This is a genomic window from Phaeodactylibacter xiamenensis, from assembly GCF_965229835.1.
GTDB lineage: Bacteria > Bacteroidota > Bacteroidia > Chitinophagales > Saprospiraceae > Phaeodactylibacter > Phaeodactylibacter xiamenensis.
The window spans coordinates 1,038,086-1,153,428 of sequence record NZ_OZ245931.1 but is presented as its reverse complement, the minus strand read 5'-3'; the positions used below and the strand labels follow the sequence as shown (position 1 = coordinate 1,153,428).

The following is a 115,343-nucleotide window of genomic DNA, read 5'->3' as shown; positions in this document are numbered from 1 at the left end:
GAACTATGTTTCTGGGAGGGTATCTTTTTTATCTTCCCAAATCTTCTCTTTGCCTTTATGTGGTTCTGGTCGGTCAAGTCAAAATAGAGTTCAAATTCCTTTTCGGTTGCAGGCAAAAACTTTTTGCCTTTTGCTGCATACTCTTTTCCTATCTCTGTCAATCTACATCTTGAATGGTATATGTCACCTGTCTCAATCATATTAAATTCAATGAGACTGTTTATGGCGAATTCCAAAATTTCTTTTTCGCCATAATCAATATATCTTCCCTCTTCGGGACAATTGACCACATTCAAACCTAATATGTCAGCAATCTCTTCAAAACTTAAAATATCGTCAATTTGCAGAATACCGCAAATGACTTTATCAAACATGGTAAAATCAATCGCTTCGGTACAAACTGCCTTGTACTTTGCTTTTACAAAAGGAAATGAATGACTTGTGACACCAACTATCTGTTCAGTCAAAGCCTTTTGCTGATATACAGTTTCGTAGATTTTTTTATTTCCTTTGTCTATGGTCATTGGTATTTGATGAGCGTTTTATAATTAATGATATTTTCGGGGGGGATTTGATTGATTACATTTAGATAAATAGCTTCGCCATCTTTGTTTCTAAAATTGGCAAAATGCATGATATTGCCAACCACTATCAACAACCGCCTTGCCCTCGAAAGAGCGACATTCAAGCGTTCAGGCGAATCGGCAAAGCCCCACGGACTGTAATTTCTTCCTTCTCTGCCTCGCACATTTGGGATTGCCTCACCCGTACCCAAATCAATAATTTTATCGCTTCGGACTGTTGAAACGATGATTATATTTCGTTCCATTCCCTGAAACTTGTCTACCGTTTTTAAACGGATTTTCATATCTAATTCTTTCTGTGCGTACTTACTCACCTCATTTAATTTCCGTACTTGCTTGCCATAAAAACTAATAATTCCAATCTCCTGCTCTTGAAGCCGTTTATCTGTATCTATTTCCTTTTCCCAATGATTTTGAAAGTCTTCGTAACCGTCTGAATTTTTTAAATAATTCAAGACCTGTTTAACTGTTTCTACTTCTGTTTCATTTACCCTCGAAGTTCCGTCCTTCGCTTCGGGTTCAGGCACATCCACCCAGATCACATGTTTGTGTGGTTTAATGAAACCTTCGTGATATAATCCATGATACCGCGAGGCTTTATTATTCAGGTCTTTTACATCTTCTTCTGTTTTGATTCCACAAACTAATCCGTTTTCCAGTTCAGGGTAAAACTGTTGAATCAAAGCACCAATTTGGGAGTGCATTCTATACTGAACATCAAATGTTGCCCGAATAGTTGGGGACACTTTCGGGTTCACAATCAATCTTTTGAACTGGGATTCCTTTAAATAATTATGACCTATCTCATCGGCTAATTTCTCGTCCTCCGCTTCTTCAATTAGTACCTCTTTAAACTCTCGGTCATTTATCATTGGAGGCAATTGCTTGTGGTCGCCTATGATGATACTTTTTTTACCAAAGCATAAAGGCAGCACCATTTCGGGCGGAGTTGCTTTGCTCGCTTCGTCCATGATTACGGTATCAAAATAAATGTTTAGTTTATCAGCGAGAGTTTGTTTTATTGCTGGAAAGTCACTTCTGTCAGTACTTGCTGTGTCAATCCCCAGTTCTTCGTTCAGCAGTCTCCAAATCTTGCCCGAATTAGGATATGTTTCCATAAGATAAATAACTTCCTTTGCTGCTTTTCCATTGAAACTTGCATTAAACATAGTATCATAATCTCGTCTGAACCTCGGACTCCCACAAGAACTACAAGTACTTCCAATTACATTAGCATATTTGAAATATTTATCTTTAAATAAAGTCTTGACTTCCGTAGTTGGCAAAGCCAAGTCTTTATGCCAATCTTTAAGAATTTCAGCATATTTGGAATCCGCTCTTTTTTGTGCTCGATTACCTATACTAAGCATCCACTTTTGAACGGCATTATTGGACAAGTCTTCAACTGCTGCTTCCTCTATTTCATCTTCATCATTTTCCAATTGCTCATTTTCATAATCACTATCAATATTGTAGTTTTCATCTACCCATTTCATAATTCTGTCAATAGAATACTTCTTTCCTTCTTCCTCGAATTTGGCACTTTTGCCAAATCTTAGCGGTTTTACAATGGTCGTGTTTTCGCCTATCAGTTTTTCCAAAGCATTGTCAACGGCAAGATTTGTTTCAGAGGTTAATAAAATTTTGTAACCATTTGAATTGGTGGCATTTTGCCGAACCTGTTGCCAAATAATTTCAGAAATAACAGTTGTTTTTCCCGTACCGGGAGGACCTTGCAGCAAACATAAATCGGTACTGTGAACAGCAGCTAAAACGGCTTTTATTTGTGAGTCATTAAGCGTTTTTGACAATTTGCTGTTTTCTACTTCTCGCCAAAATGTTGAGCCTTTTGTAATTTTTAATTCGTCATAAATTGGTTCTGCTTTTGAGGAATCAAAAATGAAGTCTTTCAATTTTTGATTGACAGGTTTACCATTCGGCTTATCCGTTGGATTGGTCAATTTCCCAACTGCCTCTCTAAGCCAATCTATTTTAACAGCATCGCCAATTAAGTTAGGTTCTACATTCCTTATTGGAGCTTTTTCGTCTGATAATTCTAATAGCTTTTTTAATGCCCTTTTATGCTCTTTGTAAAATGTATTCAAGGTAAATATCAATGTGCTGATATTCGATTCTCTTCTATTTAGTGTTCCAATCAATAATTTTTTTGGTCGCTTTGTATCTGGATAAAACCATTCACCTGTTTCTTCATGCTGCTTCGGTGCAATAATTTCAAAATCCACACCTCCTAATTTTTCTATTCTTGTCCTGACGGTTTCTAAGTGAGTTTTACGAGAAATGATATTTGTTTTGACTTTGTATTTAAAGCCGTCGGGATTGTAGTTCAGATGAAAAATATTTTGACTTTTCAGGATGTCTATTTTTTTCATCAAGTCGAACTCACTATGAAATTCAAAAAATATTGAATTTGAGTTTTCATAGTAGTTGACTGAAAAGGCTAAGTCGTATAAGTATCTTTTTACATCTTTTTCAAAGGTAGCATATTCTGACCTTCCATTTGTTAAATTCCGACTTTTTCCAAAAACATAATCCACTGCAAAAATGACGTTTTCTTTTCCATAAATATTTTCTAACGTTGTTTTGAAAAAAATCAAATCGAAAAATTCTTCTTTCGACAGACTGAATATATTATTAAATGGTTTTGGCAGAATGTGACCATACTCCACATCTTCGAAGAAGATACGATGCTTTTTGTTTATTTTGATATTCTTGGTAATGTCTTCTCCGTGATTTACTACCTTGAATTTTCCTTTATAAATATTTGCCTTATAACCGTAGTGCCAACATAGTGATTCAAGTTTATGTCTATTTCCACGGAAACCTGTGACGTAATTATTTCCATCTTTTGAATAAACCTTTACATTTTTTACACCATGATTTTTTAAAATCGTTTCCAATTTATTCGTTGGAATGATTTTGACAATACAACCAATTTGTTTCTCCCTAATAACAACACCCTGAAATTCCTTTTCTAAAACTGGGTCTAAGGCATTAAAAATATCATCAGTAGTCAAGTAAATACTTCCCTCATTATCAAATCGTGGATTTTCAACATCTAATTCTCTCAGTTTTTCCTCGACCTCTTTATATTCTTTATTTTCTTCAATTTTCAAATCAACTTTGAAACTAAATCGGGTCGCTTTTTCAAAATCACCTCCAATTGGTTTTACAGAGTAATACCTTCTAATATCAAACGGCTGCTGTCTTTTTTCTATGATTTTTTTTGTGGCATCAATGTACTTGAACCAGATTTCATTTTCCTTGTCGATGTCAATTCCTACTGGTACTTCTAATTCAGAGATACGTTTATAAAGATGCTCTAATTCATCCTTTGTACGATAAGGTTCGTTAATGTCGATAAATTTTAAAGCACATCTTTCTTGGATGAAATCCGATTCAGGAAGGGAAATGAATTCTTTTAGGACTGGTTTGTATTTACTTTTCGTTAAAGTCTTATAGCTGAATGTTGTCTCATGCCATGAAATAAAAAATTCTGTTTGACAATTTTTCGATTCTATGGGGATAATTACCTTTTGATTTCCCTCTCCCAGGTTTTGAAAAAAGCAATCATGTTCCGTCTCTGTCAATTGCTTTTTCAACTCTTCAAATAGAAAAAGTGGATTATCACTATTAAATGCCTTGACTGATGAGGGGTAAAGCCTTATCACCAATTCAATGGGTTCATTTCCAAAAATGTCTTCGATATGGTTCATGAGAATATCTTTACTACTTAGTTATTTCAACGAAATGCTCAAAAAAAAGATACATACTTAAAGAAAAATAAGGAAACGAAGGCCATATTCTCATTGTTCCTTTTTTAATTGGGCATAACGGTTTACAGCTACATGCAGGTGGGGATGTTTAGCACTGAACTTCATTAAATGTACAGAACTTGGATTTATCACTTCACTTTCATAAAGGCACTGAACCCCCATTTGCGTGTAGGTGCCGTTAGCGGTTCGTTCATAATTCTTAATCAAAAATCAACGTTTTCTTTATTTAGCACTCTGTTTTCAAGATATTCAAGTAGTTTATTATGATTTGGGTGTGACGGATTTTTGATGTACAGAAAGATACGTATCTTAAAGCAAAAAGAAGGTATGAGCGCACGAATAGTAAAGCAAGATGGGGGTAAGGTCACGATAGAGGTTGATATGGAGCTTAACGGCAGCATGCTGAGCCAGGAAGAAGCGATACAGCTAGCCCTAAACGAAGCAGGCAAACTCGCCACGCGCGCTGCCGCCGAGCGTTTCGATACGGATGGTACTGCCATCACCCACAAAGGGCAGCGCCTTTCGAGCAAGGGGCGAAAAAAAAGTTAATGTCCACACCTTACGGCAAAGTCTGCGTCAAGCGCCACGTCTACCAGCCTGTTTGTGGCGGCGTGAGCTACGTACCAGCTGACAGCACGGCAGGCATAGTAGGCAAATCGACGCCACGGCTGGCCAAGCTGCTGGCTAGCGACTATTGTGAGGGCTCAGCCAGGAAAGTGTCAGCCCGGTTTAAGGAGCACCATGAAGTCGAAGTGAGCAAAGACCTTGTGCGTGATGTGAGCCTGCGCATCAGCCGCCACGCTAAAGAAGTAGAAAGCCGCTGGTCTTACGCCATGCCGGAAGAGGTAAGCCTTTGCGGGGTCAGCTCAGTGAGCATAAGCCGGGACGGTGCGATGGTGCACCTTCTTGACGGCCTGCCTGGCAAGCCTAAGCGCAAACCGGGCTACCGGGAAGCGATGTGCGGCGTAATCAGCCTTTACGGGCATGAGGGCAAGTTGCTGCACTCTATTTACTTGGGGGTTGGCGCGCAAGAGAAAAAAGGGGCTTTCACCCATCTGTTGGAAGAAGAGGCTGAGCGGCTTAAGGCACAGTTCGAAGAGGCTGGGCTACGGCCGGTTTACGTGGGGGTTGCAGATGGGGCGCCCGACAACTGGACACAGCTGGAGCGGTTAACCGACTACCAGGTAACGGACTACTACCACGTCACTGAACGGCTTTACAAACTGGCTGCAGTAATGCCCCTGCCCTCCAAAAAACGTGCGCAGTGGGTAAGCCAGCAAAAGAGTACGCTGCTGAACGAGCCGGGCGGCGCAGCCCTCGTTGTGGAGCGCGCGCGTCAGGCGGCTGCGGGTGTCAAGACGCAGAAGCGGCGCGAAATCGCCCGCCAGCAAGTTGTATACCTGGAAAACCAGCAGCACCGGATGAATTATTTTCAAATGCAGGAAAAAGGGCTGCCTATCGGTTCCGGCACCGTAGAGGCAGGGTGCAAGACGCTGATCAAAGCCCGTTTGGGAGGTAGTGGCATGAGGTGGCTTAATGTGCATGCCGATGATATGCTTATCGTCCGTGCGCTCAAGCTGTCTGCGGGCAGATATGAGCAATATTGGAAAAAGAGAATGCGGTATGCAGCTTAATAATTACATCAAAAATCCGTCACACCCCTAAGACCGGGACTAAATCGGCGCTACTTCTGTCCTAATCCTGCCGATTTAGCTTTACTTTTTGTATTGGAGTATAGATAGATGATGTATTTTTGGTCAGATGCCCGCTTACACCGTAAGAAAGGGCATACCGTGGGAAGCGTGAGCTTTTCCGGTAGCGAGCATCCAGAATAGATAGGACTGCGATCCCGGTTCAAGACTTACTAAGGTTCGCCTTAAGGAGGGCTCACCAAGTAAGTCTAAGACCGGGACTAAATCGGCGCTGGGGCTTTGCTGGGGCAGCCGATTTAGCGTTATTTGAAAGATTGCCAATTAGAAAGATAGCTGAAGCAAAGCGGAAGTCCCGGTCTAGCGTAGTAGCTAAGTGCAACGAAGCGTCACGCAGCTTTACCGGGAAGAGCGCATCCAGAATAGATAGGACTGCCGAAGCGCAGCGAAGGCCCGTATGGGCGATCCCGGTTAAGATGTACTATCTGGTTCCAGGCTTGTTTAAGTACATCTAAGACCGGGACTAAATCGGCGCTATGGTTTTGGCTGGTTCTGCCGATTTAGCTTTAATGAACTATTTTTGTTGCACTGGAGCACCTCGTGCTGCAATAGCGTGGAGTGCTCCAGTCCGGGCCTAGCGAAGTAGCTGAACAGTGTGAAGCGCCTGTATGGGTTGCGTAGCTTTGCAGGGATCCAGAATAGATAGGACTGCGACACTGCACCAATCACTGCTATCCAGAAGATCAATTGTCAGAGAGCGCATCCAGAATAAATAGGATCCCGGTTAAGACTTACTAAAGTTCGCCTTGTGGGCTCACCAAGTAAGTCTAAGACCGGGACTAAATCGGCGCTGTTTCGTTCCTGGTTCTGCCGGGTTAGCTTTACTTTCAGTGAAGATTAGTAAATTGAAGTAGATTGGTCAGGTGCCGGTGCCCGGCCGCTGAGGCTATCGCGGATGGGGGAGGTAAGAAAAGGCATGCCGTTGTAAGTAAGAAAAGGAAAATGAGTAGGAAAATATTAATCGGAGATATTCATGGGTGTTTAGCTACTTTCAAAGCATTGCTGGAGCAAATCAATATTCACCGGGAGAGGGATAAAGTATTTCTGCTTGGAGATTATGTCGACAGAGGCCCGGATTCAAAGGGGGTAATTGATGAAATCATAAGCCTGCAACAAAAAGGATATGCCGTCCATCCAATAAGGGGAAATCATGAACAAATGTTGCTAGCAGACCATCATGCTGAAACCGTAAAGGGGTGGCATGATATGGCAGACGAAGAATTGAAAAATAGTTTTGGTATTGAGCATTTGACCCAGCTTCCAATCGAGTATATAGATTTTTGTGAAAAATTGCCTTATTACCACTTAGAGGATGATTTCATCGCTGTGCATGCAGGCTTGGATTTTAGTCAGGAGAATCCGTTGACAGAAAATAAAGAACTGTTGTGGATAAGAGATTGGTATGATAAGGTTAATTATGACTGGCTTCAAGGAAGAAAAATAATTCATGGGCATACGCCCCTGACACGCCAGGAAATTGAAGAACAGTTAAGTTGTTTTGACGAAAGGCAAATCCTGAATATCGATTGTGGGGTATTTCTTTCAAAGAGCAAAGCTCATGGGCTAGGTCATCTATGTGCGTTCGATATAACGAACAAAAGATTATATTTCCAGGAGAATATTGAAAGGGATTGCAAGTATTAATACCCTGCTTGCCAAATGGGCTAAATCGCTCACTAACCTTTTCCCCAGGCAGCCGACCTCCCTCCAGTTGAACAGATCAACTCCGGCCCGGCCCAGACTTCCGGAAATCGGAGCAAAGTGATTTTTAGCAGCGCCTTTGTACCGGAAACAGGGTACTTTGCTCCTAAATTCCAGGTTATGCAGACGATTAAGTTCAGGGTCAATAATAGGGACGATGCTTTTTTTCAGGCGTTGCAGAAAGAGGTGTCGACATGGCTGGACAAACAAAAAAACGGGCGCTATGCGAATACCCTAATGCTTGTTAAAGGGGTGCTCTTCCTTTCGCTCTTCTGGGGTGCTTATGCGCTTATCCTTTTTGGTGGTTTTTCCAGCATCGCGACCATCCTGTTGTATGCCTCAATGGGGGTATCGGGACTGCTGATTGCCTTCAATATCTCGCATGATGCCTGCCACGATGCCCTGACTTCTTCGAAGCTTTTCAATAAAGTGGTGTATTACCTCACCTTCAATCCACTGGGGACGGACGCCTATCTATGGAAGCTTCGGCATGTGCATTCTCATCACCCGTTCCCGAATGTGGACCATTGTGATATCGATATTGATAATAATTTTTTGATCCGGCTTTCGCCAAACCGGCCACTGCTCCGGCATCATCGGTGGCAGCACGTCTACGGTCCTTTCCTGTATGCACTCTACACCCTGCACTGGGTTTTTATCAAAGACTGGGCTTACTTGTTCCGGAAAGACCTGGCCAACCTCCGGGATATCAAACATCCACCGGGGGAAGTGTTCGGCATGATTGCCGCAAAGGCATTCTATTTCTTCTACCTGATTGTCCTGCCGGTTGGGATGGGCTTGCATTGGGCTACGGTCTTAATCGGTTTTTTGGCCTTGCATGTGGTAATGTCTTACTTTTTTCTTCTGACCAATATCATGAACCACCACGCGCAAGAGGCGGATTTCCCGATCCGTGATGAAAAGGGATACCTGCCGGGAAGCTGGGCACAGCACCAAATTGCTACTTGTGTTGATTTCCACCCCAAAAGCAGGGTTTGGAATTTCTTCTTCGGGGGCTTTAATTCCCATGCCGCACATCATTTGTTCCCTACCGTATGCCATGTGCACTACGTCAAGCTATCGGAATTCATCATCGATAAGGCAGCAGCCTATGGCGTAGCGCACAAACAAATGAGCTGGTGGGCAGCGCTCGTATCTCATTTCCGGCACTTATACGATTTGGGGCATATGCCGCCACGTACCCAAGCCGATCAGCAAAGTCAAGAGCAATATGAAAACCATCAAGTTTCAGGAGAGCAGCCATGAAGATGCTTTCTTCAATGAAGTCCGCGAAAAAGTCAGGGGCTACTTCAGACAAAACGGTTACGATGGCTATGCTACCTGGGCAGTGTGGCTCAAGGGGAGTATCTATGGGCTGGCATCCGTTTTTCTGTACGTCCTCATACTCACCGGCGGCCTGACTGTAAGCTGGTGGTGGTTATGCTGGATAGGCTGGGGGATTGCCAGCTTGCTGTTCGGTTTGAACATCGGGCACGATGGAGCGCACAATGCCCTGAGTGGGCACAAAGGTCTCAATAAGCTCCTGTTTTACCTCAGCTTCAATGCGCTTGGTGCCAGTGCTTACCTTTGGGGGCTCCGGCATGTGCAGTCCCACCATCTATTTCCCAATGTGGATGGCTGCGATGCCGATATCGATGATACCCGGGTCTTACGCCTGTCTCCGAACCGCCCCGTATATGATTTCCACCGATACCAGCATTTGTACGCTCCATTCCTGTATCTGTTCTATTCGCTGGTCTGGGTCTTTTATAAGGACTTCAATATCCTGAACAAGAAAAGGCTTGCCAACCTCCGCAACATCCGTCACCCCCGTTCAGAAGTCGTGGCCTTTTTCCTCCTGAAGGCACTCTACCTTTACCTGGCCCTGATCGTGCCGCTACAATACTCCGGATATACACCCGGGCAGGTATTGGCGGGCTTTATTTTGATGCACTTCTGTCTTTCCTATGCCTTCATATTTGGCTTGATCGGTTCTCATTTTTCCGATGAGGCCCATTTTCAGAGCCTGGATGCCAGAGGGTACCTGCCGCACAGCTGGGCCATCCACCAATTAATCACTTCCGTTGACTATCATGCCAAAAGCCCATGGGCCAATCTGATTTTTGGCGGATTCAATGCACACTCCGCCCACCACCTTTTTCCGAGCGTCAGCCATATCCACTACCCGGCTATTTCCAGGATAATCGAGGAGGCCTGCCATAAGCACAACATCCCTTATAAAAACCTTACCTTAGGGGAAGCCATTCGCGCTCATTTTCGCTATCTTAAAAAAATGGGGGTGGATAGCCGTGCCGGGGAGCGCATGCAAATGAGCTAGTCCATTTTTAGAGTCAGGATTTTTGTCCCTACCTTGTGGAGTGTTCGGGCAATCAGCTGCAACCGGCAATTTTTACGAAAAAGCCCTAAAAAAAACTGCAATTAGAATTTTTTTTACGGTAATTCAATTTTTTAGGATTTTATGTTGCTAAAGTACTGTTATACAGGCAATTAATGCTGTTATTTATTTTTTACCTGCAAATCTGCACTAAGCATGAAAAAACTCTTCCTCCCCTTTTTTCTGTTTGCTTCTCTTTCATCAACCTACTGTCAGGCCCTCTTAGAAGACGAGCGCTATGTGCCGGAAACCGACCCCCTAGTCCTGCAAAAGCTGAAGCAGTGGCAAGACATCAAGTTTGGCTTGCTGATGCACTGGGGCCCCTATAGCCAGTGGGGCATTGTGGAATCCTGGTCCATCTGCCCGGAAGATTATGGCTGGTGTGAACGCACAAAGGGCAGCCATGCGGATAATTACATGGACTACAAAAAGGAATATGAAGGCCTGAAGGAAACTTTCAATCCGGTGAAATTCAATCCGGCGAAGTGGGCAGAGGCTGCTAAGGATGCGGGCATGCGCTATATGATCTTTACGACCAAGCATCACGATGGGTTTTCTATGTTTGATTCAAAATATACCGATTATAAAGTCACGGACGAAGGCTGTGCATTCAGCAGCCACCCCAAAGCCAATATCACTAAGGAAATTTTTGAGGCTTTTCGGGCGGAGGACCTGTGGGTGGGCGCCTACTTTTCCAAGCCTGACTGGCACCACGAAGCTTACTGGGACCCTTACTGGCCACCGTTCGACCGCAACGTGAATTACGATCCCGCCCTCTACCCGGAAAAATGGGAAACCTTCGTTCAGTTTACGCACAATCAGCTGCTGGAACTGCTCACCGATTACGGAGCCGTAGACATCATCTGGCTTGATGGGGGCTGGGTGAAAAAGCGCGACCAGCATAACCTGGAGGAAAACTACGCTGGCAAATTTTCCGAAAATAAAGGCAGTAACGGTTTCATCAAACACCGCATCGTTTCCCAGGACATCCGCATGGACGAGCTGGTAGCTAAAGCCCGCGAAAAACAGCCGGGCCTAATCGTGGTAGACCGCGCCGTTTACGGCAAAAACCAGAACTACCTTACGCCCGAGAACCGCGTGCCGGAAAAAGAACTGCCCTATCCCTGGGAGTCCTGTATCATTTCCGGCGGCGGCTGGTCCTATACCCCAGACGCCACCTATATGAGCGGCCGGGAAGGCATTCAAATGCTCGTGGATATTGTAGCCAAAGGTGGCAATCTCCTGCTCAACATCGCACCATCGCCGGAAGGGGAATGGCAGGAAGGCGCTTACCAACTGTTAGAAGAATTCGGCGCATGGATGGACGTAAACGGGGAAGGTATCTACAACAGCCGCCCTTTACCGCCTTACAAGTCTGGTAACATCTGCATGACGCAGCAGGACAATGGAAACGCCTACTTCTTCTACCTGGCAGAAGCCGGCGAACAAGCTATGCCGGCCCGCATTACCCTGCCTGCTCATCAGCCCGCCAAAGGTAGTACGGTGACGCTCCTTGGGCACGATAAGCCCCTGGACTGGAGCCCTGAAGGCGAAGGTTTTACCGTAAGCCTGCCCAAGGCATTGCAAGCTAATCCACCCGCCTCTTATGTATGGACGTTCAAGGTGGGGCAGTTGCGTTAGTGAACCGGGTAATTCGCTTAATAGACAAAATTGAATCCGCGTTTTGAAAACAAGAGAAGTTTATCTATTTTTGATAAACAGCTAAACCGGTTTAGTAAAAATGAAAAAAATCTTCCTTAAAGATATAGCCGAAGCGTTGAACCTCTCCAAGACCGCCGTATCTATGGTGCTTAACAACAAAGGGGATGAAAACAAAATCAGCAAGGAGACGCAGAAGCGGGTCTGGGCCTACGCCCGGGCGCATCACTATCAGCCCAACCAAATGGCGAGAGCGCTAAGCCTTGGGAAAAGTGAGACGATCGGGCTGATTGTGCCTAATATCTCGGATATCTTTTACGCTACGATTGCGCACTACGTGGAGCGGAAGGCGAAAGCGCTCGGGTACAACGTAGTCTTCAGTAGTTCGAATGAAGATCCGGAGACCGAGAAACAGCTGATGTACTCCATGCTTAACCGGCAGGTAGATGGGCTCATCATTGCTTCCACCCAAAAGAATCAGGAAGACATAGAGGAACTAAACCGTTCGAAGTACCCATTCGTGCTGATTGACCGCCACTATCCGGGCCTGACTACCAATTATGTGATTGTCGATAACCTGAGGGGCACAGAGCAGATGACCCGGCATTTGTTGAAACAGGGGCGTCAGCGCATTGGGCTGGTCAGTATACAAAGCGGGCTGGAGGCAATGAAGCAGCGGCAGCTGGGTTACGAAAAGGCGCTTCGGGACGCGGGGCTTGAATACCGTGCAGAAATGGTGAAGCTGCTTTCTCCATTTGAGTATGAATCAGAAATGAAGGAAGCTATCCGGAGTATGTTGCATGGGCCCCGGGCCGTAGATGGGCTGGTTTTTACGACCCACTACCTGGCTGCATCGGGCCTTAGAGCTTTGAAGGCACTGGGCGTAGAGGTGCCCGGTGAGGTCGCCCTGATCAGTTTTGATGAGCTTGGGGCGTTCGACCTGGTAGAGCCGCCCATCACTGCCAATCAGCAGCCTGTGGAGGATATCGGGCGCTTCGCGGTGGAAATCCTGGTGCATGAAATAGCCCGTAAAGGGGCGGGCATGGACAAGCAGCGGGTCTTGCCCACCCAGCTTCTCATCCGTAAATCCTGCGGGGCATAAGCACCTGATTCAGTGGGGCTGCTCAAATCAGTATTCATATGATCAAGTACAACTCATTTCATACCATTTACAATATCTGCTTCTTCCTGTGCGGGCTGGCCACAGCATGGGCAGGTGAGGGGCGCGTTCCGGCATCAGCCTTCGACCACGGGGGCAATGGGCAGGGGCACCTTCAGGAACTGAATGTCAACTATCAGTTGTATCAGAGCTGTCAACAGGACCTGGAAGGCTATAGCGAAATGCTATCCGGCGCTGAGTTCTTCGCTTACCCTTCGCTGAGGGAGGATGTCAATGTGTCCATGATTGCCCGGGCGACTACGGGTGAGATGGGATTTGAACTGCTGACCGGGACAGTACCGGCAGATTTCAAGCCAAAAACAGCCACTTTTGCCTTTTTGAGCGATATCGACCTCAATCAGCGGCATCCATTCGATGTCTATCTCAACGGCACCCGGTTGCTGACCTTTCAGGCCAATGAGGATGGTACGCTTAGGGTTTCTGAAAGCCCCGATCAGGCTCAGGCCGAATTCCTCCTGATCCGCCGGGATGCTAATGGCGATGGGCTCGGCCTGTTCCGGCTAACGGTCCCGGCCGGCTTACTGGCTAAAGGGGAGAAAGTCCGCCTTCGTTTTGTCGGGCATCGCAAGCACGCCAATGCCTGGTTTATGATTTTTAAAGCGGATGATGTGGTGGAACGCCTGCGCCGGTCTGTTGAAAGCGAGGCGGCCTTCGATATCAGGGAACGGGACGGTCAGCTTTTCGTAGGCGCGCCCGCTCACTTCGCCGGGCAGCCCGTTTACCTGGTCAGCGATGGAAAACGGAGTGCCACACGGATATTCGAACTCAAAGGCGAATTATCCGGTACTGCCTTTGCAACAAAACCGCCTCAGCGTAGCTTCTCTATCAGGTGCGGGGATACAGAAATAGCATTGAGGTTTGAAAACAAGGACGGGATCCTGACCGCTACTGATCTTAAGGGGGATTTCATTTATCACCACATGACTTACTATCAGCAGGGGTGGAGGGCTACTTTGGCCAAACTCTACCGTCCGGAGTTTTTTGAAGTCTACAGTGACTTTTTCGACCGTAAGTACGAAAAAGGGCAGGTGTCCCTTATGAATTCCAGCCATCAGGACATCGCCTGGGTAGATCGTCCGGAAGTTTGCATCATCCTGCGGGATACGCTGCTGCTGACGCCTGTTCTCCGGGATGCCTTCGTCCGGGAAGACTATGGTTTTGATATCGAAGACGGGCTGATGTTGCGCGAATACCTCGAACGCCATCCGGAATCCCAGGAAAAACTGACCACCCTCCTAAACCGGAAGCTGATTTCCGTTGGTGCCACTTACAATTGCCCTTACGAAGACATGTACGATGCTGAAGACCAGGTCCGGCAGCTCTACCTCGGCAAAAAATGGGTGAAAAAGACCTTCGGGGGCTATGACTCCAAGGTCTATTGGAATGTGGACGTGCCGGGCAAGTCCCTGCAAACACCACAGATTCTCAAAAAAGCGGGAGTAGACTACATGGTTATCAGCCGTCATGCCAAAGGGATGTTCCATTGGGCGAGCCCGGATGGCAGCTCGGTTTTTACCTACTCCCCCGGGCACTACGGCAACGACCTGCTCTACCTGTCCAAGAGCAGGGGGCAGCAAATGAAATACGGGGCATCGCAGGTCCGGTATTGGGCAGACCGATTCGAAGGGAGAGCGGTACAAGCGCCCCTGCTGTCCAGCCAGGACATGCTGCCGGCCATTGATTATACCGATCTGATCAATACCTGGAATGGCTTCGATTCCCTGAAGCGGGCAGACGGTACGGCCCAGCCGGTATACCTGCCGGATATGGAGCTGATGACAATGGACGAATTCATGCCCCAGGCAGCGCAGATGGCTACTAAGTTGGATACCATTATGGGCGAGCGTCCCAATGTATGGGTTTACATTCATGGCCCGGGCCACCGGGAGGCGCTGACAGCCAGCCGGGAAGCTTCGAAGTTACTTCCTGCAGCGGAAAAATTCTACACCATCGCCAACCTGCTAAGCCCGGAGCAGATGCCTTATCCCTACGATCAGTTTGACGAAGCGTGGAAGGCTAAGATTTATCCCGACCACGGCTGGGGCGGCCACGATGGCGATATTACCGATAACCTTTTTAAGGAGAACCTGGTGAAATCCAGAGTGATGGGGGAGGGGCTGCTCCGGGAGAGCACGGCGTTTATCGCCAGGCACATCCAAACCAGGCAGGGACAGGGCATTCCGCTCATCCTGTTCAATAGCCTTTCCTGGGCCCGCACCGACCCGGTAACAGTCGACATCCACTTTGCGATGGGGCAGTTCAGGCAGATTGCGGTCTTTTCAGCTGATGGGCAGGAGGTGGCCGTTCAAACCTGCAACGAAGCCTATCACGATGATGGCAGCCTCAAAAGCGCCGGTCTCACTTTTATTGCCGAAGAAGTCCCGGCAGTAGGCTACGCCACGTATTACCTCCGCAATGAAAAGCCAACGGTGGTCACTACGTCCCAATCCGCTTCTGTATCTAGCTATGAAAATGGCTTTTACCGCGTGGATTTTGGGCCGGGCGGCATTCAGCAGGTGCAGGACAAAGCGCTGGGCCGCGATCTGTTCGATAGTAGCCACTTCAAGCCCGGAGAGGTCTTTACCCTGCAATCGGCAGGCAATGGAGCCGGTGAATTCGGGGATATTCAGCAGCCGGAGCTGATTGGTTTCGATCAGGTCAGTACGCACGGGGCGGATTGGGTAATAATAGAAAACGGGCCGGTCTATACCCGGTATCGGCTGGAGCAGCAAATCCGGCACGCTATTGTACTGCAGGAAGTTACGCTCTACCACAAATTAAAACGCCTGTACTTTGACACCGCCCTTCGCAATTGGTCCGGGGAGTTATTTCGGGAGTTTAGAACGGCCTTCCCGCTCAAAATGGATAACGCAGAGGTGTCCCATGAAGTGCCCTTTGGCCGGGTGCGGGTAGGCAAAGATGAGATCAAAACGGCCGGGGAGCGCTACACGCCACTTTGCAAGGACGTACACCCACGCGCGATTATCGACTGGATAGCAGCCACAGATACAGAAATATCGGTCACGTTGAGCTCCTCTGTGGCTGCTGCCGATTGGGTGGACCCTACCGGCCAACATGGGGGGCGGCCGTTGCTGCAGCACTTGCTTTTGGCCAGCCGTGTATCTTGCCACGGGGAAGGCAATGAATACTCCCAGGCTGGGCACCACGATTTCCATCATGTCCTGACTTCCAGCCCCACGGGCAGCCTTGAGGGGCCACGGGTGGCGAAGCAAAAGAACGAACCGTTGCAGCCCATCATTTACCCTGACCGGTCAGTCCGCGCAAGCTTGCCTGAAAAGCTTAGCTTCTTTTCCGTTGATGCGGAAAATGTTATGGTCTCAGCCATTAAAAGGGCAGAAGACTCTGATCACGTCATTTTACGGATGTATGAGTTGGAAGGCACTGCTACAGACACCCGTGTCGGCTCCTTTTTTAAAATTGGGGCGTTTGAGCGCACGAATATAATTGAAGAGTATCCACAACCTGCCGGGCCCGGGTTGAAACTGGGAAAATATGCCATCGAGACCTTTCGGCTAATTCTGGAGGAATGAGCAGTGGAAAAAGTTTTTTAGGCTGGTTTGTAACTTCACAGACAATGAGGAAGGACTGAGGAACTGTTTTTTGGCGTATCCTTTATAGCTTTGAAAGCTAAACCGATTTAGGATTTTTGAAAAGCATAAATCAGGCAGCATAGTTATGCCTCAGCAATAGCGTGAGTCTACATTTTATGTCTGTCAAGTGTGTTTTTATAAATGGCACTTACTTCAATCATTAACCTGACTGTTACAGTCAACTATCTTCACGATGCAACGATCATTTTATTTTTTTCTACTTGTACTCATGCCTGCGTTGGCATTTAGCCAAAACTTCGGGCTACAGTTGGATGGCCTAAGCAACCACCTGGTCCTTTGCGATGCCCCGGAACTTCAAATTGCGGAATCCTTCACGGTGGAAGCCTGGGTCAACGCGGCAGAATGGAAACCTGCGGCCTGGCAGGGGTCTATTGTTACCAAAGATGGAGCTGCTGGTACGGGGTTTGCGCTCCGGGCGGGCAATAACGGTACGCTGGATTTTGTGATGGGGACCACCGCCGGGTGGCAGTCCGCACAAACCACGGCCATTATGAATACCAATCAGTGGTACCACGTGGCTGCGGTGGTTGCGGCCGGGGCTATCACAGTGTACGTCAATGGGGTGCCTGAAGGCAGCCAAACCTATGCCGGAGTGCCTGTTGTGGGTGCTTCGCCTGTGACCATCGGTGAATCTTCCGGATTTCCGGGCAGAGGCTGGTCCGGGGTAATTGATGAAGTCCGGATTTGGAACCTGGCCAGGAACAGTCAGGAGCTTATTCAAACGATGGCAACACCGCTCAGCGGTAATGAGCCCGGGCTCGCGGCTTATTTGCCCATGAACGAAGGTGCCGGTACTATCACCTCCAACCTTTTAGGGTGTGATGGGAGCTTTGCAGGCGGCCTGGGCGATGAGGGCTGGGTAGATGGCTTCGTACTGGCAGCTACAGACGTAGGTGTAACGGCCATCACCGATCCGGATGTCCTCAGTATCTATCAGCGACCGGTAAAGGTGGGCTGTACGATCCGGAACTTTGGCGTGGACCCCGTTTCCGGATTCGCCGTGCAGCTGTTGGTTAATGGGGAAGTAGCGTTGGAGCAAACGTATGAAGGCAGCATCGCAGCGGGCGAATCTAAGCCCTTCGTCTTTGATGCGCCCTATGATTTTACCGGCAACGATGATAACGAAGTTGCCGTTCAGATCAGCTACGCTGAGGATGACAATGCAACGAATGATGCTGCTACGATTAATTACGAGCGGCCGGAAGGAGGAACGGTCGTGACGGTTTTTGATGCCCGGCAGCATAATTTTGGTGCAGCGGGGCAGACGCAGTTCCGTGAAATTATCCTGCCGGCCAATATGGAAGACTACGAGCAGTTGTTGCTGCACTTCTCCGTGGATTGCCCGGGTACCGGCTGTGACCCCTGGGATCAGCCTGCCAGTATTTTCATCGATACGCCACAAGGCTCCTTCGAGATTGCAAGATATATCACCCCATTTGGTATTGCCTGTGGCCCCTGGACGATTGATGTGACGGATTTTAAGTCTGTGATGGGCGGCTCAATTACGTTCCGGTCTTTTATACAGGTCTGGGGGGCTTCCGGGTGGCTGTTGAATGCAGACTTAGAATTTGTAAAAGCGGATGCTCCTTCGTACCAGCGCATCAACCGTTTATGGGAAACCTCCAACCTCGTATACGGAGACCCTGCGATCAGCTACGATTTACCTGAGCAGGAGGTGGAAGTATCCCCTTTGGCACAATCCACACACCTCCGTATGACCATCTCCGGGCACGGTCAGGGCAATACCGATAATGCGGCCGAGTTTTCCAACCGGACTCATTCTCTCTGGGCAGATGGAGCGTTAGTGACGCCCCACCATCTTTGGAAAGCGGATTGTGCCCAGAATACCTGCGCCAATCAGCTGGGGACCTGGCTGTTCTCCCGTGCCGGATGGTGTCCCGGGCAGGAGGTCATCCCATTTACAGTCAATCTGACGAGTCTGGCTACGCCGGGAGCGCCGCTTTCCCTTGATTATGTGTTGGAAGACTATACCAACTTTCTGAATACCGGCTACAACGGCAGTTCTCATACCGAGCCCCACTACCGGATTTATGCCTATCTCGTGGAGCAAAGCGATGTTCACCTCAGTGCCTTCAATAATCTGCGGGCAACCGGCTTGCAGGTTGCGACCAATGGCGATCCCGCCAACCCGGTCTTCGAGAGCATTACCTTTACGGTTGAAAATACAGGCTCGCAGGATATGCAGAACCCCACGCTGGCCTATTTTATTAATGGCGATTTCGTTTTTGAGGAGACTATCGCCGCAACCATTGCACCCGGAGAAACTTACCTCCACGCCTTTACGGAAGTGTCTGGTTTTACCCCCGGAGCTTTCAACAGCGTCGTTGCCACTCTGGCCGTTTCGGGCGATCAAAACCTCAGCGATGATGCCATACATACAGTCATTAGCCCGGATTTGGTGGTGGATACGGAAGAACAACAGGCTTTGCCAGCTTTCAGCGTTTTTCCCAACCCGACATCTGGCCGGTTTGAATACGAGGTTGGCGATCCGTTCCTGGGCGGCAGCATTCAGGTATTCGACAGTCAGGGGCGGCTGATCAAGGCGTTGGCGATTCAATCGAACAGGGCCACGGTGACCGGACTGCTTCAGCAAACCGGGGTGTTTTACCTGGTCGCGCAGGCTCCCGGTGGGCACCGCGGCGTGCAGCGGATAGTGGTATTGTAAGGCATATGGCCAGACTTTAGATTTGCAAAGGCTTTGCCATATTTTCGAACTTTTACACTTGCCCGGCGGCCTTAAATTGGCGGCCGGGCAACTATAGGCTATGAATTAGCCTTCATTCCCAATTATTGTTTGTTATCCGTTTTCTCTTTCTTAAAGTTGAACTTCTCCCGGCCAAAGTCCAGGTAGTGATGCAGGTAGCCAGTGAGCATTTCCAGGCCCCGGTCGAAGTGGAGGTTGTTATTGATGATGATGTCTGCCTCATCCATATAAGGCTGAATGTATTTCTCAAAGGTTGGCAGTACGTGGTGTTCGTAACGATATAGCACGTCCTCCAGCGGGTAGTTGCGTTCGAGCTGATCCCGTTTGATGCGGCGGATCACTTTGAGGTTCTCCTTGGCATGCAGGAAGATTCGGATGTCAAACAGGCGGCGGATTTCATGAAAATGATAGATGAAGATGCCTTCCACCAGGAGGATAGGGGCCGGGCTGAAGGTCAGCATTTTGGGACTCGCGAGCTCGTTATTGAAAGTGTACTCCTGCCTTTTTACCGGCTGCCCATCAATCAGACGCTCAATATCACGGGCAAAAGCCGCCGCATCAATGGATTCCGGGAGGTCGAAGTTGTATATGCCTTTGAGGTCCTGCTGTTGTTCTTCCCGCGGGCGGTAATAGTCATCCTGAGAGACCACACAAATCTGGTGGTCGGAGAACCGCTCTTTGAGCCGGCGGATGAAGGTCGTCTTGCCGGACCCGCTGCCGCCCGTAATGCCAATGATCAGAGGTTTTGCCATGACAGTATTGCTGTTTGGGCAAAAGTATAAATATTGTGGAGCAAACCGGGATGATCACCAAGTTTTCTTACTTTTGGAACCGTTCAAACCAACAGGGCAAGTATGGAATTTTTCATTGGGCTTTTACGTGGCGGACTCGGAGTCGTTGCATTACTGGGCATCTGCTATTTACTCAGCGCTAACCGCCGCGCCATTGACTGGCGGCTGGTGGGCATTGGAATTGGCATGCAAGTCGTTCTTGCTGTGGCTATTCTGAAGGTTCCGTTAGTCAAAAAAGCCTTTGACCTGGTGGCCAGCTTTTTTGTGGTCGTGCTTGATTTTACAGATGCCGGTGCGGATTTCGTGCTGGGTAACTGGCCCGATTTCGTAGAACTGCCGGGCGCTGCTGATGGTCAGCTTTTTGCTGTTGGCTACATCTTTGCCTTCAAAGTGCTGCCCACTATCATTTTCTTTTCGGCCCTGTCATCTGTTTTATATTACCTGGGTATTTTGCAAGTGATTATTAAAGGGTTCGCTTGGGTGATGACGAAAACTATGCGCCTGACGGGTGCGGAAAGCCTGGCGGCTGCAGCAAATGTTTTTATCGGGCAAACCGAAGCACCGCTGGTGATCAAACCCTACCTGGAGGACATGAATAAGTCGGAAATCCTCTGTCTGATGACCGGTGGGATGGCAACAATTGCGGGAGGTGTATTTGCAGCTTATGTGGGCTTCCTCGGTGGTTCTGATCCGGTAGCCAAGCAGATGTTCGCCACCCACCTGCTCACGGCTTCAATTATTTCTGCACCAGCTGCGATTGTGGCTGCCAAAATGCTCTTCCCTTCCACCGAAAAAGTTGACCTGGAGCATCAGAAGCTGGATATCCCTAAGCAGGAGGTAGGCAGTAACTTGCTCGACGCTATCTCGCGTGGTACCACAGACGGGCTGAAGCTGGCGATCAACGTAGGGGCTATGCTGCTGGTTTTTACAGCATTTATTGCCATGCTCAATTACATCTTCATCAACTGGATTGGTGGGCCTACCGGGCTCAATGAAATAGTACAGCAACAGACGGATGGACGCTTTAAGGGCTTTAACCTGGAATATGTACTGGGGCTGCTTTTTGCGCCCATCGCATGGTTGCTGGGTGTTGCTTCCGAGGATATTCTTGTAGTCGGGCAGTTGCTGGGCCTGAAAACGACCCTCAATGAGTTCTTCGCCTACGCCGCCATGGAAGGGCTTAAGGATCAAATGTCTTACAAGTCAATGCTGATCGCGACGTACGCCCTTTGTGGTTTCGCCAATTTCGCTTCTATTGGTATTCAGATTGGCGGCATCGGAGCTATTGCACCCGGGCAGCGCAAAACCTTAACCGAATTTGGCATTAAAGCGCTAATCGGAGGGACGGTCGCTTGTTTCCTTACTGCTGCTATCGCCGGGGCGCTGTTCTAAACAGCAGCCTCTTTCAGTACCCGGTTGATTTGCTTTTGATGGCGTTTGATGTGCATGCCAAAGAATTTCAGCATTTGCCGTAAGGTCATTTTACCCGCGAAGGGGTGCTTGTAAAGCTCCCGGTCAAACCGTTCTTCCGGAAGGTGAGACAGGTAATGCCTTAATTCCTGTCGCTGCGCTTCCCATTGTTTACGTGTCGTTTCAAATACTGACTCATCCGGCAGGGCTGACCGGTCTACGCCCTTCGGTGCTTTGAACTTGGTTAGCATTCGGAAGTAAAAGTCTACTACAAATAGACGCCAAGCCGCTTTTGCTCCGGCTTTATCCAAAATCGGATTAAAACTAAGTTTCTTCCGGACGTAGCCCAGGGAGGCGGTCTCCGCTAAAATCAAATGGTGGAGCACTTGCAGGACAGTCCAGCCTCCATCCGACGGGCGATGGTTGAGCCGGGTATCATCATAGCATTCCAACTCACTGAACAGTGCGGATAACTCTTGGTCCAAACGGTCTAGTTGATGGAGCGTCGCTGCTTTTGTCATATCTCTTGGTTTGATTCAGGGAAGATACACATATCTTTGTACAAAAACCATGAAGAACCCCTGGACCACGCTCTCCAATGAAGAAGTCTATGACAACCCCTGGATTCAGGTCACCCACCGAAAAGTCATCACGCCCACCGGTACGGATGGGATTTACGGGCTCGTCCATTTTAAAAATCAAGCCATAGGTATTGTGCCAATCGATGAGGAAGGCTATACCTGGCTTGTCGGGCAGTACCGCTATACCCTTGAGGAATACAGCTGGGAAATCCCTGAAGGGGGCTGCCCCATCGGCGCAGAAGCTCCTTTGGAAAGCGCTAAGCGGGAACTCCTGGAGGAAACCGGGTTGCAGGCTGCACAGTGGGAGCACATTCTTGACTTCCACACCTCCAATTCTGTAACCGATGAGGCTGGTAAAATCTACATCGCCCGGCAACTGACTCAGGGGCAGGCTCAACCCGAAGATACGGAAGACCTGAAGGTGAAACGGCTGCCTTTTGAGGAGGCGCTGCAAATGGTCTACAGAGGGGAAATAACGGACCTTATGTCTATTGCGGGCCTTATGCGTGCCGCCGTGGTACTCAAATAAAAAAGCGCCATTGAGGTAGATTGTCCTCAATGGCGCTTTTGCAGCTTCTGTTTTCCGTTACCGGACCAGGGTCACATCTCCCTGAAAGGTGCCCAGCTCGAAACCGTTCGGGCGGGCAATCCGGATGAGGTAGAAGTAGACCTCGGTAGGTTGCTCCTTTCCATTGGCGTTGCCGTCCCATCCATCGTCCGGCGTTTCATTGTCGTAGACCAGTTGGCCCCAGCGGTTGTAGACCTTGAATTCCAGCACCTCCAGGTCCTCGATATTGGCCTGTGCTACGAAATTGAAGAAGTCGTTGGCGCCATCCCGGTTAGGGGTAAAGGTATTGGGCACAGCAACGATAATTTCCATAAAATTCCCTTGCACGGTGGCGAAATAGGAACAGCCATCGGGGGTGGTGATTTCCACCTGGAAAGTATGTACCCCGCTAGAGAAGATTTGGGTTTGAATGGTATCGAGCCCAAGCCCGCTGGCCAGTGGGGTCGCCGTAGTGGAGTCCTGGTAAAGGACCGTCCATGTAAAGTTCAGCTGGCTGGGGTCGAAGGGCGAACCGTAGTTGACGCCTAAGATGATCGAGTCCCCTTCAAAGAGGTCTCCAGGTACTTCCTGAATAATCTCTGCGCCGGTCGGGAACACGCCGTCGCCTACCTCAATGAGCACAGAGTCGGTAATGGTGGTACAGCCGCCGCCGCTTTCGTAAACGAGGGTGTAGAGGGTGGAATCCTCCGGCATAACCGTGATGCTGTCCCCGGTGTAGGCAGTGCCATCGCTGCCGGTCCAGGTGAAGGTCTCCTCGCTGCTGCCGCCCACAGCCTGAGCAATGATGCTGGTAGAGCTGCCCGGGCAGATAAAGAAGTCTTCGGGCAGGATGTCCAGCAGGATGTTGCCAATGACTTCCACCGTAACGGAGCCCACAAAGTCATCGCACACCCCATTGCTTGCTGTCAGGGTGTAGGTTGTGGTCTCCGTAGGGGTGACTACCGGCTGAGGATTATTGAAATCACTGAACAGCGGGTCAGTGGAGGTCCAGGTGTAGGTGGTATTCTCATCTTCCGCGAAGTTGAGCTGCACGGACTGCCCGAGGCAGATCGTTGTGTCGTTGGCCAGGGCTACGGTTGGGGCAGGGGAAACGGTCAGGTCAAAAGTCTCCGTAAGGGTGCCACACTCCGCCGCACTAATATAAATCAGCGTATATGTACCGGATACGGTGGGCTCGAACGTGCCGCTTTGCCCGGTAGCCAGCTCATTCCCATTCGGGTCCAGCCATTCGTAGCGGTCTTCAGGTATTGCATTGTCGATATCTACACTGAAGGTCACCTCCTCGTTAGAGCAAAGGTCCGTAGGCGAAACATTGACTGCATTGATCTCTGCGGCCTGAACCACGCGCACCTGCACCTGATCTTCCAGGTCCGGACAGATGCCATCGCCGGCCTGGAGGAAGTATGTGGTTGTGGAATCTGGCGTTACCGTTAGCGCGCCATCTTCAATCGTGCCAAAGTTCGGGTCAGTAGCGGTCCAGGTATAATTGTAGCCTGGGTCAGTATTAAAAATGAGCTGTATGCTTTCCCCTTCGCAAATGATGGGCGAAACTTCCAGGTCATAAGGAGCAGGTTGTAGAACAATGACATTGGCGCTGACTTCATTAGGACAGTCTCCAACGGATGCCTCAAGGGTGAAAGTTGTGCTTTGGGCCAGGCTGTTGGCCGAAGGGTTGAGGCAGTCCGTACAGCTGAGCTGTTCCGTTCCGCCGGTCCATTCAAAGGAAGTGGCGTTATCGCTTATGGTCGCCTGGAAATCGACGCTATTGCCATTGCAAATTGATGTGTCAGAGGGCGTGATGGTGATTGTCGGCGTGGGATTCACATTGATTTGTGCGAAGGACGTATCCGTACAAACGCCATTTTGGGTTACTCTGAAATATTCTACCGTATCTACTCCCGTGATGACGAGGTTGTAGAGTGAGTCGGGAGACTCCTGACCGGTTTCCGGACCCCATTCAAAGGTAATTCCTGAGAAATCGGAGGGTTCATATAAGGGCGATTGCAGCACTAGTATTTCGCCTTCGCACACGGTCGTATCCAACGGCATAATACCCAGGCCTGCTGCTGGCAAACTGTCCACAACCACATAAACAGAGTCTTTGCGGAAACAGGTGCTGCCCACTGCTACCTCCGCGTAGTAGGTAGTAGCCGTTTGCGGGCTAGCCGTAAGGGTGGGAGCCACAAGCGTATCGAAACCGGGTGTGGAAGCGGTCCAAACCGGCGTTTCGGTTGCCGGTGTGATATCCGCTGCAAACATCAGCTCTGTTTCGCCCCGGCATATCCGGAGCGTATCTTCGGCGATGATGTCAATATTGATAGGTGTAATACCCACCTCTGCAGAAGCGGTCTCCTCGCAGGCACCGCGCACGGCGGTAAGAGTATAGGTGCCCTCATTTTGCGGGAAGATAACCGTATTGAGGTCAGCAGGGTCTTCAATACTCTCCGGTCCGGCCCAATTGTACATAACGCCTGGTTCAGGCAAAAGCTCACTTAAAACGAGTGGGTCTCCCTGACAAACCGAGGTATCATTGCCCACCTGAATGATTGGTGGAATGGAGACATTGACCGTTATGCTGTCCAGCGAAGGCACCGGGCATTCCTGGTTTTGTGCACTGACGAAATAAGTGGTCGTCGTATCTGGCGTGACCGAAGGGTCGGCATCTGTTGAGGTGAAGCCGCCTGGGGTGGCATTCCAGGTATAATCTACGCCAGGGGTAGCTGCGCCGCCAACGGAAACGGTTTCTCCAAGGCAAATATCCAGGTCAGGCGAAATAGCTATGACCGGAGCCTCCGCATCCAGTACCGTAATGGTGACGGCATCTTCCAGCGTGCAATTGTCAGCAAACAGGGTCACAGGAAGGGTGTAGGTGCCGGCGGCCTCTGCTATGATAAACGGGTCGGGGCATTCGGTGCAGCTGAGGCTCAGCCCGGTCGGGGGCACCCACTCATAAGCGGCATTCAGAAAATTACTGCCCGCTACTATTTGAATTTCTTCGTTCCGGCAAACGGTTACGTCAGGGCCGGCATCGATATCATAAACCTGTACCAGTACACTCACGGTATCCTGATAGCAAACGGCATCGACCAAGCCAACGTATTCTGTGGTCTCAGTAGGGGTAGCCAATGGATCAGGGCAGTCATCGCACGACAGTGTGGTAGTATCCTTAAGCCAGGTGATATTACTGACGGAGGTTTCCAGGAATAGCTGTACACTTTCTCCCTGACAAATCGCGGTGTCGCTATTGAGGAGTTCGCTGGGTGTTGGGGCAAGTACATCCGGATCAGAAGCAGACCAGTCTACAGAAATCGCACCACTTTGGATATTGTCTCCCCAGTCATTAATTAATACCGCATATACTTCACCGGGCTGGCAGTTAATGACGGAAGCAAAGTCGTCAACGTTACCGTTAGGGTCTGGTGCACAGTCCAGTTCATCCAGTACTTCTATTCCGGTAACGGGGTGGATACTGGCTAGTCCGGTAGGGTCGGCACCACCAGCATAGGAAGACCGGATGGGTTGATTGTTCTCCACAAAATCTACAATAGCCTGCGGGTCGCTGCACACTTCATCCTTGTCCAGTGGCCCCCAGACCTGGAAGTCAATATCAGAGTCTTCCGCAGGCAGGTTGGCAGCTTCCACCGTGAAGCCAAAGGGGCCTGCTGCCTGAGCTTCTATAGTAAACCAATAGTAATTGGGGTCAGCAGAACCGGTATTGAACCAGCAACCGTCATTTAGGCCTGGATTGAAGGCAATGTCCTCAAACCCTTGATTGAAGGTGAAAACAGAGGGGAGGTTATCCGGAGGAATACAGCCATTGAGCGGATTGCAAAGCGCATTGAGCAGGGAGGGCTGCAGATTGCATTCCGCTTCCGTGATGGAGAGATCGAACTCCGTGCAACCCGTGCCGTTGGCTACAATAATATAGTAAGTGCCAGGCGATTCAAAATTAGTCCCGAAGGCACTGCCACTGCCTCCAACGCCCACACATTCAGTAGCAGGGTCAAGAGGAGGGCCATCCAGTATAAGCACACCCGTACCAGCGTCTGCACCACTGACGATCACATCGGCACAAAAGCCGCCATCAGTAGTGTAGGAAAACACAACGTCCGGCCCATTCAGGAAGGGCGTAGGGCCACAGGGCGTTTCCGCAATAGTACCTGCCTCACCACAGGTTGTGAAGCCACTGCCTTCAAAGGGTAAGCCACTGATCACAGTGGGATTGTCAACAGAAGAACCACTGCAGGCCAGGGGGCTGCAATTCCAGGTCAGCTCAAAGCCGGGAGCTGTGGCCGATCCATCAGAAGTAAACTCTATAGTCACAGAAGGTTCTGAGGTTTGTATGGTAATGGGGTCCGTATTGCCACCAGTGTAACTGCCAAGGAGTGTGCCGGCGGCATTGGGCCCGGCGTAGATATTCAAAAAGTCAAAGTTGTTCTCAAGCTGAAAATCCTGAATCTGAATTTCCAGACATTCAAATAAAGTGGAAGGGGTGATGGTAAAGGTGGCATTCTCCCCGTTGCCATAATCAGCATCAGGCCCTCCTGAGTCATATAGTGTGCCGAAGCAGGCAGAAGTAAACGTCTCATCACCAATATTGATAGCTGGGACGTATTCGTCCACGCAGAGACGGAAATCTCCCGCATTCGGTGTGCCGGTAGGAGAGTAATCATTGACCCGGATGAAGTAGGTCGTGTTAGGGGTCAGCCCTATGATGTCTATCTGTGCCGTTGCTTCTCCATCTGCAGCAGAAGAACAGAAGCTAAGGTCCGCAAGGCCATCAAACATACACTCACCACGGTAGATATTGATCTGAGGGTTGAGAATGCTGCCGTTGGGGCCATCTGTGGCGCCCTGCAAGGTGACGGTGACATCAATAATATCAGCGGTAGTGGTAAAGGAAAACCACACATCGCGGTCAACACTTCCACCGTTGAAACAGTTGGGTATGTTCCCTGACCCAATATCGGAAGGTGTCGCATTGATATTGTCATAGATCTCATCACCACAAGCCGGGAGTGCGCCAAGTGCGATTAAACCATCACAGTCATCATTGACGGGTTGGGCAGAGAGGGCAAATTGCAATAACAGTAGTACAGTGAGTGTGGAAAGTATTCTCATGCTTGCCAGGTTAATGTTTGTTTTTCCAGCCTAAATCAGGCTTGAACTTGGCTAAAAATAATCAAAATTTGAAACTACAGCCCTCACATTTCTTTATCGGTCGGATGGTCAACATAAATCCAGGGTCAGGAGCTCCCGTGAATGAAGTCGGCAACTTCGCGGATGAGATCAGGGTTCTTCATGAGCCGGTAATGCCCGTAGCCATTGGCAATGAGCAGACTGGCGTTGTCCCATGCCTCAAAAACGGAGCGGGCTTCATCAATAGAAACGACAACATCCGTTTCATCATGAACGATCAGCACTTTTCCCACACTTTCTGAGATTTTTGCGTTGGAGGTGTCGGCGTGATGGAGTGGGAACTTCACTTTCTGCTCTATATACCGGATAAACTCCTGGGCAGTAGGTGGCGGGACATTGAGGGTTTCCATAGCGTTGTTCAGCACCTTTTCCATTTTGTCCGGCACGCCGATCAGGACGAGCTTTTCGACCCTGATGGAAGGATCGAGGTTGGAAAGGGCAAAAGCAGTGGAAGCACCCCCGAAGGAGTGAGTAATAATGCCGTGCACTCCTCCAATTTGATTGATAATGGCCCGGACAGCTCCGCCAAAGTGAGGGAGGTTTGTCCGTTTGCCATCAGAGTGCCCGTGAGCAGGGCCGTCGAAAGCGACCACGCGATATCCTTTTTCGACCAGTGGAGGCACAAAAGTCCGCAGTGCTGTGCCCCGCGACTCCCATCCATGCACCAGGAGTATAGTCCGCCCGCCGTAGCCCCATTCATACCCTTTGAGCAACTGCCTGCCGTACATAAATTCAAATAAGCGGGCGCTTTCGAGCAGGGCATCACTGGTTTTGTGCCGGGCGCGAATGCGGGGCGTAGAGAAAAAACGGTACGCCAGCCTGGCCATGGCTCTGGGGAATATATACCCAAACAGGCCAAACACAAACCGGATAACCTTTAAGACCGGTGGATATTGGACGGGCTGTTCCGGCGAAGGGTCCTGATAGTCAGAAGAGAGGTAGCGGATATCTTTTGTGATGGGCATGTATTTGAGGATTTAGGGTTGGAGTTGTTCAATCATTTGCAATAGCAACTGGGCCACCGGACTGAAATACCGGTCTTCTTTGTGCAGCTGAGCCAGCATGATCCCGCCCTCCAGGGTGGCAATAAACTGGGTGGCGAAGTCTTCGGGAGATACATCAGGATGAATCTGTCTCTTTTCCTGCCCGGTTTTAAGAGTGGTTACAATCCGGTCGTGCCAAATCCTAACCGCTTTGATGGCATGTTCCCTGAGGAGCAGGTTGCCGTCATCTGCCTCAATAGCGGTGTTCTGTATGGGGCAACCACCTTCAACGGGTGGCTGGGCAGCATGCTCTTTATAAAAGTAAACAACAGCCTTAAGTTTATCAATGGGGTGCTCAATGACGCGGGTCCGGGCACGGACTTGCTGGTGCACCTGATCAACGGCGTGCTGAAAGGCCGCCACGGCAATATCCTCCTTGCTGGAAAAATTACCATAAACGCCGCCTTTAGACAGTCCGGTCGCTTTTATGATATCGCCCATTGATGTGCCGGCGAACCCGCGCTGATTGAATAGGGCAGCGGCTTTTTCGATGATTTGCTGGCGTGTACGGTCTGATTTTGACATGGGTTTCATATATGGTTGGTACAAAAATAAACCGATCGGTCTGTAAATGCAACTTGCAAGAGATGTAATTCCGGATATCAGAATAAAGCTTTACCTTCACACTAATATGAAACGGGTCTTTTTACATACGGGCAGCAATCAGGGCGACAGGCTCAGAAACCTCAAACTCGCGGCATCCGCGCTTAAGGAAACCGTCGGGCCCATCCTTCACTTTTCCCGAATTTTTGAGACAGCAGCGTGGGGTGTCCGGGACCAACCGGATTTCCTCAATCAGGCCCTGGAACTGGAAACCGCCCTTGACCCTATTGGGTTGTTGAATACGGTTTTGGAAATCGAACTTGATATGGGGCGGGTAAGAATACAAAAATGGGGGCAGCGGCTGATCGATATTGATATTTTGTACTACGGTGACATCATCTGGGAAAGTGATCAGCTGACCCTTCCTCACCCGCATTTGCATGAGCGCAACTTTGTCCTGGCCCCTCTGCTGGACATTGCGCCTGATTTCGTTCACCCACGTCTGAAGAAAACGACCCGGGAGCTGAGGAGCCTTTGCAACGATGCTTTGCCCGCTTTGCCTTTCCAGTCAGAATAATAGCGAACCTTCTGTTAGCTTCTCCGTTTGGTGAATATGAAGCCTACCGTCGCTATTGCTGGAGCTACTGGTTTTATTGGTCGCTGGTTTATGGACCGATACCGGCATAAATACCGGTTTATTGCGCTAAGCCGCAAGACGATGTCCCCGGAAAAAGCAGACCCTAATGTGGAATGGCGGCAGGTTGATCTATACTCCCTTTCGGCCAGCCGCGAAGCACTTAAAGGCGCGCACTATGCTTTGTATCTGGTGCACTCCATGCGCCCTTCCACCCGCCTCAACCAAGGCTCCTTCGACAATACTGATTTGCTGCTGGCAGACAACTTTGTTCGGGCGGCAGAGCTCAATGCAGTACAGCAAATTGTTTTTCTGAGCGGTATACTGCCGGAGGGGGAGCTGCCGGATGCCCGTCCCCTGAGAAGCCGTGCTGAAGTGGAAAAAACCCTGGAGAGCACGTCTGTTCCGCTGACCACTCTTAGGGCGGGAATCATCGTAGGGCCGGGCGGGACTTCCTTCAAGATCCTGGACCGCCTTGTAGACCGCTTACCGCTCATGCTGTGCCCAAAGTGGACGACTTCCCAAACACAGCCCATCGGATTGGAGGACACCCTCAGGGTTATTGATGCAGTCCTGGGGAATTCTGACTATTACAACGCTGAATATGATATCGTGGGGAAAGAGGTGACTACCTACTTTGATATGCTCAAAAAGCTGGCGAAACTGAAGGGCAGGAGGCGCTGGATTTACGCCCTGCCTTTTAATCTGCCTGGGCTTTCCCGCCTTTGGGTGGCTTTGTTTTCAGGGCTAAGCCCGACTGTGGTCTCCCCGCTGATTGCCACGTTGCGCTGGGACCTTAAAGGAAGCTCCAATCAACTGATGGCAGAGGTGCCGCCCACTCAGTGTTTTGAAGAGGCAGCAAGGCAGGCACTAAAAGAGGAGGAACAGTTACCGGCTTTACCCTTAGCAGACGAGCAGCAGCGCAGGGAAGAAAAAAATACGGTAAGAAGTGTACAGCGACTGCCTAACCCGGCCGATCACACCGCAATTTGGGTAGCCAAAAGATATCAGACCTGGCTGCCCCGGCACTTTCGGTATCTTCTAAAAGCCGACCACCGGGGGCAGACTACGGTATTTCGTATTGGAGGGTTTGAACTACTGCACTTAAAGTTTATCCCGGACCGCAGCGATGCCAACCGGCAACTGTTTTATATTGTCGGCGGGCAATTGGTGAAGCGCCGGGACCATGGCTGGCTGGAGTTTCGCAGTGTGCTGGGCGGCCGGTATGTTATTGCGGCCATCCATGAGTTTGTGCCGCGCCTGCCCTGGCTAATCTACAACCTGACGCAGGCACTCGCACACCTTTGGGTGATGTACCACTTTGGGCGCTACCTTAATTCCCGGCCCCTTGAGCGTCCTGACGGTCATAACGTTCCACTCTCCGGCGGCTCTTAAGCGGCATGTACCGGTAGGGGCGGTCCTGGAAATCGGTAACCAGAGAATCAGCTTCGCGGGTCAGGTTGGAGAGGTTGCGGTACAAGGCTTCATCTTTCATGAGTTGCCCCAGGGTACCTTCTCCTTCCTTAATACCATCAACCAGTCCGGATACACCGGCAATTGCCTTGTTGGCATTTTCAAGGGTGCCTTTCAGCTCCTGAATAGAGGCATTGATCTCGTTGACGGTTTTCTCCAGGTCGGCAGCTACCAACTGACTGCTCAGACTGTCTGCATTGGCGATAATTGCTGCAATTTTGGCATTGTTCTTTTCCAGGTTCCCGGTTATAGACTCCACATTTTTAAGGGAACTTGCGATGTTGCCGGATGACCGCCGCATGAGTTGATCGAGCTGAGCGGTGGAAGAGTTGAGGTTGGCCATCGTTGCGTCCAGGTTACGTATGGTATTCGCAATGGGCGATTGGCTTTCTTCGCTGAGCAGGGCGTAGTTGAGGGTGTCGATGACCTTTTGAAGGCTCTTTTGAAGGATGGCGGCGTAGTCGCCAACAGCTTCCTCTCCAACCATAGAGTCCAGCAACCCCCTGAATTCTCCTTCGAGTGTATCGCCTGGCTCCGCACAATCTTCGCCGGAACAGGGCGTATCGTACATGAGCTTGACCGCTTTGCCACCCATAAAGCCGGTCGCTACAATCACCGCGCGGGTATCTTTAGGAATAGTCATATCGGGAATGAGGTCGAGGACCACCTCTACAGTACGGTCCACGTCATTGAGCAGTTCCACTTTAGCCACACTACCTACGGTGACACCATTAATAAAGACTTGTGTGCCCACCTGCATACGGTCTACCTTTGGGTAGTAAACCTTATAAGTGTTGGACTTGAGCAAGACATTTTTGCCCATAATGAATTTATAGCCCCAGTAAGAGACCGCGATGGCTACAATAGCAAGAAGACCTACCTTTACTTCGTTTGACATGGTCGTATTAGTTTAAGCGTCGCAAAGGTATAGCCCTTTAGGGTAAAACGGTAATTTTCGGCCGTTTACTTCTCCAGTAGAGCAGGAGCTGTCGGCAGGAGATTCCTTTGGCCACCTCAATAGCCAGTCCATACAGAGGCTAAGGTGCGCCCAATGCCTGCCGCACTTCATCCAGGGAAATGCGTTTGCCATTGCGGTAAGCCACGATGAAAGCCCCCGGAAACCCTCGGTTTTCCAGTGAACCTTTAGCCTGTGTGGCATGGTAAATAGAAGTGAAGTTCTTGGCCTGGTATTTGAAAAATTCTCCTTCCCGGACCACCTCGATCAGGTAACCGGTATTGTCCCACTTGGGGTGAGAGGTATCTAAAGGGTCTTTGGAAGCTGCCAGTTGGACATGCAGGCTGATGCCCAGATCATATAGGGTGACTACGCGGAGCATTGGGCGGCCCTCAGTGGTAGGTTCTGGCTGTGGGGTCAGAGGTTGTATAGCAGGCTCAGGACGAACCTCAACGCTTTCTACCTTTCGTTGGTAAGCAGAAGGGGCAGGATCAGGCTCGGCTGGCGGCGTATAGGACTTGGGTGCCGCTTCTGGTGAACGGGCAACGAGATAGCGCCCCTTAGACAGAGGCGGCGGGTTGGGGTCAGGCTTTTGATCGGGCTGAAACTGCTCTTCCTGCTGTAAGACACGTGCCGGAACGGCAACTGGTGCGGTTGCCAAAGGCTGGGCTTCAGGGCTGTTTTCTACGTGCCGCCGGTAATCTTCAAAGGCAGCAAGCATCGCTCCGGCCACCACCGCCTGGCCCTGTGGCGTCATCAGGTAAGCTTCCTCAGAGCGGTTGCTAAGAAAACCGGTTTCCACCAGCACACTCGGCATCGTTGTTTCCTTAAGGACTACGAAGCCGGCCTGCTTGACACCCCGGCTCTTGCGGTTGGCTTTTGCAAAATGCCCCTCTACTTTTTCTGCAAACAGAATACTTTGTTCGAGGTAGGCACTCTGGAACATATTGAGCATAATATGCCCTTCCGGAGAGTTGGGGTCATAGTCGTAGTTGGCCTCATAATTTTCCTCCAGCAGGATCGCAGCGTTCTCCCGCTTGGCCACTTTAAGATTATGCTCTGCGGTATGCAGGCCCATTACGTAAGTCTCGCTTCCGTGGGTAGCCGAGGAACCAGGCATATAATTGCAGTGGATAGAAATGAATAAGTCTGCATCGTTGCGGTTGGCAATCGCCGCCCGTTCGTGTAGTGGGATGAAAACATCGGAATCTCGCGTCAGGATCACATTAAGGCCTGGATAATGGAGCCGCATCTCCTGAGCCAGCTTCAGCCCAATAGCCAAAGCCAGGTGTTTCTCCCGGGAATTACCGCCCAGGCAGCCGGGGTCATGCCCGCCATGGCCAGGGTCAATGACTACGGTTTTGATCCGATAATCGGGCGGTAAGCCCAGGGCTTTTTGAAAAGCCGGAAAGGGAAGTGGTATCCCTTGTGAGAAATCCTCCGATAATCTGGCAGGTTTTATAACTTTGCCGCGCCTGCGCATCAGACATTCCGAATGATCGGAACCCGGATGGCAGGCAGCCTCAGCCACAGCTGGTGCCGGAAAGGATAATGAAAAGTTAAACCCGGTACCGGTAAACGGCAAAGCGAGTAGAAACAGCGTTGGTAGAAAAGTTACCGCTTTCGTCATAAGCACAACTTAGAATTGTATCCTTGAAGACAAAGTTATTAATAATTATTGTATTCCTGCTGTGCAGCCTTCCTTATCTACAGGCGCAGGAGCCTGTAAATGAGCAGGATAAACGGCCGCCATCGGCTCTGATGCAGGTGGACAGCGCAGCCCGTGCCATGCCCGGGGATACCTTGCCGTTCAGTACCAACCAGGTAAGGGCCTCTTTAGATACGCTACCAAAGGATACCTTGTTGCCCCGCCAGCGTGAAACCCGCGAAATTTCTTTCTCCAAGGATTCTCTCGATGCTCCGGTACAATACTCAGCTGTCGATTCAATGGTCTATGATATTGCCAATCAGCGGGTGCACTTGTACGGGGAAGCGGAAGTGACTTATACCACCATTAACCTGAAAGCGGACCATATCATTTTTGACTGGAAGACGAACATCGTGACCGCTTCGGGTATGCCCGACAGCCTGGGGCGGCCGGCGGGTTTGCCGGAGTTCTCGGATGCCAGCCAGAGCTTTACGGCAGATAGTATGCGCTACAATTTTTCGACAAAAAAAGGGGTGGTCTACGATGTGGTCACCACGCAGAATGATGTGGTGGTCCGCGGGCAAAAGTCCAAGTTCGTCACACAGGAAGCACAAGACAGCACGGCGGAAGACCAAAACGTGGTGTACAGCTCCAATGCCATTTTTACCACCTGTACGCATGAGGAGCCCCACTTTGGCATCCGTAGCCGCAAGCAGAAAGTCATTCCCAATAAACTCGTTGTGGTGGGCCCTTCCAATCTGGAAATCATGAACGTGCCTACGCCGGTTTGGCTACCCTTTGGGTTTTTCCCGATACCGCAGGGGCGATCAACGGGCTTGCTGTTCCCGCGTGATTACCAGTACTCTCCGCAGTGGGGCTTTGGTTTGGAAGGCATCGGCTGGTACTTCCCCCTGGGCGACCACTTCAATCTGTCCCTCACAGGAAATATTTACCTTAAAGGGACCTGGGGGGTCAATGCGCTTTCCAACTACAACAAGCGCTATAAGTACAATGGTAATTTCAATATCGGCTACGACGTACGAAGAAGCGAAGATTTGGAGGGTAACATTTCCCAGCCCAAGTCCTTCATCTTTCAATGGAGCCATCAGCAGGCACAGTCCGCTCATCCGACGATCAACTTTGGTGGTTCTATCAATATCCAAAGCAACAACTATCAGCAACGGGTCTTCAACGATCAGCGGGTACTGGAAAACCAGCTTCGGTCCAACCTGAACTTTAGAAAAAACTGGCGGGACAAGCCTATCAACCTGACGGCTTCCTTCAACCACAACCAAAACTCTAATACGGGCGACGTTACAGTCAGCTTCCCCAATGTAAGGTTTCAGACACAGGCTATTAACCCGTTCAAGCGCAAAAACAGGACCGGGCCTGAGAAGTGGTATGAAGCCATTACTTTCCGTTACGATGCGGAGGCCCGTAACCGGTTTCAGGCTAAAGATTCCACGCTTTTTACGCAGGAAACAATTGAAAATGCCCAGTTTGGTGTCCAACAACGGGCCAATCTAGGTACCTCTTTTAAAGTCCTCAAGTACTTCAACCTCAACCCTTCGGTCAACTACGATGAAGTCTGGTACCTGCGCACCCTGCGCCGGGATTTTGACCCTACGGCTTTGGAGCTGGACACGATTTCAGATAGGGGCATAGACTTTGTGGATACACTTTCCTACGGCGAAATCACAGAGCGGCAGGTGGGCGGTTTCGAAGCCTACCGGCAGTTCAATGCCAGCGTAAGCCTCAATACGCAGGTTTTCGGTACTATGCGCTTTGGACAGGGCTGGCTGCGGGGCATCCGCCATGTGATGAAGCCCAGTATTTCTTTCGGTTACACTCCTGATTACACAAACCCGGATCTGGGCTATTTCCGGGAGGTGAGAGACCCGAATACCCGGGATGAGTTCGACACCTACTCTATCTTCCAGGGGGGGATTTTTGGCAGCCCATCCACTGCAGGGCAGCAGATGAGCGTTGGCTACAGCCTCAATAATATTTTTGAAGCGAAGTACTTCTCCAAGAAGGACTCCACGGAGGAAAAACTGAAGCTCTTCGACAACATCATCGTTTCCGGCAACTATAACTTTGCGGCAGACTCTCTCAAGTGGAGCCCGGTCAATATTTCGGGTACCACGCGGATGTTCAAAGGCATGACTACGGTAGGCCTGCGCGCCACTTTCGACCCCTACCGGGTCAACGAGAATGGCCGGCGGGTAGACGACCTGCTTTGGGAAACCGAAAACCGCTTATTGCGTTTCGATCAGGCCACGGCCCGCTTCAATACCAACCTGACCGTTGGGAAGATCAGAGCCTTATTCCAGGGCGATAAGGAGGAGGAAATTTATGATGCGGAAGCAGAACTTGAAAGACAGGAAAGAGGACTGCAGCGGGTAGAAGAAAAGGACTTCCTGAGTCTGTTTGAGAATTTCCGCATCAGCCACAACCTTTCCCTCAACTGGGAGGGGATGCCGGACGGGCGGGATACCTTTTTCATCGCCACAAACACCATCAACTGTAGCGGCAGCATACAGCTGACGCCCAACTGGTTTATCAATATCGGTAACTTTGGGTACGATTTTGTAAGAAAAGGGATTACTTATCCATCGGTAGGTTTCCAGCGTGATCTCCACTGCTGGGAAGCAGGCGCCAACTGGCAGCCACTTCGCGGCACCTACAGCTTTTACATTCGTGTAAAACCTGGCTCACTGGACTTCCTGAACATTCCCTACAACCGAACGAACGGGGACGGACGAGGGCAGTTTTAAAACAAGCGGGCGGAAGCTGGGCCACTTGCCAACTTCCGCCCGCTTAACCGTCGTGCGGTTCTTTGTTTAAGCTACCTGCCGACGCTGCTGCATCCGCACTAACATGCTCATAAACAGCCCAATCATCATCATCGTTGAGCCCAGCCAAAACAGGTTGATGCCCGGGAATTCGATAGCCTCCAGCACAATATAATCGGCACGCAGGGAGTCTGTCGCCACCTCGAATGGGATCGGGTGCTCGCCTCCGGTTTCCGCCTGCCCAATCATAACCTCCACGGTTTCCTCCTGTGGGTTGATACCGGTGAAGCGGAAGTGCAGCCCCAGCTCGGAGATCTCGTCTTTCAGGTTGAGGGGGCGGCTGCCGCGGATAAGATAAAGCGGTTGTGCCATATAGGATTCCCCATTTTGCCCCTGTACACTGATCATTGCGCTTACGGCAATGTCTTCTTCCTGAGGCTCATAGGCCTCATGTTCCGGGTTCTTGTTGAAACCTGCAAACTGAATGGTGTGCCCGTTGTACGTAATCTGGTCTCCCTCCTTAAAGGTGAAGGGCTGGTACTCCATATTGACCTCCCGGCCAAATACGGCATCAAAAATACCTTCGCTCAGCCGCACTTTGGAGCTAATATCATTGATCTGTACCGGATAGCTATAGAGCATTTGACCCCGCAGGACCAGCACCGGCTGAACAGTGAATACGCTGTCTTCATCCAGGCGCTGAATACGGATGGTGGCCCCGATAGGCAGGTCTCCTTCTTCCTTGGTGTAATCAGGATGGGAAGGGTCGCGGTCAATGCTGACCAGCTCTGCACGGAAGAGCTTCACAAAGAAGGTGTCCTGATCGCGGATGGGCACGGTGTCCTGAAAGGCGATTGTCTCTCCGATCAGCGCTTCGTACACCTTGTAGTTCAGGCTGTCTTCCCGGTTTTTGCGGTATTCCATATCGATTTCCACCCGTGGCAGGGAAGCAATATGGGTGAAAATATCACGGTCCAGGTAACGCTTAGTCGACGGATTGGAGGCTGCTACCTTGGTGAAAGATTTATCGTAAAGAATATTCGGATAAAGGTTGAACTCCTCTACCACATCCCCTGAAGCATCCCGCCGCTTGTAGTTCACTTTGAAGGTACGGGAGAACTGGCTTACGGTATCAGAAACATAGGTCACTTCGTAATCCCCCATGATCAAAGGCGAATCCTTGAAGAGGATGACGTTTTTGCGCAGCTGGTCTTCGGTGGCGCCCTCAATCAGTCCTTCCATCACAAAGGTATTGTTGGAAATCACCTCCTGATTAAGCCCGGAGGCCAGGATACCGATGATCATCATACCGAAACCAACGTGGGAAACCGCAGAGCCTGCCATCTTAAGCCGGGCTTTAGCTACAGTAAAGAGGTAATCCATATTAGCGACGATGGTAAACCAACCGAAGAATAACATGACGGTGTACTGCCAGGCATTCATGGCGATCCAAAGTGTCGTAAGGTAAGTCAGCAAAGCAGAAATGCCGATGGCTGCGCCCGTATGAATGCTAAATTTCTTAAGCTGCTTGCTAAAGTTAGGCTCCCGGAAGCGCAGGTACTGGCTAATGCCGGAAAGCAAACTGATGAAGACGGCAATCCAGATTTGGTATTTGTTGTAGTGAGGCACCGGATCAGTGATGACTCGGCCGATGTAATCCGGGTTAAAGTACGTCATGATCTTGTTGTACACCGGCAGGGAAGTGGAAGCCGAAATGATGAGGCCTGAGAACAGCAATACCAGCGAACCGATAAACATCCAAAACTCCCGGGAGGCAGTGGCTTCCTCTTTCTGAGGCGCAGGTATACTGTTGTAACGCTTGCCAATCAGTACTGCTGACAGCGCGATGTAAAAACCAATTAGCAAAATCAGCTGGGTTTCCAGCCCCATTTCCGTAAAGGCATGCACCGAGGTATCGCCCAGTACCCCACTCCGGGTCAGGAAGGTGGAGTACAGAATGAAGATAAAGGTCAAGGCATAAAAAATATGCGTACTGCGGATGGAGTGTCCGGTTGCATTGGCAATCAGGTTGGTATGAATGCCGGCAATGAGGAAAAGCCAGGGCACCAGCGACATATTTTCCACCGGGTCCCATGCCCAGTACCCACCAAAGCTAAGAGCTTCATAGGCCCATGCCCCGCCCATCAGGATACCGATACCCAGTATGGCACCACTAAAGAGGCTCCAGCGCAGGGCAGGCTTCAGCCATGCTTTGTGGTCATTAGTCCAAAGAGCTGCTATGGCGTAGGCAAACGGAATAGTAGTGGAGGCAAAACCCAGGAATAAGGTGGGCGGGTGGATGGTCATCCAGTAGTTTTGCAGCAGGGGGTTAAGGCCGGTACCGGTAATTTGAGAGACGTAATCAGCACTCTGGAAAATCGGCGCATCGACCATATCCCGGAGCAGCATCATAGGATTGCTGCCCAGCCGCATAGGGTCGTCTCCAAACCCGATGTAAATACCGAGGATCATAGAACCCAAAAAGACCTGTACGGAAGATAGCAGTGAGAGGGTAGGGGCTTCCCAGCGCTTACCAGTAGCCATGAGGACACCGCCGAGCACGATATGCCAGAACATCCAAAGCAGAAAGCTGCCTTCCTGCCCTTCCCAAAAAGCGGAGAAAATGTACTTCATAGGCAGATCTTCGGAGACGTGCGCCTGAACGTACTGATACTCATAATACTGATTGATCATCACGTAAAACATGGTACCAATCAGCGTGAAAACAGCGATGCCGTGAATGAGGAAGGAAAACCTCCCGATCCGGAGCCAGTTAGCCGCCTCAGCGGGCTGTTCGCGGCGCTGTGTCGCAAAAAAGTAAGCTATCGTAGAGAGCAATGCCGTAGAGAATCCAAGCATGATCGCCATCTGGCCAATATGCCCGGGGATAAGATGTTCGCCTACGTACTGAATGTCTTGCATGGAGTATTGTCGTTGATCGAAAATTAGGTGGTGCAGCGCTATGGGCTGCCTGTTTTGTTATCGGCTGAGTGTAGCAAACCCCGAAGACTGCGGGAGGCTCCGGGGTTTACAATTGAGGTGAGGAACAACTGAAGCTATCCTGCCTCGCTCTTGATGTAAACCTCTTCCTCTTTATATTTGGAAGGGCACTTCATGAGCATGTCAGTGGCCACAAACTCGTCGCCTTTCATAGAGCCGGTCAGTACGATCTGCTCAGAAAGCTCAAAGTCCTGTGGTTTTTCCGAAAGCAGGACTACCTTGCGCTCATCTCCCTCCGCATCCTTGATGTAGAAGCTGAAATAGTTAGGGTCTGTCTCGGGGTCATAGTGCATTTCCTTATCTTTGGAAAGCTGCCCGGCAATTTTGACCCGCTCCCCGCTTTGTTCTGCGTCAGCGAAAGTGGCATAAGTGCTCATGTCATCCGCTGCGCTCGTGAGCATAGCGATGGCAACCCCTACCATAATGATCGCGATGATATATATTTTCTTCATGACATTAGCTGTTTGTCTACAGTTTTAAGCCGGATATTCCGCGTTGGTTAAATTTGATAAAGCTGTAATGAATACAAACATACGGTTAGTTTGTTCCTTCGGGGCGCTCCGGCATGGTCAAATCGTTGTCAATTCTGCAAAGGTAGTCAAGGGGGGGCTTTCGGGGGATGATTTTTGTCAGAAAATGTGGTATAGAATGGCTGATCCCCTTACAATGCCTATATTTGTCTACCTAAAAAATGCCCCTGCCTATGAATGAACGAATTATCGTCAACTTAAAGAATCTGGCCATTGAGCAAATGAACCATCAGGTGCTGGGCGGGGTCTCTCTGAACATCACCAGAGGCGAGTTCGTCTATCTCATCGGGCGGACCGGCAGTGGCAAGTCAAGCCTGCTCAAAACGCTCTATGGTGCTCTGCCTCCGGGGGCGGGCAAAGGCCAAGTGGCTGGTTTTGACCTCGCTAAACTCAACCGAAAAACCATCCCGTTGCTGCGCCGCAAGCTGGGCATTGTCTTCCAGGATTTCAATCTGCTTTCCGATCGTACCGTTGAGGACAACCTTCGTTTTGTGCTCGAAGCAACCAATTGGAAGGACGAGCAAAAAATGCGAAGCCGCATGTCTGATGTGCTCGAACAGGTCGGGCTGAAGGGCAAAGAACAAAAGCGCCCGCACCAACTCTCCGGTGGCGAGCAGCAACGCGTAGTCATTGCCCGCGCCCTGCTCAACAAGCCCGAACTCCTCATTGCCGACGAACCCACCGGCAACCTCGACCCCGAAACCTCAGATGACATTCTCCTGCTGCTCCGCCGCCTCGCCCAGCATAACGATACGGCTGTTCTTCTCGCCACTCACGATTACCGAATCATCGAGAACTTCCCGGCCCGAATCATTCGCTGTATCAATGGCAGAGTCATGGACGAGGAAGGCTTTGAGGTGTAGAACAACCGTTTACCTGCCTCTCCGCATTTGCTGAATGGCGGCTTGTGCATCCTGCACCGGTAGCTGGCAGACTTTATTCTGGCAGACATATATGAAGGTTTCCCCTTCCTGCAGCTTCCCTTTTAGCAATTCCAGGCTGCCTTCATCGGCCCCGCCCAGAAATAAAGCATTGGGCAGGTAATGCTGTTGCAGGGCCTGCCGCCTTTCAGCGAAAGCTTCCCCTACGATAGCCACTTCGTATAGCGGGTAAGTCAGCTCGCTGTACAGGTTCATCCAGTTGGAAAAGTAGGAAGGAGCAGTGGTCTCTTCAATTTCCCCGACCATGCGTTGCAGCATATGCCTGGCCCGCTGGGTATAGGTGGTGTCGTAAAGGTACGTGCCCAGGTGCAGCAGGGCGCGGCCCATCGCGGAGTTGCCGGACGGGATGACATTATCCTCGGTCTTAGCTGTCCGTGCGATGAGTGCCGGGTCGAGGTCGGAGGTGTAGTACAGCATCGGGCTGTCTTCAGCGGAGAAGTGCTTAAGGGCATATTGGGCAAGGGCCTCCGCGCGTTCCAGCCACTTTTCCTCAAAGGTAATCGCGTACAGGTCTAAAAAGGCTTCAATCGTAAAGGCATAGTCATCCAGAAAGCCGTTGATCTTGGCTTGTCCGTCCTTATAGGTACGGAGGATGCGCCCCTCATCCTGCACCAGCTTTTCCTGAAGCAGTTCACCAGCACGGACGGCGGCATCACGGTAGCCCGGCGTTTGCAGCGCCTGAAAGGCATGGGCATAGCCACTGATCATCATGGCATTCCAGCTAGTCACCTGCTTGTCGTCCAGCCCGGGGCGGGGGCGTTTGGCGCGGGCCGTAAAGAGTTTTGACCCGGCATCGGCGATGGTTTGACTTAACTCAGACGAAGATAATTTATACTCATCCAAAATTTTCTGCACATTTTTTTCTCGTATCAAAATGTTGCGCCCTTCCCAGTTACCGCCGGGGCGAAAGCTGTAATAATCCATGAAAACCCGGGCTGCCTGTCCTTCACCGAGCACCGCAGTCACTTCTTCGGCGGTCCAGGTATAAAAGCGTCCTTCATCCCCTTCACTGTCTGCATCAAGGCTGGAGTAGAAACCACCTTCGGGGCTGGTCATTTCCCGGGCGATGAATTCAAGGGTTTCTTCCGTCACCGTTTTATAGGCTTCCTCACCGGTAAGCTGATAGGCTTCGCTGTAGAGGCTGACGAGCTGTGCGTTGTCGTAGAGCATTTTTTCAAAGTGGGGCACTTCCCATTGGGTATCGGTGGAATAGCGGGCAAAACCTCCGCCGAGGTGGTCGTACAGCCCACCGCTCATCATGGCATCAAGGGTGGTTGTGGCAAAGCGGAGCAGGCTGTCCTGACCAGTGAGCACATGCTGCCGCAGCAAAAACCGGAAGACAGAGGGTAGGGGGAACTTGGGCGCACCTTTTAGCCCTCCGAATTGCAGGTCCGCTTGTTCAAGGATGGCTGAGGCGCCTGTCTGCAAAGCATCCGGTGAAAGTTCAGAGGATTCCTCCAGTGGTTTGGGGCGGCTTACCGATTGGATACCTTCTGCCAGCAGTTGCCCGTACTCCTCCAGCTTATCCCGGTCGGTTTGGTATAAATCAGCGAAGTATTTCAGCACCTCCAGCCATTCTTTTTTCGGGAAGTAGGTACCCGCCCAAACCGGCTGCCCGTTGGGCAGCGCAAAGGCATTCAGGGGCCAGCCGCATCCGCCTTCAGCCGCGAGCTGACAGGCCGTCATGTAAATATTGTCGACGTCCGGGCGCTCTTCCCGGTCCACTTTAATCGCTACAAAGTTTTCATTCATAATACGGGCTACTGTTGAGTCTTCAAAGGATTCGTGCTCCATCACGTGGCACCAGTGACAGGCCGCATAGCCCACGCTGATGACGATGAGCTTGTCTTCTTCCTTTGCTTTTTGAAGGGCTTCCGCTCCCCAGGGGTACCAATTGACCGGATTATGAGCGTGTTGAAGCAGATAAGGGCTGTTTTCATTGACGAGGGCATTTGTGTGCTTATGAGCTTGGTTGGAGCCGCCACAGCTGGCCAGAAGCACGAGCAGCCCAAACAGGCAGAACCGGGGCCATTCAGAAATACGCATTTTCAGGTAGTTTAGTCTGTTCATCGAAGATGATAATAATAGTGAATAGGGGGGAGGTAAGTCCGTGATACCAAATGTGCGGAAAAATGGGGAAGAAGGAAGCACTCGCTACACACTTTTTATCGGAGCAATGACAAATCGCATCTGACAATTGGAAGCCCCTCTTTATTTTTCGACCATTAATACGCAAGAGCCATGCCTTTTTTTCAACTCAGCGAAACCGATACAGGCTTTCCACCGGCACACTTTGCCGACGAACAGGGAATGATTGCTGTAGGGGGAGACCTCTCCGTAGAACGGCTGTTGAATGCCTATCAAAGCGGCATCTACTTTTGGTTCAGCCCCATGGATTTCATCAAGTGGTGTCGCCTGACCCCCGTTTAGTTCTGAAGCCGGAGGATGCAGAACCACCGGAACAGCTTCCTGGCTACCGTATGGATTTGGAAGTCACTTTCGATCAGCATTTTGAGCTGCTGCTCCGGCAAATACAGGAAGCTCAAAACACCCCGCCCATGGGCGAAAACTGGGTAACAGAGCAAATGGCAGCAGTCTACCGGGCTTTATTTGAGCAGGGCTATGCGCACTCCCTGGAGGTCCGGCATGGGACCACCTGGGTTGGCGGTATTTTTGGAGTGGCTATTGGTAAGGCCTTTTTCGCAGAATATACGTATAGCTGTACGGAAGGGGGCGGGGCGCTGTCGCTAAGCTTGCTGGCCCGGCAACTTCAAGCTCAGGGCTACCACTTCATTGACGTTCAAAAACCAAGTATCGATACACCCGATCTGGGCTTCACCGAGATGTCTCGCCTGGCCTATCTGGACTGGGTCAAAAAGGCTTGCCTCTAAATCAGGAAAATATGGAAAATTCAATCAACGACTTGTTGCAGGAAGCCCAGGTGTACTACCAAAGTGGAGCCTGGAAGCAGGCCGCCGATAGCTACGAATCTGTACTGAATCAGTGTGAAGACCCATTGCTTTGCGGACAAGTGTGCAGCGCCATAGGCGCTATTTACCAGGAACAGGGCGAGCCCAATATTGCAGTCCGCAACTACGAGCAGGCTTTTGAGGCGTACCAAAAAGCCGAACCGGAAATGAATGCCGAAGAAAGGCACCAAATGGCAGGTTTGAGCAATAACCTTGGCAATTTGCTGGCTGCCCTGCGGCAGTACAAAGCAGCGGATGCCTATTTCCGGGCTGCCGTTAAGCGGTATGAGGCTTTGGCAGAGACCGACGAAGCTACTTTCCAACCCTATCTCGCACTCACTGTTTTCAACCGGGCACAGGCAGCAGCTCGTGGCGGCGATCATTACAACTGGCGCAAAAGCATCAAGCAGGCCGTTGCACTTTATGAGGGCCTTGTCAAACAGAAACCTGTCTTTCAACCCTACCTGGGCAATGCCCTGACCTCTCTGGCTGACAGTTACACCGATGAGGACCCCTTGATGGCAGAGCTTTACTGGAAGCAGGGCATCCGTGCCTACGAAGCAGCTTTGTCGAATGACCCCTCGGTACTGCCTTTAATTGCTGCTGGCTACAACAACCTTGCTTTCGCTCAAAAACAAGAACGGGCCTACAGCAAAGCGGTCCTGTCTTATACACAGGCCCTGGAGGCTTACAATAACCTTGCTGAAACACGGCCGGAAGACTTTCAGCCATTTGTAGCCAATACCTACAATAACCTCGGCGTGCTCTTTGCCGAAATGGGAGAGCGGGAGGAAGCTATCCTCAACTATGAGCGGGCGCTGAAAGAATACGATGCCCTCGAAACGCAGCAGCCAGGCTTGTTCCTGCCATATCAGGCCACCCTTTACCACAACCTCGGCGTGCTTTACGATGAAAAACAGGCCTTCAAAGAGGCGCTGCCGTACTATCAAAGGGCTTTGAGGCAGCGTCAGGTGCTGGCGGCAGACCACCCCGAAGGATTTATGCCCGACGTGGCAGTGACGGCCCTGAATATGGCAACGCTTTTCCAGTCTCTGCTGGAGCTTACTGCCGATATGCAATACCAGGCTGAAGGATTGGCGATGCTGCCCGTTATAGAATCAGCATTGAGCCAGATAGAGCAGGAATCGCCGGCACTGGCTAGTATGCAAAGCGACTTAGCGTACTTCCGGGATTTCTTTTCCAATGTCCAATATCCCACGCTTGAAGCCGCCCGGCTGATGCGGGAAATCGCGCTTTGGCAGGAAGAACAGCTCTCCACGCTGGAGCACAATGAGAAACTCAGCTGGCAGCACAAAATAGTCGATGCGTTGGCCACTTACCACCAGCAACATCCAGGCCATCGAAGTATGGAGGAGGAGCTTGCACAGGCTTATGCTTTTCAGGCCTGGCTACTTTTGCTGGCCGGACAAACTAGCGAGGCCCTGATTCCAGCTCAAAAGGCAGTTGCCCTCAACCCTACAGACCCTCAGCCCTTCGTCAACCACGGGCACGTACAGCTGATGCTTGGAAACCTTGGGGAAGCCCTAAAGTCTTACAATCACGTCAAAACACAAATTACGGCCGACAAAAAACGTGTGGTGGGCCTGGTGCTGGATGATTTGAAGGTGCTAACAGATTGTGGGCTGGATCAGGGATTGGCCGAAAAAGTGGGTAGTGCACTGCAAACTCAGCAGGCAATCGCGTAGGCGCTGCCCCAAAACCGGCAGATGAGGTCCAACAGCCATGCATTTTTGAAATACCGGCCAGACAGTAAAATACTATCGGCCTGTTGTGCTTCAGCTTGCCGCCCTGCGTAATCTGCAATGGAGAGGTGAAGCCGGGCAGCGATCAGCGCTGCTTCGTGTCCTTGCGAATGGGCTTCAGCAACCGCCTTCAGCAGGTAGTCTGGTATAGCCGTTCTTCCATCCCAGTCTTGAAGGAAAGATAAGGTAAGTTTCGGGAAGTTGTGCCGGAAGTAAGCGTGGGCAGCGGACTCCAGGCGCATCACCGCTTCATATGGATAGTGCACTTCGGACAGGCCCAGCAAGATCGCTGCGGCATTTTTAAATAACCCTCCCCAATCACCTTCAATTAGCAGCGGTGTGGAATGCCTCCCGGTAATCCTGTATTGCAGGTAACCCCGCTCATCCCAGAATAGGCCCAGGCTATTGACGGTTTCCAGTTTTGTCCTCTGTCGGATCACCATCAGCTCATCCAAAGGAGCCTGGCTTTCGGTTCCAGTCCTGAAGCGTATTTCAGTGCGGTTCATGGGGCTGTGAAGGACGATTGGTGGTTGCGGCACTGGGGCTTCGTAAGGCGGGAGCTGGAAGAGCATGGCATCAGCGAGCGCTGCCAATTGAGTCCGGTCCCGCTGCGGATGGGTAGCCGGTGGCGCACCATGCCGGTTGGCGCTGCTCATAACGGCTGGCTTTTGCCAATGCGCCATCAGGTGCCTGAGCAGCGGAGTGCCGGGCAGGGTTGCCCCAATTCTGGACAAACCGGGGGCAAGGGCATCAAAGGCAAGGGGCGACAAGGGATCGGCATTGCGGGTGAGCAGTACAATGGGGTTTTCCGGAGATTGAAGGGCCAGCATATCAGCGGCATCAACTTCCAGGTCTTCGGTAAGGATGAAAAGCTCGTGGTAGAGCAGGGGGAATGGCAGGAGCGTGCCCTTGCGCTGCCGGAGCCGCTGTATGGCTCTTGAATGGGCGGCGTCCGCAAGGAGTTGAAACCCGGACGGGTGCTGTATGGCTATAATCCTGCCCTCGTTGAGGCCCTCAACCGCTGCTTCGATGGCAGATGCGCCTTCCAAGGGGGGCGCCGGGGAGCCGAATCTGGCAAACCGGTAATCGGTCATACCATCTTGGGAATTGCCAGCTGTTGAATGAGTTGCCCTATTTCCTTTGCAAGCACGGGTATGCTGTTTTCCACTTCCGGGCTGAGGGCCACGGTCATAGGCTGTATCTCTTCAATAGAGATCGTGAACAGGTAAAGCTCCGGGACCCTGCCCAGGAGGTACATAGATTCTACCATATCCTTAAGCCCAAAGTCGTGTGCGGTGAGCCCTTTCGGGAAATCAGAGGAAAAGCGGGGCTTGATCAGGGAGACCGTTCCCAGCGGCTTTTGGTCCATAGTCGCATCCACAAAGATGACCTTGTCGTAGGCATCAAAATGCCCCATGAGCGTAAAACCGCCCACTCCGCCATCAAGGATGTCTGTATCAGGCAGTTGTATGTTGTTTTCAGCCAGCCATTGGATAAACTGCACGCCAATACCCTCATCGCCCATGAGATAATTACCAATGCCAATCAAGAGTATCGACGGGCGCTGAGCGGTGGCATCGGGCGCAGCTATCCGCTGACTGAGTTTTGCTTCGAGTTCTCGCATGTTGATTTAGTGTGCTTCTGCTGCCGGTGTTTTTTCTTCTTCGCTCCAGGGCTCTTCTTCCTGAGCCGGTGGGGTTTCCCCTTCCAGCGTATCTTCCGGCTTGATCCGGTCAGACAGTACAAATTTGTAACCGCTGAACATAGAGGACACTTCACCCCGGCCTTCCAGCCAGTCGTGATAGAATACCAGGTAGACGTGGATGATAATGAAGAGAATCATCAGCCACGTCACCCCGTGGTGGATAAACCGTACGGTGAAGTCGCTTCCAAACAAGGGGATGACCCATCCAAATAAGTCTGCCACAAAAAAGGCAGACATAGGCTCATACAGCCCAAATCCCGTGGCAACCTGCACCAGGGCTAACAAAAACAGGACTACATAAGAGGCACCAGCAACAGCATTATGCCCAATCGCAATATTGCCCAGGCGGTGCTCCTTGTCCACACCAAGCAGAATGTCGATCTGCAGTACGTGTCTAATGTTCAGGAGGGCCTTTTGGGTCAGGGGCAGAAAAGACCGCCAGTTGGCATAACGGTTGCCGACAAATGCCCAGTAAATCCGTAGCAGCATAACTCCTACGAATAGGTAAGCCGTGGCGAAATGGATGTAGCGCACTGTCCCAAACCAAAATTGCCCGCTGGCTTCTGTACTGGACATGATTGCCGGCGGATTGGCAATCACAAAGCCTGTTGCTGCCAAAACGGTGATGCAAAGCGCATTGGCCCAATGGAAAATCCGGACTGGTAACTCCCAGACGTATACGCGCTTAAAGGTCAGGTCTTTTTTTGTAGAGGCCATGGTCTCAGGTTTTTCCGGTTAAATTTCGCAGGAAGACAAATGCCGCACCTGTGAAATATGCTTGCCTTCCTCATCGTACAAGTGCACTGAGCAGGCAATGCAGGGGTCAAAGGAGTGGATCGTCCTCAGAATCTCCAGCGGTTGTTTTTCATCTGCCACGGGGGTACCGATAAGGGTAGACTCATAGGAAGAGCGTTGCCCTTTAGGGTCTCGCGGAGAGGCATTCCAGGTGGATGGTACGACTTGCTGGTAATTTTCGGTTTTACCGTCCTTAATTTTGATCCAGTGGCCTAGTGCCCCGCGCGGTGCTTCCATATAGCCCACGCCTTTGGCTTCAGCCGGCCAGGTCTCCGGTTCCCAGCGTTCGGTGTTTGCCATCCGGGTATCTCCGTTTTTGATGTTGTTGATCATCTGATCGTAGAATTCCAGGCCCCAGTTGGCGGTCAGCTTGGCGCAAATGCCGCGGGCAGCCGTGCGGCCCAGGGTAGAGAACAGGGCTTCAGCCGGTACATCCAGATGCTTTAAAACCGCATCTACCTCCGCTTTGATCTCCTCGTTGCCACGGGCGTAACCGACCAGGACACGGGATAGCGGGCCGACCTCCATAGGCAGCCCTTTCCAGCGTGGGGTCTTAATGAAACTGTATTTCTTGTCGATATCCAGATAATCGTACGGTGGTTTGGGCCCGGAATAGTTGATCTCGGTCTCGCCCTCCCAGGGGTGGAGGGACTCCTCGTCCCCTTTGGTATAGTCGTACCAGGAATTGTTGACAAATTCCCGGATTTCATCATTATCACGGTGGTTGACATCGTGGACTTTGGATAAGTCGTTGTTCAGGATGACGCCCTGCGGAAATTTGAAGGAGGAAACGTCCCGGTATCCATTGGTTGGAAACTCACCGTAGGACATGTAGTTGCCGAAGCCTTTGCCGATGCTGCCCCAGTCTTTGTAGAAGGAAGCGATGGCCAGCAGGTCGGGAATGTAGACCTCATCTACAAACTTTTTGCCCTCTTCCAGCAATTGCCGGACATAAGCCAGGCGCTCGGCATTCAGTCCGCCGGGGTCTTCCGTATTGATCGCGCAAGCCATTCCACCTACGAGGTAGTTGGGGTGTGGGTTTTTGCCACCGAAGATGGTATGCACTTTGACAATTTCTTTTTGCCATTCCAGGGCTTCCAGGTAGTGAGCGACTGCCATCAGATTAGCCTCCGGTGGCAGTTTCATACCCGGGTGGCCCCAGTAGCCGTTGGCAAAGATGCCCAGCTGACCGCTTTCCACGAAACGGGTAATCCGTTTTTTGATGTCTGCAAAATAGCCCGGTGAGCTTTTGGGCCAGGGCGAAATACGCTGTGCAAGTTCGGAAGTCGCCTTAGGGTCAGCCTTCAGAGCATTTACCACATCCACCCAGTCCAGAGCATGAAGGTGGTAAAAGTGTACAACATGGTCGTGCATGTACAGTGCCGTAGCCATCATATTGCGGACCATTTCCGCGTTAGGCGGTACCACAATATCGAGTGCATCCTCTACGGAGCGCACCGAAGCCAGGGCATGCACCGTCGTACATACCCCGCAGGTGCGCTGTACGAATGCCCATACATCGCGCGGGTCCCGGCCACAGACTATTTTTTCGATGCCCCTCACCATACTGGAAGAGCTCCAGGCATCCGAAATGACGCCGTCTTTTACTTCAACTTCGATACGAAGGTGGCCCTCAATACGTGTGATGGGGTCCACGACTATTCTCTTTGACATGGTTTTATGATTGGTTAACCGGGAATGTTAATCTTCTCTGACTTGTTTCTCGTTGCGGGTGCCTTCGGCAATGCTATTTTTTAGCTCGTTGCGCTTGGCGACATTTGCGGCTATGGCGTGGGCGGTAACACCGACACCAAGGGCGGCAGCGGTTGCCTTACCCACCTGATCGGCTGAAGCTTCAATACCGAACCCGTTGAGACTGGAAATGCGCTCGTAGAAAGGCCCGTTGTCCCAGAAGTTATCTTCGCTACAGCCTATACAGCCGTGGCCGGATTGGATGGGGAAGCTTACCCCGTTGTTCCATTTGATGGTGCCACAGGAGTTGTAGGTCATCGGCCCTCGGCAGCCTACCTTATAGAGACAGTAGCCTTTTTTGGCGTTTTCGTCATCAAACGACTCGGCAAACAAACCGGCATCGTAGTAAGGCCGGCGGTAGCAGCTGTCATGTATACGCTTGGCATAGAACGCTTTAGGCCGGTTGAGCCGGTCGAGTTCCGGCAGGGTGCCGAAGGTGACGTAGTGCACGATCACACCAGCCATGACCTCGCCAATTGGCGGGCAGCCCGGTACGCGTACAATCGGCTTGTTTTTGATGATCTTATGGATGGGCACAGCCTCAGTTGGGTTAGGGTAGGCGGCCTGAACGCAGCCATTCGAAGCACAGCTGCCCCAGGCGATAATCACCGCTGCACCTTCTGCTGCCTCTTTGAGGTGGTCAATGGCAGTGCGCCCGGCAATACAGCAGTAGTTGCCATCGTCGCCCAGTGGCACGGAGCCTTCAACGCAAAGGATGTACTCGCCGTGGTATTTCTCCATCGTGGCATGCTTGGCGGCTTCCGCCTGATGCCCGGATGCTGCCATAAGGGTTAAGGTGTAATCCAGGGAGATCTTATCGAGGATGATATCTGATACAATAGGATGGTCTGAGCGGATGAAGGATTCGCTGCAACAAGTGCATTCCTGATAATGCTCCCAAATGACCGGGATGCGGGGGGTGTTTTCCAGCTGTCTGGCAACCTGGCCTACCACGCTGGTTTCCAGCCCCATGTAAGCAGCCATGTAAGTTGCGAACTTCATGAAGTCGCGGCGGGAGTACCCCTGCTTGAGTACACTCTGCAGGTAGGTCTCCCTTTTGTTTTTGATGGATTTCATCTTGGCAGCATTTTTTGTTTGCTTATAGTCGTGCTGCAAAATAAAATAGTGTAGCCTGATGGTATTATGACACTAATCAGGCTTTGGGGTGATAAAAGTCACTATATTCGCTCCTGACCTTTTTTATCATTGCATTTATCTAAAATCTATTACAACTATGAAAAAGCCTATCGCAATCGCTGCGGCACTTCTGCCCGTTACCCTTTTTGCTCATAGCGGGCACGGTGTAGGCCACGGCGGCCAGTTTTTCCACTATCTGGCATCACCAGATCATTTCATTCCCATGGTACTGGCTTCTGTAGCCGTCATCGGGTTTTTCGTGTACCGAAAAGCGCAGCGGAATAATGCATGAAATGTCGATCGCCCTGGGCGTTGTTGATATAGCAGAAAAGGCTTTCCGGGAGTCAGGCGCTTCCCGCATTGAGTCCATCACGCTTCAAATCGGAGCATTGGCTGGTGTGCAGTTGGAGTCCCTGTATTTCGTTTGGCCTTCTGCTGTAGCCGGTACCGCCCTCGAAGGGGCTGATCGAATCATTGAAAGTACAGATGGGCAGGCGGTATGCCTTGAGTGTGAACAACCTTTTGCGCTGAAGCATCATTTCGATGCCTGCCCTCACTGCAACAGCTATTTCAAAAATATCATTGCCGGCAAAGAGCTGAATGTGAAGTCCATGGCTTTCATCATGGACGAATCCCCTCAGCCGGCACCTTCCAATAATTAAACGACTATAAATATGTGCGGAGTTTGCGGATGTGGCAGTGATGCCCAGGGGCCAAAAGTAGCGTTGCCTTCTGAGAAAGGGCATGACCACCACCATCATGAGCATGACCATCATCACGACCACGGTCACCATCATCACCATGGTCATGACCACCACCATCATGAGCACACCCATGGCCATGACCACCACCATCATGGGCATGACCATCATCATGACCACGGTCACCATCATCACCACGGGCATGACCATAGCCATGACCACGGCAGGCAGGCGGTGGTGGAACTGGAGCAGAACATCCTGCATCGCAATCAGCTGCTGGCTGAGCGTAACCGGGGGTATTTTGCTGCCAAAAATATGCTGGCGATTAATCTGGTGAGTTCTCCCGGCTCAGGAAAGACCTCCGTGCTGGAGCGTACCCTGCGCGAGATGAAAGACCGTACCGATTTTTATGTCATTGAGGGGGATCAGCAAACCTTTAATGATGCGGACCGCATTGACGCGGTGGGCGTACCGGTCGTACAGGTCAATACCGGTCAGGGCTGCCACCTCGAAAGTGATATGGTACAGCAGGCGCTGCAAAAACTGAAGCCTCGGGACGGCAGCTTACTGTTTATTGAGAATGTAGGCAATCTGGTGTGCCCGGCGATGTTCGATCTTGGCGAAAACTACCGGGTGGTCATCATCAGTACTACGGAGGGTGATGATAAACCGATCAAATACCCGGATATGTTCCACTCGGCTCAGTTGTGCCTGATCAATAAGATTGACTTGCTGCCTTACGTGAATTTTGAAGTGGAAAAGGCGATGGACTATGCCCGCCGGGTCAATCCACACATTGAATTTCTGGAAGTTTCTGCCACCAATGGCGAGGGTATGGATGCCTGGTACGCGTGGCTGGAAGCTCGTCAGACTGAAAATTCCTGATTATGTGCTTAGCGATTCCAGGGAAACTCGTTGCCATTACTGAAGAACTCGATGAAACTTTCCGTATCGGAAAGGTTTCATTCGATGGCATTATGAAAAAGGTAAACCTGACGATGGTACCGGAAGCCAAAGCGGGCGATTATGTGCTCGTGCATGTTGGCGCTGCCATTCAGGTGGTGGATGAAGCTGAGGCACGGGAGACCTTCGACCTGCTCAAAAAAATGGGCGAGCTTGATGAGCTGACGCCCGGATCAGCGGAGCAGGGGCTGCCTTAAACCCTCGCCGTACGTTGCCGCAACAGATGGTCAGCCAGTGTCAGAGCGGCCATAGCTTCCACGATGGGGACTGCCCGGGGCACTACGCATGGATCGTGCCGCCCTTTGCCTTCTACCGTTACTTTTTCTCCGGCTTCGTTTACTGAATCCTGTGCGGGGACAATCGTGGCCACCGGCTTGAATGCGAGCCTGAAGTAAATATCCATACCGTTGGAAATGCCTCCCTGCACGCCTCCGGAGTGATTCGTGTCGGTGACGATACGGTCGCCTTCTGTACGGAATACATCGTTGTGCTCACTGCCGCGCATGCTTACGCCGTCGAATCCTGAACCATATTCGAACCCTTTGCAGGCATTGATGCTGAGCATGGCTTTCGCCAAATCGGCGTGAAGTTTGTCGAATGCAGGTTCGCCCAATCCGGGCGGGCAACCGGTAATTACGGCACTCACGACGCCGCCCACCGTATCTCCGGCTTTGCGTACTTCCTTGATATAAGCTTCCATCTGACCGGCCATCTCCGGGTCTGGGCAGCGCACCGGGTTAGACTCGGTCAGCTGAAGGTTGAGTTCCTGATAGCTTTTGTCCAATTTAAGGTGCCCCACCTGAGTGACATAAGCTTTGATGTCAATGCCGTATTGCTGCAGCAAAAGCTTTGCAATAGCGCCCCCGGCAACCCGCGCAGCGGTCTCCCGTGCAGAAGAGCGCCCGCCGCCCCGGTAATCGCGGCGCCCCCACTTGGCATGGTAGGTGAAGTCGGCATGGGAAGGGCGGAACTTATTAGCAATATGGCTGTAGTCTTTTGAACGGGCATCGGCATTGTAAATCACCATAGAGATTGGGGTGCCGGTGGTAGCCCCCTCAAAAACGCCGGAAAGGAATTCCACTTTGTCGGCCTCTTTGCGCTGAGTGACGATTTTGGACTGTCCGGGCCGCCGTCGTGCGAGCTCCTCCTGTACGAATGCTTCGTCAATCTGCAGCCCGGCCGGGCAGCCGTCTAAAATCAGCCCGATGGCCCGCCCGTGGGATTCCCCAAAAGTTGTTATCCTGAATAGTTGTCCGTAGGTATTGCCCGCCACAATTGGTTGATTTAAATTCGAAAAGCCCCAAATTTAGGTTGGGGGAAGGGAAAAAGTTAATTTAGCCGCCCAAAATTTCAGTTGGGCAAATAAATAAACCTAGCGGGAACTCGGCTGTTTAGAATTACTGTTTGAGCATTGCCTAAATGAAGAAGATGCAACTGTTACCGAAAGATCTGTTCGAGAAATTAGAGTTTGATAAAGTACTGCACCTGCTGGAGCAGGAGTGCATGGGTGAGCCTGGCCGGGCTTTAGTGCGTGAATTGGTGCCGTCCGACCGGAAGTCACAAATTGAGGTGGCGTTGAGTGAAGCACAGGAGTTTGCGCGTTCAATAGAGCACAATGACCACTTCCCGGTGCGTGCCTACGAGTCTGTAGATGAAGAGCTTGAAATGCTCAAGGTAGAAGGCTATGTGCTGGCTGTCAAGGGGTTACAGAATCTTAACCTTATCCTGCTGTTCACCCGGGACGTTTTCCGCTTTTTTAATGCGAGGCGGCGGGAAACTTACCCCATGCTCTACAAGGCCATCCGGGAAGTATCTTTCAATGAAGACCTGATCAAGGCTATTGAGGGCGTAATTGATGAAGAGGGGAATATCCGCCCGGACGCCTCTCCGGAACTGATGCGCATTCGCCGTCAGCTGGGCTCCAAGCAAAAAGAGCTGGAGCAAAAATTCCGCGTCATCATTAATCAATATCGCTCCAAAGGCTGGCTCACAGATAACGTTGAGAGCTTTCGTAACGGCCGGAGGGTGCTTAGTGTCCCCTCCGAGCATAAGCGCAGCATCCGGGGTATTATTCACGATGAGTCGACTACTGGTAAGACGGCTTTTATCGAACCGGAAGGTATTATCGAGATTAATAATGATATTTTTGACCTGGAAACGGACGAAAAGCGGGAGATTTACCGCATTCTCCGGGAACTTAGCGCGGAACTGCGCCCTTACCGGGAGGACATCCGCACCTATCAGGATATCCTCATCCACTTTGATTTTGTACAGGCTAAGGCACGCCTGGCCCGGCAGATGAATGCCGTAATGCCAAAGACGCTGTTTAGCCACCCACACTTTGGGGTAAGGCAGGGGCGGCATCCGCTTTTGTACCTTAAAAATAAGCGCCTGAACAAAGTCACCGTTCCGTTTGATTTTAATCTTTTCAAAGGCAATCGTATCCTGATGCTCAGTGGGCCGAATGCAGGGGGGAAGTCGATCACTCTCAAGTCTATCGGCCTGATGCAGCTGATGTTGCAATCGGGGCTACTGGTACCGGTGGATCAGGAGTCTGAGATGGGCATATTCAAAGCGCTTTTCGCCGATATTGGCGATCAGCAGTCTATAGAAGATGATTTGAGTACCTATAGTTCTCGCCTGGAAAATATGCGTAATTTTCTGGAGCGTTCTGACAAAGATTCACTGGTCCTGATTGATGAATTTGGATCGGGCACTGATCCAAAAATCGGTGGCGCCATTGCCGAGTCTATTCTCAGGCAGCTCAATGAGCAGCGGATATACGGCGTAATCACGACCCACTATTCTAACCTGAAAATTTATGCTTTTAAGACGAAAGGGATTGTCAATGCTTCCATGAATTTTGATAAGGATACGCTTTCGCCAACCTATGAATTGCAGGTGGGCCGGCCAGGCAGCTCCTATGCTTTTGAGATTGCAGAGAAGAGTGGGCTGAGTAACAAAATACTGAATTATGCCAAGCACCGCACTGGCAAAAATGAAAAGGCGGTGGACCAGTTGCTCGTGGAATTGCAGCAGGAAAAGCAGGAGGCAGAAGAGAAGCTGGCTGAACTGACCGACAAGCAGAAAAAGCTGGACGCGCTCATCAGGAACTACGAGCAGCTCCATAAAGAACTGGAATACCGCCGCAAAAAGGTCAAACTGGAAGCCAAGGAGTGGGCGCTTCAGCAAACCTCAAGGGATAACCGCGAGATGGAAAACCTCATCCGGGAGATTAAGGAACAGCAAAACCTGGAAAAGGCGAAGCGGATTTCCCAGCAGGTGAAACAGCAGCGTGGCAAGCTGGCGGAACAAGTCACAGACTTGCGCGAAAAAATCTACTACGAGCCCACAGAAAAAGACAAAAAGAAGGAGGCCATCAAAGCCGGCGACTTCGTGAAAATGAAAACGGGCGGGGCAACTGGCACGGTAGAGTCTGTTGATAAAAACCGGGCGGTGGTCCGTATGGGGGAGATGCGCATGACCATTAAGCTGCGGGATTTACAGCACGCCAATGCCCCCCTTGAGGTGCAAAGCGGCAAAAGTGTGCAGTCTCAGACCTCCACGGATACAGCGAGCTTTCAGCCCAAGCTGGATATCCGGGGCATGCGCTATGAGGAAGCGTTGAAGGTGGTGGAAGATTTTGTGGATCAGGCGCTGATTGCTAATGCGGCCCACCTGGAGATCGTGCATGGGAAGGGTAGTGGCGCGCTGCGGGAAGCGGTACGCCGGAAGCTGCGGGAGTATAATGTGCCGATGGATATTACGCATCCGCCTCAGGAGCGTGGGGGCGATGGGGTTACTTTGGTGGAGATGTAGTTTTGGGTTTTCACGCGAAGGCCGCAAAGGGGCTCACGCGAAGTTCGCAGAGTGGGGCATGAAAAAGGGCTGCCCGGGTTTGAGGAACCCGGGCAGCCCTTTTTAGTCGCGGGTGCGAGCTTTAAGTAGGTAAGAGACTAACGGCCGCCCCCACCTCCACTGTTGTTTCGTTTTTTGAAAGGATTGAACTTGTCCAGGTTGTCTTTGATCTTATCGGTCGCATCGCCACCTACTTTGTCCAGGACGTCGTCGACTTTTTTCTGAGTTGTGGAGTCGAGTTGCTCTCCTAGTTTGTCTTTTAGGGTTTCTTTTGCCTGGTCCTTCAGGTCTTCGGCGGCTTTTTCTGCCTCCTGTTTGGCCAGATTTCTTAATGAGTCGGCTGCTTTTTTGGCAGCGGCTTCGGCTGCTTTCTTGCTTTCTTCCACTTGCTGATTAACCTGGTCCCTTACCTGGTCTTTGGCTTGGTCAACCAAGCCTTTGTCCTCGCCTGATTCTCCATCCAAGCCAAGTAGCTTAACGCCAATTTTAGGGTCTTCTATGGCGCCTTTCAGGTCGATACCAACGTTAATGAATTCGCTCTGTCCGATATTCAGCCCCAGTTTAGAGGCTTGAGATTCCAGTAGTTTGAGGCCACTGTTGGCTGCTGCACCGAGTGCGTTTTGGGACATCTTATCGCGGGGGATTTGCGCTTTGATATCGAGGTTCATCAGGTCGGTAACGCTGTAGGTGCCACCGATTTTCATGTCAATGCCGGCGATTTTGGCATCGTAGGTTTTTAGCTCAAGCGTACCGTTGTTGATTTCGAACCAGTTCTTAGTATTTTTAATACTGATATTTTCCTTAAGCTCCTGTACTTGTAGCTTATTGCCGATGGATTGCAGTGGCTTAAATTGCTGGAGAACAGCATCCATCGTTTGCAGAAAGCCCTCAGCGTTAATGGTGCTGAGCTTGGGGTAGAGGTCCTGCCCCAGTTTGCCGTCCAGGATCAGGGTACTGTTAAAGCGCCCCTTGATGTACTTGCCTATGGGTGCCAGTTGTTCAAAGGTATTGAAAGTGCTAAAGGCATCCTGGAATTGCAGGCCACTAAGATCATACTTAAAGCTGAAACCCGGTTCTTCCGGATTGGTGGTTTCGTAACTACCGCTCATGGCGAGTTCACCACCCAGGCCGTTAGCACGCACGTTGTCCAGAACAATGGCTTCATCTGCTATGACCAGGTGGCCTCTGACATTTTTAAGGTCAATATTGGTGTAGGTCAGGTGGCCGATAGTCGCCATCATTTCCATGTCAATATTCGGGGGTATAGGGATGACGCCGTAGCTTTCCTCCGTAGCTGTTTCATTATTTGTTGTTTCTGACTCCGGCATGAACTCATTGAGGTTGAGCCGGTTGGAATTCAGTTGCAGGTCGCCGCCCAGTATGCCATCTTCAAAGAGATAGTCGAAAATACCGGTAATCACCCCCCTGCCGGTAAAGTCACTTTCTCCAATTTGAGCTCCGATATCGGTGACGCGAAGGATATTAGGCCGAATATCGCCCACTGCCAGTGCATTTTTAATGGTGTAGCTGTCGTAGACGATTTCCCTGGCCTGTGCGTCCAGTTGAAAATCGAAGCGGTCAAATATCTCTCCGGTGGTTGTTGCGGAGGTGGTGTCCGGCACCCCATTTACTGCCGTTTCCTCGCTTTCGGGCATCCATTCACCTATATCAAAATAATCTGAGCGGACTTTTAACTGTCCGGTCATGGTTTTCTCGGGAGAAAAGTAGGCCAGAAGATTATCGATGCGGCCCGAAGCCTGCAGGTCACTTTTGCCCAGCTGAGCCTTGAAATTGCGCAAATCAACGAACTGTGGAGAAAAGGCCATTGCCGCATCCTGTATCTGAACCGTGGGCAGACCAGTGGCGGCATACTTGAGCCCCTGTACCTGCAGGTCGCCATTCATATTGACTTGTTCGTAATCTTCCCGTTCAATGACAGAAAGGCGGGTGTCGATATTAAGGTCTGCGATGATTAGCCCCGCCATTTCCTCTACCCCTTCTATAGGAAAAGCCTGGCTAAGCGCGGCCAGGTCGATGCGGCCATTGGCGGAAGCCTGTAGGTCAGGGTCGCTGATTGGCGTGCGCAACCGGAAGCTGGCTTCAAAGGGGTTGTCGCCCAGGGTCATGGAAAACCTTGGCACATCCACCACCAGGTCATTAAAATCGCTGCTGGGGCTGTTGACGTTAGCCCTGGTATTGATGTTGTCGATGCTCAGGGGGAGGTCAGGGTACTTCACCCGCCCGTCGCTCACGGAAGTGCTGATGGCGAAAGCAGGATAAGTTTCCGTGGTACCGTTGTAGGCCCCGGATACATTACCCTCCAGGGTGAACTTACCGGTCACATCTACGTCCTCGTACCCCTCAATGTAGGCATTGGGTATGAGGGAGAGGAGGTGGCGGAATTCGTTCTGCGGGCTGTTGAAAGCCAGTTCCATGTTGATATTGTCTCCATCAAGCTGCACAAAACCATCGGCGTTAAGTTGCAGAGCATTGACCGTGAGTTGGTTGTCTTTCAGGGTGTATTTACTGTTGGGGCTGTCAATGTTGAAAATGGCGTCCAGTTCCGCTTTGGCGCTATTGAGGTAGGTGATGCCACTTTGTGCCACCGTCAGCCCGGCGATGTCGGTATGCGTATCGAGGTCATACACATCGATGGTGAAGTTGCCAGAGCCGGAATGGTTGAGCCCTTTGATTTCAAGGTAGGTGTCCAGGCTATGATCATCATAGAGGAGGCTGCCATTGGCGATGCTGTAGGAAGCGAGCTGAATGACCAGGTTACTGTAGTCACCTGTGGCAGAGGTGGTATCGGCAGGGGCATCGGAAGGCAGGGTGATGTCATAGTTGGCCGTACCGTTTTTGAGCACGATGATGTTAAGTTCGGGTTGTTCGAGGTGGACAGACTTTAGCGCTACCGGCTCGCTGGACCGGATGACGGACATAAGGTCGAGGGTAAGGGCAGCGTAGGCTCCTTTAGCCAGTGGTACTCCTTCAAAAGCGTCTTTCCCGATCACAGAAAATGAGTCGATCCGCAAGCTGAAATCAGGAAAGCTGCGTAGGAGGGAAAGGCTGACATCCGAGAAGTCGACCTCCGCATTTACTGTTTTGTTGGCTTCCTCACGTGCCATCGTTACCAGTTCGTCTTTGAAGAAGTAAGGAATAGCGATGGCAGCTCCAAGGAAAAGGGCGATAAGCAGGAAGAAGGCGATCAGTAGGCGTTTGGCAATTTTCATGTTCAGGCGTTTGCTTTTCAATACAACGTATGAGGTTTGGGAATGGTGCTGTGGAGATCAAAAAAAATCGGAGGGCGGCACAAGGCATTTACGGAACGGCAGCGCTTTAAGCAAGATTAAAGCACGAAAGCCCCCCGGTATTTCGTTTGGGAATAAAAATCAATCAGACACCATGAATCGACTCTTTTTCTTATTATTCTGTTGCTTTCTTTGGGGCGGCAACTTGCTCGCGCAGCCCGATAGTGTGGCTTATAAAAGCACAGAGGCTGTAGCCTTTGGTGTGACGGACGCAGATTGGATTGACCGCCTGATGCCCGTAGTTTCGGGCGTGGCTATCGATCCTAACGATAACCTGGTACAGCAGAGCGTCAAGCCATATATGATGCCTGTGCGTAAAATTGGAGCTAAGGGCTCGGCCCTGAGTTACGCGCTGGCGACCTGCCTGGAATTTTACGTCAACCTGGAAAATAATTATAAGGATAACCTCAGCCCGGATTATATTTCAGTCAATCTTGAGAATTCCGGAAAGCCGGTAAATCTGGAGGAAGCCTGCCGTTTCCTGGCGGGAGAAGGCACAGTGAGCGCCGCCATTATGCCCTATGATGCCCCATCGGTGCCCAATTCGGTCTATGCGGCGCAAAAATACCAGATCAACAATTACCTGCACCTGTTCCGGGAGACAACCAAAGGCCGCCAACGGGTTTTTGAAACCAAAAAGGCGTTGATGCGTGGCAATCCGGTACTGATTGAGCTGCATGCCAGCCCGGAACTTAAGCAAATGGTAAGGGTGCAAACCTGGAAAGCCCCCCGCAATCCGGACGCGGTTTATCCCTTGTTGGTAGTGGGCTACGATGAGGTAGAGCAGGTGTTTGAGGTGATGAGCAGTTATGGCAGCACCTGGGGAAAAAGCGGTTATTTGCAAATTCGTTACGATGACTTTGGGGAGTATGCAAAAAATGGGTATGTTTTGGTGCCAAAACCAACCTATTAAAATTTGAATATGAAAGCCATCGTATTGGAAGAAAAAGGGCAGCCTATTGGCTACCGTGATTTTGAAGCCCCCGTGCCTGCTGCCGGCGAGGTTGTAGTCCACCTGAAAGCCGCAGCGCTCAACCATCGGGATGTGTGGATTACCAAGGGCATGTACCCGGGCATCAAAACGCCTGGCATATTGGGCTCCGATGGTGCCGGAATTGCTGAGGGGCGGGAAGTAATAATCAACCCGAATATAGGCTGGGGAGATAACCAAGAGCACCAAAAGCCCGACTATACCATTCTGGGTATGCCTTCGTTTGGTACAATGGCCGAACAAATTAGTGTGCCGGAAGACCGCCTGGTGGACAAACCCGGGCACCTGAGCTGGGCAGAGGCAGCCGCTCTGCCTCTGGGAGGACTGACGGCTTATCGGGCCATATTCACAAAAGGCAACTGTAAAGCCGGGGATAAAGTCCTTATTTCCGGAATAGGCGGAGGTGTGGCGCTGTTTGCCTTTCAGTTTGCCCTGGCAGCCGGGGCGGAAGTGTATGTGACTTCAGGTAGTGCTGACAAATTGTCGCGTGCCATAGAGATGGGCGCTAAGGGAGGTGCCAATTACAGGGAAGAGGACTGGCACAAAACACTGGGCAAGGCCTCTGGTGGCTTTGATCTTATTATAGATAGCGCGGGAGGTCCAGGGTTTGCCCGTTTTCCCAAGATTTGTAATTTCGGAGCCCGCATCGTGACTTATGGTGGCACGCAGGGCAAAGTGCCTGACTTTTCCCCACAGCTTATATTCTGGAAGCAAATTGCTATCCTGGGTACTTCAATGGGCAGTGATCAGGAATTTCAGGATATGGCCACTTTCGTCAGTAAGCACAAAATAAAGCCGGTAGTCGATCAGGTATTCCCCATAGCAGAAGCCACAAAGGCCTTTGAGCGGATGGACCAGGGCAAACAGTTTGGAAAGATCGTCCTTGAAATATGAAGCGCATCGGATTGATTTCGGACACCCACAGCCATCTGGAGGAAAGTGTATTCAAATACTTCGAGCCCTGTGATGAAATCTGGCATGCCGGAGATATTGGTGATGCCAGCGTAGTTGACCAGCTAGAGGCTTTTCGCCCGTTGAGGGCGGTATACGGTAATATTGATGATGCGCCCCTGCGTCGGCGTTTTCCGGAAGACCTCCGTTTTGCTATTGAAGGCGTGGATGTTTTCATGACCCACATAGGGGGGTATCCCGGTCGTTATAACCGCCGTGTTCGGGAAATCCTCAGTACTTCGCCTCCTGATCTGTACATTTGCGGGCATTCCCATATCCTTAAAGTGATGCCCGATAAGAAGCTCGGATTACTGCATGTTAATCCCGGGGCTGCCGGCAATCACGGCTTTCACAAAGTCAAAACTATCATCAGGTTTTCCGTTGATCAGGGAAGGATAGAAGATTTTGAGGTTATTGAACTGGGTCAGCGAGGGGCGATTCCAAAAAATGGAAGGCAGAAGCCACTCTATTAAACAAAAGACAGGTCCGGCGGCATTACGCTTCCGGACCTGCACTGGTTTTGCTAACTAGTTTCTATTAGCTCAAGGCTTTTTTGTTACCGTACATCAAAGTCCCTGGTATATACATTGGCTTCTGTTTCGACCTGAATAGTGTAGCGTCCCCATGGAAGGGTTTTCAGGTCGTAACGCTTCTCCACAAGTAACACGTTGTCCAGGCGTTCTCTGTAGACTGTAGAACCATTATTGTTAAAGATGGTCACTACGACATCATCGAGTTTGCCGGCAAAGTAGGATACATCGACGAACTGGTTGCCGTGCACCTTAAAAATAGGCGCGTAAAACTTCCTGATTTTATTAGGGTCTGCCTCCACACCATACTTATTCAGTGTAATGGGCTGTACGATTTCCTGCATAGAGGTTTTCACGCTCACGTAATACATGCCAGTTTCGAGGTTGTCGAGATTGAAGACTTTGGCAAAAGTCTTTTTAGCATCTGCTTCCTCTGAAGCCAGTAATGCACCTGTTGCACCATCGCGCAGGCTTATTTCAGCACTCTCTTTGAGGTTGGTGATGGTGAGTGCAAATTTCTTTTCAGAAGGAATGGCAGAAACCTTTATAAAAGGCATATAGTCGGTGGCAAGTGCAGCAGTGGCAGCGCTCATCATAAAGATCATTGCCGTCGTAAGGGTTGCTAACTTTTTCATAGTCATTGTTGGTCTTGAGTGATTGAATAGCACATTTTTAAATACAATTACAAAAGTAGAGCGTATCGGCAGGGGATTCCACTATTAGATTAACAAAGGATGATACTATTTTAACGCGCTTGAAAGGCAGTAATTATTTGTGTGAAATAGACAATGTTTGTATTAAAGAAGCATGTTGGGCAAAGCTTGGCCGCCGCCGCATTTTGTAGCTTTTACTTAGTGTATAATTTACAATAATTCGGATTTCAGGCCCGCGGGGTGTTCGGGGGAGGGCAGAGGTGTATTTTGCCCGGCCACAGGGCATTTCCTTGATTCAAGCGTGCTTTTTGTTACACATTATTTGTCTGATGGGGTTTTTGGCCGCGGCTGGCAGGTTCCGGGGCAAGCATTTGAAATACTTCTTATGCAGAATAAAGCAATGCGAATAGTGTTAGCCAGGCACAATTCTTTCCTTATTAAAACCGTTAAACAAACAAATCTAAGCGATTGAAACAAAAGTTTTTGTTGGCTGTTTTAGTAAAGTACTGACATTAAAGAAAAGCAGATAAGCATCATTTCTACTGTCACAATATATTGTTTTACGGTAAGCAATGTTTGATTTTTAGGATTAGATTCTAAGTTGTACTATTTTTGGTGTTGATCCATGTCCCCGCTTTTTTTGATTTAAAAAATGCATGAACAAGAAATCAAATAGTGTGAGCGGGTTCAAAAATGATACATGTGTTTTACTTTAATTTCAAGGAAAAAAGCTATCTTAGCGGGCAAAACAAATCGTTTAGGCTATAAAAGCCTAGACAAAAGTGATCTACCCCATATTACCTGCCTGAGTTAAAGTTCCTGATACTCAGGTGACCCTGAAAATACCATTTGTCTAAGCTAATGTTTAGCCTGACCTCCACCAATGACTCCGATCTGTAGTTTTTATGGATGGTCTTAAAAAGAATCGTTTTAATTTGAAATAGGATTTCCCTCCCTGAAAGCCATATTTTTTTAGCGTTTAGAAAAAAACAGGGAAGTAAAGATAATATCAACTGAGTGTTACATTATGCAAAAATCAAATTCATCCACCTCTGAAGCCGCACTTCAAAAAGGTGACGATGTTCCTAAGGTCAAATCCTTTTGGAACGAAAAATGGGCGCCCGTAGAATTCGGGCGGGAAACCAAAACCTGCGATTACCAAATTTCCAGTTTTGGCCGTATTAAAAGCGTTGAAAAGACTACCGGAAGGGAAAGGCTGCTCAAAGGAGCCAAAGCCCGGGGCGGATTAGTCATGCTCAACCAAAAGCTTAAAGACGGCAGCACCGGCATTGTCTATGTGCACCGGTTTGTTGCAGAAAATTTTGTGGATCGGGAATCTGATGAGCAGGAGTATATCTTGCATCAGGACTACGATAAAAGCAATAACAACTGGACAAACCTAACTTGGGCTACTGAAGAGGAGTGGAAAGCTTATCAGAAAAAAAACCCAAATCACAAAGGCAGGCCAGCCCGGACTAAAAACTATAAATTGACTGAGACACAGGTCCGAATGATGAAAAAATTGCTAAAAAGAGGCAAAACTAAGCGAAAAATAATCGCTAAACAGTTCGGTGTTTCAGAAAATTGTGCTTATAAAATTGAGAAAGGAATTCGCTGGGGCCATATTGTTGTCGATGACGATGATGATGAGGATATACCAATGGAAGAACAGGCCTGAATAAGTGCTGATTCCTGAGCTTGAATTTTAAGTTTACTATTGCTGTTTTGCATTAGCATGGGCAAGCTATATCTGCATTTTAATTATTAATGCAGGAATAGCTTGCCTGTTTTGTATTAGTTTCTAGCCAAAGATATTAAGGTGATAAAATCTTGCTTAAAATTAAATTTTTAAAAAAATAATATTTAAAAAGGTGTTTGTCAAGGTTTTGTATGGTATAGCCAGGTTTGGGTTAAATTGAAAATTACAGGTTTGCCCATTCAATCATTACCTCTTTTATTAGCTTTTGATAAAAGATAAAAATATTAATACGATTCATTTAGGTAGGTGTTTGCCTGATTGCCATGATTTATTTTAGAGTCTCGAAAAATAAAGTCGCTGTATCATCTCAGGTTTCAATCTGATTATTCAAAGAGCAACTGCCGTTATGTGACCACTGGAAAAGTCAAGGCTAAATTTTTGGTCGGGGATTAATCTTTGTTTCCTTATTTTGTTTCCTTTACCTTGTGGTTGTATACTTCATCTAAGCAAAGAAAATGAGTCAGCAAGCTTTTGATAAATTATGGAAGATGATTGGGTTGCGTTACACTTCGCACCCTTGGCATGGTATCTCTATTGGAGAAGATGCCCCTGAGGTAGTCACCTCATTTATTGAGGTCATTCCATCGGATACGGTCAAGTACGAAATCGACAAAAAAACCGGATACCTTAAAATTGACCGGCCGCAGAAATTTTCTAATATCGTCCCGGCGCTGTACGGGTTTATCCCGCAAACGTACTGCAAGGATGAGGTCGCTGAATATTGCCAGGAAAAGACCGGCCGAAAAAATATCGTAGGCGATGATGACCCGCTAGATATATGTGTACTAACCGAAAGGGAAATTACACACGGTAACGTCATTGTACGGGCTATACCCATCGGTGGCTTCCGTATGATAGACGGAGGCGAGGCTGATGATAAAATTATTGCGGTTTTACGTGAAGATGAAGTTTACGGTGCCTGGCGTGATATCACCGATATTCCGGAAACCGTAGTTAACCGTTTGAAGCATTACTTTCTAACTTACAAACAGTTGCCTGGTGAAGAGCCAAAGTGCGAAATCACCCACACTTACGGCCGTTCGGAAGCTATTGAAGTGATTAAAGCGAGTATGCGCGATTACAACAAAGTATACGGTAATCTGGAGGAAGCCCTTTCACTCACCCTTTTTGAGGCGTTCAATTTCAGTAACCGGCAGCAGAATATGCTGAACGATCTGGATTAAGTTGGGCAGGAGTATTGCTATTCTTGTTGCTATTTTGATTGGGCTGTGTGTACCTTCGGCTGAGCGTTTCACCTTTATAATCCGCTATAATTTAATGGTGATGCTCTTCTTTGCCTTCCTTGAGGTGAAGCTTTCGTTCCGGCTGTTTCACCGGCTGCATATTTTTGTGGCGGGGCTAAACCTTGTGTTGCCATTATTTTTTTATCTTGTTCTTTACCAGTGGCAGCCGGCTGCAGCAGAGGCCGTATTCGCTATCGCCTCTGCTCCAACTGCGGCCGCGGGCCCGGTCATTGCCAGCTTTCTGGGTGCAGAGGTGGGTTTTGTGACCACATCCGTACTATTGACCAGCCCCATTGTTGCGCTGGTGTTGCCGGTTACCGCCAGTGCGATTCTTGGTGGGGGTGCTGCTGCGTTTTCTTTTTGGGACATTGCGCTGCCCATAGCTTCCCTGATATTTATCCCCCTTCTGGGAAGCCTTCTGCTAAGAAAGCTTTGGATAACGGGGGCAGGTATCATTAGGAAATACCAATTTTTATCCTTCCGGTTGTTCCTGGTCAATGTTTTTATCGCCGCCGCTGCTGCATCTGATTACTTCAGGGGGCAGCAGTCAGAAAGCCTGGGAGTTATTGCAGGTATCGGTTTAGCGATCACCGCTTTGTGTTTGTTTCAATTCAAGGTAGGAGAGTGGCTTGGCCGGGGGCACCTGCCACTGGAGACCGGTCTGGCGCTCGGGCGCAAGAATACGATGTTTAGCCTTTGGCTGGCCCTGACCTATTTCAGCCCGGTGGCCGCTCTTGGCCCTATATTCTATATTTTGGCCCAAAACCTTTACAATTCCTGGCAGATTTATCATTATCGCCGGTCTTCTGCTGGCTCAAACCCCTGATGAATACCTCGCTCCAGAGGAGGGACTCCTTTGTCCATCCATTTTGGCATCGGGGCGTTTAGCAGATAGTAGTCAAAGAACTGTTGCATCCGGCGCATAAAATCTCTCCGGTTTTCTTTGCCCATAACCCAGTGTGGGTTGTCGTTATAATTGAGTAGCCATGCCGGTTTGCCCAGGCGGCGCAGGGCGACAAAAAACTCAATACCCTGATACCAGGGCACCGCACCATCATCATCATTGTGCAGGATAAGGACGGGCGTATTGATTTTATCAGCATAGAACAGCGGAGAGTTTTCGATGTAACGGAGCGGTTTTTCCCAAAGCGTGCCACCAATCCGGCTTTGGCTCTTCTCATACTGGAACATCCGGCTCAGCCCGCTGCCCCATCGGATGCCTCCGTAGGCAGAAGTCATATTCACAACCGGTGCTCCGGATTCCGCACAGGCGAACAAATCAGTTTGGGTAATTAGGTAGGCTACCTGATAACCGCCCCAGCTATGGCCCTGAACGCCCAGCCTTTCCTTATCGATGAAGCCCTGGTCCAGCAAAGAAGTGACGCCGGTAGTGATCGCATCCAAAGCACTTTCGCCTGGATAACCAATCCGGTAATGGACATCCGGAATAAAAATAACATAACCCCGGCTGGCATAAAAGGGAAAATTGATGATCGACCGGGGATAAGTGGGCGTCCAGTGCCGGTGAAGGCGGTCTGCATAGCGCTCGTAGAAATAGGTCATCATTGGGTATTGTAGACCGGGGTCAAAGTCTTCCGGCTTGATAAGAATCCCCTCCATCTCCTGACCATCTGCTCCCGTCCACCGGTAGGGCTCAGCAGTGCCCCAGCGAAAATCCTGCTGCCGAGGGTTGGCCTCACTGATCTTTTTAAAATTCGATAAATGATCGTTGCTGATCAGCAAGTCCGGAAAGATCTCAAAATTTTCACGTGAAAAAAGATAAGCATCAACATCCCGTGCTTTTTGAATTTGCCGGTCATAGCTATACGCCCCAAACTGTACGAGATCCTTGACGCCCGTGTGGATATTGAACCAGGTGTAGCCGGAGGACTTCTCTGTCTCACTGAAGGTATAGAATAGCATCGGTTTTACTTCCTCTATGGACCGCTCTTCAGGATCAAGCTTAATGTAACGATACTGTGTTTTGGAAGCCCGCCCTTTGGTCAGGTTGTTGGAAGCCAGGCTGCCACTGGGGTCAACCAGCCAGACATCATACCGGTCATACACCAAAAGGAAATCATCATCGGTAGTCCACCCGGCTGTTCCATGCGGATAAGGATGCATGGGGTGGTCATCCAGTTCATCATATAGTGGTACCGGGATATCCCGGGCAATTTCCCGGGGTTGCCGGGCTGCAATATCATAGACCATCCACGAGGTATCCGCAACATTATACCAGTAGGCATAGTCACCCATGGGAGACAGGTCGGCATTGCCGGGCAGGTTTTTCACAATAGGCTGGCGTTTACCGTTTTCCACATCTACCAGATAGAGGTCATGCCGTTGTGGAAAGCCCTCCCAGCTTAGCAATTGGAGGTAGGATGAGCCGTCTTTGCCCAGTGCATAGCGTGCGTTGCCCTCATTGCCGAGGATCAGCTCAGGCATCTGCTCATCTGCGAGTTGCAACAGGCGGCGGGTGTCGGTATGAAAAACAGCGAGGTAGTTTTGCTTTTTTCTTTCCTCCAGCAGTTCTTCTTCATGGGTGTAGAGGCGGGCATCCTGACTGGCCCAGACTTCTACATTAACAATTTCCTCCTCCAGTAAGGCCGTGTCCTGAAGGACTGGGGGCGGGCAGGTGCCAAAGAATAACCGGCTGCCATCTTCTGAAAATTTCAGCTGCCCGTGTTCGCTGATCAGCCATTGTTCGGGGAGAAAAGCCGCGCTGCTGTCTGCAATAGTAACTGCTTCATCCTGCTGGCTCTTCCAGTGCCAAAGCTGGTAGGGGACCACCCTGAAGTCGGTCGTATCCTGAAGCGCAAGGAAGCCGGCCTGCCTGCCGTCCCGGCTCAGGCTCAGTTGGGTGTAGTGTCCTTTGCCTGTGAGCAGGGGGTGGAGCTTGGCATCTGGCCCGTCATAGAGGTAAATGCCTTCCTGGAATGTGGAATCATCGCCGGTTGAATAAATTAAAAACCGGGGCGATTCTTCGGCTGCAATGAAGTCTTTAACGAATGGGATGGAATCCTGCTGCCCGGTCCTAAGGTTGCGGATAACCAGAAGGCTGCCATTTTTTTTATTTTCTGGCTTTACTTTTATGCTGTCAGGCAGGGCTGTATCTCTGGGTGCAGGCAAGAGCTGATAGGCCATCCAGCCTTCCCATTTTTCAGGCATGATAAAGCGCTTAAGATGGGGTATCTTTTCCTGACGTCCACTAGCCAGCTCCAAAACAGAAAGTGTGTCTTTAGGCAGGTCTTTGTCCTTGACCTTTGCTCGCTTTTGGGCTTTTAGGGTGTCCTCTGCCGGGCTGATCTGAAAAGCGACAAACCGGCTGTCCGCGCTGAAAGCAGCTTTATGGCTCCGCTCAAAGGACTGGGATTTTGCCTTGCTATGGTTGTATAGGATTAGGGTAGGATCGCCCTGATTAGGTGTGAGTTCGTAACTGACCCAGTTGCCATTGGGTGCGATAGCCTCCTTTTCTATAGTATTCCACTGGTCAATATCTTCAATGGAGAGTGCAGGTTTTTGTGCAAAAGCACTTATGGTAAGACTCAGAAAGAGCAGGACAGGTAAAGGCTTCAATTGCATGGCTTCAGGTTTGAATGGTTTTTCGTTGAACTTTCTCAAAAATAATGTTCGCAGAGGACTCCTCCTATTTTTCCAAAGGCTTAAAAGAGGTACTTGGCCATACGCAGGTAAATAGCGGTTGCTACCAGTCTTTTTGAAGGCAGAAGGATGCGTCCCGGATTTTTTGGCAAGGGCAAGCATACGGTCACAACGGTTAGGCGATTGCCGCAGCTCAGGTTGCAAAGTAATTACTGCAATTGGGGATTATGGAAACTTTTATCGTTGAGCAGTTTGGCTATGTTACGGTCTTCCAATGCAGCTCTCAGATTTTCAGCGTGCCGGTCGTGATGCAGGTCCGTACCCAAATAGTCAATCAGGCCGGCTTTTAGCAGTGCTACGGCATTTTCCCGCGTGGGTTTGCCATAGTATCCGGTTAAGGAAAGGAGGTTGAGCTGGAATTCACAGCCACGGTCCTTAAGCTCAGCATATCGATTAAAGTCCTCCCGGAAAAACAGGTAGCGTTCAGGATGCGCCAGTAATGGCCGGTAGCCTTTGGTTTGTAACCGGAAAAGATAGTGCTCCAGTTTTGGCGGAGCGGATATGAAACTCATTTCCACCAGGACGCGGTTGCCAGGCAGGGCAAGGAGGTTACCCTCCTCGAGCAGAGGCTCAAAGCCTTCGTCCATCAGGTACTCAGCGGCAGCATCAAGCGTGACATTCAGCCCGGCAGCCTTTACGGCAGTCCGTACTTCCGCAAGTTTCTCCCGTATAATTTCCGGTGTGTTTGGATAAAGGTCCGCCATAATGTGCGGAGTGGTGATGAGGTGGCGATAGCCCATCTCCTGCAGTTGAGCGATGAGGGAGAGGCTGTCCTCTATATCTTTGGCACCGTCATCAATACCGGGCAGCAGGTGAGAATGCATATCGGTTTCGAGGAATGCGAAATCACCAAGGGGGGGCGTTTTTTTGAACAGGTTGAACATAGAGGATTATTGCGTTTTTTCAATAACCTCGCAAAGGTAGGGAAAATTGCCGGGGGCTTTCCCCCGGCAGTACCGTTAAACTTTTACGACTTCCCTGAAGTATTCCATGGTGATTTTCAAGCCTTCTTCCCGGCTTACCGTTGGTTCCCAGCCCAGGATTTCCCGGGCTTTGGTGATATCCGGCTGCCGGACCTTCGGGTCGTCCTTAGGCAGTGGCTTGTAGGTGATTTTTGCATCCGGGTTGCCCACTAGCTTCACCACTTCTTCAGCCACTTCTTTGATGGTGATCTCATCCGGGTTGCCAATGTTTACCGGTAAGTGGTGGTCACTCATCAGCAGGCGGTAGATGCCTTCCACAAGGTCGGCTACGTAGCAGAAAGAGCGGGTCTGAGAGCCATCGCCAAAGACGGTGATGCCTTCTCCGCGAATGGCCTGGGAGAAGAAAGCAGGCAGTGCGCGGCCATCATTCACGCGCATTCTCGGGCCATAGGTATTAAAAATGCGGATGATCCGGGTTTCCACACCGTGGAAGTTGTGGTAAGCCATGGTGATGGCTTCCAGGAAACGCTTGGCTTCGTCGTAGACACCACGCGGGCCAACCGGGTTGACGTTGCCCCAGTAGTCTTCTTTTTGAGGGTGGATAAGCGGGTCGCCGTATACCTCCGAAGTGGAAGCTACAAGGATACGGGCGTTTTTGGCTTTGGCAAGGCCGAGGAGGTTGTGTGTACCCAAAGCACCGACCTTCAGGGTTTGGATCGGCATTTTCAGGTAGTCGATTGGGCTGGCAGGTGAGGCGAAGTGCAGGATGTAATCCAGGTCTCCCGGGACATGCACGAACTTCGAAACATCATGGTGGTAATATTCAAATTCCTTGAGCGGGAACAGATGCTTGATGTTATCGAGGCTGCCTGTCAGGAGGTTGTCCATCCCAATTACATGGAAACCTTCCTTGATGAAGCGGTCGCACAGATGGGACCCCAAAAAGCCGGCAGCACCGGTTATAAGAATTTTTTTCATGGCTGAGATTTAAAAGCTTTCGTCTTGTTAAATAAAATCCCCTCCGCGGCAGGAGCCGGGGAGGGGAATGGGGTTTAAGCTTCCGCTTTTTGCACGACCTTGTTTCGGCCGATACTGTCGTAGTAAAAGCCTTCAGCTTCCATAACCTTGGGGTCATAGATATTGCGGCCATCGAAAATAACCGGCTCGCTGAGGAGTTCCCGGAGCACTTTATAGCTGGGCGTACGGAATACCGGCCACTCGGTAATAACCGCCAGGCTGTCCGCGCCAATCAGTGTTTCGTACTGCTCTTCTGCAAATTGTATCCGGTCGCCAAATACCTGCTTGACGTTTTCCATCGCTTCCGGGTCAAAGGCTTTGATGGAAGCACCCGCATTCAGCAGTTCTTCAATGATGGTAAGCGCAGGTGCTTCGCGGATATCATCGGTATTGGGTTTGAAAGCCAATCCCCAGACTGCGATGGTTTTACCGCTGAGGTCACCGCCGTAGTAGCCGATGATTTTTTTGCTGAGAATATGTTTTTGCTTGTCATTAACGCCCATGACTGAGTTCAGGATACTGAAGTCATAGCCATTTTCGGCGGCTGTTTTGGCCAGGGCCTGAACATCCTTAGGGAAGCAGGAGCCTCCGTAGCCAACTCCGGGGAAAAGGAACCGTTTCCCAATACGAGAGTCACTGCCCATGCCCAGTCGGACCATATCTACATTCGCGCCTACCTTTTCGCAGAGGTTGGCAATCTCATTCATAAATGAAATGCGGGTAGCCAGGTAAGAGTTGGCAGCGTATTTAGTCATTTCCGCAGAGCGCTCATCCATAAAGTAAACAGGGTTGCCCTGACGCACGAAAGGTTCATACAGCCTGGACATGACTTCCTTTGCACGCTCAGAAGACGTACCCACTACCACCCGGTCCGGGCGCATGAAGTCGTCGACGGCCACGCCTTCCCGAAGAAATTCCGGGTTGGAAACCACGTCAAACAAATCTTCAGAAAGCTTATCAGACAATATCGCATGGACTTTCTCAGCCGTGCCCACAGGTACGGTACTCTTATCGATTACCACAGTGTAGGCATCAATAATTTCAGACAGGTCAGCTGCTACGCCCATCACGTAAGAAAGATCGGCGGACCCATCTTCACCCGGAGGTGTAGGCAGCGCCAGGAAAATAACCTCTGCTCCCTGAATCCCTTCCTTGAGGTTGGTGGTAAACTTCAGGCGCCCTTGTCTGGTATTGCGGTCAAAGAGAATATCGAGCCCGGGCTCGTATATTGGGATTTCCCCCTGCTTTAAGCGTTCTACCTTTTTTTCGTCAATGTCTACGCAGATGACATGATTGCCGGTTTCTGCAAAGCAAGTACCAGTGACAAGCCCTACGTAGCCCGTTCCAATTACAGCAATATTCATGGTGTTAAGTTATGTTGTAAAGATGAAGAATGCATATTTGACTAATGTTTAATACCAGCCGTATATTGCCGTACGCCTCAACTCGTGAGGCACAGTTGTTTTACGGCCAGTTAGCAATGACGAATGGCACGTCGTCTATGTTGTCGGTTGGGTGTGCAAACGATATAGATGGCAAGTCAGTACCTCGGCCAAAGCTACAACTGCTCCGAAGCCTGGCAGAGCAGTATTAATACCGACCCGGCTCAATGCTTCATCGTTCACAGAGCAATAGTGTTGTTCGCAAGAATGTGTATCGTAGCTTTTCAAAGGTTTGAAGTAGTGACATGTAATTTAGGGTATAAAACTTTCCCGTGCAAACCCACCAAAGAGAATTTGCATATGCTGCACTCCAATAATCAGTACGCTATAGTTTAAAGGAATGTTACAAATAATCCTTAAAACGGCCACCTTTGGGCTCGTTATCGGTCCGTGCACTTCCGGATTTGATTTTCCGGAGCAGGCTCGGGTCAATATCCATGATAAGGGAGTAGCCCATATTTTCCAGTTCGATCACGAAGTTCTTTTCGTTCTTTTGGTTGAGAAGAATGCCCTTCATTCCGGTAAGGCTTCCACCCAGGATTTCTACTTCGTCACCGTTGCAGAGGCTCAAGCTTCTGCTTTCCTGAGCTTCCACCTCAATGTTTTCTCCGACGACAAGACGCAAAACATCAATCTCTGTCTCCGGTATGGAAATCAGGTTTTTTGACAAACGGACAAAATTGAGCACATCCTGCGTTTCTACCACCCGGATGTACTCGCTCTTTTTGATCTTGACGAACAAATAGCAGTTGATCAGCGGGAGCTCCAGGTGTTTAACCTTTCGGGTATACTTGCGGGTGACTTTTTGAAGCGGGAGAAAATGCTCAATACCCTTCTTCTTCAGCCGGCCCGCCACCATTTTTTCGCGCTTGTAATTGGTATAAATGGCAAACCATCTGCTTTCGATATTACTCAGGTGGTTTTCGGGTTGTTGTTGAATTGCAGTCTTCATTGGAGGTCTTTTTGTTTTACGAAATACAAAGATTTCAGGACTATGATTTTATGGGGAACGCCTCATCAAAAGGCTAGTAGCTCAAGTTCTAAGTCTCTGATAATTAAGCCACCGGAATTTTGTTCGCTGATGAAGCCTGGAAACGTAGGCGTAGCCGAAGCTACGGCGAGGCTTTTAGGTTACATCAGCGGACAAAAGGGCAAGGCTTGGGTTGTCAAGGATTTAGGACTTGAGCCACTAGAGTCTCCAGTAGGTCAGTCCGGCATCTGCACCGGGCTTTTTATATATAGCTTTTATGTCCATAACAATGGGGTCTTCTTTGCAAATGGACTTGAAGTATTCAAAATCCAGCGATTGATACTCCATGTGGTTGACCGCGACGATCACCGCGTCATAATCATCTGAGGCATTGTCTACCAACGTCAGCTTGTATTCTTTTGCTACTTCATTGGGGGAGGCGTAGGGGTCAGTAATATGTACATTGATAGAGTACTGCATGATTTCTCTGGCGAGTTCAGCCACTTTGCTGTTGCGGATGTCCGCCACATTCTCCTTGAAAGTGATCCCCATGATAAGCACCTTGGTCTGACTAGGGTTCTTACCCCGCTGAATCAGCATTTGGGTCAGCCGTTTGGCAATAAAACCAGGCATACCGTCATTGATGCGGCGACCGCTCAGGATGACCTGGGGGTCATAGCCCAATTGTTTAGCTTTATGGGTAAGGTAGTAAGGGTCAACACCAATGCAGTGCCCGCCTACCAGGCCGGGGGAGAACTTAAGGAAATTCCATTTGGTACCAGCAGCTTCAAGCACTTCGTTCGTGTCGATCCCCATCATGTCAAAGATGATGGAAAGCTCATTCACAAATGAGATATTGAGGTCGCGCTGCGTATTCTCAATCACTTTCGCCGCCTCTGCAACTTTGATAGAAGGGGCTTCGTAAATGCCTGCTTTTATAATGGCTCCGTATGTTTTTGATATTTCATGGAGGGCTTCTTCATCGCTTCCGGAGACAATCTTCAGGATTTTTTCAATGGTCCGTTCCTTATCACCCGGATTAATGCGTTCGGGTGAGTAACCGATTTTGAAGTCCTTACCGAGTTTCAGTCCCGATAGTTCCTCCAAAATAGGCAGGCAGTCTTCTTCAGTGCAGCCCGGGTACACAGTGGACTCGAAAATAACATAGTCGCCTTTCTTCAGCACCTTGCCCACTGTTTCAGAGGCGGAAAGTACAGGCTTGAGGTTGGGGACTTTGCTTTCGCTCACCGGCGTGGGGACCGCTATAATGTGGAAGTGGGCTTCTTTGAGCATGGCGGGGTCGGCTGTGAAGGTGATCCGCTTATTGTCAAAAGCGCTGCCCTCCAGTTCTTCTGAAGGGTCCTCGCCGTTTTTCATCATTTGGATACGGTCCTCGTTGATGTCGAAGCCGATCACTTCAAAGTCGCGTGCAAATTCCAGGGCGAGTGGCAGGCCAACGTAACCAAGGCCAATAACGGAGATTTTTTTCTCACGGTTTTTTAGTGCATCAAACATAATTAGGGAGTCTTAATCTTTTTTTGGATTGGAGAATCTATGGGGAACGGCAGAGGGCATATCCTCCGCCGTTTGTGCTTTATTTTTGGAAAAATGCTTTCACCTGATCGGCAATATGCGCCAGCGTAGGTTCATCCAGTTCCGTATGCATAGGCAGGGAGATCACTGAATTGCACAGATCTTCCGTAACGGGAAGGTGGTCTATCTGCTGGTCCATAGCCTGCTGATAAGCTTTTTGCTTGTACAGGGGCACGGGGTAGTAGATCATATTGGGGATACCGGCTTCCTGCAGATGTTTTTGCAGGGCGTCACGCTTTCCGTTGGCAACCTTGAGGGTGTACTGATGAAAAACATGAGTGGACTTGGGATCTCGTGCCGGCGTCTGCAGCCCTTCGATACCTGCAAAGGCCTGATCATAGTAGTCTGCAGCAGACCGCCGTGCTGCTGCGTACTCATCGAGGTGGGCCAGTTTGATATCCAGAATGGCAGCCTGAATGCTATCGAGTCGGGAGTTGACGCCCACCATGTCGTGGTAGTAGCGCTTCACTTGTCCGTGATTGGCAATCATCTGCAGTTGCTGTCCCAGCGCTTCATCGTTGGTATACAGTGCACCGCCATCTCCGTAGGCGCCCAGGTTTTTAGAGGGGTAGAAAGAGGTACAGCCGATATGGCCGATAGTGCCCGTTTTCTGAGTATGTCCGTCTTTGAAAGTGTAGTCTGCGCCAATGGCCTGAGCATTGTCCTCAATAACCCATAGCCCATGCGCTTTAGCAACTTCCATGATAGGCTCAAGGTCGCAGCTCTGCCCAAAAAGATTGACCGGGACCACGGCTTTGGTTTTTGGCGTGATTGCTGCTTCCACCAGATCAGCTGTAACGTTAAAAGTGTCCGGGTCTACGTCCACCATGACTGGCTTTAGGTTGAGGAGCGCAATGACTTCGGCTGTGGACACGTAGGTGAAGGCAGGCACAATTACCTCATCGCCCGGCTGCAGGCCAACCCCCATGAGCGCGATCTGAAGCGCGTCCGTACCATTGGCGCAGGGGATAACATGGCGGGCGTCCAGGTAAGATTCCATGTGCGCCTTAAAAGACTTTACAGCAGGGCCGTTGATGTAGGCACAGGACTGCAGGACTTCCTGAACAGCAGCATCGATCTCCGGCTTCAGCCGCTCGTACTGTGTTTTGAGGTCCACCATTTGTATGTTCATTTTGACATCAGACATATAATGAAATTGTTTTTTTCGTTAGTTGAGATTTAAATGGCTCAGGGCTTTTCCGGCTACAGTTTCCCCAATTGCAAGGGATGCGGTGGCAGCCGGGCTTGGGGCGTTGCAGACGTTAATGACACCAGGCTTTTCCAAAAACAGGAAATCGTCAATGAGTGTGCCATCCGGGCCGCAGGCCATTGCCCGCACTCCCGCACCGCCTCTGACCAGGTCTGCGGTGGTGATTTCCGGGATCAAATGCTGCAGGGCGCGCACAAAAGCTGATTTGGAATAGGACCGGTAGAGTTCGTTCAGCCCATCCCGCCAGTACTTCCGCGCTATTTGCTGAAAGCCCGGGTAGGAGAGGGTTTCCCAAAGCTCGGCCGGGTCAAAGTCATAGCGGCTGTACCCTTCCCGCCGAAAAGCAAGCACTGCATTGGGCCCGGCCTCAATACCTCCGCCAATCATCCGGGTAAAGTGTACGCCCAGGAACGGGAAGTTGGGATTGGGCACCGGGTAAATCAGGTTGTTGACCAGATAGCGTTTCTCCGGGCGCAGTTCGTAGTATTCGCCCCGGAAGGGAAGGATCTGAAGGTCAATCTCTGGCATGGTCAGCTGCGCAATCTTATCAGAATACAGTCCGGCACAGTTGATGACCAGCCGGCAGGTGATGTCCCCCTTGTCCGTAATAACGGTGCCCTGTCCGGGCCGCAGGTCAATATCCAGCACCTTATGCCCCAGCAGGGCCTCTCCTTCCCGGTTTTGGGCCAGTTCCATATACTTTTCTGCCACTGCACGATAGCTGATAATGCCAGATTGGGGCACCCATATGGCCTTGATGGCACTCACATGAGGCTCTATTTCCCGGCATTCTTCCCGGCTGATCATCCGGATACCATCCAGGCCGTTGGCCTGCCCGGTCTTTAGTATTTTCTCAAGGCGGGGGACCTCGTCAGGGCGGGTGGCGACAATGACTTTGCCGCAAACGTCATGCGGAATGCCATGAGCCCGGGCAAAATCAAGCAGGTAACGGTAACCACGGGCACAATTGAGCGCCTTGGAGCCACCGGGCGTATAGTAAATGCCAGAGTGGATGACGCCACTGTTGTTGCCAGTCTGATGCTGCGCCACGCCTGCAGCTTTGTCGACCACGGCTACGCGGAGGCCAGGCTGCTTCTCAGTCAACTGATAAGCAGTAGCAAGGCCCACAATGCCGGCACCGATTATAGCGACATCATATTGCATCTAGTTCATTTCCATTTTATTGAAATAAAGTAGAAGAGGCTCGGGCGTGAAACGTTCGAGCATGCTTTCGGAAAACTCTTCTGCTTCGTAGAGCAGATACCGGATTTTCCGATTGACCACTTTCTCCGCTTTTTCCACTAATCTTAGCAGGTAGCTCCGGTCTACGGTGCCGATAATCAGCAGGTCGATGATGGTACTGTCTATGCCCCTGGAAAAATCACCGATCAGGTATACCCGCTCCACATTGCCCAGGCGTTCTATGACCTGCTCCACGACCCGGTCTACGCCAATTTGCTTTAAAAGTATATTGTGTATCTCAAAGAAGAGTGGATGTTGATCGTTGGCCCGAAACATTTTTTTGTTGCCAACGGTCTCTGAGCGAAGCATTCCAGCTTCTTCCAGGCGGTTAAGTTCCACACGGATGGCATTGGAAGACTCTCCAAACTCCTGCTGCAAGCCTCGCAGGTAGCTCGTAGTCTTACTGTTGATGAAGAACTTCATCAGCAGCTTAATTCGTGTCTTTGAGGATATTAAGGTTTCTATCATGATTGAGTAATAAAATTACTCAAGCTTGGTAAATAAGCAAGCTAAAGCGGTGAAAAAAAGCTGTGATTACTTATTGCCGACCTTTTCGATAGGGAATACCAAGAAAAGAACGAGCAAAAATGTTGCTCATTTTATTTTGTGTTTGCAGATGCAATTTTAGTGAATAATCTGCTGATGTCCAGTGAATTTTTGAAAAAAAGTGCCTAAAACGATAAACCTTTTCTCAGGGCGCTTTCGGGAGTCTAGTATTGACAGGGGCTTTCGTGCCAATACTGCATTGTAGCACATTGCCGCCCATTTTGCGTATCTATGCTGCAAAAATGCAATTCTGGAGCAAACAGAGCCCCGCGCAAATCCATCAGCGGGTATTCGAGGCACTACGCAATAATGTGGATTACAAAGAGCGTTCCCCCCTTGGCTTGCCGGCATCTCACCTGGATGAGAAGGTCTTTACCCCGCAGGCCGCCATGCTGCGCGAAGCACCTTTTCTGGCTACCCTGGTACAAAACCCCAATCACATCGGCTGCCATACCCTGGGTGATTCAGAGAGCTTCTTTGCGGGCACACAAGAGATTGAGCGGGAGCTGATAGCCCTGTGCGCGGTGGATATTCTTAATGGAGCAGAAGCGGGGCAGTTTGATGGCTACGTAGCCAGTGGCGGTACGGAAGCCAATATTCAAGCCATGTGGATCTACCGGAACTACTTTATGCGGGAGCACGGGGCTGCTGCCACTGAAATTGCTATCCTGTGCTCGGCGGACGCTCATTACTCTATGCATAAAGCAGCCAATTTGCTTGGCGTACACGGCTTTGCCGTAGCAACGAGCCCGGAAGATCGCTGCATCACAGCCTCCGCCATCCGGGAAACAGTTGCCGAAGCGCAGGCCTCCGGGGCTAAGTATTTTATCGTAGTCTGTAATATGATGACCACCATGTTTGGGTCGGTAGATCATCCTGAGCCTTATATGGAGGTATTGGAGGAAACCGGGCAGCCTTATCAATTGCATGTGGACGGCGCGTACGGCGGATTCTTTTTCCCTTTTTCAAAGATTGAGCACACCCTGGATTTTTCCAACCCTAAGGTGACCTCAATCACCCTTGATGCCCACAAGATGGTACAAGCGCCCTATGGTACCGGTATTTTCCTGATCCGAAAAGGGTGGATGAAATATGCCTATACTGAGGAAGCCCAATATGTGCAGGGACTTGACGCCACACTAAGCGGAAGCCGCTCGGGGGCAAATGCCATTTCCGTTTGGATGATTTTGATGACCTACGGCCCGCATGGCTGGTTTGAGAAAATCCATATTCTGAACTACCGGACGGAGTGGCTGTGTCAGCAACTCAGGGGCCGGGCTATCCGGTTTTACCGGCACCCCGGGTCTAATATCGTCACCATCCACAAAAGCGGTATCCCAGGAGAAACAGCAGAGCAGTTTGGGCTTGTGCCCGACAGCCATTCCCAACCGGAATGGTATAAGGTAGTGGTGATGGACCATGTGACAATAGATGCGCTGAGTGAACTGGTGGAAGCGCTTTAGTTTTGACTGCCTGGCAATAGCAAGCTGCTGTCTCCATAGCTAAGAAAGCGGAAGCCTTCGCTAAGGGCAAAGTCATAGACCTTTTTCCAGTCCTCTCCAATCAGTGCGGCGATCAGGAGCAACAGGGTGCTCTGTGGCTGATGGAAGTTGGTGATGATGCCGTTGCAAACCCGGAAGGTATAGCCCGGGGCGATGATCAACTGTGTGTAGCCCTGCACGGTTTCCTGCTGTTGGGCTTCCATGGCTTGCCGCACCGCCTGGAAGCTTTCCAGAGTGGAGGGGCGCTTGCCTTCTTCGTAGGGTGTCCACTGTTGGACATCAATAAAGGATGCCGGTTGACCCGAGCAGAGGCTTTGGCCATGCCAGTACAGGCTTTCCAACAGCCGCATACTTGTGGTGCCGACCGGAATAACCGGCTTGCCTCGCTCCAGATGGGCAATGAGCGTATTCAGTGTGGCAAGATTGATGTAAATACTCTCCTCATGCATATGGTGGTCAGCCAGTGCTTCGGCTGATACCGGCTTAAATGTTCCGGCGCCCACGTGTAAGGTGACTTCCAGTGTTGAGATGCCTTTTTCTTTCAGGTCATCAAATACCCGGTCCGTGAAGTGGAGCCCGGCGGTAGGCGCTGCCACCGAGCCTTTGGTCTTGGCATAGACGGTTTGGTAGCGGTCTTCGTCTTCCGGCACGTTTTCCCGGTTGAGGTAAGGGGGCAAGGGGATAATGCCTGCTGCCGCGAGTAATGATCCGAATGCTATACGGTCATCATTCCATTCGAATTCAACTTCGAAGGCGTTTTCCATGCGGCCGATCCGGGTGGCTTGGAGTTGCACATCCCCCAATTCGGTAGTGATCGTCTTTTCGATTACACCGGTTTTCCACTTTCGGTTGCCGCCGACAAGGCATTTCCAGCGCACTTTCTGCGCACTGGAAAAGTTTTGCTGGTATTCAGCCGGTGCCAGGGGCTCCAGGCAGAGTATCTCCAGCCGTTTGTCGTTGGGCAGGGTAAAGTGCAGTCGGGCGTGGATGACCTTGGTGTTGTTGAAAACCAGCAGTGCGCCCTCGGGCAGTAGTTCCGGTAGCGCCCGAAAGGAATGAGCATCGATTTTTCCGCCATTATAATACAGCAGTTTGGAGGCATCCCGCTCCTCTAACGGGAATTTAGCAATCCGGGACTCGGGCAGTTCGTAGGAGAAATCCTTAATATTGATAGACTTGGGATCCACTAGGCTCTGGTAATTGGTTCGCAATCGCGCAAATGTAAAAAATCACATAACAACTCCAGTGCTTTTGGGTTCGCAAGCGTCATTGGTGCGTATGTGCCGCGCTCAAAGCTTCAGCTTACGGGCCAGGATGTTGCTGGACAACGTCCCAAACAACACGATACTTATCGAACTAAGCGGCATCAAAATCGCTGCTACAATAGGCGACAAAGCGCCCTGCACGGCAAAGCTCAGCCCGATAATATTGTAGATGAGTGCAAAACCGTAGGCATAGTACACCAGCCGGATACTCTTACGCGCAAACTCAACGAAGTCGGGCAGGCGGTCGAAGTGGGCTGCATCGAGGATAGCATCACAGGCCGGGGTGAAGTTATTGGTATTTTCTGCGACCACGATTCCTGCATCGCTCTGCTTCAGCGCACCGGCGTCGTTCAGCCCGTCGCCCAGCATCATCACATTTTCTCCCTTCGCCTGCAATTTGCGGACGAATTGCAGCTTGTCCTGCGGGCTCTGCCGGAAAAACATTTCCCCTTTGCCTTCGAATGCAGGTTCCAGCAAGCTCCGTTCCCGGTCGTTGTCACCAGAGAGGAGAAAAAGGCGTGCGTGCTGAGCGAAGTAGTGTACCACTTCCCAAAGACCAGTACGGAAATGGTTTTCCAGCCGGAACGCACCTCTTACCTGCCCGTTGATTTGGATATACACCCCGCTTTCTGCAGCCACTTTCTTATCCATAAATGCAGCAGAGCCAGCTTTTAAATGATAATGGGATACGTTGCCGGCTACACCTTGCCCAACTACCTCTTCCCAGTTGGATACCGGGTACAAAGCGGTGTCCTGAGCCGGTTCATCAGCACTGAGATAGGCTACGATTTGCTGGCTCAGGGTATGACTTGAAGGCTTTAACAGAGCACGTACCATTTGCTTTTCGTGGGCATCAAGCGGAGCTCCCTCAAAGTGGATCGAACTCTGATGGCGATCGGTGAGGGTGCCGGTTTTATCAAAAATGATGGATTGTACATTGCTTACTGCTTCTATTACTGCCGTATTTTTCAGGAAAAACCGGTTGCGGGCCAGCACGCGCAGTGCATTACCGAAAATAAAGGGCACTGCAAGGGCCACGGCACAGGGGCAGGCGATGATCAGTACTGCTGTAAAGGCGTTAACCGCCAGGCCGGTATCGTACTGCAGCCAGTAGCCCAGCGTGGTGAAGGCGATAATCAGAATGGCAAAGGTGAAGTATTTGCCCACGCGGTTAGCGAGTTCACTGGTACGGGAATCGGTGGCCTTGGTGAAGGCTTCATCGTTCCACAGCTGAGTCAGATAGCTCTGGGAAACGCGGCGGGTAAGGCTGACTTCAATGCTGCTGCCGGTTTGCCGCCCCCCGGCATAGACTTTCTCCCCGCTGTTACGCCCAACGGGTTCGGATTCGCCGGTCACAAAGCTGTAGTCAATCGCTGCTTCTCCGTTAAGCAGGACACCATCGGCAGGAATAAGCTCGCCATTTTTGACTTCTATGATGTCGCCCGGGTCCAGCTTGTCGAGGGTGGTGGATGTGGTGCTGCCGTCTTCGTTTTTGCGATGGGCCGCAATAGGGAAATAAGACTTATAATCGCGTTCGAAAGAGATGCTGTGGTACGTCCGTTGCTGAAACCATTTGCCAGCCAGCAGGAAAAAAACGAGCCCGGCAAGGCTGTCGAGGTAGCCGGCTCCGGTATGGGTCAGAATTTCGAATGCGGAACGGCCGAAAAGAGTCAATACGCCCAGTGCAATCGGCACGTCAATATTCAGGTTGCGGTTTTTCAGGCCCAGCCATGCGGATTTGAGGTAGTCGCTGCCAGAATAAAAGACCAGGGGCAGGGCTAAAAGGATATTCAGATACCCAAACAGCTGGAAAAACTCGCCTTCCAGGGTCTTGTCCAGTCCCAGGTATTCCGGGAAGCTGAGCAGCATGATATTGCCAAACGCAAAACCAGCCACCCCAAATTTGTAGTAAAAGGAGCGGTCGACCAATGGTTTTTGGCTACCGTCCAGATTGCTCAGGTTGATGGCAGGCGTGTAGGCAATGCTGTCCAGCAGTTCGACCAGTTGCCGGAGGCTGATCACTGACTCGTCAAAAGTGACGTATACTTCCTTTTTAACGAAGTTGACGGTAGTGGCCTGAATGCCAGGATTGAACTTGTAGAGGTTTTCCAGCAGCCAAAGGCAGGAAGCGCAGTGGATGGCGGGAATGAAGAAGGTAACGCGGGTCTGATCGTCATTGGCAAAATCGATGAGCTTTTCCCGGACATCAGGATCGTCCAGATAGGCGAAAGCAGCCTGCTTTTTGCCTTTGAGGCTCATACCAGCCTGCTCATCAAGATCGTAATAACGGCACATGCCATTATCATCCAGTATTTCGAAGACCGTCTTGCAACCTTCGCAGCAGAAGTCTTTGTCGTCCAGCTGAATATGAGTGGGCGCACAGGGCTCACCACAGTGGTAACACGCGGGTGAGGTATTGGGCACAGCCCCTTGTGTCATTGGCTTAGTGCTAACGGTCGGCATGTTTGGCTTTTTTCATTGGTTACGGCCCGGGCCGTTTACCTTTTGCGAACTAGAAAAACAGTTGTCTTTCGTTTGTTTTGTGCCATAAATGTACGATACCGTGAAGGGCAGGCGGGTGACTTTTGTCACTGTCTGCTGATGATTCTTGTCGGCAAACGGGATTTGCTTTTTATGCTTCCGGCGATGTAGATTTTTTGCTTGGATTTACGGGCTTTTATTCCCTGCTTCCACCGGTTTTAGCTTGGTTCGCTCACCTTCAGAATGTTCCCCCTGCCGCTCCCGTTCATACTGCCGGATGAGGTAGGCATACCAGGCCACGCCCACAATGTACATGGCGACGGTAATCAGGAAAATGCTAACATAGCGGAACTCCATTTGCCGCAGCCAGCCGAACAGTTTCATGGAAACAAACCAGCTGCCTGACCAGACAGAAGCGTTGAGGGCACTCATGATTTCCTGGTTTCTGGGGCCTACGTAGTACATCGTCAGTTCGGAAGTCATGGGCGCCGCAGCACTCATAAGGGGCTGTCGCAGCACATAGGCTCCGATGGCAATGCCCAGGGCAAATGGCAGGTGGGCATAGTACTCCGTGGTGGCCAGGGCAAACAGCATAAAAATGGAAGCCGACTGAAAAAAGGTAATGGCGACCTTGTATCCGAAACTGCGCCGGACATACGGCATGATGGCCACCGTCATGGCGACCAGGAAAAAAGTCAGGGAGCCTACCAGCGAGAACTGATCGGAGGGCAGCCCATGCACATTGAGGAAAAACAGATTGATAACGGGTATGGTAAAACCGGCACCAACGGCTATGATCAGGGTAGGCGTGAGGGCTTTGAAAATCGTCCCCCAGTCATATCCGCGCAGCACTTTCCGGAAGGGTACTTTTTGCGACAGCTGTTCCGGCACCCGAATCCGGGAGACAAAGAAGGCACCGGTGAGCCCCAAAACAGAGATGCCTTGAAGTACCCGCTTTTCCGTAAAAAATGCCGGGTCGATCTGAGTCAGGATGAAATTACCAATACCGATCAGGCAAATGGTACCGGAGAAGGACAAAAAAGAAAGCGAAATGGCCTCCGAGTGGGCCTCTTTGCGGGCATTCAGCAAAATAAAAGGCAGCACCGTGATTTGCATGCAGGTATAAGCCAGCCCCCAGAGCATGGCAGAAGCATTCACCACCTGCGTCCAGCCTTCTCCAATAGCGTGCAGCAACACCAGCGACATGACCGGTGTGGCAACCGTAGCCACGTAAAAGAAGGGCTTCAAACGCCGCCCTTTGATGAACAAACCGATTGGGAAAGCCAGGCAAAAGACCGCCAGGAACCGGTAGGAAAGTACTTCCGCGACTTCATAATCTGCAAAGCCTTCCTCTGCCATGTAGTAATTGAGGAGCAGAAAGAAAGCCGTATTGATGCCCTGCACAAAAAACTGCGCCACAATCAGATAGATGACATGGCGGGGAACTTGCCTGTAGCCGTTAAGTACGCTTTGAAGTGGGCTCATGCTTAGGAAAAGGTCTGGAAATTGAAAACCGATGTGCCAGCAGACAGGGCAGTCATCGGTTTGGAAAAGGGCACACTGAGGTGCTTGATTCAAAGAGGGAACGCATAAGGATGGGGATAGTTTGTTGGTGACTTCCTTATCTGGGGATGCGGTAGGTACTGCCCGTGGGAGAGATCGTGGTTTGCATCCAGTTTGGGAGGCTTTCCGGTAGGGCAATCGGCCAGTTTAATTCATCAGTGGGCAAGTCCGTGTGCATAAATGCGGCTTCATCCTCCAGCGTAAGGAGCCGGACTTGATGCCAGAGTATCCAGGACAAGGGAAGGGGCGGAGCCTTATGGGCCACTGTCAGGCTTTGATCTTTGCGCAGGGTGCGTTGAAATCGGGCGATGCAGTTGTCCTCCTGATAGAGCTTGCCATCTGCCTGGTCCTCGTGACGCTCTTGCGACCATGACAATCGGTATTGTATGGCCTGGTCTGTGTATTTTCGGACCGCATCCCATTCAGAAGGGTGGAAAAGCTTCCAAAACCCATCTCTTCGAAACCACGTCATCTGCCGTTTAGCGTAGCGGCGGCTGTTGCGCTTGATGAGTTCTACGGCTTCCTCCAGCGCGGTTTGCTGGCTGAAGTAGTCGAATAATTCCTGGTAGCCAACGGTCTGCAGGGCAGTGAGGTGGCGTTTAGGGAATAAGGAGCGGGCTTCCTCCAGGAGTCCGGCTTTCAGCATCAGGTCCACGCGTTGGTTGATGCGCTCGTAAAGCGTTGCTCTTGGCCACTGTAGCTGCAGATAGATAGGGTGGAAGGGGCGCTGCCCAGCTGCTTTTTGGCGAAAGCGGGAAAAGGGCTTTCCGCTGGAACGGTAAACGGACAAGGCACGTATAAGCCGGTGCGGGTTGTCAAGGTCCACCTCACCGTAGTAGTCCGGGTCGGCGGCTTTAAGGGCTTCCTGCAGGTAGGCAAGCCCATGGGCACGAAAGTCGGCCTCCACACCTGCCTGCACCGCTTTGGGGACTTCCGGAAAAGTATCCAGCCCTTCACAAACGGCTTTCAGGTAGAGCCCGCTGCCGCCGGTGAGGATAACGACCTCGTGTTTAGTGAAAAGCTCCTGCAGCAACTCCAGAGCCTCAGTCTCGTATTGCCCTACGCTGTAGTTGGTTTCTATGCTGTGGCTGTTAATAAAGTAATGTTTAGCGGCTGCCAGTTCCTCTGTATCAGGCTTGGCGGTCCCAATCGTCATCTCCCGGAAAAACTGACGGCTGTCGGCGGAGACAATAACGGTATCGTAGTGCTGCGCCAGTTGAATGGCGAGCCGTGTCTTACCACTTGCTGTAGGGCCGGAAAGTACAATAAGGTGCATAACTCAGCAGTTTATCGGTGCCGCCAAAGTAGCGAAAATCCCGGATTCCATCGGGCAGGAACAACATTCTCAGCCGTGCAGCGGTTTACTCCCCTGAAAAAATGATCTATCTTTGCCAAAAAGCAGCTCACCTGATGATGAACCAATCCCGTCTTTTACTTTTCTTTTTTGCGCTAACCACTTTGGCCTACATGGCATGCGATGACGATAGCGATATGCGTGCGCCAGTGGAGTATAATCCAAATTGCTGCGTGTACAGCACGATGCAGCGCGATGATGTGAACCAGCGATGGGAAGCTGTGATCGAATTAGCAACCGGCAATTGGGACACCATACCGGAAACCGTACGGCCCGCAGCGAGTTTTCAGTTGCCCATTGGGGTTAACCGCCTGAATGACTTTTCCGGCAACCGGCACCTTTACACCGATTTCAATGGGGTTAATCTGGTGGTGCAGGACCTGACCACCTTCGACACCACGAGGCTTGCACTGAATGATCCGGAGACTGGACAGAAAATTGAGGGGTCCCTCTTCTTACAGGAGGGCCGGAACAGCGATGAGTACTTCCTGTACAGCGGGCTGGAAGGGCGCGTGTACGGTATTGACCTGGCAGCCCGGTCTTTAAGCGTAGCTTTGGATACTTTCCCTCTGGGATTTGATTTGCTGAACGACTTCGTCTACAGCCCTTCTGAAAATTACTTTGTTTTCATGGGGCAGGTCAATCAGGGGTTCACCGAACGGCTGTACACGGCTACGATTTACGATAATGTTACGAAGGATCTGGTGGCTCGAGACACTTTCCCGCAGCGGCTTTTTGGCTTTGTCCCAGACCCGGATGCCGGACGGATGTTTGCCCTGACCTTCCCGGAGAATCAATTCGGCTATCGGCTGTACGAGGTGCAATTCCGGGGTGCGGACGGGTTGTCCTACACTGAGCTATCGGCTGAGAACCTTGCGATCGGGCAGTTGTCAGAACAGCTGCAAACCCTGCATACCGCCAGCAACAGCTACCTTTGCTATGGCGAATCCCCGCCCTTCAAGGTGATCTATCAGCTGGACCTTGATAGCGGAGACTTGCGGGCGCAGATCGTGCTTGAGGAATTTGGTACGATGATCAAATTGGATGGGGAGTAAGCCACAGCATAAAAACCTCAGTAAGCAGAAATAGCTGAATATCAGAAAAAACGTTTTTTCCTATTCCGGGAATCAGGAAAAGGAGATATTTCCGGAAAAAAGCATGAGCACCGAGTCCACCCGCCCCGAATGGCTTCAGGAAGCCGAGCAGCACCTCATCCGCTACTGTGAAAATTTCAGTGATGTCCTGATCACCAAAGCATCGGGAGCCTACCTGTATACCGATGACGGGCGTCAGATATTGGATTTTACTTCCGGGCAAATGTGTGCCATCTTTGGCCACAGCCATCCTCGCATCGTGGAGGCCTTGCACCGGGGCACACAGTCTTCCATTCACTTGCTGAGCGCGATGTTGTCGCCATCCGTCATTGAGCTGTCCCGGCGTTTAGCGGAATTGCTGCCGCCTGAGCTTTCCCGGGCTATGTTCCTCTCCACCGGGGGCGAATCCAATGAAATGGCCATTCGTATGGCGAAGCTGGCAACGGGCGGCTTTGAGGTGATTGGGTTCACGGGTTCCTGGCATGGCATGACAGCAGGTGCACAGTCCCATACCTACTCCCTCACGCGCCGGTCTTATGGCCCGGTTATGCCCGGCAGTTACGCTATTCCTGCGCCGAACAGTTACCGGTGCCCGGTGAAGCACTGCTCCGGGCAATGCGACAACACCTGTCTCGATGTAGGCATGGACCTCGTCGACCGGCAGTCCGTTGGGGCTTATGCGGCGGTGATTGTGGAGCCGGTGCTGAGTGCGGCGGGCATCATCGAACTGACTCCGGAATACCTGAAAGCCCTGAAAGCGCATTGTGATGCCCGTGGCCTGCTGCTCATTTTTGATGAGGCTCAAACCGGAGTTGGCCGGCTGGGCGATAACTTTGGCTTTGAGCAAAGTGGGGTCGTGCCCGATTTTCTTACGCTCTCCAAAACGCTCGGTGGAGGGCTGCCGCTTTCTGCCGTGGTTACCAGCGACACGCTGGAGCAGGATTGCTACGATAAAGGCTTTATCAGTGTTACTTCCCATGTATCTGATCCATTACCCGCTGAAGTGGGCGTGACGGTGCTGTCCATTCTGGTGGAAGAAAAGATGCAGGAACGCGCTCAGAAAATGGGGAATCACCTCAAAAGAGGGCTTGAGGAATTGCAGGAGCGCTACGAATGCATAGGGGATGTCAGAGGCAGGGGGCTGTTGCTGGGGATGGAAATTGTGAAAGACCGGGCATCTAAAACGCCAGACCCCGAGCTGGGCAGCAAAATTGCAGAGCAATGCCTGAAAAACGGGCTGAGTATGAACATCGTCCGCATCAAAGGCTACGGCGGAGTATTCCGTATCGCTCCTCCGTTGACCATTACGCAGGCGGAGCTTGATCAGGGGATTAGAATTCTGGATCAATCCATTCGTGAAGTTTTGAGCATTTGAGTCAGGGGAAGAAAGTTTCTGACGTTTGAGCAGTGCTGGAGCAGGTTTTTTGTGTTATATTGCCATTGTAAAATGTACATCTCCTAAAATCTACCAGAATGACAAACGAGCAAATCTTTACTGTCCTTGCTGAGCACCAACTTTTCGAAGGTATTTCAAGGGAAGACCTGCAATGCCTGGCCCGCTCGGCAAGGCTACGGTCGTATCACAAGAATAGCCTGGTATTTGACCAGTCAGACCAGAAAATGCGGCATTTTTTCCTGATCATGGAAGGCCGTTTTGAGCTGCACCTTCAGAATTATCACAACAAGATCATGCACCCTGGCGAAGTCTTTGGTGAAGTGGCATTTTTTAGCAACGAGCACCGGACAGGCAGCGTGGTTGCACTGGACAAATCCAGACTGCTGGCCTTTCCCCGTTCTGTTTTCTTTGAACAGGAGGAGCTGTCAGCAGAAGCCAAAGTCAATATATTGCGCCGTCTGACGAATCAGATCATCAAATACCTTTCTCACAACCTGCAGCGTTCGTCAGCTGTACTGGTTAGCCGGGGCGAAAATGTTAAAGTAGAGTTCAAAGCTTCCTACAATCGTAGCCCCGGGGCAAAGGCGGTTATACTCAGAACGGTAGCGGCAATGCTCAACTCTGAGGGCGGCAGTATACTGCTGGGCATTAAGAATGATGGAGAAGTACTCGGGCTTAACGGCTTGGATACGGAGTCGCTGGACCAGGCCGTGACGAGCCTGATTAACCATATTTTGGACAAGCTGGGCAAAGAGCATTGTGACCTTATTGACGTATATGGTGATGAAATCAATGGAAAAACAATCCTCCGTATCGACTGCACGCCAAGCAAGGTACCTGTATTTACGCCCGTAGCCTTACCCCAACCTGCGGCCAACGGCAAACCGAAATCAAAAAAGCAAAAGGGCAAAAAGAAGCAGCCTAAAGTTCCTACCCAATATGAATATATTTTTTTCCGGCGCACCGGTCCGTCCAATACCACGCTGAAAAACCGCGATCTCGTGCCTTACCTCAAAAAGCGTTTCTTTCTGCCCGAAGAAGCAGCTGTTGCTAACGGATAAGAAAAACAGCCCATAAAAAAAGGGAAGCCGAAATGGCTTCCCGAAATATTGAATCGATATTTTGTCGATTCCCCCTTGCTTGTTGCTTTTGTGTTGTGTTGGGACAATTTAGTTGCACACTGTTTAGTAGTGCTCTGGCAACTGTTAGTACAAATTTAGGGTACAACGGCATAGAGTGCGTTAACATATGTTGCAATCTTGTTCATTTATGTTGCATTGCGGTCTTTTTTGCTGGAAATCAGGCTTTTCCAGAGGCTTCGCTGGGAGAGTAGCCATATCTTTCCTTAAATTTTGTAGCAAAGTACTGAGGGCTGCCAAAGCCAACTTTATGGCTGACTTCTCCAATGGAGAGGCCGGGTTGGCGAAGCAGCTCCAGGGCTTTTTTAAGCCGGTAGTTGCGCAGGAACTCTGATGCAGTCTGACCAGTCAGCGCTTTTAGCTTGCGGTGCAACTGAGACCGGCTGAGGAAGAGGGCATTGCTCAGCTGCTCAACGGAAAACTGCTCATCGGCAAGGTGGTCGTCCATTGCGGCGTAAGCTTTTTGCAGGAACTGATGTTCAATGTCTGGAATATCGGGGGCAGATACCTCTTCATTTTCTCCTGTAAAGTATAGCTGCAGCCGGGCGCGCTGCTCCAGCAAATTGTGGATTTGAGCCATCAGCTCCTCCGCATAAAATGGCTTGGACAAATAGGCATCTGCCCCCGTTTTGAGCCCGGTCAGCCGGCTCTTAAGCGCAGATTTGGCCGTCAGCATCACTACAGGAATGTGGCTGGTGCGAATGTCCGCTTTCAGCTGAGCCGTCATTGCATAACCATCCAATCGTGGCATCATCACATCGCTGATAATGATATCCGGCTGAGTGGCAGTGGCCATCTGCAAACCTTCGACTCCATCCTGTGCAGTCGTCAGTTCAAAGTCTTCTCCAAGAATACTGCACAAAAAGTCGCGGAGGTCTTTATTGTCTTCTACTATCAGAATCGTAGTGCCCTGTTGCAGGGCGGCAGGAATGGATTGTTGGGGCGTTTCACCGGTTGCCCTGTCTCCTCCGGTAGCCTTACCGCCGTCAAGAATGGAGTGCAATGGAAATAGAAGGGTGAATCTTGACCCTTTACCGGGTTCGCTGTCCATGTGGATACTGCCGCCAAGCTTTTGCGCCAGCTCATTGCAAAGAGCAAGCCCAATGCCCGTCCCGCCGACAGACCTTGTGGAAGAGTCATCAACCTGGTAAAAACGGTCGAATATCCGCTCGTGGTGCTCCGGGGCAATGCCGGGCCCGGTATCCTTTACGCTGATTTCAACTTTTTGGCGGTCGGGCATACCGGTTGCTGAGAGAGTGATCTCACCGCCCTGCGGTGTGAATTTTAAAGCATTTGACAGCAGGTTATGAACAATTTTGCTGACTTTCTCCGAATCAATCTCCACCCACTTAAGGTGTGGCCGTCCGGTGATTTCCAGCTCAAGTTGAATAGCTTTATCCTGAGCCGCGCCTTCATAGTCCTTTAATATGGAGGTAAGCAACTGATTCAGGTCTGCCTGCTGCAGCTTTACGGAGATCAGTCCTTCCTCGAGCCGGTTGATATCTAAAAGCTGGTTCACCAGTTGGAGCATGCGCTCACTGTTGCTGATGATGAGCTCTGCCCATTTTTGGCCATTCTTATTTTTCAGCTGTGCCTCAAGCCGTCTTGCCGGTTCTAAAATCAGCGTGAGCGGAGTTCGGAATTCATGGGTGATATTGGAAAAAAAGTTGGACTTCATCCGGTCCAGTGCGGCAAGACGCTCGGCTTCGCGCTGCTCATAAGCCAGCTGTGTCTTCAGGCGGTCCCGGTTGACCTGGAAGCGGTAGGCAGCATAAAATAATGTAAAAAACAACCCCAGGTACAAGAGGTAAGCCCAGTTGGTAGCCCACCAGGGAGGGCTAATGGTGATTTTCAATATTGCTGGTTCTGTGCTCCAGATATCCTCATTGTTGGCACCCCACACCTGAAAAGTATACTGCCCGGGCGCAAGGTTGGCATAGGCTACCTCCCGCCGTGTCCCCGCATCAACGGGGGCATCATCCAGCCCGGCCATCTGATAGCGGTACCGGTTGTTTTGCGATGCGGCGTAATCCAGAGCTGCGAACTGGAAAAAGAGCTGGTCCTGATGGTGCCTGAGCTGGATATGACCGATGAACTCAATAGGTTTGAGGGCATTATCTTCCCCAATGGCCTTCCGCCAGGGTATGTTATTAATGTTTAGCCCGGTAAGGTAAACTTTGGGTGGCAGACTGCTCAGCTTGACCTCTTTGGGGTGGAACACATGTACGCCATTGACTCCCCCGATAAGGAAACGCCCGTCTCTTGCCCGATGGTAGGACGAAGTGTTGAACTCATTGCTTTGAAGCCCATCGGCAGAGGTGTAGTTCTTAAAAGTACCCTGCTCAGGATGGTACCTTGACAGCCCGCGGTTGGTGGTAATCCAAAGATAGCCTTCCTCATCCGGGAGCAGGCCATAGGTTACATTATTGGGCAGCCCATCTTTTGTCGTAATCGCTTTGAAGGTCCCGGTATGTGTGTCCAATTGGTTTAACCCGCCACCCTTTGTGCCAATCCAGAGTTTGTTGGTTTCTCCGGGGCGGCTGCAAATACTTAGTACATAGTTTTCGCTAATACTCTGTGGGTTATTGTGGTCAAAATCGTAAACCCGGTGGTCAAAGCTGTTTGTTGACGTGCGCTGTAAACGCAGCAGTCCATACTGTGTGCCCGCCCAGGCCACATCCGATTCATCTGCGTAGTAAAAGGCAGTGATGGCGGCGTTTTCCTGTCGTTCGTCAAACCAGTCTGACATGGAGTAGTAATGAAAAGTTTCTGTGTCAGGCTGGAAAATGACGAGCTGTCCGTCCATGCTGGAGAACCAAATATCGCCTTCACGGTCTATGAGCAGGGGCGAATCGGGGTTGGGCTTGCAGGTGTAGGGATAGGATTGGACTTCACCGGTTCGTTCATTAATTTTTATCAGCGCAGTTTGTTTTTCAATAATCGGGTAATGAAACCAGAAAATATCAGGCTCCGGGTTAATGACCCAGGTGGCTTTCTCTATCCAGGAAGGGAAACCGGGGGGCAACTCATATATGCCATCTTCAGGGTTCAGAACCTTCAATGAAACAGCTACCCAAACCCAGCACCTGCCTTTTAGGTCAGTATAGAGTTGCCGGGTACTGGTGCCGGGCATCAAATGGTTGAACCGGGCATTGGAGGGGTTGTACTTCCGGATGCCATAGCCATTGGTGCCCAGCCATACGACCCCTGAACGGTCAACGTATACAGTGGGCGTGAAATAAGAAGCCTTAGTAGTGAAAAGAATTTCAAGTTGGTGCCCGGGTTCCCGCTGAGGGTGAATTTTATACAATCCTGCTGACACCCCCCATGCCGTACCTGATTGGTCGATGGTGACATCCGGGAGGAAGCCCCGGAGTTGTTCAGGAAGTGGGATATCCCAGCTCTTGCCTTCATGGTAAATTTTGATTTCCTGATTAGTGGGTAAGATCAGATATCCATCTTTGGTCATTTCCATGCTTCGGAAACCGAAGGGGGTTTCGATGTTAAAGGCATTAACTTCGTCAGACATCTCTTCCCATTCCCGATAGTTGGTCCGGTCCAACCGGAAAAGCCGGTTGCTGATGGCAAAATAGAGCGTATCAGATACGGGCGACAGGCAGGTGGCTACACTGTTGAGGTTAGGGTTTTGGACAGGCTCGATGGGATAGCTTTTGATTCTGCTGCTGAGTTGGGCACTTTCCAATCCTTCCCAAAGCGCTTCGCCTTCAGGGACAACGAGCCGGCACAAGCCCCGGCCAGTGCCTATCCAGAAAATACTATCATTCTCCTGTTCGACACTGAATATACGATTGGAATTGAGCCCAACAGCTGGCACCTCGTCATAGCCCAGTTTGTAAAAACGCTCTTGTGTGCGGTCAAAAATATTAAGCCCGTTGTTGTGCGTGCCAACCCATATCCTTCCATAGGAGTCTTCGAATAAAAAATTTACAACATGCCCGGAAAGCGAAAAGGAATCTGAGGGGAAATGGCTGTACAACTTAAAATCATAGCCATCATAGCGGTTGAGCCCATCTTTTGTGGCAAACCACATAAAGCCAAGGCTGTCCTGAATGATATCGTGTATCATACCCTGCGTCAGCCCATCCTCGATGGTCAGCTCATCGAGCTTGACGGTCTGTGCATATTTGGTTGTCAGGCCTGCCAGCAACAGGAATATCGTAACAGTGAGGCTTTTCATTAAATTAAAAGTAACGATTTAGTACGAAGATACCTGCCTGTTGGATAACCTTCTACATATCTTTGACAAAGATTCACGGAGGTTGCGCACAAAATGATACGCAAACGGGCAAGAATTCGGATTAACAGCTCGTTAACAAAACTTCAATGCTGATTAACGGGAGCTTCTGTAGCATTCCCTACCTTTGTAGCTGTTCAAAAAAAGGGAATTGGCCGGGAGAACTATTTATAAAACCCATTGTTCCCACTTTTAACTTAAATCCAAAACTAAAGTAAAATGTTGAAGCAAATCAAAGTTCTGATGTTCGCCCTGTTGGCGGTAGGTTTTGTAGCAAGCTGTAACAACAGCGAGAGTGCGGCTCAGGAAGAAGCTCGCGAGGACCTGTCTGCTAACACTGTACAGCCTGCTGATCAGGCTGCCGCTCAGCCTGCTGCCGCTCAGCCTGCTGCTCCTGCTGGCCCGACAACAACTATGACCTTTGAAGAAACAGAGTTCGATTTCGGTACCGTTAACGAAGGCGAGAAAGTTTCTCACACGTATACTTTTACCAACACCGGCGACGAGCCGTTGATCCTTAGCAATGCTAAAGGCAGCTGTGGTTGTACTGTTCCAAGCTGGCCACGGGAGCCAATCGCTCCGGGTGCTACCGGCGAAATCACCGTTGAGTTCAACTCTAAGAATAAGAAAGGTAAGCGTAACCAGAAGGTGACGATTACTGCAAATACCAACCCACCACAGAGCTTCATCTACCTCAAGGGTGATGTAACGCCTGCGGCTGGTGATGCTACTCCTGCAGTAACACAGTAAGCTCAAAAGACTTTCAATAGTCAAATAAATAAAGAGGCCCGCAAATCCGTATGGTTTTGCGGGCTTTCGTATTTTTGCGGCATGAAGAACTACCTCTCGCTGGTCAAATTCAGCCATACTATCTTTGCCCTGCCATTCGCTTTGCTTGGCTTCTTTCTGGCTACCCTCGAGTCTGGAGGTGGGCTTAGCTTCCGGCTGTTTATCCTTGTGGTACTTTGCATGGTTTTCGCCCGTAGTGCGGCTATGGCTTTCAACCGCTACCTCGACCGGGATATCGATGAGCAAAACCCCCGCACCGCCACCCGGGAAATTCCAGCTGGTGTGATCTCCCCCAAAGCTGCTCTGTCTTTTGTCTTCATCAACAGCTTGCTTTTCATCGCAACGACCTGGTTTATTAACCTCCTGTGTTTCCTGCTTTCACCGGTAGCCCTGCTGGTCATTTTAGGCTACAGTTACACCAAGCGGTTTACCTTCCTTTGCCATTTTGTGCTTGGGCTGGGGCTCTCACTCGCCCCGATCGGGGCTTACCTCTCGGTCATGGGGCAGTTCGATCTGATCCCGGTGCTGTATTCGGGGGCTGTCTTACTATGGGTGTCCGGCTTTGATATCATTTATGCCTTGCAGGACGATGACTTCGACCGCTCCCTGTCTCTAAACTCTGTGCCGGTGAAAATGGGGCGCCCGGGGGCACTTCGCCTTTCGAATTTCCTGCATGCCGGAAGCGCCTTTTTTATACTCGCCGCGGCCTGGCAACTACAGTCCGCTTACCCGGAATTTCAGTGGCTGCATTGGCTGGCTGCTGCCATTTTTCTCGGATTGCTTTTCTACCAGCATACTCTGGTACGCCCGGATGACCTCAGCAAGGTTAATATTGCCTTCTTTACCACCAACGGCATTGCCAGCCTTCTATTCGGTGTATTGGTTATCATGGACATATACCTGTAGTATTTATTCCTGCCGCCGCTCTCCCGGGTTCACATGCCTTGCTTTGATGCGGGCACCCTCTTTCCGGGCAGTTTGACTGTCCTTAAGCCCCCAGAGCTGATCGCTGGCATAGCGCATGGCTTTTTTTAGGTCCACAATCGGATTGGGATAGTCCTTCCCCAGCTCAAAACCAATAAACTGTAGCTCAAGTGGGGGGATTTCCCATGGCGCATGAATGTAATCATCGGGCAGCCTGGCCAGCTCTGGTACCCACTGCCGGATAAAGTCTCCGTGGGGATCATGTTTCCGGGAGTTAAATACCGGATTATAAACCCGGATGGTATGAATGCCCGTCGTGCTGGCCTGCATCTGGAATTGAGGGTAGTGGATGCCCGGCTCAAAGTCCAGGAATTGCCTGGCCAGATGATGCGCTCCTGCCTGCCAGGGCTGCCACAGGGTGTGCGTAAGGAAGGAAACCAGCATGGCCCGCATCCGGAAGTTGATATAGCCGGTGGCGTTCACACAGCGCATTGCGGCATCTACCAGTGGGAAGCCTGTCTGCCCGGTCTTCCAGGCTTCTACCAATGCTTCATCTGTTTCGGTGCGCAGGTGGTTAAAGGCGGGGTTGAAATTTTCAAACTCTATTCGGCACTCGCTTTCAAATTTCTGTATAAAATGGTCGCGCCAGCGCAGGCGGGACAGGAAGTTGTTGAGGTCGCGCTTATCCGTCACCAAATGCCGGTGCTGCCAGCTGTACTGATATGCTTGCCGCAGACTGATGTTGCCCCACGCCAGATAGGGTGAAATCCGGCTGCAGGACCGGCGGCTGGCCAGTGGCTTGGAAATCATACGGGAGTAGCCGTTGATCCTTTCACCTTTAAAAAAACTGCGCAGATACCGCCACGCATTGCGCTCGCCACCGGGCTGAAAAGTGGCGTCAGGCTCTTGGTACGCTTTGGGGAGGGGCGGACCAGCGAGCATCTTTTGTAAAGCTTCCGGAAGCTCAATCAAACGGAGCTTATCGGCCGGAAAGGAAGGTACCGGAGACTCAATGTAGTCATACCACTGTTCCCGCCACCCCTCCCGGTTGGGGCGCCCTCTTTGCACACCTGAAAATGGAACCTCCTGCCAGTTGATACCCAGTTCTTTGAACCATTTGGCACAGGCAATATCCCGGTCAAAAGTAGCCTTTACACCGATTTCCTCATGACTGTAAATGTTACGAACCTGATAGTAGGTGCACAAATCCTGGAACAACGGTAGTACTTCCCGGTGCGCGATAAGCAGAGTGCCGGGCAAGCGGGATTCCATACACTGCAGAGATTGCCAGACGAAGCGCCAGTGCCGGTCGCTGTAGTCGGCATGCCGCAGCAAACCGGGCTCAAAACAATAGAGTAACAACAAGGGCCGCCCACCTTTCGCAGCTGCTTCCAAAGGCGGATGATCGTGAAGGCGCAAGTCGCGCTTCAGCCAGACAATGTCTATTTCGGGTCTTTCCAAATTCACAGTGATTTAACAGCATTGCCCCGGTTTTGTTATCGTAAAGCAGGATGGCGTAGAGCCGGGTTTTCAAGTGTTTTTCGGTATGGGAAATTTTTTACAACCTACAGACAAAGCTGTAAGTGTTTGAAAAAGAGTAATTTAGGGTGTTTTTGGGCTAAATTTTTTCATATTTCAAATAAAAGTTCAGCAAAAAAGTCCGTTGGCGGGAACCTTCACCTTTTATTTTAATGTTAGGGTGGTTGTTAATCCAATATTAATTCTGTTTTATTTTTCAAAAACCATACACTGTGTGGTTTAGGGAATTTGTATTTTAGTCAAAAATCCATCCTATTCATGAAATGGCGAAAACTTAACGGCGAAAGAATTGAGTTGCCTATTAAGGAAGCGGTAGAGCAAACGATTCTTCGGGAGAAAGCTGCCGGGCACCGCCTGAAGGTCTGCATTGGTTCCGATTCTCAGGTGCGGGGTACGCACATTGAGTTTGCGAGCGTCATCGTTTTTCTGCGCGAAAAGAAAGGCGGCTTTATGTTCATTCACAACACTCGGGAGCGGGCCGGTATGGGGCTGCGCGAGCGTATGATCACTGAGGTAGCCAAGTCGGTAGAAGTGGCCTACAGCCTTTGTGACCTGCTGGACAAGCACAACGTGGAACTGGAAGTCCATGCCGACATCAATACCGACCCGGAGTTCCAGTCCAATGTGGCACTCAAGGAGGCGATGGGCTACATCCTGAGCATGGGCTTTGTGTTCAAAGCAAAACCTAATGCTTTTGCCAGTTCTTCCTGCGCCGACAAAGTCGTATAATCTAACCCGGGTTACTCGCCCGGGTTATTTTTTTCGGGGGTCATCAAAGGGGACAGCCTTTAATTTAGGTTCAGGTACCGGTTGGATTTGGCGCTCGAATGCCACCATTCGCTGCTCCAGTTCCCGGGCTTTTTCCGGGAAATCTTCCATCAGGTTCGTGGTTTCGTTTGGATCCTTTACCAGGTTGAACAACATCGGGCCATGCGGTTCCAGGTGCTGCCGGTAAGGATTGTCCAGAACCGGGCGCATGTATTTCCAGTCGCCGGACCGTATACTGCGCAGGCTCTCATTAAAATAAAAGAAGAAGTCACGGCTCTGCGGTTCCCCGCCCTCTAACAGCCATTCGCTGATATCCTGGCCATCATAGGGGCGGTCCTCGGGCAATTGTCTGCCTGTGAGCCGGGCAAAGGTAGGCAGCCAGTCGGTCATGAGCATGGGCTCACCGATATCCTGTGCCGGTTTGATTTTGCCGGGCCACCAGGCAAGAGTCGGAACTTTGACCCCGCCTTCATAGGTAGTTGCTTTGTGCCCCCTGAGCCCACCGGTCTTCCCCCCGCCTTTTGCTGCAGGTCCGTTATCGCTGCTGAAGACGACCAGGGTGTTTTCTGCGATTCCAAAATCCCTTAAAGCCTTCAGTACTTCCCCCACGCTGCGGTCCAGTTCCTGCACCACGTCCCCGTATTTGCCGTAAGGCGAAGTTCCCGCATACTCGGCAGAGACATGCAGGGGTTTATGTGGGAAGGTGTGCGGGATATAGAGAAAAAAAGGCTGCTCCCGGTGTCGCGCGATGAAGTTGATTGCCTCAGAGGTGTACCGTTGGGTAAGCGTAGGCTGATGCGCGGGCTGACTGATGATTTTACCATTGCGCATTAGGGGCAAAGGCGGGTCTTTGCGGGGCTTCCACTCCATATCGTTACTGTACGGAATGCCGAACCAGTAATCAAAGCCATGCTCCATGGGCAGGAAAGGCGGCAGGTGTCCCAAATGCCATTTGCCAATTATCCCTGTTGCATAGCCAGCCTCTTTGAATAACTCCGCCATCGTGTATTCGGTACTGTCAATGCCCTGAAGGCTGTTGGGGAAAAACACCCGGGTGACACCGGAGCGCACCTGATAACGGCCCGTCAGCAGGCCCGTACGGGAAGGAGAGCAGACCGGAGATGTAACATAGAAATTGGTGAATTTTATGCCTTCTGCCGCCATCTGATCCAGGTGAGGCGTGTGGATGGAGTCCGCGCCGTAGCAGCTTAGGTCGCCGTAGCCGAGGTCATCGGCGTAAATGAAGATGACATTTGGAGTAGTAGAACCCGGATTTTGGGCTTGTCCGGGGATAAACCACCATAAGGCAGTCAGAAAGAAAAGGGTCCTTTTAATTTTCATGGTAGTTCATTTTATAAAGCACAAACTGCGCTGCCCGTTTTTTGTAGGGCCGTTCTTGATGGTTTGCGATGGTCTACGGTTTCGGGCAGAAAACGAACAGTACTCCGGAGCATAGATCAGGATATTAGTCCCGAAATGATGTAAACATATTCTTAGTCTAAAGAAAGGAAGGTTTCCACAACTACCTGTAATGATCAGTCCGTTAAACAACCAATATTTTATATCTTTCCTGCAAAAACCAGCACCTATGACGCCGTTTATCGCAGAATTCATTGGTACTTTTTTGCTCATTTTACTGGGCAATGGTGTGGTCGCCAACGTTGTGCTCCAGGACACGAAAGGGCATAGCGGGGGATGGATTGTTATCACGGTAGGCTGGGCTATGGCGGTCTTTGTGGGCGTCCTGGTGGCGCAGGATTACAGCGGTGCGCACATCAATCCGGCGGTGACCGTTGCTTTGGCAGTTGGTGGTAAGTTTGCCTGGTCGAAGGTTGGGGGCTACGTGCTGGCGCAGGTGCTTGGGGCTGCTGCGGGTGCAAGTTGTGTGTGGCTGACTTATATTCAGCATTACCGCACTACAAAGGACCCCGTACTCAAGCTGGCCACGTTTAGCACCATACCGCAAATCCGCCATAACGGTGCGAACCTTTTTTCAGAAATCATCGGCACATTTGTGCTTCTGATTGCTGTATTTTTTCTCACCGGCCCTAACATTCCGGTGGGTGATCCGAGCCGTCCGGTTGGACTAGGCTCTCTGGGGGCACTGCCCGTTAGCCTTGTGGTTTTAGCCATTGGCCTCAGCCTGGGCGGCACCACCGGCTACGCCATCAATCCGGCGCGTGACCTGGGGCCACGTATCGCACATGCGATCCTGCCCATACAGGACAAAGGCAGCAGTAACTGGGATTATGCCTGGATTCCTATCGTGGGGCCGCTGGCCGGCGGTGCTTTTGCGGCCTTGCTGTACGGGATATTACAGACATAGATATATTGAATGACAAAACCCCAGATAATGAAAACAAGATTGCTATTGATTGCTTTCCTGGCCTTTGGAAGCACTACTTTATCGAATGCCCAGAAGGATTCAGCAGCGGCATCCCGCCCGTTTTACGATTATTTTTACTTAGAAGGGAATTTTGGCTTTTTCTCGGTAGATTTAATCAACTATGTGTATATGTCTAATGCTGGTATCGGTTTGAAAATTACGCCTCATCATTATCTCGGGGCAGAATTTACTGGCTTTGGAGCCAGAGGTTCAATACAAAGTGGATCCGCTTTAGGCGGTTGGGGGCTGCAGTATCAGTACCGTTTGCGAAAATGGTACTTCCTGGTAAGTGGTGGCGAGCTGGATAAGGTGGACTTTTCAACATATCTCCCCTTCGAGTATACGTATACCGAAACTCCCGACCTGCTAACTTATTTCCGAATAGGTATTAAACATTGCTTTTGGGGGCTGCTCTGTGTGGGCTGTCAATATGCACAAAGCAGTTCCTTTAAGGGCTACATTAGCGATTTTCCAGCGCCCGGCAAGCCAAGGTTTCTAAGGTGGGAAGGTCCGGTGCGGTCCCTAGCGCTTACATTTGGTTTCATGTTACAAAATCCTCCCGATTAATTGTAAGCAACAATAGTTAAGGCCAACCTAAGTCTAATCAGCAACACTGTTTTTTGAAACCTCTAAAAGTGAGAACCATGAAAACAAAACAAATATTGATCGCCCTTCTAATCTTTGGCGGAACCACCTTTTCAAATGCTCAAAAAGATACTGTGGCGGACTCCCGGCCGTTTTTAGAACGGTTTTATTTAGAAGGACATTTGGGTTATTTCCTGTTCTCTGATATGAGCTATGTAGGGCTGGGTTTTGTAATCAGGCCACGGCATTATCTTGGGTTTGAGTATGTACCGGTTTTGAGGTCTTACAGCATTAGTACAGTCAATACCGCAGTTGATGGTTGGGGTATGCAGTATCAATACCGGGTCCGGAAGTGGTACTTTTCAGTAAGTGGGGGCGTGATGAGTAAAGGTTATCATATTACGGACGACCCATTTATTGTTGGTCCTGCTGAGCGTAGGACACCGTTTCCTTACTATCGTGTGGCAGCAAAACACTGCTTTTGGAATTTTCTTTGCCTGGGGTGCCAGATTGGTGCGTGTGGTCCTTACAAAGTGGTTGCCTACGATGAAACAGGTAACGGTTACGAATGGGAAACAGGTGTACGTTCCCTTACCATCTCCCTTGGATTTCTTTTGGAAAATTCCCCGAATACGCTTAAGAAACAATGGAGAAAGTCAAACTAAGATTAATGGGGACGCTGTTTTTTGAACCCTCTAAAAGTAAGAACCATGAAAACAAAGCGGCTAATGATAGGTGCTGCTATTTTGGCCACGTCCCTGAATTTTCTTCATGCCCAAAGCGATGAAAAAAGCGAGCGAAGGCCCTTTGCAGAGCGTATTTATGGAGAATTTAGTGCCGGGTGGCTTTTGGTTGACCTGTCGAACACGATGTCAAATCTTGCGGTAGGCTACAGAATAACGCCAAACGTTTATCTGGGCATAGAGCACATACCCGGATTTAGTAGCAGTAATATGGGGCGTGGCTACAGTGTCTATGATGGTTGGGGGTTACAATCTCAACTCCGGCTGGGGAAATGGTATGCTTTCGCTGGGGTTGGATATTTAGGTGATGCTGGTTATGGAGACGACGGGCCTCAATGGATCGTCTCTGATGATCCCCCTGGCGATTTTTCTTATTACCGGTATGGTCTGAAATATTGTTTTAATCAATGGTTCAGTCTGGGTTTCCAATATGCAGAGAGCGACCATTTTACAGGTTATCGTACGAACGATCGACCGGAAGTGGGAGAGCCTGTCTCATACTGGAGCCATCAGGTAAAATGTCTTACTTTTAATATCGGAGTTATGATTCAGAAGATACCCAAGAAGAAGGTGAAAGATTGAAAATGCAGATTTAGGGTTAATCCTTTTGTTTTACCATAACATCGTAAGGTCCATAAGTGCCTTTTGCTCCTTCAGGCCAAAAGCAGTGAAACCAGGCGTCAAGCCGATACTGCCCAGCCCTCAGCAGCAGGTCGTCAAAAGAAAAACGCTGGGTGATACTGTCCCGGACAATCACTTCCCGTTGCTCCGTCCCCACTTTTAGGTTGAGGCTGCCATGCCCGGGCAGGCCTTCATGGAAGAACAACTCAAAGTCGTAGCTTCCGGACTCCGGTACCTCCACGGTCCAGTAGCCATGTCCCATAGGGCTGTCCCACAGTTTGGTGGCGGGCCCTTTCCAGTCATTTCGGTTCAGGCGCACGGGGTAGCCCTCAGGAGTATGTAAGGCTACAGGGTGATCTCTGAGCAGGGCGGGAGCTACTTTCATTTCTGCCTGCCAGTCCAGGAAGCGTTCGGACAGTTGCTGAACGACCTCGGGATATTGCTCACTTAGATCTTTGGTTTCGAAAGGGTCTGTTCGCAGATCAAACAGCTCAAAATCATCCGGCGCCTTTTCAAACCTGTACTTGCCCACTAACTTAAAGGAATCTGTCCGTACGGCCATATTATGAAATCCCCTCGGATAACCCCGCTGCCACTGGAAAAACAGGGTGCGACCGCCGGCTACAGCTGCCACTTTAGCGGTAAGGGCAGGCAGAAAGCTCCGGCCATCCAAAGTCGCTTCTGGCGTAGTGCCCGTGAGTTCAGCCAGGGTGGGGAGGACGTCTATATGGGCGGCAATACCCGGTACGTCACGTGGATTGCCGAATTTCTTTGGAAAGTGCCAGAAGGAAGGCACCCGTATGCCCCCTTCGTACACCGATCCCTTGCGCCCGTAAAAGCCGGATTTGTAGCGGATGTGCTGTGGCCCGTTGTCCGTCAGAAAAATGAGGAGGGTGTTGTCGGCTACACCGGCACTCTTTAGCGCTTGCCGGAGCCGGCCTACATTTTCATCGATATTGGACACCATGGCATAGACCTTGCGGGCCGCTTCAATATCCTTCGGCTTCATCCGCTCAAACTCATTGGACCCCTGAATGGCGAAGGTGTCGAAAGGGTAGGGCATGTCCCGGTAGCGTTCGTAGGCTTCCTCCGGCACTTCCAGCGGCGTATGGGGCGCATTAAAAGCCAAATACAGGAAGAAAGGCTGATCGCCTCCGGTTTGGACAAAGTCAATTGCGGCATCTGTGAAAACATCGGAGCAGTAGCCCTCAGCCTGCACCACTTTTCCGTTATGTTCCAGCAGAGGGTTGAAGTAGCTTTGCCCCTTTCGGCTAAAATTTTCGTAGCGGTCACCGGGTTGCTCCAGCCCTCCGGCAGCATGCACCAGTGCCTCATCAAATCCCTGATCGTTGGGCCGGTAGGGATAGTTGTCTCCGAGGTGCCATTTTCCAAAAACACCGGTGCGGTACCCGGCCGTTTTGAGTAGTTCGGCGATGGTTTGCTCCTCTGCTGCCATCGTTGCGCCCCCGGCGTAGGTATCATAAACTCCGGTACGTAGCCCATATCGCCCGGTCATAAGGCTGGCCCGGGTAGGGGCACAGACTGGCGAGACGTAGAACTCAGTCAGTCGTACACTGTGCCGGGCCAGGCTATCAAGCACCGGTGTGTGAATCAATGGGTTGCCGTGATAGCCCAGGTCACCATGCCCCTGATCATCGGTGAGGATGAGGATGATATTGGGCCGTTCGGGCGTGTCTGCTTTCGGTTCAGGGCGAAGGGTAAAGCCGGCCAAAAGCAAGGTGGGCACAACGAAAAAGATCAGATACTTCATACAGGTTTATTTTTCAAAGCGCAGCCAGCGGCCACTGTAGCGTTCCAGTTCTATCGGTGCTCCTAATTTAAGGGATTCGCCGGTAATGGCGTCGGTAGCGTTCCGGTACTTGTAGTCGAAGGCCAGTTCGACCTGTTTCGCTTCTCCATCGTTGAGGAGGAAATAATGGTCTGCTTCCGGCGATGCCATACGGTAGACAATTGCGCCTTCACACCGGTAGAATGGCTGGTAATCAGCAAGGGTATGTCTGATTAGCCGCTCTTCTGCTGCCGTTTGGCCCGGCTTGAAGCAGTCCATAGAGGCCTGAAATCCGAGAATGACCGCGGTGCCTTTGCCCAGTTTGTTTTCAGTGATTGCCGGGTCGCCGGTGTGATAATGCTCGACTACTTCAGCAGAAGTCGGCGTCATATCGAGGGTGAAGCCCTGCAGAGGCTGTCCTTCCAGCCGGTAGTCCATGTTGATACCAGCGTATTGATAATCATTTATGGTTACGCCAAACAGCTTTTCAAAGGGGGTGCCTTTGTCTGAGTAGAGCAGGGCACCGTTCTCATCATACCAGGCAGAGGGCATGTCTATGACTACCCGGCCTCCATTCTCTACATATTCAGTGAGGATACCAATGATCTCCGGATCAATCGCGATCACAAACGGCAGATAAATGGCGCGGTAGCGCCCGGCAAGCCCATCGCGGAGGTCTGAAGGTGTTACATATTCGTAAGGCACATTATGGTTGATGAGTGCCCGGCTTACTCCGGTGCGGGCATCAATCGGGAGTTGCTTAAAGATATCTCTTCCCTGTATGGACATCGCTGCCCAGTAAGCTTCGTTTTCCCAGTCGGTGTACACTCCAACAAAAGGCTCCTTGTGGCCCTGCCAGATTTCATCACGGTAATTTTGAGCGGCTTTGCCTATGGCACCAGCGCGGATGGCCTTTTCGGTTACTTTATTGTGGCGGTCAAGCAGAGCGTATTCCCCGGCTTCCCATCCAGCGGTGCGCATGCTCCATGACCATAGCCCAAACCCCTTGTAGCCAGCTGCCAGATAGGTGAGCATGAGCTGTGTGATGATACCTTCGTCCACGGTAAAGCCATTGCCACCTTTGCCGCCACTGAACTGCTGCGGGCCACCGGTAGACTCCCAGGTAGCCGACCAGCCGCCTTTGAAGTAATCGTGGGTGAGGGCGGCTTGCATGTAAACGGGGCGGGTGATCTCATGCTGTACCTCATCGAAATGCCAGGCCAGGTGGATGGAAGGGTAAAAAGAGCCGTTGGGGGTCATCAGCTCCGCAATGCCTTCCATATCGACGCCCCGCCAGGAAAAGGGCAGAAACATGCCCATTTCGCCTCCGGCCCGGTAAGGAGGCACAGGATCGAACGCGTTGTGGCGGTCAATTTTATTTTCCTGCGTCCATTTCAGGCGCATATCGGCTTTGAAGCGGAAAATGTCGCGCAGGTGGCGGTACTCCTTATTCGGAATCTGTTCCCAACGCTCGTTGAAGTCGGCCCAGGATGTAAAGGGCCTCCCACCGGGCGCCAGCAGTACATGGTGCATATTGTAAGCGTAGTTGAGGCTGTCAATGCTGCCGTACTGCTTTCGGACCCAGTCCAGAAAGACCGGTTTGATTTCGTCGGGTAGCTTATGCCCTACGCCGCCAGTATTGGGATGGGGGATGGGGTCGGGCTCATGCTGTCCGGTAGCTTTGACCAGTTCCTGCCGCTGGAGAATACGTTTCCGGAGGACTTCCGTTTGATAAGCCTTCATCTTAGGATGCTCCCGGGCTTCCTTAATGCTCATATTGGCAGGCAGCTCCGCAGCTTTCAGGACTTCCGGGGTAATCGGTGCCCAGCCGGCTTCTCCGTACCACCATGGGAAGATGCCTTCCTCCAGGGCAATCAGGGCAGCCTCCTCGAAGGTCATACCATTAGGGGGGAACAGCTGTTTGGTGCTGGTGAACCCAAGCTCTTTCATGGTGCGAAAATGCCAGCGCAGCTCTTGCTCGCCCTCTCCGGGACGAGGCAGGTAAACGGCGCCCACTGACATGGGGGCCAGTTCCCGGTAATAAGCTTGTTTTTCTGAGTAATGTAACTGATCATACCGCTCCGTCAGGTAGTCATGCGGGTCTTGTGCCAGAGCACTGCCGGTCAGGAGGCTCGTCGCAATCAGGAGGAAAAGAAGAAGGCTGTGCTTCATTTTTATAATTTTTGAGAGAGGTACCCCGGATTTTGTATTTGTAACGAGCAGGTATACGGTGACAAAGACTCGTTTTGAGCCCCCTTGTTCAAAAAAATATGAGGCAGGCTTTTTTTCTCCTCTTTACGATGGTGGCTGGAACAGTACTGTATGGGCAGGCCTTTGGCGACCGGGGCTGGGCTTTTGATGCGGAACAGTATGATGCTCGTTTTCCAGATATGTGGCACTGGGCGCAGGCAGGAGTGCAATGCGGCATTCCTGGTCCGGATGATTTTTCGGTGGTAGACACATTAAGGTCGGGAGAGGATCTGCAGGATGCCATTGATAACGCTGCAGAGCAGGGGGGAGGCATCCTGCTGCTGCTGCCGGGGGTCTATCCAATTCATGAAACGCTCTACCTTAAAGACAGCATTATCCTAAGAGGGGCCAGCCGAAGTAAGGTGGTATTGAGCAATCAACTGCGAGGCCCGTTTTTTCCCAGTCCTTTTGATAATATCACGGGCATCCGCTTTCATAATATCCGTTGGGCAGGGCTTGAAAACCTGACGGTTAAGTATGAAGTTGTGGATTTTCAACCGGTGGATTATGATTATTTCGACTACCCCTGGCAGAAAAAGACGTTCCGAAATAACCCCGGGGAGGACTTTCAGTTGTACGTGACGCAGGTCACCTTTGACCATGCCCGGAATTCCTGGATACGGAATTGTCAAATTCTGGATTCAGGCACCGATCCGATTCTGGTGCTGGAATCGGAACATATCAGTATCACAAAAACCCGGGTGGACGGCGCCTACAACAAAGGAGGGCGTGGCAATGGCTACTTTAATATAGAGCAAAACAGTCGCTATGTACTTTTAGCGGAGGATACAGTCAGGGCTATCCGGCACCTGGCTATCCAAAGCGGCGCAAAGTATAATGTGCTCATTAGCAATTACCTTGAGGTGGACGTCAATTTCCACAACGGTGATGGTGGGCACAATCTGGTAGAGGGCAACATCATCCGCATACCCGAGTGGCATTCCTGGCATTGTTTTAGCCGGGGTGTTCCTAAGCATCATCGTCCCCCCGGACCAGGAAATCTGTTGCTCAACAACTATACGCAGTACAAAACCCGTATTCCCGGCAAACGCGATAAGATTACCGAGTATGGCGATTCCATCATCTACACTTCAGTTATTCCGGCAGATACGGTAGAAGCCTGGGGACAGCCTCATGTGGTTCACGAATACGGGCCTTTAGACCTTGAACAGATGAGCCACCGTCATCAGGTTTACGAGATGAATCCGTTTTGGGACGATCGAAAGTCGGTTTTGCCAGTTGAGGCAGCTCCGCCCCATGCGAAGACACTCTATCCTGTAATCTACCAGGGGGCGTCAGCAAGGTGCTGGTAACTTTTAACCCGGCCAGTCTACTGCTTTATTCTCCCGCATGGCATCAATTGCCATTCGCACACACTTGGCGGTTGTAGCACCGGTCCTGACGTTGGAAACGGGCTCACGGTTGTCGCGTATGCATTCGTAGAATTCCTGGAACGCATAGTGGGTGCCGCCCCAGCCTTCGGTCTTGTGCTCAAAGCGGATGGCGTATTTATCCTCTTTGGCGCGGTTGAGGGTGGCGCCGGAGACGCCGTCAACCATGCCTTTTTCTTTCTTATTGAGGGGCTCGAAGTAGATCCAGCCTTCGTCTATCCCCATTTCTATGGTGCCCTTGCTGCCCCTGAAAATCATCTGATACCCTTCGTGCGCATTGGAAGTCAGGGAAATACAGTTGACTTTCATGCCGTTCGGGTAGCTGAACATAGAATTGACGTTGTCAAACGTTTCCCTGCCGTCCTTCCAGTAGTCGATTCCGCCAAAACCAACGGCTTTTTCCGGGTGAGTGTCCAGTACCCAGTTGACAAAATCAATTTGGTGGGAGTGCAGCTCAGCCGTCAGCCCGCCGGAATACTCGGTATACATCCGCCAGTTGATCATGCGCTCGTATTTGGGTTTGGGCACCGGGCGCCGCCAGTCACCATTCCGGTTCCACTGAATGTAAACATTCGCGATATCGCCAATTTTGCCACTGCGGATGAGGTCGGCCACCCGGAAGTAAAGGGGGTGATAGCGGTATTGGTGCCCAACAAGGAAAACCTTGCCATTAGCCTCTACCTGCTCCACGAGCCGGTCTGCTTCAGACGTTTGGTAGGTCATGGTTTTTTCGCAGTAGACATGCTTGCCTGCCTGTGCAGCTGCCACAGCCATCTCATAATGCATAGACAGGGGCGTGGCAATCAGTACAGCGTCCACATTCGGGTCGTCCAGCAGCCTGCGGTAATCGGTATAAGCTTTAGCCTTTTGATCAGCATTTTCCATGGCGCTGTCCAGCCGGAAAGGCAGGATATCACAGCAGGCGACTGTTTTGAATTGCGGTATGCTGTTCAGTAGCCGGATAATCCCTCCGCCCCTTGCTCCGGTACCAATAACCCCGAGCTGTACGGTCTCGTTTTTGGAGAATGTGCCGGAGGCCATGCTTAGGGAGCCCAAGGTGAGCCCTGCTGTGGCCATGCTGCTTTTTCTGATGAAGTCTCGTCTATCCATTTGCTTCAAGTCTGTATCTTTGGTTACAATAGTAGGCATGGTTTGTCCTCTTTTGAAATCAGGGGCAGGAACAAAATACATCTAAGGAAAAGACCAAGTGTCCTGCGCTATGTTACCCTGACTGGTCTCAATTTGACCCTTAAACAACAAAATAATAATGAAAAACCGAATTCAATTACTGGCATTGTTTCTGATCGTAAGCGGCGGGCTGAGTGTTGCTCTGACGGCCCAATCTGACGAGGGTTGGCGGGATTTGTTTAATGGCAAAGACCTGAGCGGTTGGGAAAAACGTAATGGGTCTGCGTCGTACAAGGTACAGGACGGTGTGATTGTAGGGGTCACGGAAACCCAAACGCCGAACACTTTTCTGTGTACCAAAGAAATATTCAGCAATTTTATTCTGGAGCTGGAAATGTGGGGCGATGCAGCGATCAATTCCGGTATTCAGTTCCGTAGCAATAGCCTGCCGGAGTATAAAAACGGAAGAGTGCATGGCTATCAGGCAGAGGCTGATCCCAGTCAGCGGGCCTACAGCGGCGGGATTTACGACGAAGGGCGGCGTGGGTGGCTCTACCCGCTCAGCCTCAATCCGGAAGCCCGGACAGCCTATAAGTTGGGGCAGTGGAACAAGTACAGGATTGAAGCGGTGGGCAATGAACTCCGGGTGTGGATCAACGGAGTGAATACCGCTAATGTCGTGGACGACATGACGGCTTCCGGCTTCATCGGGCTGCAGGTGCATGGGATAGGGAATGACGAAGAAAAAGCCGGGCGGGAAATCCGCTGGCGCAATATCCGCATCAAAACGGACAACCTGGAAGCAGACCGCTGGCCAATGGCGCCGCACGCGATGGAGCTCAACTACGTTCCGAATTCCCTGACGCCATATGAAATCAGCAAAGGCTGGCGTATGCTTTGGGATGGCAAAACCAATGAGGGGTGGCGCAGTGCCCGGGCAGAGGACTTCCCCGAAAAAGGCTGGGAGATCAAGGAGGGCGTACTTACCGTTCTGGAGTCCGACGGTGGAGAGTCCACAAACGGCGGGGATATCATCACCCGCGATAAGTTCAGCAGTTTTGAACTGATGCTGGAGTTTAAAATCACAGAAGGGGCCAATAGCGGCATCAAATACTTCGTTGACCCGGAGCTCAACAAAGGGCCCGGTTCTTCCATAGGGCTGGAATACCAAATTTTGGATGACCAAAAGCACCCCGATGCCAAAAAAGGGGTAAAAGGCAACCGCACGCTGGCCTCCCTTTACGATCTGATCCCGGCTGGGAACCTTTCGGTAACAGGCCGGAATAAGCCGTTTCGTGGGGTTGGGGAATGGAATCAGGCCCGGTTGATTGTCAAAGAAAACCACATTGAGCACTGGCTGAATGGATTCAAGGTATTGGAGTACGAAAGGAATACGCCTATGTACCGGGCACTGGTAGCATACAGTAAGTATAAAGACTGGCCGGACTTTGGCGAGCTGCCTCAGGGGCATATCCTGCTACAGGACCATGGCAACCGGGTGTCTTTCCGGAGTATCAAAATCCGGGAGTTCTAATGGCATATAACGCCTGTTCAAGAGCTGGTCTGACCGCTCGCATTTAAGAGGGATGAAGCGACTAAAAAGGACAATCCGCAGCGTACAGTTGTCTGCGGTTTTTTTTAGGCATGGCTAACGTAGCCGGCCAAATATGCTAATTCTACGTTAAATCTGGCATTCAATCAATATATTCGCGGGATGTTTGGTTGAACGTAGTAGATGGAAGATCAAGGACAAAAGCAACCGCAGGAAGAACAGCCTCAGCCCCGCTCGTGGCTGCGACTGCTTTGGCTATGGGCCAGGCGCCTGACCGTAGGGCTTATCCTGTTCTTCCTAATCCTGTCAGGCGTGCTTCAAATCCCTGCTGTACAAAACTACCTGGCAGACCGGGTGACCACCGCGCTTAGCGACGCCATGAAAACTACGGTCTCCATCGACCGTCTGAATATCAAGTTTTTGGACCAGCTGGTGTTGGAGGACTTTTATGTGGAGGACCTGACGCCGGGCGATACGGCCATCTTCAGCAAATACCTGTACGCAGATTTCAGCCTCAATCCGCTCGTTTACCTGCGCCGGGGGCTGGTTATTGAAGACCTTGCCCTGGACAGCGCCACTGTTAATATCCGTAAGGCTGCAGATGATGACTACAACAACATGCAGGTGCTGCTGGGCCGCCTCTTCCCGCCGGATACCTCGTCTGCCACAGGCGAAAAGCGGCCCTTCTATCTGGATGTGCAAGGGCTGACCCTCAGTAAAATCCGTTTCCTGAAAGAAGACAAAGCGAGAGGGCAGGACATGGATATCTACCTTGCTGAAGGATCCGCTGTATTTGATGAGTTTTCCCTGCCCGACCGGACCCTGCATGCCGAATCCGTCATCCTTGAAGGCCCCTATTTTCGGGTTGATGAGTACGATTATGTCATTTGGCCTCAGGATACGATGAGCAGCAATACGCCAACTGCTGCCTCCCCCTTGCCCTTTTTCGCTACCATAGGCGAGTTTGTGCTGAAAGATGGTAAGTTTTCCCTGCATAACTGGCGTAATGATCCGGAAAACGACGGGCCTGTGGACGAGCTCAACTATCAGCACATGGATGTTTTTGATATTAATATCGGCATCAATGAATTCTCCTTTTGCTCCGATAGCCTTGATTTTTCCGGGCAGGTAGAGGAGTTCAACCTTCGGGATTTAAGCGGATTCGTGCTGGAAGACCTGACTGTAGGCAATGGCCGGGTCTGGAACAGGGGGCTCGAGCTTTATGACCTACAGTTGAAGACACCCTACAGTGATATCGGGGACACTTTGATTTTCAGATATGACACCTACGAGGCATTCAAGTCCTTTCCGGATGAGGTGGAAATGGAAGCCCATCTCAGCAATGCTTCCGTTACTTTGAAAGATATTATGACTTTTGCGCCCAAGCTTAAGTCCAACGCTTTCTTCTGGGATAACCGGGACCGTAAACTGTACATCGACGGGCTGATAGAAGGCACAGTCAATGACCTGGATGCTGAAGATATGTACCTGGCCCTGGAAAACCGGCGGCTGGTGGCGCAGGGAGATTTGAGGACCCGTGACCTTACCTACCCGGACTTCCGGACCATTAACTTCCAGCTGGACGAGCTGCGGACCAATATGACAGCACTTCGGCAACTATTTCCGAAGTTTCAGCCTCCGGAGGCCTTCGACCGTCTGGGGTGGCTTTACTTTACCGGCCGCTTTGATGTCCTGTTTTCCGATTATATTGCTTATGGAACGCTCAATTCAGCCCTTGGGCGGGCCGAAATGGATATGAAAGTCCGTAACCTGACTGGTAACCGCGCTGAGGCTTCCTACAGTGGAAGCTTGTCTCTCGTTGATTTTGACCTGGGCGGCTTCACCCAGAATCAGGACCTCGGGCTTGTGAATTTCTCATCCAGTGTGCGCAACGGTAAAGGGCTGACGGCAGAAACGGCGACCGCTGACCTCAGTGCCGAAGTGCAAAGTTTCATCTACAAAGGCTACAACTACACCAATGCCAATCTGACTGGGCTACTGAAAAAGAACCAATTCTCCGGTGACTTTCTGATTCAGGATGAGCATATCGACTTTTCGTTTAACGGGCAGGTAGATATGACGGATAGTGTGCCCCGGTTTAACTTTTTCGCATCGGTGAATCAGCTCTCGTTATTGCCGCTTAACCTTAGCCAAAAAGATATCAATTTATCCGGAGATGTCAGTCTCAACCTGCAAAACAGTACCTTATCTGAGCTGGAAGGCCGGGGGCGTATAAAGGGCGTGGAAATTCTGCACCGCAATCAGGATACCATTCAGGTGGATTCGGTGGTCTTTGTTTCTCTGTTTGAGCCCGGAGGGCGAAAACGGTTCAGCGTAGCCTCCGATTTGGTGAACGGCTACCTGCTTGGGCAGTTCGATGTACTGGATATCGGGCCTGCCCTTATGGATTACCTGGACCGGAACCATCACGGCTTCTTTGAGCGACTGGGCATGAAAAAGCCACGGAGGCAGCCAAAGGGGAATGAATTTATTTACGATTTTGATATTGTGGACACAAAAGGCGTCCTGGGATTGTTTGAGCCCAGGCTAGGCCCTCTGGAAGGGGTGGCACTGAACGGCTACTTCGACAATCAAAAAGACAGCATCACGGTGGAGCTGCGGGTACCCCGCTTCCGGTTCGGTAATATTGAATTGAATGATGCTGGTCTGTTCGCAAGGCTCGTGGACTCGGCAGGCTCCATCAATTTCAGGGTGGAAGAGCCGGTGCTGAATGATAAACGCCGGTTTGCCCCGGTTCATGTACTAGCTGACCTGGACCGCGACACCCTGGATATCGGTTTGGCCTATCAGGTAGAAGGTTTGTCTATGCTGGACAACCTTAATCTAAACGCGGAGCTCTACCTGCTGGACAGCCTGAACTACCAGTTGCGCTTCAAGCGTTCCAACCTGGTTTTGTTGCAAAAGTTATGGGAGATTGAACCGGATAATTACATCACTTTCCGTAAAGGTTATGTTACAACGGAGCATTTCCGTCTCAAAAATGAGGATCGGGTCATTCAGCTCCGGTCAAAAGGAGAGAAAGGGCTGCAACTGGCCTTGAGTAATTTCGACTTTTCTTTCATTGATGACATCTGGGAGTATGAAGAACTGGATTTCGGCGGGCCTTTCAATATGATAGCCGAAGTGGATAATATATTTAAGATGGAAGGGCTCAATGCTACTGTTATGGCAGATACCTTCCGGGTGAATGACGATGACTGGGGAGCCCTGCGCCTGGATGCGAATGCAGCTGGCCTCAAGAGCCGGTTTGAAGGCTATCTGGCAATTACCAAAGACACCTCGCAGCTCATTGCGGAGGGCTTTTTCAATCCGGAAGATACCCGCCGGGCACGCAGGGGAGGAGATAGCGAAAAAGCTCAATATTTTAGTATCGATCTTGATGTCACGAGTTTTCCGGTAAACATCGGAGAATACTGGCTGGAGGGCACTATCAAGAATACGGTGGGGTACTTCGATGCCAGTGCCAGTATTTTTGGCTTTCCCGGGGAGCCCCATATTGACGGAGAGATCAAAGTGCGTGATGGGGCGACTACCATAGATTTCCTGCAAACCCGCTACTACTTTGATGATGCCCGGATAGAGGCGAGAGACTTCCTTTTTGATGCCTCGGACGTTGTGGTCAAAGACAAGTACGGC

Annotated in this window: 83 protein-coding genes (2 of these 83 running past the window's edge); 44 read left to right on the top strand and 39 right to left on the bottom strand. The window is 50.7% G+C overall.

Annotated features, from left to right (window positions below):
* A protein-coding gene (locus ACO08I_RS04270; RefSeq protein ID WP_421948586.1) for a hypothetical protein crosses the window boundary here: on the bottom strand, positions 1-524 show its beginning. 1,429 nt of this gene lie to the left of the window's left edge; 524 of the gene's 1,953 nt are visible here — the first part of the coding sequence; it begins with the start codon at positions 522-524; its stop codon lies beyond the left edge, outside the window.
* The gene (locus tag ACO08I_RS04265; protein WP_421948585.1) at positions 521-4,318 is read right to left on the bottom strand and encodes an AAA domain-containing protein; all 3,798 of its coding nucleotides are present in this window, start codon (positions 4,316-4,318) and stop codon (positions 521-523) included. The genes ACO08I_RS04270 and ACO08I_RS04265 overlap by 4 nt, the downstream gene beginning before the upstream one ends.
* A 387-nt stretch (positions 4,319-4,705) precedes the next feature.
* Here ACO08I_RS04265 and ACO08I_RS04260 point away from each other — a divergent pair, with 387 nt between their 5' ends.
* The 9 genes from ACO08I_RS04260 to ACO08I_RS04220 all read left to right on the top strand — a co-directional run bounded on the left by ACO08I_RS04260 (position 4,706) and on the right by ACO08I_RS04220 (position 19,340).
* Complete coding sequence (locus ACO08I_RS04260) at positions 4,706-4,927, top strand: hypothetical protein (RefSeq protein WP_350177394.1); 222 nt, start codon at positions 4,706-4,708, stop codon at positions 4,925-4,927.
* Complete coding sequence (locus ACO08I_RS04255) at positions 4,927-6,012, top strand: hypothetical protein (protein WP_421947395.1); 1,086 nt, start codon at positions 4,927-4,929, stop codon at positions 6,010-6,012. Before ACO08I_RS04260 ends, ACO08I_RS04255 begins: the two co-directional genes overlap by 1 nt.
* Before the next feature lie 1,017 nt (positions 6,013-7,029).
* A complete protein-coding gene (locus tag ACO08I_RS04250) occupies positions 7,030-7,731 on the top strand; it encodes a metallophosphoesterase family protein (protein WP_421948584.1) in 702 nt (233 codons plus the stop codon).
* Positions 7,732-7,908: 177 nt separating this feature from the next.
* Positions 7,909-9,054: a fatty acid desaturase family protein gene (locus ACO08I_RS04245; RefSeq protein ID WP_421948583.1), complete on the top strand. Its 1,146-nt coding sequence runs from the start codon at positions 7,909-7,911 to the stop codon at positions 9,052-9,054.
* Entirely contained in the window at positions 9,020-10,126 is a 1,107-nt protein-coding gene (locus ACO08I_RS04240) for a fatty acid desaturase family protein (protein WP_421948582.1), read from the top strand. The genes ACO08I_RS04245 and ACO08I_RS04240 overlap by 35 nt, the downstream gene beginning before the upstream one ends.
* Before the next feature lie 213 nt (positions 10,127-10,339).
* Complete coding sequence (locus ACO08I_RS04235) at positions 10,340-11,824, top strand: alpha-L-fucosidase (RefSeq protein ID WP_421948581.1); 1,485 nt, start codon at positions 10,340-10,342, stop codon at positions 11,822-11,824.
* Positions 11,825-11,924: 100 nt separating this feature from the next.
* Positions 11,925-12,944, top strand: coding sequence for a LacI family DNA-binding transcriptional regulator (locus ACO08I_RS04230; protein ID WP_421948580.1), 1,020 nt, complete (start codon positions 11,925-11,927; stop codon positions 12,942-12,944).
* 38 nt (positions 12,945-12,982) lie between these two features.
* A complete protein-coding gene (locus tag ACO08I_RS04225; RefSeq protein WP_421948579.1) occupies positions 12,983-16,573 on the top strand; it encodes a glycosyl hydrolase-related protein in 3,591 nt (1,196 codons plus the stop codon).
* A gap of 253 nt (positions 16,574-16,826) precedes the next feature.
* Positions 16,827-19,340: a LamG-like jellyroll fold domain-containing protein gene (locus ACO08I_RS04220; protein WP_421948578.1), complete on the top strand. Its 2,514-nt coding sequence runs from the start codon at positions 16,827-16,829 to the stop codon at positions 19,338-19,340.
* 122 nt (positions 19,341-19,462) lie between these two features.
* Here the strand turns inward: ACO08I_RS04220 and ACO08I_RS04215 are convergent, their stop codons facing one another.
* Entirely contained in the window at positions 19,463-20,131 is a 669-nt protein-coding gene (locus tag ACO08I_RS04215) for a uridine kinase family protein (protein WP_282776491.1), read from the bottom strand.
* A gap of 102 nt (positions 20,132-20,233) precedes the next feature.
* On the opposite strand from ACO08I_RS04215, the gene ACO08I_RS04210 reads away from it, so the two are divergent.
* Positions 20,234-21,562, top strand: coding sequence for a NupC/NupG family nucleoside CNT transporter (locus ACO08I_RS04210; protein WP_044227747.1), 1,329 nt, complete (start codon positions 20,234-20,236; stop codon positions 21,560-21,562).
* Here the strand turns inward: ACO08I_RS04210 and ACO08I_RS04205 are convergent.
* Positions 21,559-22,101 carry a DinB family protein gene (locus ACO08I_RS04205; protein ID WP_421948577.1) on the bottom strand — a complete coding sequence of 181 codons (543 nt, stop codon included), beginning with the start codon at positions 22,099-22,101 and terminating at the stop codon, positions 21,559-21,561. The two genes, ACO08I_RS04210 and ACO08I_RS04205, sit on opposite strands and share 4 nt — an antisense overlap.
* Positions 22,102-22,150: 49 nt before the next feature.
* Between ACO08I_RS04205 and ACO08I_RS04200 the strand changes: the two genes are divergently transcribed.
* Entirely contained in the window at positions 22,151-22,690 is a 540-nt protein-coding gene (locus ACO08I_RS04200; RefSeq protein WP_282776496.1) for an NUDIX domain-containing protein, read from the top strand.
* A gap of 57 nt (positions 22,691-22,747) precedes the next feature.
* Here ACO08I_RS04200 and ACO08I_RS04195 read toward each other — a convergent pair whose 3' ends face one another.
* The 3 genes from ACO08I_RS04195 to ACO08I_RS04185 form a co-directional block, all read right to left on the bottom strand.
* Positions 22,748-27,850, bottom strand: coding sequence for a gliding motility-associated C-terminal domain-containing protein (locus tag ACO08I_RS04195; RefSeq protein ID WP_421948576.1), 5,103 nt, complete (start codon positions 27,848-27,850; stop codon positions 22,748-22,750).
* A 125-nt stretch (positions 27,851-27,975) separates the two neighbouring features.
* Entirely contained in the window at positions 27,976-28,893 is a 918-nt protein-coding gene (locus ACO08I_RS04190; RefSeq protein ID WP_421948575.1) for an alpha/beta fold hydrolase, read from the bottom strand.
* 12 nt (positions 28,894-28,905) lie between these two features.
* A complete protein-coding gene (locus ACO08I_RS04185) occupies positions 28,906-29,496 on the bottom strand; it encodes a TetR/AcrR family transcriptional regulator (protein ID WP_282779789.1) in 591 nt (196 codons plus the stop codon).
* Between the two features lie 46 nt (positions 29,497-29,542).
* Between ACO08I_RS04185 and folK the strand changes: the two genes are divergently transcribed.
* Positions 29,543-30,091, top strand: a complete 549-nt coding sequence (folK, locus tag ACO08I_RS04180) for a 2-amino-4-hydroxy-6-hydroxymethyldihydropteridine diphosphokinase (RefSeq protein ID WP_282779791.1) — start codon at positions 29,543-29,545, stop codon at positions 30,089-30,091.
* 36 nt (positions 30,092-30,127) lie between these two features.
* Positions 30,128-31,543, top strand: coding sequence for an NAD(P)H-binding protein (locus ACO08I_RS04175; RefSeq protein ID WP_282779793.1), 1,416 nt, complete (start codon positions 30,128-30,130; stop codon positions 31,541-31,543).
* On the opposite strand, the gene ACO08I_RS04170 is transcribed toward ACO08I_RS04175, so the two are convergent.
* Positions 31,482-32,519 carry an MlaD family protein gene (locus ACO08I_RS04170; RefSeq protein ID WP_421948574.1) on the bottom strand — a complete coding sequence of 346 codons (1,038 nt, stop codon included), beginning with the start codon at positions 32,517-32,519 and terminating at the stop codon, positions 31,482-31,484. The genes ACO08I_RS04175 and ACO08I_RS04170 overlap by 62 nt on opposite strands.
* A gap of 139 nt (positions 32,520-32,658) precedes the next feature.
* On the bottom strand, positions 32,659-34,206 hold the full coding sequence (locus ACO08I_RS04165; RefSeq protein ID WP_421948573.1) for an N-acetylmuramoyl-L-alanine amidase: 1,548 nt from the start codon (positions 34,204-34,206) through the stop codon (positions 32,659-32,661).
* Between the two features lie 23 nt (positions 34,207-34,229).
* Between ACO08I_RS04165 and ACO08I_RS04160 the strand changes: the two genes are divergently transcribed.
* The gene (locus ACO08I_RS04160; RefSeq protein ID WP_421948572.1) at positions 34,230-37,001 is read left to right on the top strand and encodes a putative LPS assembly protein LptD; all 2,772 of its coding nucleotides are present in this window, start codon (positions 34,230-34,232) and stop codon (positions 36,999-37,001) included.
* Between the two features lie 66 nt (positions 37,002-37,067).
* Here ACO08I_RS04160 and ccsA read toward each other — a convergent pair whose 3' ends face one another.
* Together ccsA and ACO08I_RS04150 are read right to left on the bottom strand one after the other, a co-directional pair.
* A complete protein-coding gene (gene ccsA, locus ACO08I_RS04155; protein ID WP_421948571.1) occupies positions 37,068-39,941 on the bottom strand; it encodes a cytochrome c biogenesis protein CcsA in 2,874 nt (957 codons plus the stop codon).
* Positions 39,942-40,075: 134 nt separating this feature from the next.
* Positions 40,076-40,471: a cytochrome c maturation protein CcmE gene (locus ACO08I_RS04150; protein WP_044227724.1), complete on the bottom strand. Its 396-nt coding sequence runs from the start codon at positions 40,469-40,471 to the stop codon at positions 40,076-40,078.
* Positions 40,472-40,710: 239 nt separating this feature from the next.
* Here ACO08I_RS04150 and ACO08I_RS04145 point away from each other — a divergent pair, with 239 nt between their 5' ends.
* Positions 40,711-41,412, top strand: coding sequence for a cell division ATP-binding protein FtsE (locus ACO08I_RS04145; RefSeq protein ID WP_421948570.1), 702 nt, complete (start codon positions 40,711-40,713; stop codon positions 41,410-41,412).
* Positions 41,413-41,421: 9 nt separating this feature from the next.
* On the opposite strand, the gene ACO08I_RS04140 is transcribed toward ACO08I_RS04145, so the two are convergent.
* Positions 41,422-43,536: a thioredoxin domain-containing protein gene (locus tag ACO08I_RS04140; protein ID WP_421948569.1), complete on the bottom strand. Its 2,115-nt coding sequence runs from the start codon at positions 43,534-43,536 to the stop codon at positions 41,422-41,424.
* A gap of 195 nt (positions 43,537-43,731) precedes the next feature.
* On the opposite strand from ACO08I_RS04140, the gene ACO08I_RS04135 reads away from it, so the two are divergent.
* From ACO08I_RS04135 to ACO08I_RS04125, 3 genes are read left to right on the top strand one after another with little or no spacing between them, the layout of a single operon-like run.
* Positions 43,732-43,920 (top strand): hypothetical protein, encoded by a 189-nt coding sequence (locus tag ACO08I_RS04135; protein ID WP_421948568.1) that lies wholly within the window; start codon positions 43,732-43,734, stop codon positions 43,918-43,920.
* Entirely contained in the window at positions 43,869-44,381 is a 513-nt protein-coding gene (locus ACO08I_RS04130) for a hypothetical protein (protein WP_421948567.1), read from the top strand. Before ACO08I_RS04135 ends, ACO08I_RS04130 begins: the two co-directional genes overlap by 52 nt.
* Positions 44,382-44,392: 11 nt before the next feature.
* Entirely contained in the window at positions 44,393-46,165 is a 1,773-nt protein-coding gene (locus ACO08I_RS04125) for a tetratricopeptide repeat protein (protein ID WP_421948566.1), read from the top strand.
* Here ACO08I_RS04125 and ACO08I_RS04120 read toward each other — a convergent pair.
* The 5 genes from ACO08I_RS04120 to ACO08I_RS04100 are packed head-to-tail and all read right to left on the bottom strand — an operon-like array spanning position 46,147 to position 51,542.
* Positions 46,147-47,316, bottom strand: coding sequence for a Sua5/YciO/YrdC/YwlC family protein (locus ACO08I_RS04120; protein WP_421948565.1), 1,170 nt, complete (start codon positions 47,314-47,316; stop codon positions 46,147-46,149). The two genes, ACO08I_RS04125 and ACO08I_RS04120, sit on opposite strands and share 19 nt — an antisense overlap.
* Positions 47,313-47,846: a hydrogenase maturation protease gene (locus ACO08I_RS04115; RefSeq protein WP_421948564.1), complete on the bottom strand. Its 534-nt coding sequence runs from the start codon at positions 47,844-47,846 to the stop codon at positions 47,313-47,315. Before ACO08I_RS04115 ends, ACO08I_RS04120 begins: the two co-directional genes overlap by 4 nt.
* 6 nt (positions 47,847-47,852) lie before the next feature.
* Positions 47,853-48,644: a Ni/Fe-hydrogenase, b-type cytochrome subunit gene (cybH, locus tag ACO08I_RS04110; protein ID WP_282780048.1), complete on the bottom strand. Its 792-nt coding sequence runs from the start codon at positions 48,642-48,644 to the stop codon at positions 47,853-47,855.
* A gap of 18 nt (positions 48,645-48,662) precedes the next feature.
* Complete coding sequence (locus ACO08I_RS04105; protein ID WP_282780050.1) at positions 48,663-50,396, bottom strand: nickel-dependent hydrogenase large subunit; 1,734 nt, start codon at positions 50,394-50,396, stop codon at positions 48,663-48,665.
* Between the two features lie 27 nt (positions 50,397-50,423).
* Complete coding sequence (locus ACO08I_RS04100) at positions 50,424-51,542, bottom strand: hydrogenase small subunit (RefSeq protein WP_044227954.1); 1,119 nt, start codon at positions 51,540-51,542, stop codon at positions 50,424-50,426.
* Between the two features lie 166 nt (positions 51,543-51,708).
* Between ACO08I_RS04100 and ACO08I_RS04095 the strand changes: the two genes are divergently transcribed.
* The 5 genes from ACO08I_RS04095 to ACO08I_RS04075 all read left to right on the top strand — a co-directional run bounded on the left by ACO08I_RS04095 (position 51,709) and on the right by ACO08I_RS04075 (position 53,472).
* A complete protein-coding gene (locus tag ACO08I_RS04095) occupies positions 51,709-51,903 on the top strand; it encodes a hypothetical protein (RefSeq protein WP_282780052.1) in 195 nt (64 codons plus the stop codon).
* Positions 51,896-52,273 carry a hydrogenase maturation nickel metallochaperone HypA gene (locus ACO08I_RS04090; RefSeq protein ID WP_044227709.1) on the top strand — a complete coding sequence of 126 codons (378 nt, stop codon included), beginning with the start codon at positions 51,896-51,898 and terminating at the stop codon, positions 52,271-52,273. Before ACO08I_RS04095 ends, ACO08I_RS04090 begins: the two co-directional genes overlap by 8 nt.
* Positions 52,274-52,355: 82 nt before the next feature.
* Entirely contained in the window at positions 52,356-52,649 is a 294-nt protein-coding gene (locus ACO08I_RS04085) for a hypothetical protein (RefSeq protein WP_421949751.1), read from the top strand.
* Entirely contained in the window at positions 52,547-53,197 is a 651-nt protein-coding gene (hypB, locus tag ACO08I_RS04080; RefSeq protein ID WP_421949747.1) for a hydrogenase nickel incorporation protein HypB, read from the top strand. Before ACO08I_RS04085 ends, hypB begins: the two co-directional genes overlap by 103 nt.
* 2 nt (positions 53,198-53,199) lie before the next feature.
* Positions 53,200-53,472, top strand: a complete 273-nt coding sequence (locus ACO08I_RS04075; protein ID WP_282780057.1) for a HypC/HybG/HupF family hydrogenase formation chaperone — start codon at positions 53,200-53,202, stop codon at positions 53,470-53,472.
* Here the strand turns inward: ACO08I_RS04075 and aroC are convergent.
* Positions 53,469-54,548, bottom strand: coding sequence for a chorismate synthase (gene aroC, locus ACO08I_RS04070; protein WP_282780059.1), 1,080 nt, complete (start codon positions 54,546-54,548; stop codon positions 53,469-53,471). The two genes, ACO08I_RS04075 and aroC, sit on opposite strands and share 4 nt — an antisense overlap.
* Before the next feature lie 155 nt (positions 54,549-54,703).
* Between aroC and ACO08I_RS04065 the strand changes: the two genes are divergently transcribed.
* Positions 54,704-57,094 (top strand): endonuclease MutS2, encoded by a 2,391-nt coding sequence (locus ACO08I_RS04065; protein WP_282780061.1) that lies wholly within the window; start codon positions 54,704-54,706, stop codon positions 57,092-57,094.
* A gap of 137 nt (positions 57,095-57,231) precedes the next feature.
* On the opposite strand, the gene ACO08I_RS04060 is transcribed toward ACO08I_RS04065, so the two are convergent.
* Complete coding sequence (locus ACO08I_RS04060; RefSeq protein WP_421948563.1) at positions 57,232-60,363, bottom strand: AsmA-like C-terminal region-containing protein; 3,132 nt, start codon at positions 60,361-60,363, stop codon at positions 57,232-57,234.
* A 172-nt stretch (positions 60,364-60,535) separates the two neighbouring features.
* On the opposite strand from ACO08I_RS04060, the gene ACO08I_RS04055 reads away from it, so the two are divergent.
* Genes ACO08I_RS04055 through ACO08I_RS04045 form a run of 3 tightly spaced genes read left to right on the top strand, consistent with a single transcriptional unit; the run spans position 60,536 to position 62,856 of the window.
* On the top strand, positions 60,536-61,354 hold the full coding sequence (locus ACO08I_RS04055) for a C1 family peptidase (protein ID WP_282780065.1): 819 nt from the start codon (positions 60,536-60,538) through the stop codon (positions 61,352-61,354).
* 9 nt (positions 61,355-61,363) lie between these two features.
* A complete protein-coding gene (locus tag ACO08I_RS04050) occupies positions 61,364-62,326 on the top strand; it encodes a quinone oxidoreductase family protein (RefSeq protein WP_421948562.1) in 963 nt (320 codons plus the stop codon).
* Positions 62,323-62,856, top strand: coding sequence for a metallophosphoesterase family protein (locus ACO08I_RS04045; RefSeq protein WP_282780068.1), 534 nt, complete (start codon positions 62,323-62,325; stop codon positions 62,854-62,856). Before ACO08I_RS04050 ends, ACO08I_RS04045 begins: the two co-directional genes overlap by 4 nt.
* Before the next feature lie 83 nt (positions 62,857-62,939).
* On the opposite strand, the gene ACO08I_RS04040 is transcribed toward ACO08I_RS04045, so the two are convergent.
* On the bottom strand, positions 62,940-63,548 hold the full coding sequence (locus ACO08I_RS04040; protein ID WP_282780070.1) for a hypothetical protein: 609 nt from the start codon (positions 63,546-63,548) through the stop codon (positions 62,940-62,942).
* Between the two features lie 1,045 nt (positions 63,549-64,593).
* Here ACO08I_RS04040 and ACO08I_RS04035 point away from each other — a divergent pair.
* The 3 genes from ACO08I_RS04035 (at position 64,594) to ACO08I_RS04025 (ending at position 67,395) form a co-directional block, all read left to right on the top strand.
* Complete coding sequence (locus tag ACO08I_RS04035; protein ID WP_421948561.1) at positions 64,594-65,244, top strand: NUMOD4 domain-containing protein; 651 nt, start codon at positions 64,594-64,596, stop codon at positions 65,242-65,244.
* A gap of 536 nt (positions 65,245-65,780) precedes the next feature.
* Entirely contained in the window at positions 65,781-66,509 is a 729-nt protein-coding gene (locus ACO08I_RS04030; protein WP_282780073.1) for an inorganic pyrophosphatase, read from the top strand.
* A gap of 94 nt (positions 66,510-66,603) precedes the next feature.
* Positions 66,604-67,395: a hypothetical protein gene (locus tag ACO08I_RS04025; RefSeq protein WP_421948560.1), complete on the top strand. Its 792-nt coding sequence runs from the start codon at positions 66,604-66,606 to the stop codon at positions 67,393-67,395.
* On the opposite strand, the gene ACO08I_RS04020 is transcribed toward ACO08I_RS04025, so the two are convergent.
* From ACO08I_RS04020 to ACO08I_RS03980, 9 genes are all read right to left on the bottom strand, one after another.
* On the bottom strand, positions 67,362-70,151 hold the full coding sequence (locus ACO08I_RS04020; protein WP_421948559.1) for an alpha/beta hydrolase family protein: 2,790 nt from the start codon (positions 70,149-70,151) through the stop codon (positions 67,362-67,364). The two genes, ACO08I_RS04025 and ACO08I_RS04020, sit on opposite strands and share 34 nt — an antisense overlap.
* Positions 70,152-70,378: 227 nt before the next feature.
* Complete coding sequence (locus tag ACO08I_RS04015) at positions 70,379-71,113, bottom strand: tyrosine-protein phosphatase (RefSeq protein WP_421948558.1); 735 nt, start codon at positions 71,111-71,113, stop codon at positions 70,379-70,381.
* A gap of 75 nt (positions 71,114-71,188) precedes the next feature.
* Entirely contained in the window at positions 71,189-72,130 is a 942-nt protein-coding gene (locus ACO08I_RS04010; protein ID WP_044227666.1) for a UDP-glucuronic acid decarboxylase family protein, read from the bottom strand.
* Between the two features lie 74 nt (positions 72,131-72,204).
* Complete coding sequence (locus tag ACO08I_RS04005) at positions 72,205-73,533, bottom strand: UDP-glucose dehydrogenase family protein (RefSeq protein ID WP_282777440.1); 1,329 nt, start codon at positions 73,531-73,533, stop codon at positions 72,205-72,207.
* 421 nt (positions 73,534-73,954) lie between these two features.
* Positions 73,955-74,563: a UpxY family transcription antiterminator gene (locus tag ACO08I_RS04000; RefSeq protein ID WP_044227661.1), complete on the bottom strand. Its 609-nt coding sequence runs from the start codon at positions 74,561-74,563 to the stop codon at positions 73,955-73,957.
* A 237-nt stretch (positions 74,564-74,800) separates the two neighbouring features.
* Positions 74,801-76,096 carry a nucleotide sugar dehydrogenase gene (locus ACO08I_RS03995; RefSeq protein ID WP_282777442.1) on the bottom strand — a complete coding sequence of 432 codons (1,296 nt, stop codon included), beginning with the start codon at positions 76,094-76,096 and terminating at the stop codon, positions 74,801-74,803.
* A 79-nt stretch (positions 76,097-76,175) separates the two neighbouring features.
* The gene (locus ACO08I_RS03990; RefSeq protein WP_282777444.1) at positions 76,176-77,321 is read right to left on the bottom strand and encodes a DegT/DnrJ/EryC1/StrS family aminotransferase; all 1,146 of its coding nucleotides are present in this window, start codon (positions 77,319-77,321) and stop codon (positions 76,176-76,178) included.
* 21 nt (positions 77,322-77,342) lie between these two features.
* A complete protein-coding gene (lhgO, locus tag ACO08I_RS03985; protein WP_421948557.1) occupies positions 77,343-78,548 on the bottom strand; it encodes an L-2-hydroxyglutarate oxidase in 1,206 nt (401 codons plus the stop codon).
* The gene (locus ACO08I_RS03980; RefSeq protein ID WP_282777448.1) at positions 78,549-79,094 is read right to left on the bottom strand and encodes a winged helix-turn-helix domain-containing protein; all 546 of its coding nucleotides are present in this window, start codon (positions 79,092-79,094) and stop codon (positions 78,549-78,551) included.
* Positions 79,095-79,414: 320 nt separating this feature from the next.
* Between ACO08I_RS03980 and ACO08I_RS03975 the strand changes: the two genes are divergently transcribed.
* The gene (locus tag ACO08I_RS03975) at positions 79,415-80,635 is read left to right on the top strand and encodes a pyridoxal phosphate-dependent decarboxylase family protein (protein WP_282777450.1); all 1,221 of its coding nucleotides are present in this window, start codon (positions 79,415-79,417) and stop codon (positions 80,633-80,635) included.
* Here ACO08I_RS03975 and ACO08I_RS03970 read toward each other — a convergent pair.
* The 4 genes from ACO08I_RS03970 to miaA form a co-directional block, all read right to left on the bottom strand.
* Positions 80,632-81,861: an S-adenosylmethionine:tRNA ribosyltransferase-isomerase gene (locus tag ACO08I_RS03970; RefSeq protein ID WP_421948556.1), complete on the bottom strand. Its 1,230-nt coding sequence runs from the start codon at positions 81,859-81,861 to the stop codon at positions 80,632-80,634. The genes ACO08I_RS03975 and ACO08I_RS03970 overlap by 4 nt on opposite strands.
* Before the next feature lie 102 nt (positions 81,862-81,963).
* On the bottom strand, positions 81,964-84,402 hold the full coding sequence (locus ACO08I_RS03965) for a heavy metal translocating P-type ATPase (RefSeq protein ID WP_282777454.1): 2,439 nt from the start codon (positions 84,400-84,402) through the stop codon (positions 81,964-81,966).
* 204 nt (positions 84,403-84,606) lie between these two features.
* Positions 84,607-85,905, bottom strand: coding sequence for a hypothetical protein (locus ACO08I_RS03960; RefSeq protein WP_282777456.1), 1,299 nt, complete (start codon positions 85,903-85,905; stop codon positions 84,607-84,609).
* Positions 85,906-86,041: 136 nt separating this feature from the next.
* The gene (gene miaA, locus ACO08I_RS03955) at positions 86,042-87,259 is read right to left on the bottom strand and encodes a tRNA (adenosine(37)-N6)-dimethylallyltransferase MiaA (RefSeq protein WP_421948555.1); all 1,218 of its coding nucleotides are present in this window, start codon (positions 87,257-87,259) and stop codon (positions 86,042-86,044) included.
* Positions 87,260-87,393: 134 nt separating this feature from the next.
* On the opposite strand from miaA, the gene ACO08I_RS03950 reads away from it, so the two are divergent.
* From ACO08I_RS03950 to ACO08I_RS03940, 3 genes are all read left to right on the top strand, one after another.
* On the top strand, positions 87,394-88,392 hold the full coding sequence (locus ACO08I_RS03950; protein ID WP_421948554.1) for a hypothetical protein: 999 nt from the start codon (positions 87,394-87,396) through the stop codon (positions 88,390-88,392).
* Between the two features lie 103 nt (positions 88,393-88,495).
* Complete coding sequence (locus ACO08I_RS03945) at positions 88,496-89,806, top strand: aspartate aminotransferase family protein (RefSeq protein ID WP_421948553.1); 1,311 nt, start codon at positions 88,496-88,498, stop codon at positions 89,804-89,806.
* Between the two features lie 98 nt (positions 89,807-89,904).
* On the top strand, positions 89,905-90,888 hold the full coding sequence (locus tag ACO08I_RS03940) for a cyclic nucleotide-binding domain-containing protein (RefSeq protein ID WP_282777462.1): 984 nt from the start codon (positions 89,905-89,907) through the stop codon (positions 90,886-90,888).
* Between the two features lie 238 nt (positions 90,889-91,126).
* On the opposite strand, the gene ACO08I_RS03935 is transcribed toward ACO08I_RS03940, so the two are convergent.
* On the bottom strand, positions 91,127-95,164 hold the full coding sequence (locus ACO08I_RS03935; RefSeq protein WP_421948552.1) for an ATP-binding protein: 4,038 nt from the start codon (positions 95,162-95,164) through the stop codon (positions 91,127-91,129).
* A gap of 276 nt (positions 95,165-95,440) precedes the next feature.
* Between ACO08I_RS03935 and ACO08I_RS03930 the strand changes: the two genes are divergently transcribed.
* Both ACO08I_RS03930 and ACO08I_RS03925 read left to right on the top strand, forming a co-directional pair.
* The gene (locus ACO08I_RS03930; protein ID WP_052516399.1) at positions 95,441-95,971 is read left to right on the top strand and encodes a DUF1573 domain-containing protein; all 531 of its coding nucleotides are present in this window, start codon (positions 95,441-95,443) and stop codon (positions 95,969-95,971) included.
* 81 nt (positions 95,972-96,052) lie between these two features.
* On the top strand, positions 96,053-96,916 hold the full coding sequence (locus ACO08I_RS03925; RefSeq protein WP_044227623.1) for a UbiA-like polyprenyltransferase: 864 nt from the start codon (positions 96,053-96,055) through the stop codon (positions 96,914-96,916).
* A gap of 3 nt (positions 96,917-96,919) precedes the next feature.
* Here ACO08I_RS03925 and ACO08I_RS03920 read toward each other — a convergent pair whose 3' ends face one another.
* A complete protein-coding gene (locus tag ACO08I_RS03920; RefSeq protein WP_282777469.1) occupies positions 96,920-98,395 on the bottom strand; it encodes a cryptochrome/deoxyribodipyrimidine photo-lyase family protein in 1,476 nt (491 codons plus the stop codon).
* A 336-nt stretch (positions 98,396-98,731) separates the two neighbouring features.
* On the opposite strand from ACO08I_RS03920, the gene ACO08I_RS03915 reads away from it, so the two are divergent.
* Positions 98,732-99,202, top strand: coding sequence for a ribonuclease H-like YkuK family protein (locus ACO08I_RS03915; protein ID WP_282777471.1), 471 nt, complete (start codon positions 98,732-98,734; stop codon positions 99,200-99,202).
* A gap of 24 nt (positions 99,203-99,226) precedes the next feature.
* On the opposite strand, the gene ACO08I_RS03910 is transcribed toward ACO08I_RS03915, so the two are convergent.
* Positions 99,227-100,582, bottom strand: a complete 1,356-nt coding sequence (locus ACO08I_RS03910) for a sulfatase family protein (protein ID WP_282777473.1) — start codon at positions 100,580-100,582, stop codon at positions 99,227-99,229.
* Positions 100,583-100,829: 247 nt separating this feature from the next.
* On the opposite strand from ACO08I_RS03910, the gene ACO08I_RS03905 reads away from it, so the two are divergent.
* The 4 genes from ACO08I_RS03905 to ACO08I_RS03890 all read left to right on the top strand — a co-directional run bounded on the left by ACO08I_RS03905 (position 100,830) and on the right by ACO08I_RS03890 (position 103,537).
* The gene (locus ACO08I_RS03905) at positions 100,830-101,567 is read left to right on the top strand and encodes an MIP/aquaporin family protein (protein ID WP_282784006.1); all 738 of its coding nucleotides are present in this window, start codon (positions 100,830-100,832) and stop codon (positions 101,565-101,567) included.
* 45 nt (positions 101,568-101,612) lie between these two features.
* On the top strand, positions 101,613-102,194 hold the full coding sequence (locus ACO08I_RS03900) for a hypothetical protein (RefSeq protein ID WP_421948551.1): 582 nt from the start codon (positions 101,613-101,615) through the stop codon (positions 102,192-102,194).
* Positions 102,195-102,271: 77 nt separating this feature from the next.
* Positions 102,272-102,877 (top strand): hypothetical protein, encoded by a 606-nt coding sequence (locus ACO08I_RS03895; protein ID WP_282784009.1) that lies wholly within the window; start codon positions 102,272-102,274, stop codon positions 102,875-102,877.
* Positions 102,878-102,922: 45 nt separating this feature from the next.
* Positions 102,923-103,537, top strand: a complete 615-nt coding sequence (locus tag ACO08I_RS03890) for a hypothetical protein (protein ID WP_421948550.1) — start codon at positions 102,923-102,925, stop codon at positions 103,535-103,537.
* A gap of 16 nt (positions 103,538-103,553) precedes the next feature.
* Here the strand turns inward: ACO08I_RS03890 and ACO08I_RS03885 are convergent, their stop codons facing one another.
* Both ACO08I_RS03885 and ACO08I_RS03880 read right to left on the bottom strand, forming a co-directional pair.
* Positions 103,554-105,347 carry an arylsulfatase gene (locus ACO08I_RS03885; protein ID WP_421948549.1) on the bottom strand — a complete coding sequence of 598 codons (1,794 nt, stop codon included), beginning with the start codon at positions 105,345-105,347 and terminating at the stop codon, positions 103,554-103,556.
* Between the two features lie 6 nt (positions 105,348-105,353).
* The gene (locus ACO08I_RS03880; protein ID WP_421948548.1) at positions 105,354-107,537 is read right to left on the bottom strand and encodes a beta-galactosidase trimerization domain-containing protein; all 2,184 of its coding nucleotides are present in this window, start codon (positions 107,535-107,537) and stop codon (positions 105,354-105,356) included.
* A 98-nt stretch (positions 107,538-107,635) separates the two neighbouring features.
* Between ACO08I_RS03880 and ACO08I_RS03875 the strand changes: the two genes are divergently transcribed.
* Positions 107,636-108,928: a right-handed parallel beta-helix repeat-containing protein gene (locus ACO08I_RS03875; protein ID WP_421948547.1), complete on the top strand. Its 1,293-nt coding sequence runs from the start codon at positions 107,636-107,638 to the stop codon at positions 108,926-108,928.
* A 3-nt stretch (positions 108,929-108,931) separates the two neighbouring features.
* Here the strand turns inward: ACO08I_RS03875 and ACO08I_RS03870 are convergent, their stop codons facing one another.
* Positions 108,932-110,155, bottom strand: a complete 1,224-nt coding sequence (locus tag ACO08I_RS03870; protein ID WP_421948546.1) for a Gfo/Idh/MocA family protein — start codon at positions 110,153-110,155, stop codon at positions 108,932-108,934.
* A gap of 118 nt (positions 110,156-110,273) precedes the next feature.
* On the opposite strand from ACO08I_RS03870, the gene ACO08I_RS03865 reads away from it, so the two are divergent.
* Together ACO08I_RS03865 and ACO08I_RS03860 are read left to right on the top strand one after the other, a co-directional pair.
* On the top strand, positions 110,274-111,668 hold the full coding sequence (locus ACO08I_RS03865; protein ID WP_421948545.1) for a 3-keto-disaccharide hydrolase: 1,395 nt from the start codon (positions 110,274-110,276) through the stop codon (positions 111,666-111,668).
* A gap of 201 nt (positions 111,669-111,869) precedes the next feature.
* Positions 111,870-115,343, top strand: the 5' portion of a protein-coding gene (locus tag ACO08I_RS03860) for a translocation/assembly module TamB domain-containing protein (protein WP_282784022.1). The gene runs 1,413 nt beyond the window's last position; only the first 3,474 of its 4,887 coding nucleotides appear in the window; its start codon is at positions 111,870-111,872; the stop codon falls past the right edge of the window.

What these genes read in the sequence shown, in the direction of transcription:
- ACO08I_RS04260 (WP_350177394.1), top strand. Translation starts at nt 4,706, where the DNA reads ATGAGCGCACGAATAGTAAAGCAAGATGGGGGTAAGGTCACGATAGAG.
- ACO08I_RS03995 (WP_282777442.1), bottom strand. Translation starts at nt 76,096, where the DNA reads ATGTTTGATGCACTAAAAAACCGTGAGAAAAAAATCTCCGTTATTGGC.
- ACO08I_RS04150 (WP_044227724.1), bottom strand. Translation starts at nt 40,471, where the DNA reads ATGAAGAAAATATATATCATCGCGATCATTATGGTAGGGGTTGCCATC.
- ACO08I_RS04075 (WP_282780057.1), top strand. Translation starts at nt 53,200, where the DNA reads ATGTGCTTAGCGATTCCAGGGAAACTCGTTGCCATTACTGAAGAACTC.
- ACO08I_RS03910 (WP_282777473.1), bottom strand. Translation starts at nt 100,582, where the DNA reads ATGAAAATTAAAAGGACCCTTTTCTTTCTGACTGCCTTATGGTGGTTT.
- ACO08I_RS04105 (WP_282780050.1), bottom strand. Translation starts at nt 50,396, where the DNA reads ATGTCAAAGAGAATAGTCGTGGACCCCATCACACGTATTGAGGGCCAC.
- ACO08I_RS04060 (WP_421948563.1), bottom strand. Translation starts at nt 60,363, where the DNA reads ATGAAAATTGCCAAACGCCTACTGATCGCCTTCTTCCTGCTTATCGCC.
- ACO08I_RS03935 (WP_421948552.1), bottom strand. Translation starts at nt 95,164, where the DNA reads ATGAAAAGCCTCACTGTTACGATATTCCTGTTGCTGGCAGGCCTGACA.
- ACO08I_RS04240 (WP_421948582.1), top strand. Translation starts at nt 9,020, where the DNA reads ATGAAAACCATCAAGTTTCAGGAGAGCAGCCATGAAGATGCTTTCTTC.
- ACO08I_RS03870 (WP_421948546.1), bottom strand. Translation starts at nt 110,155, where the DNA reads ATGCCTACTATTGTAACCAAAGATACAGACTTGAAGCAAATGGATAGA.
- ACO08I_RS04175 (WP_282779793.1), top strand. Translation starts at nt 30,128, where the DNA reads ATGAAGCCTACCGTCGCTATTGCTGGAGCTACTGGTTTTATTGGTCGC.
- ACO08I_RS04010 (WP_044227666.1), bottom strand. Translation starts at nt 72,130, where the DNA reads ATGAAAAAAATTCTTATAACCGGTGCTGCCGGCTTTTTGGGGTCCCAT.
- lhgO (WP_421948557.1), bottom strand. Translation starts at nt 78,548, where the DNA reads ATGCAATATGATGTCGCTATAATCGGTGCCGGCATTGTGGGCCTTGCT.
- ACO08I_RS04015 (WP_421948558.1), bottom strand. Translation starts at nt 71,113, where the DNA reads ATGTTCAACCTGTTCAAAAAAACGCCCCCCCTTGGTGATTTCGCATTC.
- cybH (WP_282780048.1), bottom strand. Translation starts at nt 48,644, where the DNA reads ATGGCCTCTACAAAAAAAGACCTGACCTTTAAGCGCGTATACGTCTGG.
- ACO08I_RS03950 (WP_421948554.1), top strand. Translation starts at nt 87,394, where the DNA reads ATGATGAACCAATCCCGTCTTTTACTTTTCTTTTTTGCGCTAACCACT.
- ACO08I_RS04025 (WP_421948560.1), top strand. Translation starts at nt 66,604, where the DNA reads ATGGTGATGCTCTTCTTTGCCTTCCTTGAGGTGAAGCTTTCGTTCCGG.
- ACO08I_RS03965 (WP_282777454.1), bottom strand. Translation starts at nt 84,402, where the DNA reads ATGCCGACCGTTAGCACTAAGCCAATGACACAAGGGGCTGTGCCCAAT.
- ACO08I_RS04065 (WP_282780061.1), top strand. Translation starts at nt 54,704, where the DNA reads ATGCAACTGTTACCGAAAGATCTGTTCGAGAAATTAGAGTTTGATAAA.
- ACO08I_RS04265 (WP_421948585.1), bottom strand. Translation starts at nt 4,318, where the DNA reads ATGAACCATATCGAAGACATTTTTGGAAATGAACCCATTGAATTGGTG.
- ACO08I_RS04090 (WP_044227709.1), top strand. Translation starts at nt 51,896, where the DNA reads ATGCATGAAATGTCGATCGCCCTGGGCGTTGTTGATATAGCAGAAAAG.
- ACO08I_RS03865 (WP_421948545.1), top strand. Translation starts at nt 110,274, where the DNA reads ATGAAAAACCGAATTCAATTACTGGCATTGTTTCTGATCGTAAGCGGC.
- ACO08I_RS04095 (WP_282780052.1), top strand. Translation starts at nt 51,709, where the DNA reads ATGAAAAAGCCTATCGCAATCGCTGCGGCACTTCTGCCCGTTACCCTT.
- ACO08I_RS04140 (WP_421948569.1), bottom strand. Translation starts at nt 43,536, where the DNA reads ATGCGTATTTCTGAATGGCCCCGGTTCTGCCTGTTTGGGCTGCTCGTG.
- ACO08I_RS04205 (WP_421948577.1), bottom strand. Translation starts at nt 22,101, where the DNA reads ATGACAAAAGCAGCGACGCTCCATCAACTAGACCGTTTGGACCAAGAG.
- ACO08I_RS04245 (WP_421948583.1), top strand. Translation starts at nt 7,909, where the DNA reads ATGCAGACGATTAAGTTCAGGGTCAATAATAGGGACGATGCTTTTTTT.
- ACO08I_RS04115 (WP_421948564.1), bottom strand. Translation starts at nt 47,846, where the DNA reads ATGCGAGAACTCGAAGCAAAACTCAGTCAGCGGATAGCTGCGCCCGAT.
- ACO08I_RS03980 (WP_282777448.1), bottom strand. Translation starts at nt 79,094, where the DNA reads ATGATAGAAACCTTAATATCCTCAAAGACACGAATTAAGCTGCTGATG.
- ACO08I_RS03905 (WP_282784006.1), top strand. Translation starts at nt 100,830, where the DNA reads ATGACGCCGTTTATCGCAGAATTCATTGGTACTTTTTTGCTCATTTTA.
- ccsA (WP_421948571.1), bottom strand. Translation starts at nt 39,941, where the DNA reads ATGCAAGACATTCAGTACGTAGGCGAACATCTTATCCCCGGGCATATT.
- ACO08I_RS04255 (WP_421947395.1), top strand. Translation starts at nt 4,927, where the DNA reads ATGTCCACACCTTACGGCAAAGTCTGCGTCAAGCGCCACGTCTACCAG.
- ACO08I_RS04145 (WP_421948570.1), top strand. Translation starts at nt 40,711, where the DNA reads ATGCCCCTGCCTATGAATGAACGAATTATCGTCAACTTAAAGAATCTG.
- ACO08I_RS04250 (WP_421948584.1), top strand. Translation starts at nt 7,030, where the DNA reads ATGAGTAGGAAAATATTAATCGGAGATATTCATGGGTGTTTAGCTACT.
- ACO08I_RS04035 (WP_421948561.1), top strand. Translation starts at nt 64,594, where the DNA reads ATGCAAAAATCAAATTCATCCACCTCTGAAGCCGCACTTCAAAAAGGT.
- ACO08I_RS04030 (WP_282780073.1), top strand. Translation starts at nt 65,781, where the DNA reads ATGAGTCAGCAAGCTTTTGATAAATTATGGAAGATGATTGGGTTGCGT.
- ACO08I_RS03945 (WP_421948553.1), top strand. Translation starts at nt 88,496, where the DNA reads ATGAGCACCGAGTCCACCCGCCCCGAATGGCTTCAGGAAGCCGAGCAG.
- ACO08I_RS04195 (WP_421948576.1), bottom strand. Translation starts at nt 27,850, where the DNA reads ATGAGAATACTTTCCACACTCACTGTACTACTGTTATTGCAATTTGCC.
- ACO08I_RS04230 (WP_421948580.1), top strand. Translation starts at nt 11,925, where the DNA reads ATGAAAAAAATCTTCCTTAAAGATATAGCCGAAGCGTTGAACCTCTCC.
- ACO08I_RS03930 (WP_052516399.1), top strand. Translation starts at nt 95,441, where the DNA reads ATGTTGAAGCAAATCAAAGTTCTGATGTTCGCCCTGTTGGCGGTAGGT.
- ACO08I_RS04225 (WP_421948579.1), top strand. Translation starts at nt 12,983, where the DNA reads ATGATCAAGTACAACTCATTTCATACCATTTACAATATCTGCTTCTTC.
- ACO08I_RS03875 (WP_421948547.1), top strand. Translation starts at nt 107,636, where the DNA reads ATGAGGCAGGCTTTTTTTCTCCTCTTTACGATGGTGGCTGGAACAGTA.
- ACO08I_RS04050 (WP_421948562.1), top strand. Translation starts at nt 61,364, where the DNA reads ATGAAAGCCATCGTATTGGAAGAAAAAGGGCAGCCTATTGGCTACCGT.
- ACO08I_RS03885 (WP_421948549.1), bottom strand. Translation starts at nt 105,347, where the DNA reads ATGAAGTATCTGATCTTTTTCGTTGTGCCCACCTTGCTTTTGGCCGGC.
- ACO08I_RS04005 (WP_282777440.1), bottom strand. Translation starts at nt 73,533, where the DNA reads ATGAATATTGCTGTAATTGGAACGGGCTACGTAGGGCTTGTCACTGGT.
- ACO08I_RS04085 (WP_421949751.1), top strand. Translation starts at nt 52,356, where the DNA reads ATGACCACCACCATCATGAGCATGACCATCATCACGACCACGGTCACC.
- ACO08I_RS03895 (WP_282784009.1), top strand. Translation starts at nt 102,272, where the DNA reads ATGAAAACAAAACAAATATTGATCGCCCTTCTAATCTTTGGCGGAACC.
- ACO08I_RS03890 (WP_421948550.1), top strand. Translation starts at nt 102,923, where the DNA reads ATGAAAACAAAGCGGCTAATGATAGGTGCTGCTATTTTGGCCACGTCC.
- ACO08I_RS04190 (WP_421948575.1), bottom strand. Translation starts at nt 28,893, where the DNA reads ATGCCCATCACAAAAGATATCCGCTACCTCTCTTCTGACTATCAGGAC.
- ACO08I_RS04215 (WP_282776491.1), bottom strand. Translation starts at nt 20,131, where the DNA reads ATGGCAAAACCTCTGATCATTGGCATTACGGGCGGCAGCGGGTCCGGC.
- ACO08I_RS04185 (WP_282779789.1), bottom strand. Translation starts at nt 29,496, where the DNA reads ATGTCAAAATCAGACCGTACACGCCAGCAAATCATCGAAAAAGCCGCT.
- miaA (WP_421948555.1), bottom strand. Translation starts at nt 87,259, where the DNA reads ATGCACCTTATTGTACTTTCCGGCCCTACAGCAAGTGGTAAGACACGG.
- ACO08I_RS04165 (WP_421948573.1), bottom strand. Translation starts at nt 34,206, where the DNA reads ATGACGAAAGCGGTAACTTTTCTACCAACGCTGTTTCTACTCGCTTTG.
- ACO08I_RS04125 (WP_421948566.1), top strand. Translation starts at nt 44,393, where the DNA reads ATGGAAAATTCAATCAACGACTTGTTGCAGGAAGCCCAGGTGTACTAC.
- ACO08I_RS03960 (WP_282777456.1), bottom strand. Translation starts at nt 85,905, where the DNA reads ATGAGCCCACTTCAAAGCGTACTTAACGGCTACAGGCAAGTTCCCCGC.
- ACO08I_RS04045 (WP_282780068.1), top strand. Translation starts at nt 62,323, where the DNA reads ATGAAGCGCATCGGATTGATTTCGGACACCCACAGCCATCTGGAGGAA.
- ACO08I_RS04210 (WP_044227747.1), top strand. Translation starts at nt 20,234, where the DNA reads ATGGAATTTTTCATTGGGCTTTTACGTGGCGGACTCGGAGTCGTTGCA.
- ACO08I_RS03975 (WP_282777450.1), top strand. Translation starts at nt 79,415, where the DNA reads ATGCAATTCTGGAGCAAACAGAGCCCCGCGCAAATCCATCAGCGGGTA.
- ACO08I_RS04135 (WP_421948568.1), top strand. Translation starts at nt 43,732, where the DNA reads ATGCCTTTTTTTCAACTCAGCGAAACCGATACAGGCTTTCCACCGGCA.
- ACO08I_RS04170 (WP_421948574.1), bottom strand. Translation starts at nt 32,519, where the DNA reads ATGTCAAACGAAGTAAAGGTAGGTCTTCTTGCTATTGTAGCCATCGCG.
- ACO08I_RS04220 (WP_421948578.1), top strand. Translation starts at nt 16,827, where the DNA reads ATGCAACGATCATTTTATTTTTTTCTACTTGTACTCATGCCTGCGTTG.
- ACO08I_RS03915 (WP_282777471.1), top strand. Translation starts at nt 98,732, where the DNA reads ATGAAATGGCGAAAACTTAACGGCGAAAGAATTGAGTTGCCTATTAAG.
- folK (WP_282779791.1), top strand. Translation starts at nt 29,543, where the DNA reads ATGCAACTTGCAAGAGATGTAATTCCGGATATCAGAATAAAGCTTTAC.
- ACO08I_RS04235 (WP_421948581.1), top strand. Translation starts at nt 10,340, where the DNA reads ATGAAAAAACTCTTCCTCCCCTTTTTTCTGTTTGCTTCTCTTTCATCA.
- ACO08I_RS03990 (WP_282777444.1), bottom strand. Translation starts at nt 77,321, where the DNA reads ATGTCTGATGTCAAAATGAACATACAAATGGTGGACCTCAAAACACAG.
- ACO08I_RS04055 (WP_282780065.1), top strand. Translation starts at nt 60,536, where the DNA reads ATGAATCGACTCTTTTTCTTATTATTCTGTTGCTTTCTTTGGGGCGGC.
- ACO08I_RS04200 (WP_282776496.1), top strand. Translation starts at nt 22,151, where the DNA reads ATGAAGAACCCCTGGACCACGCTCTCCAATGAAGAAGTCTATGACAAC.
- ACO08I_RS03925 (WP_044227623.1), top strand. Translation starts at nt 96,053, where the DNA reads ATGAAGAACTACCTCTCGCTGGTCAAATTCAGCCATACTATCTTTGCC.
- ACO08I_RS04020 (WP_421948559.1), bottom strand. Translation starts at nt 70,151, where the DNA reads ATGCAATTGAAGCCTTTACCTGTCCTGCTCTTTCTGAGTCTTACCATA.
- ACO08I_RS03940 (WP_282777462.1), top strand. Translation starts at nt 89,905, where the DNA reads ATGACAAACGAGCAAATCTTTACTGTCCTTGCTGAGCACCAACTTTTC.
- ACO08I_RS03880 (WP_421948548.1), bottom strand. Translation starts at nt 107,537, where the DNA reads ATGAAGCACAGCCTTCTTCTTTTCCTCCTGATTGCGACGAGCCTCCTG.
- ACO08I_RS04120 (WP_421948565.1), bottom strand. Translation starts at nt 47,316, where the DNA reads ATGACCGATTACCGGTTTGCCAGATTCGGCTCCCCGGCGCCCCCCTTG.
- ACO08I_RS04000 (WP_044227661.1), bottom strand. Translation starts at nt 74,563, where the DNA reads ATGAAGACTGCAATTCAACAACAACCCGAAAACCACCTGAGTAATATC.
- ACO08I_RS04040 (WP_282780070.1), bottom strand. Translation starts at nt 63,548, where the DNA reads ATGAAAAAGTTAGCAACCCTTACGACGGCAATGATCTTTATGATGAGC.